The following is a 112,707-nucleotide window of genomic DNA, read 5'->3' as shown; positions in this document are numbered from 1 at the left end:
TCGAAGCGGCCGGTGGGGTTGACCAGCAGGCGGTAGTTCTCCGTGTCGAGCTTGATGCCGTCGTCCAGCAGCGCCTTCAGCTCGGGCTCCACGACGAACTCGCGGATGTCCGGCGCGAGCAGCGACTCCAGGTCGATGTCGCTGGCGTGCTGGGAGGAGACCACCACGGTGTCGAGGCGGACGGCCTTGTCGCCGTCGTACTCGATGGTGACCTGGGTCTTCCCGTCGGGGCGCAGGTACGGGATGGTGCCGTTCTTGCGGACGTCCGAGAGGCGCTTGGACAGGCGGTGCGCCAGGAAGACGGGCAGCGGCATCAGCGTCGGCGTCTCGTCCGAGGCGTAGCCGAACATCAGGCCCTGGTCGCCGGCTCCCTGCCGGTCCAGTTCGTCCAGTGCCTCGCCCGCGCTCTCGACCCGGGACTCGTAGGCGGTGTCGACGCCCTGCGCGATGTCCGGGGACTGGGCGCCGATCGACACGGACACGCCGCAGGAGGCGCCGTCGAAGCCCTTCTTCGAGGAGTCGTAGCCGATCTCCAGGATCGTGCCGCGCACCAGCGTGGCGATGTCCGCGTACGCCTTGGTCGTGACCTCTCCGGCGACGTGCACCAGGCCGGTCGTGATCAGGGTTTCGACGGCGACCCGGGAGGCCGGGTCCTCACGCAGTAGTGCGTCGAGAATCGTGTCGCTGATCTGGTCAGCGATCTTGTCGGGGTGACCTTCGGTCACGGACTCCGAGGTGAACAGGCGACGGGACACAACGCTCCCTGGGGTTGCAGCGGCTGCTGGCTGATCATTGGCGGACGGCGCGGGGAGCTGCACCCGGCGACGCCCTGGAACAGTTTATCGGTCGCTCTCTGCCGCGGACCCACCCGTCTCAGCTCTCGGGAGGGCTGTGACCTGCGGCACGGGCATTCTGCCCAATCGTGCACGGGCTTGGCCAGGGGCGCCACGCGCGAACAGGCCCGTTCACCCGCGCGCGGCGCGGCGGAATGAGCGGTTCAGTCGAGGCGGGCCGCCACCAGGTCCCACACGGTGTCGGCGAGATCCTCCTTGGGTCCGTGCGGGACCGGGGTCTCGGTGCCGTCGGCGCCGAGCACCACGGCCTCGTTCTCCTCGGAGCCGAAGGTCTTGCGCTCCCCCACCTCGTTGACCACGAGGAGGTCGCAGCCCTTGCGCTTCAGCTTGGCCCGGCCGTTGGCGAGGACGTCGTCGGTCTCGGCGGCGAAACCGACCACGACCTGGCCGGGGCGGGAGCGGCCGGCGGCGACCTCGGCGAGGATGTCGGGGTTGCGGACGAGGGCGACCGGCCCGGGGTCGCGCCCCTCCTGCTTCTTGATCTTCCCCGTGGCGTACTCGGCGGGGCGGAAGTCCGCGACCGCGGCGGCCATGACGACCGCGTCGGCGTCCGCGGCGGCACGCAGCACCGCCTCCCGCAGCTCCACGGCGGTGCCGGCCCGGACCACGTCGACCCCGGCCGGGTCGGGCAGGGCGGCGTTGGCCGAGACCAGCGTGACCCGGGCGCCCCGGGCGGCGGCGGTGCGGGCGAGGGCGTACCCCTGCTTGCCGGAGGAGCGGTTGCCCAGGAAGCGGACGGGGTCGAGGGGCTCCCGGGTGCCCCCGGCGCTGATCACGACGTGGCGTCCGGCGAGGTCGGGGGCGGCGGTGCCGCGGGCGAGCACCCGGCGGCAGACCTCGAAGATCTCGCCCGGGTCGGGCAGCCGGCCCTTGCCGGTGTCGACGCCGGTGAGGCGGCCCACGGCGGGCTCGATGACGACGGCGCCGCGCCGGCGCAGGGTGGCCACGTTCTCCTGGGTGGCGGGGTGCTCCCACATCTCGGTGTGCATGGCCGGGGCGAAGACCACCGGGCAGCGGGCGGTGAGCAGGGTGTTGGTGAGGAGGTCGTCGGCGAGTCCGTGGGCGGCGCGGGCGAGCAGGTCGGCGGTGGCGGGGGCGACGACGACCAGGTCGGCGTGCTGGCCGATGCGGACGTGCGGGACCTCGTGGACCTCGTCCCAGACCTCGGTGGAGACCGGCCGGCCGGAGAGGGCGGACCAGGTGGGGGCGCCGACGAAGCGCAGCGCCGACGCGGTGGGCACGACGCGGACCGAGTGGCCCGACTCGGTGAGTCTGCGCAGCAGCTCACACGCCTTGTACGCGGCGATCCCGCCGCTGACTCCCAGGACGACCTCGGGCTTGTCCACCGTCTCTCCCCGCAGCTCGGAACAGGACCTCGGAAAACGTACAGCCCCATCACACACCACAGGCCCGGCGGGGGGCCGCCGGGCCTGTGGAAAAGTCAGCGTCGGGCTGAAGATACTACTGGGCGGGGCCCTCGACGGCCTCGGACGTCAGCAGACCCGCGTTGATCTCGCGCAGGGCGATCGAGAGCGGCTTCTCGTGGACGTGGGTGTCGACGAGGGGACCGACGTACTCGAGGAGGCCCTCGCCGAGCTGCGAGTAGTACGCGTTGATCTGGCGGGCCCGCTTGGCCGCGTAGATCACGAGGCTGTACTTCGAGTCGGTTGCCTCGAGGAGCTCGTCGATCGGCGGGTTGATGATGCCCTCGGGCGCGGAGATGGAAGAGGACACGCTCTACCTTCCGATGGATGGGAAAGATGCAGTCGGGGTGACCGGCCGGTGCGCAGACCTGTCGCGATCACATGACGTTCGTCAAGGCTAGCAGCTCGCGGGCCACGTCCTCGACGGAGGTGTTGACCAGGGTCCGGTCGAACTCCGGCTCGGCGGCCAGTTCCACCCGGGCAGCGGCGAGCCGGCGCTCGATCACCTCCGCCGATTCCGTGCCCCGGCCGGTGAGCCTGCGCACCAGCTCCTCCCAGGAGGGAGGGGCGAGGAACACGAGCTGGGCGTCGGGCATGGACTCGCGGACCTGCCGCGCGCCCTGGAGGTCGATCTCCAGCAGCACCGGCTCGCCCGCCTCCAGGCGCTCGGCCACGGCCGCGCGCGGCGTGCCGTAGCGGTTGCCGGCGAACTCCGCCCACTCCAGCAGCTCACCGTTGGCGATCAGCTTGTCCATCTCGTCGTCGCCGACGAAGAAGTAGTGGACGCCGTGCTGCTCGCCGGGCCGGGGCTTACGGGTCGTGGCCGACACCGAGAGCCAGACCTCGGGGTGTTCCTTGCGCAGATGGGCGACGACCGTGCTCTTGCCGACCCCCGAGGGGCCGGAGAGCACGGTCAGCCGCGGACGTGCGTCCGGAGGTACGGGGGACGTCCCCCGGGGTGTTGCAGCCATGCGGCGATTATTCCAGTAATCCGGAGTGCTCCGGACTCAGCCGCCGGTGCTGCCGAACTCGCGCTCCAGCGAGGCGATCTGGTTGGAGCCGAGACCGCGCACGCGGCGGCTCTCGGAGATGCCGAGCCGCTCCATGATCTGCTTGGCGCGGACTTTGCCCACGCCCGGCAGGGACTCCAGGAGGGCGGAGACCTTCATCTTGCCGATGACGTCGTTCTCCTGGCCCTGCTTGATGACCTCGTGCAGGGAGGCGCCGGAGTGCTTGAGTCGATTCTTGACCTCGGCCCGCTCCCGGCGAGCCGCGGCGGCCTTTTCGAGCGCGGCTGCGCGCTGTTCAGGGGTAAGGGGCGGAAGAGCCACGCCTACGTCACCTCGGATGTCGAACTGTCGGATACGGACCGGTGAGGAACCTAGTCGCCCCACACCCGGGGAGCCACGAGCAACACGCTTGCCCGTTCCTCCCCTGTCTTGAGGGGCGTGGGAGGCGCCCCCACCCGACGGAGACTAGCGGTCCAGTCCGCCAGAGTCAGCGAGAACAGCGGAAAAGTCCTGGTCAGCCTCCGTCAGGCCAGACATTTAGGACATATTGCCTCGGATTCGAGGATGTATGCCTGACTCTACGCGTCCCCCACGACCGTCCTGACCTCGGATGCCAGACGCTCGGCGGCCCCGCGCAGCGCCGCCGGGGCGGGACCGTGCCGCAGCACGCCCCGGCTGACGCTGGGCAGCACCCGGCCCAGCGCGGAGCCGAAGACGCGCGGCAGATCCGCCGGGGTCGCCCCCTGTGCCCCGATGCCCGGCGCCAGGAGCGGACCGCCCGTGTCCAGGTCGTAGGCGCCGAGGTCGCCCAGGGTCGCGCCGACCACCGCGCCGAAGGAGCCCAGCGGCTCCTGGCCGGCGTTCTCGGCCGCCAGGTGGGCCAGCACGGTCGCGGCGACGGTCCGCCCGTCGGCCCGGACGGCGTGCTGCACCTCGGCGCCCTCCGGGTTGGAGGTCAGCGCCAGCACGAAGAGCCCCGCGCCGCTCTCCCGGGCCAGGTCGGCCGCGGGCTTCAGGGAGCCGTAGCCGAGGTAGGGCGAGACGGTGAGCGCGTCCGAGAAGAGCGGGGCGTCCGGGCGCAGGAAGGACTCGGCGTAGGCGGCCATGGTGGAGCCGATGTCGCCGCGCTTGGCGTCCATGAGGACCAGCGCGCCGGCCTCCCGGGCCTCCCGGACGGACGCCTCCAGCACCGCGACGCCGCGCGAGCCGAACCGTTCGTAGAAGGCGCTCTGCGGTTTGAGGACCGCGACGTGGCCGGCGAGCGCCTCGACGGCGGTGCGGCTGAACCGCTCCAGTCCGGCGACGTCGTCGGCCAGTCCCCAGTCGGCGAGCAGGGAGGCGTGCGGGTCGATGCCCACGCACAGCGGTCCGCGCTCGTCCATGGCACGGCGCAGGCGTGCGCCGAAGGACTCGGTCATGCCGTCTTCCTCACGTCGGCGCCGACGGCGTCGGCGAGGGTGGCGTACGGGCTGCGCCGCAGGCGGGCGGCGAGGCCCCGGTGGACGGAGCGGGCCCAGAAGGGGCCCTGGTAGACGAAGGCGCTGTAGCCCTGGACCAGCGTGGCGCCGGCCAGGATCCGCTGCCAGGCGTCCTCCGCGGTCTCGACGCCGCCGACGCCCACGAGGGTGATCCGGTCGCCCACGCGCGCGTACAGGCGCCGCAGCACCTCCAGGGAGCGTTCCTTGAGGGGGGCGCCCGACAGTCCGCCGGTCTCGCGGGTGAGCCGGGCCGCGGAACGCAGGCCCAGTCCCTCGCGGGCGATGGTGGTGTTGGTGGCGATGATGCCGTCCAGGCCGAGGTCGACGGCGAGGTCGGCGACCGCGTCGACGTCCTCGTCGGCGAGGTCGGGCGCGATCTTGACCAGGAGCGGGACGTGCCGGGCGGGGACCGCGCGGTCGGCGGCCTCGCGGACGGCGCTCAGCAGCGGCCGGAGCGCCTCGGTGGCCTGGAGGTCGCGCAGTCCGGGCGTGTTGGGCGAGGAGACGTTGACGACGAGGTAGTCGGCGTGCGGGGCGAGGCGTTCGGCGGACTTCACGTAGTCGGCCACGGCCTCCCCCTCCGGGACCGCCTTGGTCTTGCCGATGTTGACGCCGACGACGGTCCGGAACACCGGGTCGCGGGAGGCCAGCCGGGCGGCGACCGCGCGCGAGCCGTCGTTGTTGAAGCCCATGCGGTTGATCAGCGCCCGGTCGGTGACCAGGCGGAAGAGCCGCTTGCGGGGGTTGCCCGGCTGCGGCTCGCCGGTGACGGTGCCGATCTCGACGTGGTCGAAGCCGAGCATGGCCAGTCCGTCGATACCGACCGCGTTCTTGTCGAAGCCGGCGGCGAGGCCGAAGGGGCCGTGCATCCGCAGCCCGAGGGCCTCGGTGCGCAGTTCCTCGTGGCGCGGCGCGAGCAGCGCGGCGGCGAAGGTGCGCAGCACGGGGACGCGGGCGGCCCGGCGGATCCAGCGGAAGGCCAGGTGGTGCGCGTCCTCGGGGTCCATGCGGGTGAAGAACAGACGGAAGAAGAGCGTGTACATGTGTCGGTGTCCCAGGGGTCCTCGGCAAGCCCGCGCGGGGCTTGGGAAGCGTCGTGAGCGCAGGGGGCGGCCGTGTGCGGGGGCCGCCACGAGGAGGGGGACACCGTCTCCGGTGTCCCCCTCGGGAGTGCTAGTCGCGGGCCGCGATCAGGAACTCGGCGTGTTCCTGGAGGGAGCGGACCCCCACCTCGCCCCGGTGCAGGGCGTCGATGCCCTGGACCGCCGCGGCGAGCGCCTGGACCGTGGTCAGGCAGGGCACGGCGCGGGAGACGGCCGCCGTGCGGATGTCGTAGCCGTCGAGGCGGCCGCCGGTGCCGTACGGCGTGTTGACGATGAGGTCGACCTCGCCGTCGTGGATGAGCTGGACGATGGTCCGCTCGCCGTTCGGGCCGGTGCCCTCGGACTGCTTGCGCACGACGGTGGCGTTGATGCCGTTGCGGCGCAGGACCTCGGCGGTGCCGGAGGTGGCGAGCAGTTCGAAGCCGTGGGCGACCAGCTCGCGCGCCGGGAAGATCATCGAGCGCTTGTCGCGGTTGGCGACGGAGATGAACGCCCGGCCCTTGGTCGGCAGCGGGCCGTAGGCGCCGGCCTGCGACTTGGCGTAGGCGGTGCCGAAGACCGAGTCGATGCCCATGACCTCGCCGGTGGAGCGCATCTCGGGGCCGAGGACGGTGTCGACGCCGCGGCCGTGGATGTCCCGGAAGCGGGACCAGGGCAGCACGGCCTCCTTGACGGAGATCGGCGCGTCCAGCGGCAGGTCCCCGCCGTCGCCCGCGGCGGGCAGCAGCCCCTCCGCGCGCAGTTCGGCGATGGTGGCGCCGAGCGAGATGCGGGCGGCGGCCTTGGCCAGCGGCACCGCGGTCGCCTTCGAGGTGAAGGGCACGGTGCGCGAGGCGCGCGGGTTGGCCTCCAGCACGTAGAGGATGTCGCCGGAGAGCGCGAACTGGATGTTGATCAGACCGCGGACGCCGACCCCGGCGGCGATGCCCTCCGTGGAGGTGCGCAGCCGCTTGATGTCGTAGCCGCCGAGCGTGATCGGGGGCAGGGCGCACGCCGAGTCGCCGGAGTGGATGCCGGCCTCCTCGATGTGCTCCATGACGCCGCCGAGGTACAGCTCGTGCCCGTCGTAGAGGGCGTCGACGTCGATCTCGATGGCGTCGTCGAGGAAGCGGTCGACGAGGACCGGGCGGGAGGGGCCGATCTCGGTGGACTCGGCGATGTACGACTCCAGCCGGGCCTCCTCGTACACGATCTCCATGCCGCGTCCGCCGAGCACGTAGGAGGGCCGCACCAGGACCGGGTAGCCGATCTCGTCCGCGATGGACTTGGCCTCGGCGAAGGTGGTGGCGGTGCCGTGCTTGGGGGCGGGCAGTCCGGCTTCGGCGAGGACGCGGCCGAAGGCGCCCCGGTCCTCGGCGGCGTGGATCGCCTCGGGCGGCGTGCCGACGATGGGGACGCCGTTGTCCTTGAGGGCCTGGGCGAGGCCCAGCGGGGTCTGTCCGCCGAGCTGGACGACGACGCCGGCGACCGGGCCGGCCTGCTGCTCGGCGTGGACGATCTCCAGGACGTCCTCCAGGGTGAGCGGCTCGAAGTAGAGCCGGTCGGAGGTGTCGTAGTCGGTGGAGACGGTCTCCGGGTTGCAGTTGACCATCACGGTCTCGTACCCGGCGTCGCTCAGCGCGAAGGAGGCGTGCACGCAGGAGTAGTCGAACTCGATGCCCTGGCCGATGCGGTTGGGCCCGGAGCCCAGGATGATCACCGCGGGACGCTCGCGCGGGGCGACCTCGTTCTCCTCGTCGTAGGACGAGTAGAAGTAGGGGGTCTTCGCGGCGAACTCGGCGGCACAGGTGTCGACCGTCTTGTAGACCGGGCGGATGCCGAGGGCGTGCCGGACCTCGCGGACGACGTCCTCGCGCAGGCCGCGGATCTCACCGATCTGCTGGTCGGAGAAGCCGTGCCGCTTGGCCTCGGCGAGCAGGTCGCGGGTCAGCTCGGGCGCGGCGGCGATCTCGTCGGCGATCTCCTTGATGAGGAAGAGCTGGTCGACGAACCAGGGGTCGATCCGGGTGGCCTCGAAGACCTCCTCGGGGGTGGCGCCGGCGCGGATGGCCTGCATGACCGCGTTGACCCGGCCGTCGGTGGGGCGGACCGCCTCGCGCAGCAGCTCGGTCTTGTCGCCGGGCTCGCCGACGAAGGTGAAGCGGCTGTCCTTCTTCTCCAGCGAGCGCAGGGCCTTCTGGAACGCCTCGGTGAAGTTGCGGCCGATCGCCATGGCCTCGCCGACCGACTTCATGGTGGTGGTCAGCGTGGAGTCGGCGGAGGGGAACTTCTCGAAGGCGAAGCGGGGCGCCTTGACGACCACGTAGTCGATGGTCGGCTCGAAGGAAGCCGGCGTCTCGCGCGTGATGTCGTTGGGGATCTCGTCGAGGGTGTAGCCGACGGCCAGCTTGGCGGCGATCTTGGCGATGGGGAAGCCGGTCGCCTTGGAGGCGAGCGCCGAGGAGCGCGAGACGCGCGGGTTCATCTCGATGACGATGACCCGGCCGTCCTCGGGGTTGACCGCGAACTGGATGTTGCAGCCGCCGGTGTCGACGCCGACCTCGCGGATGACGGCGATGCCGATGTCGCGCAGGACCTGGTACTCGCGGTCGGTCAGGGTCATCGCGGGCGCGACCGTGATCGAGTCGCCGGTGTGCACGCCCATCGGGTCGAAGTTCTCGATGGAGCAGACGACCACGACGTTGTCGTTCTTGTCGCGCATCAGCTCCAGCTCGTACTCCTTCCAGCCGAGGATGGACTCCTCCAGGAGCACCTCGGTGGTCGGCGAGAGGGCGAGACCCTGGCCGGCGATGCGGCGCAGCTCCTCCTCGTCGTGGGCGAAGCCGGAGCCGGCGCCGCCCATGGTGAAGGAGGGGCGGACGACGACGGGGTAGCCGCCGAGTTCGTCGACGCCGGCGAGGATCTCGTCCATGGAGTGGCAGATGACCGAGCGGGCGGACTCGCCGTGGCCGGTCTTCTTGCGGACCTCCTCGACGACGTCCTTGAAGAGGTCGCGGTCCTCTCCCTTGTGGATGGCGTCGACGTTGGCGCCGATCAGCTCCACGCCGTACTTGTCGAGGACGCCGCTCTCGTGCAGGGAGATGGCGGTGTTGAGCGCGGTCTGGCCGCCCAGGGTGGGCAGCAGCGCGTCGGGACGCTCCTTGGCGATGATCTTCTCGACGAACTCGGGGGTGATCGGCTCGACGTAGGTGGCGTCGGCGATCTCCGGGTCGGTCATGATCGTGGCCGGGTTGGAGTTGACGAGCACGACCCGCAGGCCCTCGGCCCGCAGGACGCGGCACGCCTGGGTGCCGGAGTAGTCGAACTCGGCGGCCTGGCCGATGACGATCGGGCCCGAGCCGATGACCAGGACGGACTGGATATCGGTGCGCTTAGGCACGCTGGCCCTCCATCAGGGAGACGAAACGGTCGAACAGGTAGGCGGCGTCGTGGGGACCGGAGGCCGCCTCCGGGTGGTACTGGACGCTGAAGGCCGGCCGGTCGAGGAGGCGCAGACCCTCCACCACGTCGTCGTTGAGGCAGACGTGGGAGACCTCGACGCGGCCGTAGGGGGTGTCGCAGACCCGGTCGAGCGGGGCGTCGACGGCGAAGCCGTGGTTGTGCGAGGTGATCTCGACCTTGCCGGTCGTGCGGTCCTGCACGGGCTGGTTGATGCCGCGGTGGCCGTACTTCAGCTTGTAGGTGCCGAAGCCGAGGGCGCGGCCGAGGATCTGGTTGCCGAAGCAGATGCCGAAGAGCGGGGTGCCGCGGTCCAGGACGCCGCGCATCAGGGAGACGGCGTGGTCGGCGGTCGCGGGGTCGCCGGGGCCGTTGGAGAAGAAGACGCCGTCGGGACCGAGGGCGTGGATGTCCTCCACGGTGGCGGTGGCGGGCAGGACGTGCACCTCGATGCCGCGCTGGGCCATGCGGTGCGGGGTGGTGCCCTTGATGCCGAGGTCGACGGCGGCGACGGTGAACCGCTTCTCGCCGACCGCGGGGACCACGTACGCCTCGGCGGTGGTCACCTCGGCGGTCAGGTCGGCGCCGGCCATGCCGGGGGTCTCGCGGACCCGGGCGAGCAGGGCGGCCTCGTCGGCGAGGTCGTCGCCGGAGAAGATGCCGGCGCGCATGGCGCCGCGCTCGCGCAGGTGGCGGGTGAGGGCGCGGGTGTCGATCCCGGAGATGCCGACGACGCCCTGCTCGGCCAGTTCGTCGTCGAGGGAGCGGCGGGAGCGCCAGTTGGAGGGCAGCCGGGCGGGGTCGCGGACGACGAAGCCGGCGACCCACATCGTGCGGGACTCGCGGTCCTCGTCGTTGACGCCGGTGTTCCCGACGTGCGGGGCGGTCATCACGACGACCTGGCGGTGGTACGACGGGTCGGTCAGGGTCTCCTGGTAGCCGGTCATGCCGGTGGAGAACACGGCTTCGCCGAAGGTGGCCCCCACGGCCCCGTAGGCACGGCCGCGGAAGCTCCGGCCGTCCTCCAGGACGAGCACGGCGGGAGTCCTGGCTGCTCCCCTGGTGGAGGTCGTCATCGTGCGCCTTCCGTTTCCGTCTTGTTGATCATGTCGTTCAGGGTGTCGGCCCACTCGGTGTGCTCCGCCGCGCGGTCGAAGCGGAAGCCGGAGTCGATCAGCCGGCCGCCGTGCTCCCAGGTCACCACGAGCAGTCCGCCCTCGGTGAGGACCTTGCCGGCGATGCCCTTGTCGAGGCGGGCCCCGCGCAGCCGGGCGGCGGGGACGAAGAAGTCCTCCGCGCCGGGGCGCGCGACCTCCAGTCCGGCGTCGGTCAGGGTCAGCTCGGCGCGGCTGCGGGTGCCCAGTCCGCGGGCGACGATGCGGTCGAGCCACTGCCCGGCGGTGGTGGAGCCGTGGTAGCGGCCGCTCATCGTCAGCCGGACCGGGCCGGGAGCGTCGGGGGCGGTGGGCAGCTCGGGCAGGTCGCCCTGGAGCGTGCCGCGCCACTTCCAGCCCTCGCGCATGAGCCAGTAGACGAGGGCCACGAACAGGCCGAGGCCGACGACCCAGCCGATGCGCGCGGCCCAGTCGGTCACTTGCGCCGATTCCTTCTCGGCGGCCAGCAGGATTACAGGTGTCACGTGAGCTTCCCGTCGACGAGCGTGGCCTTGCCCCGCAGCCACGTGTGCGTGACACGGCCCGGCAGCTCGCGGCCCTCGTAGGGGGTGTTGCGGCTGCGCGAGGCGAAGCCCGCGGGGTCCACCCGGCCACGGTATGCGGTGTCCACGAGGGTGAGGTTGGCGGGCTCACCAGCCGAGACGGGGCGGCCGTGGCCGGTGGCGCGGCCGATCCGGGCCGGGGTGAAGGACATCCGGTCGGCGACGCCGGCCCAGTCGAGCAGGCCCGTCTCCACCATCGTCTCCTGGACCACCGACAGTGCGGTCTCCAGGCCGACCATGCCCATGGCGGCCGCGGCCCACTCGCAGTCCTTGTCCTCGTGCGGGTGCGGGGCGTGGTCGGTGGCGACGATGTCGATCGTGCCGTCGGCGAGCGCCTCGCGCAGCGCCATGACGTCGCGCTCCGTGCGCAGCGGCGGGTTGACCTTGTAGACGGGGTCGTAGGAGCGCACCAGTTCGTCGGTGAGGAGCAGGTGGTGCGGGGTGACCTCGGCGGTGACGTCGATGCCGCGGGACTTGGCCCAGCGCACGATCTCGACGGAGCCGGCGGTGGAGAGGTGGCAGATGTGGACGCGGGAGCCGACGTGGTCGGCGAGCAGGACGTCCCGCGCGATGATCGACTCCTCGGCGACGGCGGGCCAGCCGCCCAGTCCCAGTTCCGCGGAGACGACGCCCTCGTTCATCTGGGCGCCCTCGGTGAGCCGGGGCTCCTGGGCGTGCTGGGCGACGACGCCGCCGAACGCCTTCACGTACTCCAGGGCACGGCGCATGATCACGGCGTCGTGGACGCACTTGCCGTCGTCGGAGAAGACGGTGACGCCGGCCGCCGACTCGTGCATGGCCCCGAGTTCGGCGAGCTGGGTGCCCTCCAGGCCGACGGTGACGGCGCCGATGGGCTGCACGTCGCAGTAGCCGTGGTCGCGGCCGAGGCGGTAGACCTGCTCGACGACGCCGGCGGTGTCGGCGACGGGGAAGGTGTTGGCCATGGCGAAGACGCTGGTGTAGCCGCCGCTCGCCGCCGCGCGGGTGCCGGTCAGGACCGTCTCGGAGTCCTCGCGGCCGGGTTCGCGCAGGTGGGTGTGGAGGTCGACGAGGCCCGGCAGGAGGACCTTGCCCGCCGCCTCGACGACCTCGGCGCCCTCGGCGCTCAGGCCGGTGCCGACCTCGGCGACGACGCCGCCCTCGACGAGGACGTCCCGGGGTTCGCCGCCGAGCACCCGCGCACCGCGGATCAGGGTCTTGCTCATCTCTTACTTCTCCTCCGTGGTGCGGGTGTGGGTGAGGGCGGTCTCGTTTCCGCCGAGCAGCAGGTACAGGACGGCCATGCGGATGGAGACGCCGTTGGTGACCTGCTCGACGGCGGTGCAGCGGCCGGAGTCGGCGACGTCGGCGGTGATCTCCATGCCGCGGACCATCGGGCCGGGGTGCATGACGATGGCGTGGTCGGGCATGCGCGCCATGCGCTCGCCGTCGAGGCCGTAGCGGCGGGCGTACTCGCGCTCGGTCGGGAAGAACGCGGCGTTCATGCGCTCACGCTGGACGCGCAGCAGCATCACCGCGTCGGACTTGGGCAGGGTGGCGTCGAGGTCGTAGGAGACCTCGCAGGGCCAGGTCTCGACGCCGACCGGCAGCAGGGTGGGCGGGGCGACGAGGGTGACCTCGGCGCCGAGGGTGTGCAGCAGGTCGACGTTCGAGCGGGCGACCCGGCTGTGCAGGATGTCGCCGACCAGGGTGATGTGCCGGCCGTCCAGGTCCCGGCCGAGGCCGGCGTCGCGGCCGACCAGCCGGCGGCGCATGGTGAACGCGTCCAGCAGGGCCTGGGTGGGGTGCTGGTGGGTGCCGTCGCCCGCGTTGACGACGGCCGCGTCGATCCAGCCCGAGGTGGCCAGCCGGTAGGGGGCGCCCGAGGCGCTGTGCCGGATGACGACCGCGTCCACGCCCATGGCCTCCAGCGTCTGGGCGGTGTCCTTGAGGGACTCGCCCTTGGAGACGCTCGACCCCTTGGCGGTGAAGTTGATGACGTCCGCGGAGAGCCGCTTCTCGGCGGCCTCGAAGGAGATCCGGGTGCGGGTGGAGTCCTCGAAGAAGAGGTTGACGACGGTACGGCCGCGCAGGGTGGGCAGTTTCTTGATCGGCCGGTCGGCGACCCGGGCCATCTCCTCGGCGGTGTCGAGGATCAGGACGGCGTCGTCGCGGGAGAGGTCGGCGGCCGAGATGAGATGGCGCTGCATCTGTCAGGCTCCGTAAGACGATTCAAGCGGAAGATCAGGAGAATTCGGGCGTGTCCGGGCGTGCCGGGGTGCGTCCCGGGGGCCTCGGAGGCACGTCGGCGTGCCGGAGGGCGGGCGCTGGCCCGCGGGGGCGTGGGCCGGACGTTACGGGTGCGCGCCGGGGGTGGTCCGCTTGGCACCGAGCAGCACGGTGTCGCGGCCGTCCTCCTCGGCGAGCAGGACCTTGACCGTCTCCCGCAGCGAGGTGGGGAGGTTCTTGCCGACGTAGTCGGCGCGGATGGGCAGCTCGCGGTGGCCGCGGTCGACGAGGACGGCGAGTTGCACCGCGCGGGGGCGCCCGATGTCGTTCAGGGCGTCCAGGGCGGCGCGGATGGTGCGCCCGGAGAAGAGGACGTCGTCGACGAGGACGACGAGGCGGCCGTCGACGCCGTCACCGGGGATCTCGGTGCGGGCCAGCGCCCGCGGCGGCTGCAGGCGCAGGTCGTCGCGGTACATGGTGATGTCGAGGGAGCCGACCGGGATCGCGCGCTCGGTGATCTCCTCCAGCTTGGCGGCCAGCCGCCGGGCGAGGAAGACGCCCCGGGTGGGGATGCCGAGGAGCACCACGTCGTCGGCGCCCTTGGCGCGTTCGACGATCTCGTGGGCGATGCGGGTGAGCACCCGGGCGATGTCGGGGGCCTCCAGGACGGGCCGCGCCTCGGGGCGGGGTTCCGCCGGCCGGGCCTGTTCGCCACGCCTGTCGTGCGTGTCCATACGAAACGGACCTCCTTCTCCGTCTCACGGGACGGACCTTAAAGGACGTCGGATTTGCACCACCTACCGTAGCAGGCCCGCCGGAGCGTCCCGCACCGCCCGGGACCCGCCCCCGTCACCCCGGTGCCGCGCCGGGGCCACCCGTACGCAGTAACGGGCCGCGGATATCACGGATCAGCCGGGGCGGACCATTCGGCTTGACGCAGGCAAGTAACTCTGCGTAACCTCACAGTGAGTTACCAGCCGCGCGGCAGACAACAGGGCCGGCCGCGTCGACACCTTGTCCGGGAGCCATATGTCCAGCGAATACGCCAAACAGCTCGGGGCCAAGCTCCGGGCCATCCGCACCCAGCAGGGCCTTTCCCTCCACGGTGTCGAGGAGAAGTCCCAGGGCCGCTGGAAGGCCGTGGTGGTCGGTTCGTACGAGCGCGGCGACCGCGCCGTGACGGTGCAGCGCCTCGCCGAGCTGGCGGACTTCTACGGCGTTCCCGTGCAGGAGCTGCTGCCGGGGACGACCCCGGGCGGCGCGGCCGAGCCGCCGCCGAAGCTGGTCCTGGACCTGGAACGGCTGGCCACCGTGCCGGCCGAGAAGGCGGGCCCCCTCCAGCGGTACGCCGCCACGATCCAGTCGCAGCGCGGTGACTACAACGGCAAGGTGCTCTCGATCCGCCAGGACGACCTGCGCACCCTCGCCGTGATCTACGACCAGTCGCCCTCGGTGCTGACCGAGCAGCTCATCAGCTGGGGTGTGCTGGACGCGGACGCGCGCCGCGCGGTCGCCACCCACGAGGAGGGCTGACCGCCTCCCCCGCCCCAGCAGAAACGTGCCGCCGGGGTGACCGGAACCACATGGTTCCGGTCACCCCGGCGGCTTTTTCGGTTCCGGGACGACCCCGGCACCGCCCGACGCCCGAGGGGCCCGCGGCGGGCGGTGCCGCGGGCCCCTCGGGCGGCGACAGCGGTCAGGCGTCTTCCCGGCGCAGCGACGGCTTCAGCTCCTTGAGCCGGCCGAGCAGCCCGTTGACGAAGGCCGGCGAGTCGTCCGTGGAGAACTCCTTGGCGAGCTGGACCATCTCGTCGAGGACGACGGCGTCCGGGGTGGCGTCGACCCAGATCAGCTCGTAGGCACCCAGCCGCAGGATGTTGCGGTCGACGACCGGCATCCGGTCGAGCGTCCAGCCCACCGCGTACTGGGCGATCAGCTCGTCGATGCGCGCGGCGCGCACGGCGTAGCCCTCCACGAGATCCATCGTGTACTCGCTCACCGGCGGCTGCCGGGTGTCGGACCGGGCGTGCCGGACCCAGTCGGCGAGGACCGTCAGGACATCGGCACCGCGCTGGTCGCCCTCGAAGAGGATCTGGAAGGCGCGCTTGCGGGCCGTGTTGCGAGCAGCCACGGTTAGCCGTTCACCCGGCCGAGGTAGTCGCTGGTGCGGGTGTCGACCTTGATCTTCTCACCGGTGGTGATGAAGAGCGGGACCTGGATCTGGTGGCCGGTCTCCAGCGTGGCGGGCTTGGTGCCGCCGGTGGAGCGGTCGCCCTGGACGCCGGGCTCGGTGTCCTGGACCGTCAGCTCGACGGCCGCGGGCAGCTCGACGGAGAGCACCTCGCCCTCGTGCTGGGCGACGGTGGCCTCGAAGCCCTCGACCAGGAAGTGGGCGGTGTCCCCGACGACCTTGCGGTCGACGTGGAGCTGGTCGTAGGTCTCCATGTCCATGAAGACGAAGTAGTCGCCGTCCATGTAGGAGAACTGCATGTCGCGGCGGTCGACGGTGGCGGTGTCGACCTTGACACCGGCGTTGAAGGTCTTGTCGACGGTCTTGCCGGAGAGCACGTTCTTGAGCTTGGTGCGCACGAAGGCCGGGCCCTTGCCGGGCTTGACGTGCTGGAACTCGACGACGGACCAGAGCTGGCCGCCTTCGAGCTTGAGCACCATGCCGTTCTTGAGGTCGTTCGTGGAAGCCACGGTTGTGGAATCTCCTGGACTGACGTGGACGACTCGGGGGCGGGCGCACAGCGCGGGGCTAGAGCGCGAGCAGCTCCTTGGTCGTGATGGTGAGTAGCTCGGGTCCGCCGTCCGCCTCGGGGCGCACGACGAGCGTGTCATCGATCCGGACCCCGCCCCGGCCCGGGAGGTGGACTCCCGGTTCGACGGTGACCGGCACACAAGCGTCCAGTTTACCCATGGCCGCGGGGGCCAATTGCGGGTCCTCGCCGATTTCCAGCCCCACGCCGTGCCCGGTGAGCGGCGGCAGGTACTCCGCGTACCCCGCGGAGTCCAGCGGCTGGCGGGTGAGGCGGTCCACATCACGGCAGGCCGCACCCGGTACGAGGGCCTCGCGGCCGGCCCGCTGGGCGGAGAAGACCAGATCGTACAGGTCGATCTGCCAGTCGGCGGGCGAGGTGCCGATGACGAAGGTCCGGCCGATCTCGCAGCGGTAGCCGCGGTAGTCGGCGCCGAGGCAGACGGAGAGGAAGTCGCCCTCCTCCACCCGGCGGTCGCTGGGGCGGTGGCCGCGGCGGCCCGAGTGCGGGCCGGTCGCCACGGAGGTGGGGAAGGCGGGGCCGTCGGCGCCGTGGTCGACCAGGCGCCGTTCCAGTTCCAGGGCGAGGTGCCGCTCGGTGCGGCCGACCAGGATGGATTCGAGGAGTTCGCCGAGGGCCTGGTCGGCGATCTCCGCGCCGATGCGCAGGAAGGAGATCTCCTCCTCGTCCTTGATCACCCGGAGTTGTTCCACCGCTCCCCCGAGGTCGTTCAGGCGCAGCCGGGGCGCGACGGAGCGCAGGGCGCGGTGGCGGGCGACGGTGAGGTGGTGGTCCTCGGTGGCGAGGGAGTCGGCGCCGCGTGCGGCGGCGATGTCCGCGGCGGCGACGGCGGGGTCGCCGCCGGGTCCGGGCAGGACGTGGACCCGCAGGTTCTCGTCGGGCCGGCCCTCGGTGGGGCGGGCGTAGGGCGGTCCTCCGTGGACGAGGAGGTCCTCGTCCCCGCCGAGCAGCAGTACCGCGCCGTGCGGGGCGGCGCCCGCGAGGTAGCGCACGTTGGCGGGGCGGGAGACCAGTACCGCCGCGCTGCCGCCCGCGTCGCAGCGTTCCCGTAGGCGCGTCCGGCGGGCCGCGTACACCTCTGACATGAGCCGAGCCTACGAGGGGTGGCCGGATGTCGCCGTTCGAGCGGGTCCGAGTGGGGCCTCGGCACCCTTCCGTGCCGCGCCCCGCCCGGTCCCCGGCGTCACGCGGGGGCCGGTGCGGCGGGGGCCGCTACCACTGGGGCGGGCTGGCTATGGAACGGGCCAGGACCTCGTCCAGGACCCGGGCCGTCTCCGCTATGCCGAGTTGGGAGTTGTCGATGATGGGCAGGCCCGACCCGTACCAGCCGGCCATCCGGCCGTGGATGCGGGCGACCTCCTCGTCGGTGAGCCGCCGGTTGCCGCTGCGGGCGGCGTTGCGCTCCAGGACGATGTCCAGTCCGGGCAGCAGGACGACCGGGAGCAGCCCGGGGCCGACATGCCGTTTCCAGCCACCGAGGCCGACGACGGGGCGGTCGGGGAAGACGGCGTCGTCGAGGATGCACGAGATGCCGTTGGCGAGGAAGTTGCGGGCCGAGAAGCCACAGGTGCGGCGGGCGAGGCGGTACTGGGCCTCGGAGTGGTCGTTCCAGCCCGACTGGGGGTCGGCGAAGCCGGAGCGGACCCACTCGCGGACGTCGTCGAGGCTGATGTGGGCGGTGGGCACGCGGCGGTGGTCGGCCCAGTACTTGGCGACGGTCGTCTTGCCGGCGCCGGCCGGTCCGATGAGCAGGACGGCGAGGGTGGCGGTGGCCGGGTCGGGCATGGCCGAGGGGGCGCCGGGCAGGTGCGGGGCGGCGACGGGACCACCCGGGGGCAGCGGTACGTGACCGGTGACGTCCGTGGCGGGCGCGTGCGGCGCCGGGTGTTGCGGGGCGGGCGGCTGTCCGGGGGCCGTGGGGTGCGGGGCTCCGGTCCGCGGCGGACCGGGGTGCGGTACGCCGGGCTGCCCGGCGCCCGGCTGGTGCGCGCCGGGCCGCTGCGGGCCCGGCGGGGGCGTCCCGGGCCGGGGCGCCCGCATCGGGTGGCCCGGGGGCGGGGGCACGGGGGCGGGGCCCTGGTGGTGCGGCCCCGGCTGGTGCGCGGCCGGGGACCAGCCGGCGGCCGGTCCGTGCCCCGGCTGGTGGGGCGGCGGCAGCGGAGACCCCACTGCGTGCTGCATCCGGTGCCACTCCGTCTCGTACAGGCGATGGGCGCTGACGGCGGGGGCTCCCGCCTGCCACCGAACGGTACCGTCCCCGGCCGGCGTTTGGTGAACGGCCGGGGACGCCGTCGGGTGCCCGGCACCGCGGGCGGGCCGGACGGAAGGGACGCGGGGGTACTTACTCGCCCACCTCGCCGTAGGCGGCGAGCAGCACGGCGGGGTCGGGGCCCTCCAGCACCGCCGGTCTGGCCAGTCCGTCCAGCACCACGAAGCGCAGCAGGTCGCCGCGGGACTTCTTGTCGACCCTCATGTTCTCCAGCAGCCGGGGCCACTGGTCGTGCCGGTAGTGCAGCGGCAGTCCGACCGACCGCAGGATGCTGCGGTGCCGGTCGGCGGTGGCGTCGTCGAGCCGGCCGGCGAGGCGGCCCAGTTCCGCGGCGAAGTGCATGCCGACCGAGACGGCGGCGCCGTGGCGCCACTTGTACCGCTCGTTCTTCTCGATGGCGTGGCCGAGGGTGTGGCCGTAGTTGAGGATCTCGCGCCGGCCCGCCTCCTTCAGGTCCGAGGAGACGACGTCCGCCTTGACCCGGATCGAGCGCACGATCAGTTCGGCGGTGTGGGGGCCGGCCGGGGTCCGCGCCGCCTCGGGGTCGGCCTCGATCAGGTCGAGGATCGCCGGGTCGGCGATGAAACCGGCCTTGATGACCTCGGCCAGTCCGGAGACGTAGTCGTTGACCGGGAGGGATTCCAGGGCGGCGAGGTCGCACAGGACGCCGGCGGGCGGGTGGAAGGAGCCGACGAGGTTCTTGCCCTCGGCGGTGTTGATGCCGGTCTTGCCGCCCACGGCCGCGTCGACCATGGCCAGCACGGTGGTGGGGATGGCGATCCAGCGCACCCCGCGCAGCCAGGTGGCGGCCACGAATCCGGCCAGGTCGGTGGTGGCGCCGCCGCCGACGCCGACGAGGACGTCGGTGCGGGTGAAGCCGGACTGGCCGAGCGCCTTCCAGCAGTAGGCGGCGACCTCGGCGGTCTTGGCCTCCTCGGCGTTGGGCACCTGGACGGCGACGGCCTCGTAGCCCTGGTCGGCGAGGTCGGCGCGGAGCGCCTCGCCGGTCTCCGCGAGGGCTTCGGGGTGGATGACGGCGACGCGCTGGGCGGCGGTGCCGATCAGGGTGCCCAGCTCGCCGAGGAGCCGGTGCCCCACCAGGACCTCGTAGGGCTCGGTGCCGGCGCTTCCGCCGACCGCGATACGGGTCACAGGGTCTGCCACGGCGTCCTCCGGCCGGGTCTGCGGGGTCGGTTCCCCGGGTGGTGCGATGTGCGGGGCGAGGGCGTCCAGGACGGCCTGGGCGACCTCCTCGGGGGTGCGGCCGTCGGTGGCCACGGTGGCGGAGGCCGTCTCCTCGTAGAGCGGGCGGCGGGCCTCCATGAGTGCGCGCCACTGCTTGCGCGGGTTGACCGCGAGGAGCGGGCGGGCGGCGTTGAGCCCGGTGCGCTTGACGGCCTCCTCCACGTCCATGGAGAGGTAGACGACGTGGTGTCCGGCGAGGAGCGCCCGGGTGCCGGCGTCGAGGATGGCGCCGCCGCCGAGGGCGAGCACGCCCCGGTGCCCGGCGAGCGCGGTGCGCACGGCCTCCTTCTCCAGGGCGCGGAAGGCGGCTTCGCCCTCGTCGACGAAGATGTCGGCGATGCTGCGCCCCCGGGCGGTGACGATGTCCTCGTCGGTGTCGCGGTAGCCGGTGCCGAGGCGTTCGGCGACGAGCCGGCCGACGGTGGACTTGCCGACGCCCATCGGGCCGATGAGGACGATCAGCGGTACGCTCATCGGATGGCCAGGGCGTCGAGGTAGGAGCGGACGTTGCGGCGGGTCTCGGTGACGCTGTCGCCCCCGAACTTCTCCGCGACCGCGTCCGCGAGCACCAGCGCGACCATGGCCTCCGCCACGATCCCGGCCGCCGGCACCGCGCACACGTCCGAACGCTGGTGATGCGCCTGCGCCGCCTCGCCGGTCACCACGTCGACCGTGCGCAGCGCCCGCGGCACCGTCGCGATCGGCTTCATCGCCGCGCGTACCCGCAGCGCCTCGCCCGTCGACAGGCCGCCCTCCGTGCCGCCCGCGCGCCCGGTGGCGCGCCGGATGCCGTCGTCGTCCGCCACGATCTCGTCGTGCGCCCGCGATCCGGGTACCCGGGCCAGCCCGAAGCCGTCCCCGATCTCGACGCCCTTGATCGCCTGGATGCCCATCAGCGCCGCCGCCAGCCGCGCGTCCAGCCGCCGGTCCCAGTGCACGTGCGAGCCCAGTCCCACGGGCACCCCGTAGGCCAGCACCTCGACCACGCCGCCCAGGGTGTCCCCGTCCTTGTGGGCCTGGTCGATCTCCGCGACCATCGCCTTCGAGGCGTCCGCGTCCAGACAGCGCACCGGGTCCGCGTCGAGCCGTTCCACGTCCCCCGGTACCGGGTACACGCCGTACGGGGCCTTCGCCGCGGCCAGTTCCACCACGTGGCTGACGATCTCGATGCCGGCCGTCTCCTTCAGGTACGAGCGGGCGACCGCGCCCAGCGCGACCCGCGCCGCCGTCTCCCGCGCCGAGGCACGTTCCAGCACCGGCCGCGCCTCGTCGAACCCGTACTTCTGCATCCCGGCCAGGTCCGCGTGTCCCGGCCGCGGACGCGTCAGCGGAGCGTTCCGCGCCAGACCGGCCAGCACCCGCGGATCGACGGGGTCGGCGGCCATCACCTGCTCCCACTTCGGCCACTCGGTGTTGCCGACCATCACCGCGACCGGGGAACCCAGGGTCAGACCGTGCCGGACACCGCCGAGGAAGGTCACCTCGTCCCGCTCGAACCTCATCCGGGCACCGCGCCCGTACCCCAGCCGCCGCCGCGCCAGATGATCCGCCACCATCTCCGTCGTGACCGGCACGCCGGCGGGCAGACCCTCCAGCGTCGCGACGAGTGCGGGACCGTGGGACTCCCCCGCGGTCAGCCAGCGCAACCTGCTCAACGGTGCTCCTCAGTGCTCGCGCCCGGTACTGCCCTGCGCACGCTCCTTCTCCGCGTACGGCGACGACGTGGCCGGGTGCGCGGGCCCCGGTCCGCCACCCCCGATCCTCCCACGTCCACCGGGCCGAATCCGTCGCCGGTCCACCTGGCGGACGCCCGCGGATCAGGCGCGGCGGGCCGGGCCGGGCTCCGTTCCGGTTCCGTTTCCGGCCGCCGGGGGCGGTGCCTGGCGCTCGGCGAGGGCGCGTTCGCCGGCCGCGCGCATGGCGGCCAGCGGGGCCGGGGAGTGCCCGGTCATCTGTTCCACCTGGAGCACGGCCTGGTGCAGGAGGAGGTCGAGGCCGCCGACGACGGCTCCGCCGGCGGCCGACCAGCGGGCGGCGAGCGGGGTGGGCCAGGGCTCGTAGAGCACGTCGAAGAGGGTTCCCGGCCGCTCCGGTACGGCTCCGGCGAGCGCGTCGGTGGTGCCGGCCGGGGTGGTGGCGACGACCAGCGGGGCGTGCAGCGCCTGCGCGGCCCGCTCCCACTCCACGATGCGGACGGCGACGCCGAGCCGTTCGGCCCAGCCGCGCATCTCGGCGGCGCGGGCCCCGCTGCGGACGTACACGTCGACCTCCCCGGTGCAGATCCGGGCGAGGGCGGCCAGCGCGGAGGAGGCGGTGGCGCCGGCGCCGAGGACGGCGGCGCTCTCGGCCTTCTCGACGCCGTGTTCGCGCAGGGCGGCCACCATGCCGGGGATGTCGGTGTTGTCGCCGGTGCGGCGGCCGTCGGGGGCGAGGACCACCGTGTTCACCGCGTCCACCGAGGCGGCCGTCTCGCTGATCGCGTCGAGCAGCGGGATGACCGCCCGCTTCAGCGGCATGGTCAGGGAGAGTCCCGCCCACTCGGGGCCGAGGCCCTCGACGAAGCCGGGCAGGGCCGCCTCGTCGAGGTCGAAGCGGTCGTACGTCCAGTTCTCCAGGCCCAGTGCGGCGTAGGCGGCGCGGTGCAGCACCGGGGAGAGGGAGTGGGCGATGGGCGAGCCGAGCACGGCGGCCCGGCGCGCGTCAACGGACCGTGGTGGCATCGAACTTGTCCTTGAGCTTCTGGAATTCGGCGTAGTTCTTGGCGAACTCGGTCTTGTTCAGGCCGTCGGTGGCCACGAAGTAGATCCAGCCGTCGTCGGTCGGCACCAGCGCCGCCTCCAGGGCCTCCTGGCCGGGGTTGCCGATGGGACCGGGCGGCAGGCCCTTGTTCGTGTACGTGTTGTAGGGGTCCTTGTTGCTGTTGATCTCGGACTCGCTGATCCGGATGTTGCTCTCGCCCTTGAGGTAGTTGAAGGTCGAGTCGAACTGGAGGAGCCGGTTGGTCTCCGTGTTGGTGGGCTTGAGGCGGTTGTAGACGACCTCGGACATCATCCGGAAGTCCTCGTGCGTCTTGCCCTCGGCCTGGACGAGGCTGGCCACGGTGAGCAGTTCCCAGGGGCCGTCGAGGCCGAGTCCGGCCGCCTTCTTCTCCAGCCCGATCCGCTGGTACTGCTCGTTGGCCCGCGCCACCATCTGTTTGAGGACCTCCTCGGGCTTCTGGCCCTTGGCGACCGAGTAGCTGGAGGGGTAGAGGAAGCCTTCCAGGGGGTCCTTGAGGTTCTCGTGGTTCATCGCCCACTCGGGCAGTCCGAGGCTCTTCCACTCGCTCTCGGCGACCTTCGCGGTGGTGCCCTCCTTGACCTCCAGGCGCTTGTCGATGAGTTTGTAGACGTCGATGTTGCGCTTGCCCTCGGCGATGATCAGGTTGCTGCGGCTCTTGGGGCTGAGCAGGAGTGCGACCGCGCTCTCGGCCGACATCTCCTTCTGCAGCGTGTAGACGCCGTCCTGGATGCCCTGGCCGCCGGGGTTGCTCGCCTGCGCGGAGATGAAGGCGTCCACGCTCTTGACGACGCCCTTGCGTTTCAGCTCCTGGCCGATGACGGAGCCGGTCGCGCCCTTGGGGATGGTGACGGTGACCTGCTCGCCGTTGCCGCTGCCCGCGAAGTCCGGGGCCGAGCCGAAACGGTCCTGGTAGAACTGGTAACCGAAGTACGTGACGCCCAGGGCGCCGCCGCCCAGCACCAGCGAGACCACGAGGCAGGCGCAGCCGTTGCGGCCCTTCTTCTTGGGTTTGCCGCCGCGGGCCCGGCGCTCGCCGCGCCCGCGGACCGGGCCCTCCTCGTCGGCGTCGGCCTCCCCTGGTTTGCCGTCGTCCGCGCCGGTGAAGAAGGCGTGGTCCTCCTCCTCGGTGCCGGGGTCCCAGTCGGTGCGCTCGGGTTCGGGCTCGGTGCGCCGGCGGCCGGGCGGCTCGGGGGGCGGGTAGGCGTCGGGGGTGCCGTAGAAGTCGGGCTGCTCGCCGCCGCCGTAGGCCGCGGCCTGCTGGCCGTAGGGGTCGGACGGGTCGCCGGGGTACTGCGCGTGGGGATGCGCGCCAGTGCCCCAGCCCTCGTCCTGCGGGTGCTGTGCGTGCTGCTGGTGGGGCTGTTGCGGCTGCTGGTGCGGGTGTTGCTGGGACGCGTACTGCTGCGGGTCGTACTGCCCGTCGTACTGCCCGCCCTGCTGCTGTCCGTAGGGTTGTTGTCCGCCGGGGGGAGGCTGCCCGTACTGGTCGTACGGGTCGTACTGCTGTTCGCCGTACCCGGAACCGCCTCCCCATTCGCCGTACTGCTGCTGGTGCTGGTGCTGCGGCTGCTCGGGATACTGCTGCGGCCGGCCGCCGTAGGGGGACTGCAGGCCCGCCTGGGCCTGCTGTCCTTCCCATCCGTCCCCGTACAAGGGGTCCTCCGGACCCCACGGTGCGGAGCCTTGGCCCCGGCCATACTCAGTCATCGATCCCCTAGAGCCGCGAGGCGGCGAAACGCGCGGCTGGAAGGTCCGGCTCCCGTTCCGCCTCTTGCTGTGCGGTGGCTGTTCGAATGCCCCCGCATCGCGCGGAACGTTACCGTATCGCGATCACATGACCACTTCGACGCCCTCACCGGGTGCTTCGCCTGACACCCGTTCGGATTCGAGTGCCTGCTGGAGGATGACGACGGCCGCGGCCTGGTCGATCACCGACCGGCCCTTGCGCGAGCGGACCCCGGAGGCGCGCAGGCTCCGGCCCGCCGTGACGGTCGTCATCCGCTCGTCGACGAGACGTACGGAGACCGGGGCGACGCCCCGGGCCAGCTCCTGGGCGAAGCCCCGCACCTTGGCCGCGGCCGGGCCCTCGCCCCCCTTGAGAGACCGCGGGAGCCCGACGACGATCTCGATCGGCTCATACTCCTCGACGAGTTGACGCAGCCGCCGGTGGGCGGCCGGGACGTCCCGGCCGGGGACGGTCTCCACCGGGGTGGCGAGGATGCCGTCCGGGTCGCACGAGGCGACCCCGATCCGGGCGTCGCCGACGTCGACGGCCAGGCGGCGGCCGCGGCGCATGGCCGGGCCGTCCGCCGCCGCGTGCTCCGGGCCCTCGCCGGGGCCCTGTCCCGCGCTCACTTCGCGGTGTCCGCCACGAGCCGCTCGACGGCCTCGGCGGCGGCGTCGATGGCGTCCGGGTTCTGGCCGCCGCCCTGGGCGACGTCCGGCTTGCCGCCGCCCCCGCCGCCGAGGGTCTTGGCGGCGGTGCGGACCAGGTCGCCGGCCTTGAGCCCGCGCTCGCGGGCGGCCTCGTTGGTGGCGATGACCGTCAGCGGCTTGCCGTTGACCGCGGTGAACAGGGCCACCACGGCGGCCCGGCCGCCCTGGACGCGCCCGCGCACGTCGAGGACGAGCTTGCGCAGGTCGTCGGCGGTGGTGCCGTCCGGCACCCGGCCGGTGACCACGGCGACGCCGCGCACGTCCTTGGCGGACTCGGCGAGTCCGGCGGCGGCCTGGAGGACCTTCTCCGCGCGGAACCTCTCGATCTCCTTCTCGGCGTCCCGCAGCTTGCCGAGCATGGCGGAGATCTTCTCCGGCAGTTCCTCCGGCCGGCCCTTGACCAGCTCCTGGAGCTGGGCGACGACGGTGTGCTCGCGGGCGAGGAAGTGGTAGGCGTCCACGCCGACCAGCGCCTCGATGCGGCGCACGCCCGAGCCGATGGAGGATTCGCCGAGCAGCTTGACCAGGCCGAGCTGGGCGGTGTTGTGGACGTGGGTGCCGCCGCACAGCTCCTTGGAGAAGTCGCCGATGGTGACGACCCGGACCCGCTCGCCGTACTTCTCGCCGAACTCGGCGATGGCGCCCTGCTTCTTGGCCTCGTCGATGCCCATGACGTCGGCGCGGACGTCGAGGTCGCGGGCGAGCACCTCGTTGATCCTCTGTTCGACGTCGGTCATCACGGCGGTGGGCACGGCGGAGGGCGAGCCGAAGTCGAAGCGGAAGCGGCCGGGCTGGTTCTCGGAACCGGCCTGGGCGGCCGTGGGGCCGAGCGCGTCGCGCAGCGCCTGGTGGGTGAGGTGGGTGGCCGAGTGGGCGCGGGCGATGGCCTTGCGGCGGAGCACGTCGATGGTGGCCTGGGCCTTGGCGCCGACGGTGACCTCGCCGACCTGGACGACGCCCTTGTGGACGTAGACGCCCGGGACCGGCTTCTGGCAGTCGCGGATCTCGATGACGGCGCCGGATTCGGCCCTGATCCGGCCACTGTCGCCGATCTGGCCGCCGCCCTCGGCGTAGAAGGGGGTGCGGTCCAGGACGATCTCGACCTCGTCGCCCTCGGTGGCCGCGGGCGAGGAGACGCCGTCGACGAGGATGCCGACGATGGTCGACTCGCCCTCGGTGTCGCCGTAGCCGATGAAGTCGGTGGCGCCGGCGCGGTCGGCGATCTCCCGGTAGGCGCCGAGGTCGGCGTGGCCGGTCTTCTTGGCGCGGGCGTCGGCCTTGGCGCGCTCGCGCTGCTCCTTCATCAGGCGGCGGAAGCCGTCCTCGTCCACGGACAGGCCCTGTTCGGCGGCCATCTCCAGGGTGAGGTCGATGGGGAAGCCCCAGGTGTCGTGGAGCAGGAAGGCCTGGTCGCCGGAGAGCACGGTGCCGCCGGCGGTCTTGGTCTCGCTGACGGCCGTGTCGAGGATGTTGGTGCCGGCCTTCAGCGTCTTGAGGAAGGCGGCCTCCTCGGCGAGGGCGACCTTCTCGATCCGCTCCCGGTCGGTGACCAGTTCGGGGTACTGCTGCCCCATCATGGCGATGACGACGTCGATCAGGTCCTTGACGACCGGGCCGGAGGCGCCGAGCAGGCGCATGTTGCGGATGGCGCGGCGCATGATGCGGCGCAGCACGTAGCCGCGGCCCTCGTTGCCGGGGGTGACGCCGTCGCCGATGAGCATCACGGAGGTGCGCATGTGGTCGGTGACCACGCGCAGCGAGACGTCGGAGGCGTGGGCGTCGCCGTAGGCCACGCCGGTCAGCTCGGTGGCCTTGCGGATGACGGCCATGGAGGTGTCGATCTCGTACATGTTCCGCACGTCCTGCAGAATCATGGCGAGGCGTTCCAGGCCGAGGCCGGTGTCGATGTTCTTGCTCGGCAGCTCGCCGAGGATCTCGAAGTCCTCCTTGCCGATGCCCTCGCCCCGCTCGTACTGCATGAAGACGAGGTTCCAGATCTCGACGTACCGCTCGTCGTTGACGGCGGGGCCGCCCTCGGCGCCGAACTCGGGGCCGCGGTCGTAGTTGATCTCGGAGCAGGGGCCGCAGGGGCCGGGGACGCCCATGGACCAGTAGTTGTCCTTCTTGCCGAGGCGCTGGATGCGCTCGGCCGGGACGCCGACGACGTCGTGCCAGATGCGCTCGGCCTCGTCGTCGTCCTGGTAGACGGTGATCCACAGGCGCTCGGGGTCGAGGCCGTAACCGCCCTTGTCCTGGGGGCTGGTGAGCAGCTCCCAGGCGAGGGTGATCGCGCCTTCCTTGAAGTAGTCGCCGAAGGAGAAGTTGCCGCACATCTGGAAGAACGTGCCGTGCCGGGTGGTCTTGCCGACCTCTTCGATGTCGGGGGTGCGCACGCACTTCTGCACGCTGGTGGCGCGGTCGAAGGGCGGCTTGACCTCCCCGAGGAAGTACGGCTTGAACGGCACCATGCCCGCCGGGACCAGCAGCAGAGTCGGGTCGTCCGCGATGAGCGACGCCGAAGGGACGACGGTGTGACCGCGCTCCTCGAAGAAGCTCAACCAGCGGCGACGAATCTCGGCCGACTCCATCAGTGGTCCTCATTCCGGTTGGACGAGTACGTCGCCTTGTCGACGTACGTCGGATCGTTGCGGTTCTCGATGGCGGCGTACCGCCGGGGCGGCGCGAGCGCCGGGTCGGGCGGCGGCGCGTGCAGTCCGAGCGCGTCGCCCAGTTCGGCCTCGCGGCGCGCCATGTGGTCGCGGACGTCGAGGGCGAAGCCGACCGCGCGGTCCCGCAGCCGGCCGCCGGCGTCGAGCGCCTTGTCGGCCGCGGTCGCGGCCAGGCTCTCGGGGCTCAGCTCCCTCAGCTTGCGGTTGACCTTGGTGGTGGCCCACACTCCGGCGGCCACGCCGCTGGTGAACCAGAACGTACGGCGGAACATCGCTGGGTCAGTCCTTCTTCCGCTTCGTCCGCCGCGCGGTCGGGATCGTCCGTCCGACGATCACGGCGCGGCGCGGCTGCCTGGCCGGCCCGTCCCCGCCCCGCGCGCCGAGCGCCCGGCGCACGCCGTAGCCGAAGGCCGCGACCTTGACCAGGGGGCCGCCGAAGGTGGAGGCGACGGTGGTCGAGAGGGCGGAGGCGTTGGAGGTGACCTCCTGGACGTCGGTGGCGATGGCGTCGACCCGCTCGATCTGGGTCTGCGCCGAGCGCACCGTCGCGGAGGCGTCCGCCAGCAGGGGGACGGCCTGGTCGGTCACGTCCGCCACCAGCTTGGTGGTCGCCCTGAGCGTCTGGGCCAGCCTCGCCAGCGCGACGGCGAGGAAGGAGACCAGGATCGCCCAGAAGACGGCCACCAGGATCCCGGCCACCTCGCCACCGGACACCGCGTGCACCCGCTCCCTGAAAAGACGTGCCTGTACATCGAGAAAGTCGTGCACCGAGCCTATCGCGCCGGGCACCGGGCTCCGTACCGCATTACCGTGCCGTAAGGAGTTGCGCGAACCGATTGTACGGACTGAATACGGGTCAGTACGCTCCGTGTTCCATGGCAGCTCATCGGCGTGGCGGTCCCTCACCGCACGGCAATCTCCCGCTGGAACTCGACGCGTTCGTCGGGCGCGCGGCGGAACTCGCCGGACTGGCCCGGGCCCTGGACGCCTCCCGGCTGGTGACCGTGACGGGGACGGGCGGGGTCGGGAAGTCGCGGCTGGCGGCGCGGGCGGCGGCGGAGCGCACGCCGCGCGACGGGGTGTGGCGCGTCGAGCTGGCCCCGGTGCGCGATCCGGAGTTCGTCGACTACGCGGTGGTGGAGGCCCTCGGGCTGACCGACCACACGACGCGGCTGCCGCGCGAGACGCTCCTCGCGCACCTGGCCGACCGGGAGACGCTGCTGCTCCTGGACGGCGTCGAGCACCTGGTGGAGCCGTGTGCCCTGCTCGCGGCCGAGTTGCTGGAGCGGGCGCCGGGGCTGCGGGTGCTGGCGGTGGGCCGCCGTCCGCTGGGCGTGGCCGGGGAGCGGCTGGTGCCGCTGGCGCCGCTGGGCCCCGAGGAGGCGGTGGAGCTGCTGCGGGTCCGCGCGGCCCAGCGCGAGGTGGTGTGGCCGGATGCCCACCACGGCCCGGAGGCTCCCCACGGCCCGGAGACTCCCCACGGCCCGGAGGCCCCCGGCCGGGCCCCGGACGAGCGCGGTCCGCGGGACGGGCCCGCCGGGGACGCCCTCGAACTGTGCCGGCGGCTGGACGGTATCCCGCTGGCGATCGAGCTGGCCGCGGGGCGGCTGAGCGCCCTCTCGCCCGGCCAGGTGCTGCGCCGGCTGGACGACCGCTTCCGGCTGCTGACCGGCGGGGACCCCACCGCGCTCCCCCGCCACCGGACGCTGCGCACGGCGATCGGCTGGAGCCACGAACTGTGCACCCCCGAGGAGCGGCTGCTGTGGGCGCGGCTGTCCGTCTTCGCCGGCCCCTTCGACCTGGAGGCCGCCGAGTACGTGTGCAGCGGCGGCGGGCTGGCCGCCGACGACGTGCTCGACGTGGTCTCCGCGCTGCTCGCCCAGTCGGTGCTGACCCGCGAGGAGTCGCCGGCCGGGGTGCGCTACCGGATGCTCGACACGGTGCGCGCGTACGGCGCCGGCTGGCTGGAGGCGGCGGGCGACGCGGCCCGGCTGCGGCGCCGGCACCGGGACTGGTACGTGGGCCTGGCGACCTGGTGCGAGCTGGAGTGGTTCTCGCCGCGCCAGCGCGAGGTCGCCGCCCGGGTCGACGCCGAACTGCCCAACCTGCGCAGCGCGCTGGAGCACTGCCTGGCGGATCCGGAGGAGGCGCACCTGGGCCAGTACCTGGCGGGAGCCCTGTGGTTCCACTGGGTCGGCAGCGGCCGGCTGTCGGAGGGGCGGCGCTGGCTGGAGCAGGCGGTGCGGCTGGACGCGGAGCCGACCGCGGGCGAGCAGTCCCGGCTGAAGGCACTGTGGGTCCTCGCCTACGTGGCGATCCTCCAGGGTGACACGGTGGCCGCGCTGGGGGCCCTCCAGGAGTGCCGGGAGGAGGCCGAGCGGTCGGCGAACGACACGGCGCTGGCCTACGCGGAGCACCGCACCGGCTGCCTGGCGCTGGTCACCGACGACATGGCGCGCGCGGAGACGCTGCTGCGCTCGGCGCTGCGCCGCTACGGCGAGATCGGCGAGCTGAACAGCAACGTGCTGATGGGCCAGGTGGAACTGGCGATGACGCGGGCCTTCCAGGGCGACCTGTCCGACGCCGTGCGGCTGTGCGAGGACGTGCGCCGGGTCTGCGAGGACCACGGCGAGCGCTGGGCCCGCGCCTACGCGCTGTACGTGCTGGCCTACGCGGCCTGGAGCCGGGGCGAGCCGGCCCTCGCCCGGGAGCTGCTGACCGAGTCGCTGGACAGCGCCCACGGTTTCCACGACCAGCTCGGCTCGGTGCTGGCGGTGGAACTGCTGGCCCTGGTCACGGTGACGGAGGGCGACGCGGCGGAGGCGGCGGTGCTGCAGGGCGCGGCGAGCCGGATGTGGCCCTCGGTGGGGCTGCCGCTGTTCGGTTCGGCGCACTACAACACGCCGCACGAACTGTGCGAGACGGCGGCCCGGGAGCGGCTGGGCGACGCGGGCTACGAGGCGTGTGCGCGCCGGGGGGCGCGGCTCGACCGGAGCGAGGCGGTGGCGCGGGCACTGCGGAGGCCGGGGGTCCGGCCGCGTCCGGTGGCGCCCGCGGCGGGGGCGCCGGCGGAGCCGCCGCACGCGAAGCCCGCCGCCTCGCCCACCCGCGGGGGTGGGGAGACGACGGGCTGAGGCACCTGCCGGTGCCGGGTCCGCGGGGCGGAGTCCGGCCGGATCAGCGGGCGTAGTACTCGACGACGAGCTGCTCGTCGCAGATGACCGGGATCTCCTTGCGGTTGGGGTCCCGGTCCAGGCGGAAGGCCAGGGCCTTCAGGTTCACCTGGAGGTAACGCGGGGTCTCGCCCTCGGGGGCGAAGCCGCCCTCGCGGGCGATGGTGAAGAGCGTCTTGTCCTTGCTGCGCTCGCGGACCTGCACGACGTCGTCCGGGCGGACGCGGAAGGACGGCTTGTCGACCTTCTGGCCGTTGACCTGGATGTGGCCGTGGACGACCATCTGGCGGGCCTGGTAGATCGTGCGGGCGATGCCCGAACGCAGGACCAGCGCGTCGAGGCGGCGCTCCAGCTCGATGAGCAGGGCCTCACCGGTCTTCATGGTGGTCTTGGCGGCGCGCTCGTAGGCGCGGACGAGCTGGCGCTCGCTGATGTCGTACTGCGCGCGCAGACGCTGCTTCTCGAGCAGACGAACCTTGTAGTCCGAGTTCTGCTTGCGGCCGCGGCCGTGCTCGCCCGGCGGGTAGGGGCGGGCCTCGAAGTACTTGACGGCCTTCGGGGTCAGCGCGATGCCGAGGGCACGCGACTTCTTGACCTTGGGGCGGGACTGGTTCGCCATGAACCGAACACCTCGTGTCTCTGTGTGAATACGGCTTCACCAGGGTTAAGGGAGGTCGCATCCGCAGCCGGGGGAAACCCCGCGGGCCTCATCGGGCCTGCCGGGCAGCCGCTCCCCTGATCTGGGCACATACGTGCAGCACGCGAGTGGCCCACCGACCGGTCCCGGGATCCCGGGTGGTGGTGGGCGGCCCGCGACACCGTTCGCCGGTGCGCGACGCTCCTGGATCCCCGCCGCCCTGGGGAGGCGGTTCTCCGGCTGGATGTCCCGTTCTGGTGGTGCCGGCTCCTCGACGGAGGCCGGACACGGGACGCAGCACTCCGCAGGATTCTACAGGGTGGCGCCGGGTGCTCAGGACCGCCTGCGGCCGAGGTGCGTACGGGTCCACTCCACCGCGTCCGCGTACCGCGCCTCGGCGCCGTGCCGGGTCGGCGTGTAGTAGGAGCGGTCCTTCAGGGCGTCCGGCGCGTACTGCTGGGCGGCGATGCCCTCGGGCAGGTCGTGCGGGTACACGTACCCCTGGCCGTGGCCCAGCTTGCCCGCGCCCTGGTAGTGGCTGTCGCGCAGGTGGGCGGGGACGGGGCCGGCGAGGCCCTTGCGGACGTCCTCCAGGGCGGCGCCGATGGCGGTGGTCGCGGAGTTGGACTTGGGGGCGAGGGCCAGGGCGATGGTGGCGTGGCTGAGCGTGAGGGCGGCCTCGGGGAAGCCGATCAGGGCGACGGCCTGGGCGGCGGCGACCGCGATCTGCAGGGCGTTCGGGTCGGCGAGGCCGATGTCCTCGCTGGCGGAGATCATCAGGCGCCGGGCGATGAAGCGGGGGTCCTCGCCGGCCTCGATCATCCGCGCCAGGTAGTGCAGGGCGGCGTCCACGTCGGAGCCCCGGATGGACTTGATCAGGGCGCTGGCGACGTCGTAGTGCTGGTCGCCGTCGCGGTCGTAGGCCACCGCGACCCGGTCGACGGTCTCCTCCAGCGTGGTCAGGGCGATCTCGGCCTCGCCCTTGTCCAGCGCGGCTCCGGCGGCGGCCTCCAGCGCGGTCAGGGCCCGGCGGGCGTCGCCCCCGGCGATGCGCAGCAGGTGCGCCTCGGTGTCCTCGGGCAGGGTGACGGCGCCGCCCAGTCCGCGCTCGGCGGTGAGGGCGCGGCGCATGAGTCCGCGCAGGTCGTCGTCGGTGAGCGGTTCGAGGGTGAGCAGGAGGGAGCGGGAGAGCAGCGGGGAGATCACCGAGAAGTAGGGGTTCTCGGTGGTGGCGGCGATGAGCGTGACCCAGCGGTTCTCCACGGCCGGGAGGAGGGAGTCCTGCTGGGCCTTGCTGAAGCGGTGGATCTCGTCGAGGAAGAGGACGGTCTCCTTGCCGTACCCGCCGACGGCGCGGCGGGCGCCGTCGATGACCGTGCGGACCTCCTTGACGCCCGCGGTGATCGCCGACAGTTCGACGAAGCGCTTGTTGGTGGCCTTGGAGACGACGTACGCCAGGGTGGTCTTGCCGGTGCCGGGCGGGCCCCACAGGATCACCGAGGAGGGGCCGGCCGGGCCGGCGGCGCCTTCGCCGACCAGCCGGCGCAGCGGCGAGCCGGGCTTGAGCAGGTGCTGCTGGCCCACCACCTCGTCGAGGGTGCGCGGACGCATCCGGACGGCGAGCGGGCTGCCGGCCGGGTCCTTCTCCTGGCGTTCTTCTGCTGCGGCGGTGAACAGGTCGGGCTCCACGTCCGAAACCCTAGTTCACCGCACCGACAGCGCGACGGGCCCGGTCAGGCGGTCCAGAAGTCCCACCAGCGGGTGAGGATCATCATGCCGACGATGCCGACGTGCAGCACCGGGAGCACCCAGGTGAACTCGCCCAGGAAGCCGCGGACGGCGGCCGGGGCGGGCAGGAAGCCCTTGCGGACGTTGAAGGAGGTCAGGTACCAGAACATCAGGATGGTGGCGACCCAGGCCAGGCAGCACCACAGGCAGAGCGAGTTGATCCGGTACAGGGACTCGAACTGCAGCCAGCTCACGAAGCCGACGCCGAAGAGGCAGCCGGCGTTGAAGGTGAGGTAGAACCAGCGCGGGAAGCGCGCGCCGGCGAGCAGGCTCATGCCGACGCAGACCACCATGCCGTAGGCGACCAGGCCCAGCATCGGGTTGGGGAAGCCGAAGACGGTGGCCTGGTCGCTCTCCATGACGCTGCCGCAGGAGACGACCGGGTTGAGGCTGCACCCCGGGGTGTAGGTGGTGCCGGCGACCTTGGCTTCCAGCAGCTTGAACTTGTCCAGGGTGATGACCCACGCGGCGAGCACCCCGGCCGCGCCCGTCAGCACCAGCAGCAGGGCGAAGGCGCGGCTGCCGCCCTCGGTGCGCGGGGCGGCGGTGTCCGGCTCCGGCGCGTCCGGCTCCCGGTCGGTGGAGACGTCCCTCACTGTCGTCTTGCTCATCACGCCGATTCCGTCACTGGAGAGGAGACCTGCTTCGGGCAGGGCCATTGTGCCGCATGGGCGTCCGCGACCACTGTTCGATGAACATAAGAACGCACCGGTGATCGCCCTGGGGAGTCGGAATCCGGCCGACAACCGTTCGCCGGGGGCACACGCGCGCGAACGCGGGCGCCCCCGGGAGGGACGACGGGCTGGGTGTGCTGTCCGGACAGCACACCCAGGGCCTCTCGTTGGGATCACGCCGGGCTCGCGGGGTCCGGCCTGATCCCGACGAAAGTCCTAGGCGAGCCGGGACTCCAGCTCGGCCACGACCTCGTTGACGCCGATCGGGGTCTGCTCGCCGGACTCCATGTCCTTGAGCTGGACGACGCCCTCGGCCAGGTCGCGTTCGCCGAGCACCAGCGTGTAGCGGGCGCCGGAGCGGTTGGCGGCCTTCATGGCGGCCTTGAGCCCCTTGCCCCCGTAGGCGAAGTCGGCGGCGACGCCGTTCTTGCGCAACTCGGTGACCTTGGCGAAGAGCACCCGGCGGGCCTCCTCGCCGAGCGGGACCGCGAAGACGGAGGTCGTGGCGGGCAGGTCCGGCTCGATGCCCTCCGCCTGGAGGGCGAGGACGGTGCGGTCGACGCCGAGGGCCCAGCCCACCGAGGGCAGGGCGGGGCCGCCGATCATCTCGGAGAGGCCGTCGTAGCGGCCGCCGCCGCCCACCGCCGACTGGGAGCCCAGCCCGTCGTGGACGAACTCGAAGGTGGTGCGCGTGTAGTAGTCGAGGCCGCGCACGAGCCGCGGGTCGTCCTCGAAGACCACGCCGGCCGCGGTGACCAGTTCGCGGACCTCCTCGTGGTACGCCTTGCAGGCGTCGCACAGGTAGTCGCGCAGCAGCGGCGCCCCGGAGAGCTGCTCCTGCACCTGCGGGCGCTTGTCGTCGAGGACGCGCAGCGGGTTGATGTCGGCGCGGCGCAGGGTGTCCTCGTCCAGGTCGAGCCCGCGCAGGAAGTCCTGGAGGGCCGCGCGGTAGACGGGGCGGCACTCCCGGTCGCCGAGGCTGTTGAGCAGGACGCGGAAGTTCCTCAGGCCCAGGGAGCGGTACGCCTGGTCCGCGAGGATGATCAGCTCGGCGTCGAGCGCCGGGTCCTCGGCGCCGATCGCCTCGGCGCCGACCTGGGAGAAGTGCCGGTAGCGGCCCTTCTGCGGGCGCTCGTAGCGGTAGTACGAGCCCGAGTACCAGAGCTTGACCGGCAGGTTGCCCTGCTTGTGCAGGTTGGCCTCCAGCGCGGCGCGCAGGACGGAGGCGGTGCCCTCGGGGCGCAGCGCCAGCCGGTCGCCGCCCTTGGTCTCGAAGGCGTACATCTCCTTCGTCACGATGTCGGTGGACTCGCCGACGCCGCGGGCGAACAACTCGACGTTCTCGAAGCCGGGCGTCTCGACGTAGCCGTAGCCGGAGTCGCGCAGCGGGGCGGAGAACGCCTCCCGGACCGCCAGATAGGTGGCGGAGTCGGGGGGAAGCAGGTCGTACGTGCCCTTGGGGGCCTTGAAGGTGCTCACGGAAGGTCTCTCGTCACATTCCTCGTCGGGGAGCCCCGGGGGCTCCCTGGCCGTCGGCCACCTGCCGCAGGTACGGGTTGGTGGCGCGTTCGCGGCCGATGGTCGTCTGGGGCCCGTGGCCGGACAGCACCACGGTCGAGTCGTCGAGCGGCAGGCACACGCGGGCCAGCGAGTCGAGCATCTCGGCCATGTCACCACCGGGCAGGTCGGTGCGTCCGATGGAGCCGGCGAACAGCAGGTCGCCCGAGAAGAAGACCGGCGGGACGTCCGCCGCCTCGGGCAGGCCGAAGGTCACCGACCCCTTGGTATGGCCCGGCGCGTGGGCGACCGTCAGCTCCAGACCGGCCAGTTCCAGCCGGGTGCCGTCGGTCATCTCCCGGACGTCGTCCGGCTCGCCGACGGTCAGCTCCCCCATCAGCGGCATGCCGATGGACCGGCCGATCCCCTTCTCGGGGTCGCTCATCATGTACCGGTCCGCGGGGTGGATCCAGGCGGGTACGCCGTGTGCGCCGCAGACCGGGACGACCGAGGCCACGTGGTCGATGTGGCCGTGGGTGAGGACGACGGCGACGGGCTTCAGCCGGTGCTTGGCGAGTGCCTCCTCGACGCCGGGGGCGGCCTGGTGGCCGGGGTCGATGATCACGCACTCCTCACCGGCGGCGGGGGCGACGACGTAACAGTTCGTCCCCCAGGCCCCGGCGGGGAACCCGGCAATGAGCACGTTCGTCCTTCGTTCGAGGTCGGTACGGGTGGCTTGCGGGCGGCCCTCGCCCGTGGTCAGAGCCTACCGGCGGTGCCGTTTCCTCAGCGAACCCATATACGGTACGGGCCTACACGCAGGCGGTCGGCGCGTCGCGCGCAGGCGGAGCGGCCGGCACTCGACGAGTCATGAGGGAGAGAACCCGGTGGTCAGCCAGGAGCAGCGGCGGCGTCAGCTCGCCCGGGAGAAGTTCTTGCGGCAGCAGCAGCGGCGGACCTCCGCCCGGCGCAAGTCGCGGGCGCGCAACGCCGCGATCGCGTCGGTGCTGGGCGTGGTGCTGATCGGCAGTGCGGCGCTGTACGCCACCGGGGCCCTCAAGGACGACGACAAGACCACCGCGGGCGCCGAGGTCACGCCGAGCCCCGCCGAGACCAGCAAGGCGCCCGACCCGTGCGCGAAGCCGGCCCCCGGCGAGCCGGCGACGAAGACCTGGGACAAGGAACCGGAGCTGACCATCGACAAGTCGGCCTCGTACACCATGAGGCTGGCGACGACCTGCGGTGACGTGGACATCGCGCTGAAGGCGTCGGCGGCCCCGCACACGGTCAACTCCTTCGACTTCCTGGCGTCGAAGGGCTACTTCGACCACACGCCCTGCCACCGCCTCACCACCGGCGGCATCTACGTGCTCCAGTGCGGCGACCCGACGGGCCAGGGCAACGGCGGCCCCGGGTACACCATCCCGGACGAGAACCTGAAGGACGAGAGCCTGAAGGGCGACGTGTACCCGGCGGGCACGGTGGCGATGGCCAACACCGGCCAGCCCGGCTCCGGCGGCAGCCAGTTCTTCCTGGTCTACCAGGACAGCCCGCTGCCCCCGAGCTACACGCCGTTCGGCACCGTCTCGGAGGCGGGCATGAAGGTGCTCAAGAAGATCTCCGACGCCGGCGAGAACACCGGGGCGGGCGACGGGGCACCGAACGCGACGGTCGTGATCGACAAGGCGACGGTCACGAAATCCTGATCCCCATCTGCGAAATTTCGGTCGCGCGGGATGCGGACAGGCCCCCCGCCGGTCGCCTATGTTGGCCGTGACGAAACTGTGGACGATGCCCGGGGGAAGCGAATCCCCCCGCAGGCATCATGTGGAGGAGGCGCTGTGAGCAGCGACCCGTGGGGCCGCGTCGACGAGACGGGGACCGTGTACGTGCGTACGGCCGACGGCGAGAAGGTCGTCGGTTCCTGGCAGGCGGGCTCCCCGGAGGAGGCGCTGGCCTACTTCGAACGCAAGTACGAGGGCCTGGTGGTCGAGATCGGCCTCCTCGAGAAGCGCGTGAAGACCACCGACCTCTCGGCGAAGGACGCCCTGGCCGCCGTGGAGCACCTGCGCGAGCAGGTCGACGCGCACCACGCGGTCGGCGACCTGGAAGCCCTCCGGGCCCGCCTGGACCGGCTCGTCGAGCTGGTGGAACAGCGCCGCGAGGAGCGCCGGGTCCAGCGGGCCCGGCAGTCCGACGAGGCGCGCGCCGCCAAGGAGGCCCTGGTCACGGAGGCCGAGGAGCTGGCCCGTTCCGACCAGTGGCGGGCGGCCGGCGAACGGCTGCGGGCGCTGGTGGACACCTGGAAGGGGCTGCCCCGGCTGGACCGCAAGTCCGACGACGAGCTGTGGCACCGCTTCTCGCACGCGCGCTCGGCGTTCTCCAAGCGGCGCAAGCAGCACTTCGCCCAGCTCGACGCGCAGCGCGAGGAGGCCCGCCGGATCAAGGAACGGCTGGTCTCCGAGGCCGAGGCGCTGTCCGGCTCGACGGACTGGGGTCCGACGGCGGCGCGCTACCGCGACCTGATGGCCGAGTGGAAGGCCGCGGGCCGCGCTCAGCGCGAGCACGAGGACGATCTGTGGAACCGCTTCCGCGGCGCCCAGGACGTCTTCTTCGCCGCCCGCGGCTCGGTCTTCGCCGAGCGCGACGCCGAGCAGGCGGAGAACCTCAAGCTGAAGGAGGAACTGGCCGAGGAGGCCGAGCGGCTGCTGCCGGTCACCGACCTCAAGGCGGCCCGCGCCGCGTTCCGCTCGCTCAACGAGCGCTGGGAGGCCATCGGGCACGTGCCGCGCGACGCCCGGCCGCGGGTCGAGGGCCGGATGCACACCGTGGAGCGCGCCATCCAGCAGGCCGAGGAGGCCGAGTGGCGCCGGACCAACCCGGAGGCCCGTGCACGGGCCGAGGGACTGACCGGCCAGCTCCAGGCCGCCGTGGACAAGCTGCGCGGCCAGATCGAGCAGGCGCGCGCCCAGGGAAACAACTCCAAGGCGGACAAGCTGGAGCGCGAGCTGGAGGGCCGCCAGGCGCTCCTGGACCAGGCGCTCAAGGGTCTGCAGGAGTTCGGCGGCTGATCGGCGGCCGACCGTCCGCGCGCCCCGGCGCGCACACGAAAGGGCTCCCGCACGGTGTGTGCGGGAGCCCTTCCCGTCCGTGTGGGCGCCGCGCGCGCCGTGCGGGGCGGCTAGGGTCCTTCGTTTGGATCAGGCCGCGTGATCCCGACGAAAGACCCTAGGAGGGCCTGCGGGCCGAGGTGACCCGGTACACGTCGTAGACGCCCTCCACGCCCCGTACGGCCTTCAGGACGTGTCCCAGGTGCTTGGGGTCGCCCATCTCGAAGGTGAAGCGGGAGGTGGCGACGCGGTCGCGGGAGGTCTGCACGGCCGCCGAGAGGATGTTGACGTGCTGGTCGGACAGGACCCGGGTGACGTCCGACAGCAGCCGGGAGCGGTCCAGCGCCTCGACCTGGATGGCGACCAGGAAGACCGAGGACTGGGTCGGCGCCCACTCGACCTCCAGGATGCGTTCGGGCTCGCGGGAGAGCGAGTCCACGTTCACGCAGTCGCTGCGGTGGACCGAGACGCCGCTGCCGCGGGTGACGAAGCCGATGATGGGGTCGCCGGGCACGGGCGTGCAGCAGCGGGCCAGCTTGACCCACACGTCCTCGACGCCCTTGACGACGACGCCCGGGTCGGCGCTGGTGCGGCGCTTGCGCCCGCGTCCGCGGGCCGGCGGCACCGACTCGTCGATCTCCTCGGTGGCGGCCTCCTCGCCGCCGAGCGCCTGGACCAGCTTCTGCACGATGTTCTGCGCGGAGACGTGGCCCTCGCCGATGGCCGCGTAGAGCGCGGAGATGTCCGAGTAGCGCATCTCGTGCGCGAGCGTGACCAGGGAGTCCCCGGTCAGGATGCGCTGGATCGGCAGGTTCTGCTTGCGCATGGCCCGGACGATGGAGTCCTTGCCCTGTTCGATCGCCTCGTCGCGGCGCTCCTTGGAGAACCAGGCCCGGATCTTGTTGCGGGCCCGCGGCGACTTGACGAAGCCGAGCCAGTCGCGGGAGGGGCCGGCGCCGGCCGCCTTGGAGGTGAACACCTCGACCAGGTCGCCGTTGTCCAGGGTGGACTCCAGCGGGACCAGCCGGCCGTTGACCCGGGCCCCTATGGTGCGGTGGCCGACCTCGGTGTGGACGGCGTAGGCGAAGTCGACCGGTGTGGCCCCGGCCGGGAGCGCGATGACGTCTCCCTTGGGGGTGAAGACGAAGACCTCGTTGCGGGAGAGGTCGAAGCGCAGCGACTCCAGGAACTCCCCGGGGTCCTCGGTCTCCTTCTGCCAGTCCAGGAGCTGGCGCAGCCAGGCCATGTCGTTGATGGCCGCGTTGTCCTTGCCGGCCTTGCCCGCCGGGGACTTGGGCACGTCGGTGCGGACCTTGGACGCCCCGGCGACCGCCTCCTGCTTGTACTTCCAGTGCGCGGCGATGCCGTACTCGGCGCGGCGGTGCATGTCGAAGGTGCGGATCTGCAGCTCGACCGGCTTGCCGTTGGGCCCGATGACCGTCGTGTGCAGCGACTGGTACATGTTGAACTTGGGCATGGCGATGTAGTCCTTGAACCGCCCCGGAACCGGGTTCCAGCGGGCGTGGACCGTGCCGAGTGCCGCGTAGCAGTCGCGGACGGTGTCCACCAGGACGCGGATGCCCACCAGGTCGTAGATCTCCGCGAAGTCCCGGCCGCGGACGATCATCTTCTGGTAGACGCTGTAGTAGTGCTTCGGGCGGCCGGTGACGGTCGCCTTGATGCGGGCCGCGCGCAGGTCCTGCTGGACCTCGTCGGTCACGATGGCGAGGTACTCGTCGCGCTTGGGGGCGCGCTCGGCGACCAGCCGGACGATCTCGTCGTACATCTTGGGGTAGAGGATCGCGAAGGCGAGGTCCTCCAGCTCCCACTTGATGGTGTTCATGCCCAGCCGGTGGGCGAGCGGCGCGTAGATCTCCAGGGTCTCGCGCGCCTTCTTCTCCTGCTTCTCCCGCTTGAGGTAGCGCATGGTGCGCATGTTGTGCAGGCGGTCGGCGAGCTTGATGACCAGGACCCGGGGGTCCTTGGCCATGGCGACGACCATCTTGCGCACGGTCTCCGCCTGGGCGGCCTCACCGAACTTGACCTTGTCCAGCTTGGTGACGCCGTCGACGAGCAGGGCGACGGTGTCGCCGAAGTCGCGGCGCAACTGCTCCAGGCCGTACTCGGTGTCCTCGACCGTGTCGTGCAGCAGCCCGGCCATGAGGGTGGCCGGGTCCATGCCCAGCTCCGCGAGGATGGTGGTCACCGCGAGCGGGTGCGTGATGTACGGGTCGCCGCTCTTGCGCTTCTGGCCCCGGTGCCAGCGCTCGGCGACCTGGTAGGCGCTCTCGATCTGGCGCAGCGTCGCCGTCTCGATCTTGGGATCGTTGCCCCGCACTATCCGCAGCAGCGGCTCCAGCACCGGGTTGTACGGGTTGGCGCGCTGGACGCCGAGGCGGGCAAGGCGGGCGCGGACGCGGTTGGAGGAACCGGAGCGGGCCGACTGGCCGGCGGGGGTGCGGACGACCGGGGTGTTCGGCGTGCGGCCGGGCGGGGCGGGCTTGGGCCGCGGCTGCTCGGCGGGCTTGTCGACGGGGGCGGCCGGGGCGTGCTGGATCGGCCCGCGGGTGTCGTTCTTCGCGTGCGGCGCGCTGGGCGCGGGCTTCGCCGCCGCCGCCGAGGCGGACTCGGGCTTGGCGGCGGTCAGTGGCTGGGCCTCGTCTGGCAAGAGGACTCCTCGTGCGCGATCCGGGTCCCCGGTCAGGCTCCGGAAGGCCCATGGTAGCGATCCCCGGCCCCAGGATCGCCTTCAGGCCACAGGGGACCGTTCATCTCGGCACAACGCCGGAGGCGGGCACCGGATTCCCCCGGTGCCCGCCTCCGGCCTTCGCGGGGGGCTCAGACCATGAGCAGCGACCTCAGCGGAGCACCGGCCAGCGCGGGCTCCAGCCGGGCCCGGCCACCGAGGAAGCCCAGCTCCATCAGCACGGCGAGGCCCGCCACCCGGGCTCCGGCCCGGCGGATGAGCCGGACGGACGCCTCGGCGGTGCCGCCGGTGGCGAGGACGTCGTCGACGACCAGGACGCGGTCGTCGGGGCTGAGGTCCTCGGCGTGCACCTCGATCTCGGCCGAGCCGTACTCCAGGTCGTACGCCTGTCCGAGGGTCGCCCCGGGGAGCTTGCCCGCCTTGCGCACGGGGACGAAGCCGAGGCCGGCCCGCAGGGCGACGGGGGCGCCCAGGATGAAGCCCCGGGCCTCCAGCCCGACCACCTTGGTGGCGCCGGTGCCCGCCGCGAACTCGGCGAGCACGTCGGTGAGAGCCGCGAAGGCCACCGGGTCCGCGAGGAGCGGGGTGATGTCCTTGAACACCACGCCCGGCTCCGGGTGGTCGGGCACGTCACGGATGCGGCTCAGCAGCAGCCCCGTGATGTCGGTCAGCTCGGTCATCGGTGCCTTTCCGAGGATCCGCCGCGGCCCCGGGTGCGGGCCGCGGACTGGTTGCGGGGCCCGACGACCGCGGCCGCCGCGCCCTGGTGTGCGTCGTCGAGCACCCCGTCGCCGGCGGACCCCCCGCTCTCCCCCCGGGCCGCGGCCTGCGCCCGCTTGGCGAGGACGCGCTTCTTGAGGGACTTCATCTGCGGCTCGCGTTCCTTGAGGTCGGCGACGAGCGGCGTGGCGATGAAGATCGAGGAGTACGCGCCTGCCGCGAGGCCGACGAACAGCGACAGGGAGATGTCGTTCAGCATACCGGCGCCGAGGACACCGCCCCCGATGAAGAGCAGCCCGGCCACCGGCAGCAGGGCCACCACCGTGGTGTTGACCGAGCGGACCAGCGTGCCGTTGATCGAGCGGTTGGCGATCTCGGAGTAGGTCCAGCGGCTCTGCCTGGTGATGTCCTTCGTCTGCTCCTTGAGGCTGTCGAAGACGACGACGGTGTCGTAGAGCGAGTAGCCCAGGATGGTGAGCAGGCCGATCACGGTGCCCGGGGTGACCTCGAAGCCGACCAGGGCGTAGACGCCGGTGGTGATGGTGAGGTCGTGGACCAGGGCGACGAACGCGGCGACGGCCATCCGCCATTCGAAGGCGATCGCCAGGTAGATCACCACCAGGACCATGAAGATCGCCAGGCCCTTCCACGCCTTGTTCGCGATCTGCTCGCCCCAGCTCGGACCCACCAGATCGGCGTTGATCCGCTCCGCGTCGACCTTGAGGTCGGTGGCGAGGGCCCGCTTGATGTCGTCCGAGGCGCCGGTGTCGATGCCCGCGATCTGGATGCGCAGGCTGCCGTCGCCGAGCTTCTGGACGATCGCGTCGTGTCCGGAGGCGTCCTCCGCGTAGCCCTCGGCCTGGGAGACGGACGCGCTCATGTTCTTCGGGGTGGTGAAGACCGCGCCGCCCTGGAACTCGATGCCCATGTGCAGTCCGCGCACGGACAGGCCGAGGATCGCGGCGATGGTGATCAGGACGGAGAGCCCGTACCAGATCACGCGGTTCCTGACGAAGTCGTAGCCGATCTCCCCATGGTGCAGCCGGGCGCCGAGGGTGCCGAGTTTCGACATGCTCACGCCTCCTTCGTCGTGACGGGGGCGACGGGACGACGGCTCGCGCGCAGGGGTGGCTTCGCGCCGAGGGCCTTTGGATCGAGCCCGGACCAGCGGTGGCCGCGGGCGAAGAACGGGCGGCGGGCCATCAGCGTGAGCAGCGGCTTGGTGAAGAGGAAGACCACGACCACGTCGAGCAGGGTGGTCAGCCCCAGCGTGAACGCGAAGCCCTGCACCTTGCCGACGGTGACCACGAAGAGCACGGCGGCGGCGAGGAACGACACGAAGTCGGAGACCAGGATGGTGCGCCGGGCGCGCGGCCAGCCGCGTTCGACGGCGGGGCGCAGCGAGCGGCCCTCCCGGATCTCGTCGCGGACCCGTTCGAAGAAGACGATGAACGAGTCCGCCGTGATCCCGATGGCGACGATGGCACCGCACACGGCCGGCAGGTTCAGCGCGAAGCCGATGGTCGGGCCGAGCAGCGACATGACCGCGTACGTGAGCGAGGCGGAGACCATCAGCGAGGCGATGGCGATGAACGACAGGCCGCGGTAGTAGACCAGCAGGTAGAGGACGACCAGCGCGAGCCCGATGGCGCCCGCGATCAGCCCGGCGTGGAGCTGCTCACCGCCGAGCGCGGCGGTGACGGTGGTGACGCTGTCCTCATGGAAGCTCAGCGGGAGCGCGCCGTAGGACAGCATGTTGGCGAGGCTCTGCGCCTCCTCCTGGCCGAACTGCCCGGAGATCTCCGCGTTGCCGCCGGTCAGGGCCTGGCTGACGTACGGGTCGGAGACGACCTCGTTGTCCAGGACGATGGCGAACTGGTTCTGCGGGGACGGGTTCTGCGCCAGCTTGCCGGTGATGTCCGCGAACTTCTTCGCGCCGCCGCCGGTGAAGTCCATGGTGACGGTCCAGCCCGCGGCGGTCTGCGTGTTGAAGACGGCCTGGGCCTTGTCCACGTCCGTGCCGTCGACGGCGGCGGGTCCGAGGAGGTACTTCTGCCACTGGCCCTGGGCGTTGGTGCCGCAGGCGACGGTGGGGTCGGCGGGCAGGGCGCCCTCGCCGGCCTTGGCCCGTGCGGAGCCGTCGGTGCAGTCGAGCGCGGCGTACCGGGCCCGGAGCTTCTCGGAGGCGGCGTCGCCGGTGCCGTCGGAGGCGCCGGGGGACGGCGCCGGGGAGGCGTCGCCGGAGGGGGTGGCGGAGGGGCTGGGGCCGGCCTCGAGCGCGTCGGTGACGGCGCGGCCCTGTGTGGTGGCGCCCGGGTTCGGGGAGGAGGTCGGGGTGGCCGCGGCCCGGTCGCCGGCGGTGTCCCGCGCGGTGTCGCCGGTGGCGTCCGCCGTCGGGGCTCCGGTCGTGTCGCCCGCCGGGTCGGTGGCCTTGTGGGAGGCGCTGCCCGAGGCGTCGGGTGCGGGGGTGCCGGCCGCGTCGGCGCCGGACGGCTCGGTGGCGAGGACCGGGCGGAAGTAGAGCTTGGCGGTGGTGCCGACCTGGGCGCGGGCTTCCTCGGAGTTCATCCCCTTGGGGATGTTGACGATGATGTTCCGGGTGCCCTGGGTCTGGACTTCGGCCTCGGAGACGCCGAGGCCGTTGACACGGCGCTCCATGATCTCGACCGCGGTGTCCATGTTGGTCTTGTTGATCGCGGACTCCTGGCCCGGTTCGGAGACGGCCCGGAGCGTGATGCTCGTACCGCCCGCCAGGTCGATGCCGAGGCGCGGAGTCGTGTTTCCGGAGGCGAACATGCCTCCCGTGAGCGCCGCAATGACGATCACCATCAGGGCCAGCGAGCGCCCGGGCTTGCTTTGGGCGCTCGCTTGCTTTCCCTTTTTGAGGGCTGCCACCTTGTCATACTCCCTGTCGGGCCGCGTCGCACCGCCGGGGCGGCATACCGGCGGCCATCGCGTGGTGGGTGGGGGTCCGTGCGGACGACGCGGCGCGGGGGCGCGGGCGGACCCGCGCCCCCGGGGCGCGGCTACTTCGTCCCGGAACCGCCGTCGGACTTCTTCGGCTGGTCGTCGGCCTTGGCGTCCGCCGGCTCGTCGGCCTTGGCGTCGGCGGGCTCGTCGGCCTTGGCGTCCGAGGGCTTGGCGGTCTCGTCGGCCTCGTCGGCCGCCTCCTTCTTGCCGAGGTCGACGGAGTGGTCGCCGGAGGCGTCCGCGTCACCCTCGGTGAGGGAGGAGGCGTCGTCCGGGACGACGTGGGTGTCGTCCTTCAGGTCGTGCTCGATGCCGTGGACGATGCGGTTGTACTCGTCGTCGCTCAGCACGGCGCCGATGGAGTTCTTGGCGAAGAGCAGCTCGACGCCCGGCCCGGCGTCGAGGAGGACGGTGTCCTCGCTCACCTCCTTGACCGTGGCGTACATGCCCCCGATGGTGCGGACGCCGGAACCGGGCTGCATCTGGTTCCGCATGTCGACGGCCTGCTGCTGCTTCTTCTTCGCCGACCGGGTCATCAGGAACATGGCCCCGATGAGCACGATGAACGGGAGGAGGGTCACGAGACTCACGGGTCGGTACTTCCTTCACACGACCGCGATGTGAGCGGCCTGTTGGTTGGGGGTGTGGGCGCCGCCGTCAAGGGTGGCATCGGCGGAGTCTAGGCGAGTCCGCGCGCAGGGAACAACGCTCAGCATGGCACCGGGGTTCCTGCTCGGGCCAATGTGCTCGTCGGGACGGGGGCGTCACGCCCCGAACAGGTCCTGTTGTCCGTTTCCCGGCGCGGCGGCGCCCGGCGGGGTCAGCCCGAGGTGTGCCCAGGCGGCGGGGGTCGCCACCCGTCCCCGGGGGGTGCGGGCGAGCAGTCCCTCGCGCACGAGGAAGGGTTCGGCGACCTCCTCGACGGTCTCCCGCTCCTCCCCCACGGCCACCGCGAGGGTGGAGACGCCGACGGGTCCGCCGCCGAACAGTTTGGTCAGGGCCTCCAGGACGGCCCGGTCGAGGCGGTCCAGGCCGCGGGCGTCGACCTCGTAGACCGCGAGGGCCGCCGCGGCGATCCCGCGGGTGATCACGCCGTCGGCCTTGACCTGGGCGTAGTCGCGGACGCGGCGCAGGAGGCGGTTGGAGATGCGGGGGGTGCCGCGGGAGCGGCCCGCGATCTCGGCGGCGCCGTCGGGGTCGATCTCGACGTCGAGGAGGCCGGCCGAGCGGTGCACCACCCGTTCCAGTTCGGCGGGGCCGTAGAACTCCATGTGGGCGGTGAAGCCGAAGCGGTCGCGCAACGGGGGCGGCAGCAGTCCGGCGCGGGTGGTGGCGCCGACGAGGGTGAAGGGGGGCAGTTCGAGGGGGATGGCGGTGGCGCCGGGGCCCTTGCCGACGATGACGTCGACCCGGAAGTCCTCCATCGCCATGTAGAGCATCTCCTCGGCGGGCCGGGACATGCGGTGGATCTCGTCGAGGAAGAGGACCTCGCCCTCCTGGAGGGAGGAGAGGATCGCCGCGAGGTCGCCGGCGTGCTGGATGGCGGGGCCGGAGGTGATGCGGATGGGGGCGCCCATCTCGGCCGCGATGATCATCGAGAGGGTGGTCTTGCCGAGGCCGGGGGCGCCGGAGAGCAGGACGTGGTCGGCGGTGGCGCCGCGGGCGCGGGCGGCGCGCAGGACGAGGTCGAGCTGTTCGCGGACCTTCTGCTGGCCGATGAACTCGCCCAGGTCCTTGGGGCGCAGAGCGGCCTCCACGGCCTGGTCCTCGCCGTCGGCGGACGCGCCGACGAGGCGCTCGGCGGCGTCGGAGTCGGTCGTCTCGTCCCAGTTCATGCGGTGTGCCTCGGCTCTCGGTGCGGACTATCGGGCGCGGTTCAGCGTCTGGAGGGCGGCCTTGAGCAACTGGCCCACGGGCGGTGTCCCGCCGGCGGCCTCGGCCTGGGGCGCCACGGCGGACACCGCCTCGTCGGCCTCGCGGGCCGCGTACCCGAGGCCGATGAGCGCGGCGTGGAGCTGGTCACGCCAGCCCGCGGCGGGCGCGGCGACGGCGGCGGAGGAGGGGGAGCCGACCGGTTCGCCGAGGCGGTCCTTCAGTTCCAGGAGGAGCTTCTGCGCGCCCTTCTTGCCGATGCCGGGGACGGCGGTGAGGGCCTTCTCGTCGCCGGTGGACAGGGCCCGGCGCAGCGCGTCGGGGGTGTGCACGGCGAGCATGGCCTGGGCGAGGCGGGGGCCGACGCCGCTGGCGGTCTGGAGGAGTTCGAAGACCTGGCGCTCGTCGTCGTCGGCGAAGCCGTAGAGGGTGAGCGAGTCCTCGCGGACCACGAGGGAGGTGGCGAGCCGCGCGGCGGTGCCGACCCGGAGTCCGGCGAGGGTGCCCGGGGTGCACTGGACGGCCATGCCGACCCCGCCGACCTCCACCACCGCGGAGCCGGGGGCGAGGGCGGCGACGGTGCCGCTGACGAAAGCGATCATGGCGTACGGCCTTTCGGTGCGGGCGGGACGCGGACCGCCCGGGCGGGGGGAGCGGCGTGCAGGGCGGCGGCCCGCTGGAGCCGGTTCTGGGCGGGGGCCCGCCAGATGTGGCAGATGGCGAGGGCGAGGGCGTCGGCGGCGTCGGCGGGCCGGGGCGGCGCGGCGAGCCGCAGCAGGCGGGTGACCATGGCGCCGACCTGGGCCTTGTCGGCGCGGCCGGAGCCGGTGACGGCGGCCTTGACCTCGCTGGGGGTGTGCAGGGCGACCGGGAGGCCGCGGCGCGCGGCGCACAGGATGACGACGGCGCTGGCCTGGGCGGTGCCCATGACGGTGCGGACGTTGTGCTGGCTGAAGACGCGCTCGACGGCGACGTACTGCGGCCGGTACTCGTCGAGCCACTGCTCGACGCCCTCTTCCACGGCGACGAGGCGGTCGCCGAGCTCGGCGTCGGCCGGGGTGCGCACGACACCGACGCCGATCATGGTCAGCGGGCGGCCCGCGACGCCCTCCACGACGCCGACCCCGCAGCGGGTCAGCCCGGGGTCCACCCCCAGTACGCGCACGCGCGCCTCCCCTGCTCCGCGGCCGCACCGCCGCCGCTCCCGCGTCCCCGGCCGGGCCCCTCGGGCCGCCCGGCCGGCGGTCGCGGTACGCCGGACGGTGATCGTTTGACATGCGCCAGGCTATCGGGTGCCACCGACAACGCGGCGGGCCGACGGGGTGTGTCCCCGTCGGCCCGCCGCGCGGGCACGGGTCAGGCGTCGACCTTCTCCATGATCTCGTCGCTCACGTCGAAGTTGGCGAAGACGTTCTGGACGTCGTCGCTGTCCTCCAGGGCGTCGATCAGCTTGAAGATCTTCCGGGCGCCGTCCTCGTCCAGCTCGACCTGCATGGTCGGCACGAAGTGGGCGTCGGCCGACTCGTAGTCGATGCCGGCGTCCTGGAGGGCGGTGCGGACCGCGACCAGGTCGCCCGGCTCGCTGACCACCTCGAAGCTCTCGCCGAGGTCGTTGACCTCCTCGGCGCCCGCCTCCAGGACGGCGCCGAGGACGTCGTCCTCGCTCAGGCCGTCCGCGGGGACGATCACGACACCCTTGCGGTTGAAGAGGTACGAGACCGAGCCGGGGTCGGCCATGGAGCCGCCGTTGCGGGTCATCGCCACCCGGACGTCGGAGGCGGCGCGGTTGCGGTTGTCGGTGAGGCACTCGATGAGCACCGCGACGCCGTTCGGGCCGTAGCCCTCGTACATGATCGTCTCGTAGTCGGCGCCGCCGGCCTCCAGGCCGGCGCCGCGCTTGAGCGCGGAGTCGATGTTCTTGTTGGGAACGGACTGCTTCTTCGCCTTCTGGATGGCGTCGTAGAGGGTGGGGTTGCCTTCGGGGTCGGCACCCCCCATGCGGGCCGCCACCTCGATGTTCTTGATGAGCTTCGCGAAGAGCTTGCCGCGCTTGGCGTCGACGACGGCCTTCTTGTGCTTCGTCGTGGCCCATTTGGAGTGGCCGGCCATCTGTTCAGTCTCCTTCGCGTAACCCGTCTTCGTCCGAACGTCAGAATCCTACAAGGACTCGGCCGTCCGGTTTGCGCGCACCATGGCGGTGAAGAGGCGGTGGACGCGGTGGTCGCCGGTGAGTTCCGGGTGGAAGGAGGTGGCCAGCGCGTTGCCCTGGCGGACCGCGACGACGCGGCCGTCGTGCTCGGCGAGGATCTCGGTGCCGGCCCCGGCGGACTCGGCCCAGGGGGCGCGGATGAAGACGCCCGAGACCGGACCGCCCCCGACGCCGCGCAGGTCGACGGCGGCCTCGAAGGACTCGTTCTGCCGGCCGAAGGCGTTGCGGCGCACGATCATGTCGATGCCGCCGACCGTCTGCTGCCCGGAACGCGGGTCGAGGATCTTGTCGGCCAGCAGGATCATGCCCGCGCAGGTCCCGTAGACCGGCATGCCCGCGCGCACGCGGGCGCGCAGGGGCTCCATGAGGCCGAAGAGCACGGCCAGCCGGGAGATGGTGGTCGACTCGCCGCCGGGCAGCACCAGGCCGTCGACGGCGGCCAGTTCCCCGGGGCGCCGCACCTCCCTGGCCGCGGCGCCCGCCGCGGCCAGGGAGGCCAGGTGCTCCCGTACGTCGCCCTGGAGGGCCAGGACGCCGATGACGGGCGTCTCGCCCACGGGTGCCTACCAGCCCCGGTTGGCGTAGCGCTCGGTCTCGGGGAGGGTGTCGCAGTTGATGCCGACCATGGCCTCGCCCAGGTCGCGGGAGGCGTCCGCGATGACCTTCGGGTCGTCGTGGAAGGTGGTCGCCTTGACGATGGCGGCGGCGCGCTTGGCCGGGTCGCCGGACTTGAAGATGCCGGAGCCGACGAAGACGCCCTCGGCGCCGAGCTGGCGCATGAGCGCGGCGTCGGCGGGGGTGGCGACGCCGCCCGCGGAGAAGAGCACGACCGGGAGACGGCCGAGCGCGGCGGTCTCCTTGACCAGCTCGTAGGGGGCGCGCAGGTCCTTGGCGGCGGCGTACAGCTCGTTGTGGTCGTAGCCGCGCAGCCGGGCGATCTCGTTCTTGATCTGGCGCAGGTGGCGGACGGCCTCGACCACGTTGCCGGTGCCGGCCTCGCCCTTGGAGCGGATCATCGCGGCGCCCTCGGCGATGCGGCGCAGGGCCTCGCCGAGGTTGGTGGCGCCGCAGACGAAGGGGGTGGTGAAGGCCCACTTGTCGGAGTGGTTGACCTCGTCGGCCGGGGTCAGCACCTCGGACTCGTCGATGTAGTCGACGCCGAGGGACTGCAGGACCTGGGCCTCGACGAAGTGGCCGATGCGGGACTTGGCCATCACGGGGATGGAGACCGCCTCGATGATGCCCTCGATCATGTCGGGGTCGGACATCCGGGCCACGCCGCCGTCCTTGCGGATGTCGGCGGGGACCCGCTCCAGGGCCATGACGGCCACGGCACCGGCGTCCTCGGCGATCTTCGCCTGTTCCGGGGTGACGACGTCCATGATCACGCCGCCCTTGAGCTGTTCGGCCATGCCGCGCTTCACGCGGGCGGTGCCGGTCTCGGTGGCCTGGTTGTCGGAGAACGAGTCGGACACGGGTACCTCGCTGAGGGGAAGTGGTCTGGTGCGAGACGAGCAAACGCGACCGGACCAGTCCACAACAAGGGCCACCGGTCAGGCGGTGGCTCGTTTTCCCGGGCCGGGTGGCGTGCCGGGCCCGTACGGCCCCGGGGTGGACCGGGTTCCCCGGAGGCAGGCCGGGCGGGGCCGTCCCCGCGAGGTGGGCCGGGCGGCGCGGCCCCGGGTGGCGCGAGGCCGCCACGGGGCAGAGCGCCCGGCGGCACGAGGTCCCTGCCGGGCCGGTACGGAGCCGGGTTCAGGCGGCGCGGTCGATCAGGGCGGCGGGGGGCTCGTCGTCCATCTCGAAGGCCGGCGGGAAGGGCGCGTGTCCGGCCAGCCGGAACCAGCGCACCTTGCGGTGTTCGCGCAGCCGGCGGGCGGCGCCCACGGCGTCGTTGTGGAAGCGGCGGGCCATCGGGACCCGGCGGACCGCCTCGGCCAGTTCACGGGCGGCCTCCTCACCCCCGGGCGCCTCACGGACGGCGTCGACCTGCGCCGGTTCCTCGAACACCGCCCGCAGCGCCTGGGTCAGCTCGCTCTCGGCGACCTCCCGCTGTTCCTCCTCGGCCTGCCGGGCGCCGTGCGCCGCCTCGTACAGGACGATGGAGGCGGCCGGGTCGAGGACGCCGGAGGTGGCCAGTTCCTGGGCCACGGAGGCCCGGCGCAGCAGTTGCGCGTCGAGCGCGGCGCGGGCGGCGTCGATCCGGGCGTGGAGCCGGTCCAGGCGGCCCGCCGTCCAGCTCAGGTACAGGCCGATCGCCACGAGGACGGCCAGGGTCCAGATCAGGGTTGCGGTCACGGGCGGCAAGGCTACCGGTGCGTCCCGGGACACCGGCCGGGCACCGGAGCCCGGCGGCCGGGCCGGCGGTCCGCGGGTCCCCGCCGCCGGCCTCCGGGACGGCGTCCCCGAGGGTCGGCGAGGGGAGCGTCCCGGCGGCACGGCCGGGCCAGGACGCCGCCCGGTCCGCGGCCTCGCCGGCGAGGCCGCCCACGCCCGGCAGGACGCCGGGGCCGCCCGCGCGGCGGCTCAGTCCCGGGCCCGTCCCAGGCGGGCGCGCAGACCCGTCGCCCGGTCGTCGGCCGCGACCGCCGCCGCGCCCGCGGTCACCGTCTCGTAGACGGACAGGATGTCCGCGCCCACCGTCGACCAGTCGAAGCGCCGCACGTGCGCGCTGCCCCGGTCCCGCAGCCCGGCCCGCCGCCCCGGGTCGGCCAGCAGCCGTACCGCCGCGGCGGCCAGCGCGCCGGCGTCCTCGTTGGGGAACAGCTCGCCGGCCTCCCCCTGGTCCAGGACCTGCGCGAAGGCGTCCAGGTCGGAGGCGAGCACCGGGGCGCCCGCCGACATGGCCTCGACGAGGATGATGCCGAAGCTCTCCCCGCCGGTGTTGGGCGCCACGTACAGGTCGACGCTGCGCAGGAAGCGCGCCTTGTCCTCGTCGCCGACCATGCCGAGGAACTCGACGCGGGGGCGCAGTTCCGGCGGCAGGGAGGCGACCGCCTCCTTCTCGTCGCCGCGGCCGGCCACCAGCAGCCGGGCACCCGGCCGGGCGGCGATGATCTCGGGCAGGGCCCGCATGAGCACCGGCAGTCCCTTGCGGGGCTCGTCGATGCGGCCTATGAACCCGATCGTGCCGCCGGCCTCCCGGGCCGGCAGGCCCCGCGCCTCCTCGGACTGCCACTCGGGGCGGGGCTCGGCCTTGGCGAAGAAGTCGACGTCGACGCCGTTGGGGATCACCACGGCGTCCCCGCCGAGGTGTTCGACGAGGGTGCGGCGCGCGTACTCGCTGACGGCGATCCGGGCGCTGATCTTCTCCAGCGCGGCCTGGAGGATCGCGTACGCGGCGATCATCGCGCGGGAGCGCGGGTTGGACGTGTGGAAGGTGGCCACGATGGGGCCCTGCGCCGCCCAGCAGGTCAGCAGGCCCAGCGAGGGCGAGGTCGGCTCGTGGATGTGGATGACGTCGAAGGCGCCCTCGTGCAGCCAGCGCCGCACCCGGGCCGCCGACAGGAAGCCGAAGTTGAGCCGGGCCACCGAGCCGTTGTAGGGCACCGGCACCGCGCGGCCGGCGGAGACGACGTAGGGCGGCAGCGGGGTGTCGTCGTCGGCGGGGGCGAGCACGGACACCTCGTGGCCGAGGCGCAGGAAGTACTCGGCGAGGTCCCGGATGTGGAACTGGACGCCGCCCGGCACGTCCCAGGAGTACGGGCAGACGATGCCGATCCTCACGGGGCACCCCGTTCCGGTGCGCCGTCCCCGCGCCGGGCGCCCGGCGCCTTCGCGGGGTCGAGGTCGGCGAGCCACAGGCGCTGGAGCATGTGCCAGTCCTCGGGGTGCTCGGCGATGCCGCCGGCGAAGGCGTCGGCGAGGGCCTGCGTCATCGCGGCGGTCCGCTCGGCCCGCGTGCCCTGCCCGGGCACCTCGACCGGCGGGTGGACCCGGCCGCGCATCACCGGGGAGTCGTCGTACCAGAGCGTCACCGGCAGCAGGGCCGCGCCGGTCTGCTGGGCGAGCAGGGCGGGCCCGGCGGGCATCCGGGCGGTCGCGCCGAAGAACTCGACCTCGACGCCGGAGGCGGACAGGTCCCGGTCGGCGACCAGGCAGACCAGACCCCCCTCGCGCAGCCGCCGGGCGAGGGTGCCGAAGGCGGTGCCGCCGCTGTGCGGGAGGACCTCCATGCCCAGGCCCTCGCGGTAGGCGACGAAGCGGTCGTAGAGGGTCTCCGGCTTGAGGCGCTCGGCGACCGTGGTGAAGGGGATGCCCAGGTGCGTGGTGACCCAGGCGCCGGCCAGGTCCCAGTTGGCGAGGTGGGGCAGGGCGAGGACGACGCCCCGGCCGGCGGCCATGCCGTCGGTCAGGTGGTGCAGGTCCTTGGGGGCGAAGCCGGACGCGATGCGTTCGACGCCCCAGGCCGGGAGCCGGAAGGACTCCATCCAGTAGCGCAGGTAGGAGCGCATGCCCGCGCGGGAGAGCTCGGCCAGCCGCTCGGGTCCCGCGCCGGGCAGCACGCGCGCGTAGTTGCTCTCCAGCCGCCGCACGCCCGTGCCGCGCCGCTTCCAGGCGGCGTCCGCGAGGGTGCGTCCGAGGCGGACGGCGACGGGCTCGGGGAGCTTCTTCACCGTGGCCCAGCCGGCGCCGTACAGGGTGTCGGTCAGCCGGTCCCGGGCGCTCACGTGGCCGCCTCGGATCCCTGGCCCCTCTCGGCGGCCTCCGCCTCCGCGGACTCGCGGCGGACGGTGACGACGCGCTGGACCAGCGTGACGAGGCTGCCGACGGCGACGATCCACAGGGCGACGGGCAGCAGGTACTGGATGCCGGGCACGCCGAACTTGTGCAGGCCGGCGAAACCGGCGGCGACCAGCGAGATCACCAGCCGCTCGGCCCGCTCGATCAGCCCGTTGACGGCGACCGGCAGCCCGATCGACTCGCCGCGCGCCTTGGTGTACGAGACCACCTGCCCGCTGGCGAGGCAGAAGATGGCGACCGCGCACAGGACGGTGTCGTCGCCGCGGCCCGCGTACCAGAGGGCGAAGCCGGCGAAGACCGCGCCGTCGGCGACCCGGTCCAGGGTGGAGTCCAGGAAGGCGCCCCAGCGGCTGGAGCGGCCGAGCTGGCGGGCCATGTTGCCGTCGACGAGGTCGGAGAAGACGAAGAGGGTGATCACGACCGTGCCCCAGAAGAACTCTCCCAGGGGATAGAAGACCAGCGCACCCGCGACCACACCGGCCGTGCCGATCAGTGTGACCGTGTCCGGGCTGACGCCCCGGCGGATGAGAAACGCGGCGAACGGTGTGAGGACACGCGTGAAGAATGCACGCGCGTACTTGTTCAGCATGGCCTTCCCGGAGGTCGGTGTCGCCGCGCGGCCCCTGCTGGCCGCCGGCTGGCCCATCGTAGTCACGCGGGGGCGTGGTCGACGGCCGCACCCGGGCCCGTCCCGGCCCCGGGCGGGGACCGGGCCCTTCGTATGGACGCGGGCTGACGGGAGTGGAAAGCTCGAAGTACCGCGGGCGTCGCCGGAGCCGCCGGTGCACGCGGCCCGCCCGTCCGCGCCCCCAGCGACCTCACCGTGCACGGGAGGCAAGGACATGGGCGACAAGGCACACACCCACCCCGGAGCCGCCGGCGGGGCGACAGCGGCCGGCCACCCCGCGTCCGTACGGAACGTGGTGCTGGTCGGCTCCTCCGGAGCGGGGAAGACGACCCTGGTGGAGGCGCTCGCGCTGACCGCGGGGGCGGTGAACCGGGCGGGCCGCGTGGAGGACGGCGGCTGCGTCTCCGACTACGACGAGATCGAGCACCGGCAGCGGCGCTCGGTCCAGCTCTCCCTGGTGCCGGTCACGTGGGACGGGGTGAAGGTCAACCTCCTCGACACCCCCGGGTACGCCGACTTCGTCGGGGAGCTGAGGGCCGGTCTGCGGGCGGCGGACGCGGCCCTCTTCGTCGTCTCGGCCGCCGACGGCGTGGACGGCCCGACCCGCGTGGTGTGGGAGGAGTGCGCGGCCGTCGGCATGCCCCGGGCCATCGTGATCACGCACCTGGAGGCCGCGCGGGCCGGCTTCGAGGAGATGACCCGGATGTGCGCGCGGGCGTTCGGCGCCGACGACCCCGACGCCGTGCTGCCGCTCCACCTGCCGCTGCGCGGGCCCGCGGGCCCCGACGGGCACGCGCCCGTGACCGGGCTGGCCGGTCTGCTCCCGCGGCGGCTGTACGACTACTCCGCCGGGGAGCGCGCCGAGTCCGCGCCGGGTCCGGAGCACCTGGCGCCGGTCGAGGAGGCGCGCGCCCGGCTCATCGAGGGGATCATCGCGGAGAGCGAGGACGAGACCCTGATGGACCGCTACCTCGGCGGTGAGGACGTCGACGTCCCGACGCTCGTCCGGGGCCTGGAGCGGGCGGTGGCCCGGGGGGTGTTCTTCCCGGTCCTGGCCGCCGCGCCCGCCGCCGAGGGGGCCCGGCAGGGGCTCGGCACGGTCGAGTTGCTGGAGCTGGTCACCGGCGGGTTCCCGACCCCGCCCGAGCGGACCGTGCCGCCGCTGACGACACCCGGCGGCGCGCCGCGCGAGCCGCGCGCCTGTGACCCGGCCGGCGCGCTGCTCGCCGAGGTGGTGAAGACGTCCTCCGACCCGTACGTGGGCCGGATCTCCCTGGTCCGCGTCTTCTCCGGCACCCTGCGCCCCGACCATGCGGTGCACGTCCTCGGGCACGGTGCGTCCGGCAACGGCAACGGCACCGGCGGAGCCCGGGAGGACGGCGGACCGCACGAGGCCGACGAGCGAGCCGGCGCGCTGACCACGCCCTTCGGCCGGCAGCAGCGGCCGGTCGCCGAGGTGATCGCCGGTGATCTGGGGTGCGTGGCCCGGCTGGGGCGGGCGGAGACGGGGGACACCCTCTCGAACCGGGAGGACCCGCTGCTGATGACGCCCTGGGAGATGCCGGACCCCCTCCTCCCGCTCGCCATCCGGGCGCACGGCAAGGCGGACGAGGACCGGCTCTCTCAGGGGCTCGCCCGGCTGGTCGCCGAGGACCCGACGATGCGGCTGGAGCAGAACCCGGACACCCACCAGGTGGTCCTGTGGTGCCTGGGCGAGGCGCACGCGGACGTGGCGCTGGAGCGGCTGCGCGGCCGGTTCGGCGTGCGGGTGGACGTGGTGCCGCACCGGGTCGCGCTGCGGGAGACCTTCGGCGGACGGGCGACGGCGCGCGGGCGGCACGTCAAGCAGTCCGGCGGGCACGGGCAGTACGCGATCTGCACGATCGAGGTGGAGCCACTGCCGGTCGGCTCGGGGATCGAGTTCGTGGACCGGGTGGTGGGCGGCGCGGTGCCGCGCCAGTTCGTCCCGTCGGTCGAGAAGGGCGTGCGCGCCCAGGCGGCCCGCGGGGTCGCCACCGGTCATCCGCTGACCGACGTGCGGGTGACGCTGCTGGACGGCAAGGCGCACTCGGTGGACTCCTCCGACGCCGCCTTCCAGACGGCCGGGGCGCTGGCCCTGCGGGAGGCCGCCGCGGACGCCGGGGTCCTGCTGCTGGAACCGGTGGCGGAGGTGAGCGTCCTGGTCGCCGACGACTACGTGGGCGCCGTGCTGGGCGATCTGTCCGGGCGGCGCGGGCGGGTGCTCGGCACCGAGCAGACCGGCGGCGGCCGGACCCTGGTCCGCGCCGAGGCGCCCGAGACGGAGATCGGCCGGTACGCGGTCGACCTGCGCTCCCTCTCGCACGGCACCGCGCGGTTCGGCCGCCGCTACGCCCGCCACGAACCGGTGCCGCCGCAGATCGCCGAGCGGCTGCGCGAGACGGTGGGCACGGCGTCCTGACCGGCCGCCGGGCCCCTCGCGCGCGGGGCCGGTGGAAGAGCAGGCGCCCCGACAACTCGCCGTCGACCCGGGCCCCTCGCGCGCGGGGCCGGTGTGCCGGGTCAGGGCTCGATGCGCGGAAGGCCGGCGGGTCCGCTCGCGCGCGGGTGCGGTCCGACGGCCGCGCGCCGGACCCGCGCGCGAGGGCGCGTCCCGGGGGCAACGGGCGCATCCGGGGGCGCCTTTGACCGTCCGCTGACGCGGGACCCCGGCGGCGGATACGCTGATGACCTGATCAACAGGTGTGCGCGTCAGGGAAGTCGGGAAGGCCCGAGGAGCAGCAGTGATGGCGATCGGGGGCGGGAATGAGCGCTGACGGCGGATTCGCGGACTTCTTCGGACCGCAGGTTCCGCGAGCGGGCGCCGGAGGGCAGGCGCCCACCTTCGCGCTGGCCTCCGCCGCGTACCGGGACAACGAGATGGAGGAGATCAAGAAGGCCGACAACGACTGGCACAAGACCACGGTCAACGCCGGCCGCTCGTGGGCCACGATCTTCCGTCCCAACCTGGGCGAGGCGTTCTCCAACGCGGTCGTCGCCCGCATGCTGGGCAGCGGGCGCAACGCCCTGATCCAGTCGTTCGGCACCGAGCCGCAGGTGGTGGTCGAGCACTGCCTGGCCGCCAACGGCATCCGCAAGGCCCGGGACAACAAGCTGACCGCGGTGATCCTCCTGTGCGGGGTGCTCTTCCTGCCCGGGATGCTGGTGTGGCTGCTGGGGTTCCAGATCCGCGCCACCGTCGCCAAGGCGCAGAACAAGCGGGCCGGGACCCTCGGTTCCGCGGCGCTCGCCGCGATCGGCGTCCTCGCGGTGCTGTTCCTGATCAAGATGCCCTTCGCCGGCCTCTGGGCCTGGTACGCGCGAGCGGCCGTGGTGATGCCCGTGGTCGGCTGGTTCCTGGCCAAGCGGCTCTGCGAGGCGACGGCCGGGGACCTGCGCGAGCGCTGGGACGGACTGCTCTCCGGCAGCGGCGTGGGCGCCAAGGTGCCCGAGGCCGTCCCCAGCAACCCGAACGAGACCGCCGCCGAGCAACTGCGGCAGTCGCTGGCCAGGCTGAGCGCCGAGCAGCAGTCCAACTCGGTCTTCTACGCGGGCCCCAAGGGCATCCTCGGGATGGGCACCCGCTGGGGAAGCTGGCAGCTCGCGGAGGAGCTGGTGTCCGCCGACCCGGGCCGGGAGATCCACCCCTTCCGGAGCTGGGACGTCATACGGTCCATCCACGACCAGCTCGCCCAACTGGAGCGCGGCCCGCTGAACACGGGCGGCTTCCCGAAGCCCTCCGTACGCCACTGGATCGTCACACCGGTCGGGGAGAACGCCGGGTCGGTCACCCGTCCGGGCGGCACGGACGTCGAGGCGTACCAGGTCAAGCCGCACGCCATACAGGAGATCTGCAACAAGCAGCAGTTCGGCGCGGGTGACCGGCACTACCTGGGCGTGCAGTGGACGCTGTGGGACGGCCAGTTGGTGATCACGATGCTGATCACGGTGACCGTGCTCCACTCCACGCTGCGCATCGAGGTCACCGGCCACGCCCTGGGCCCGGTGAACTCGCTGTTCACGACCAAGCCCTCGGCGCCGTCGAAGTCGGTCACGAAGGCGTTCAAGCCGTGGGAGAGCCGTACGGTGAAGCTCCCGCTGGTGGACGCCAACGAGGTGGTGCGGCTCGCCGTCCGGGCGCCGCTGACCTGGTATCCGCCGCTGCTCAACTGGCTCGGCGGCACGATGGGCCTGCCGGAGCCCTTCGGGCTGCGCCACGCGTGGGCGGATCAGCCGTGGCGGCACCGCTTCATGGCCGACGACGCGCTGCGCGCGGCCACCCCGGTGCTGCGGGCGGTGCACTCGGCCGCGCTCCGCGTCCTCGACGAGAACGGCGTGGACACGTCCAAGTTCGGCGCGCGGTCGGCGGCCCTCAGCGGGGCGGTGCAGGACGTGGCGCCGAAGAAGGCCGACCTCTACGACGCGTAGAGCGCCGTGCGCCGGCGGTGCCGGGCGGGGCGGGACCTCGCCCGGCGGCCCGGCGTTCCCCGGCTCAGGCGGGCCACGCCTCGGCGAGCAGGGCGCGGGTGTCGCCGAGGAGCTGGGGCAGCACCTTGGTGTGACCGACGACCGGCATGAAGTTCGTGTCGCCGCCCCAGCGGGGCACGATGTGCTGGTGGAGGTGGGCGGCGATGCCCGCGCCGGCGACCGCGCCCTGGTTCATGCCGATGTTGAAGCCCTGGGCACCGGAGGCGGCGCGCAGGGCCGTCATCGCCTGCTGGGTGAGGAGTGCCAGCTCGGCCGTCTCCTCCCCGGTCAGTTCGGTGTAGTCGGCGACGTGCCGGTAGGGCACGGTCATCAGGTGGCCGCCGGTGTACGGGTAGAGGTTGAGCAGCGCGAAGACGTGCTCGCCGCGGGTGACGACGAGCCCTTCCTCGTCGGACATGGCCGGCACGGCGCAGAAGGGGCAGCCGTCGCCGGCCCCGGGGCCGCTCGGCTTGTTCTCCCCCTGGATGTAGGCCATCCGGTGGGGCGTCCACAGGCGCTGGAACGCGTCCGGCGTCCCCACCCCGATCTGCTGCTCCGGCTCACTCGTCATACCAGGCAGCATATGGCGTCGCGCGGGGGCCCGGACCAAGGCCCCCGGGATGGTCTCCCGGGGCCCGGACCGGACCGTCGCGCCGTGGTCGTCAGACCTGGGCGCGCCGCTCGACGACGTCGACGAGCTTGGCCAGCGCCTGGTCGCGCGGGATGCCGTTCTCCTGCGACCCGTCGCGGTGACGGAAGGAGACGGTGCCGCCGTGCATGTCGTCGTCCCCGACGATGATCATGAAGGGGACCTTCTGCTTCTGGGCGTTGCGGATCTTCTTCTGCATGCGGTCGGAGGAGGCGTCGACCTCCACCCGCAGGCCCTTGCGGCGGGCCTCGGCGGCGAACTCGCGCAGGTACTCCACGTGCGCGTCCCCCACCGGGATGCCCACCGCCTGGACCGGGGCGAGCCAGACCGGGAAGGCGCCCGCGTAGTGCTCCAGGAGCACGGCGAAGAAGCGCTCGATGGAACCGAACAGGGCGCGGTGGATCATGACCGGGCGCTGCTTGGTGCCGTCGGCGGCGGTGTACTCCAGGTCGAAGCGCTCCGGCAGGTTGAAGTCGAGCTGGACGGTCGACATCTGCCAGGTCCGGCCGATGGCGTCGCGGGCCTGGACGGAGATCTTCGGCCCGTAGAAGGCAGCGCCGCCCGGGTCGGGGACGAGGGGCAGGCCCTGCTTCTCGGCGACCTGGCGCAGCGTCTCGGTGGCCTCTTCCCAGGCTTCGTCGGAGCCGACGAACTTGGTCTCGTCCTTGGTGGACAGTTCCAGGTAGAAGTCGGTGAGGCCGTAGTCGCGCAGCAGATTGAGGACGAAGGTGAGCGTCTTGTCCAGCTCGTCGGCCATCTGCTCGCGGGTGCAGTAGATGTGCGCGTCGTCCTGGGTGAAGCCGCGGGCGCGGGTGAGGCCGTGCACGACGCCGGACTTCTCGTAGCGGTAGACCGTGCCGAACTCGAACAGCCGCAGGGGCAGCTCGCGGTAGGAACGGCCCCGCGCGTCGAAGACGAGGTTGTGCATGGGGCAGTTCATGGGCTTGAGGTAGTAGTCCACGCCCTCGTCGAGCTGCATGGGCGGGTACATGCCGTCGGCGTACCAGTCCAGGTGGCCCGAGGTCTCGAAGAGCTTCCCCTTGGTGGCGTGCGGGGTGTAGACGAACTCGTAGCCCTCCTCCTCGTGGCGGCGGCGCGAGTAGTCCTCCATGACCCGGCGGATGATGCCGCCCCGGGGGTGGAAGACGGCGAGGCCGGAGCCGATCTGCTCGGGGATCGAGAAGAGGTCCAGTTCGGCGCCGAGCTTGCGGTGGTCGCGCTTCTCGGCCTCGGCGAGGAACTCCAGGTGCTCCTTCAGTTCGGCCTTGGACGGCCAGGCGGTGCCGTAGATGCGCTGGAGCTGCTTGTTCTTCTCGTTGCCGCGCCAGTAGGCGGAGGCGTTGCGCATGAGCTTGAACGCCGGGATGTTCCGGGTGGAGGGCAGGTGGGGACCGCGGCAGAGGTCCTTCCAGCACAGCTCGCCGGTCTTGGCGTCCAGGTTGTCGTAGATCGTCAGTTCGCCGGCGCCGACCTCGACGTCCGCGCCGTCGTCGTGGGACGCGGAGCCCTTGAGGCCGATCAGCTCCAGCTTGTACGGCTCGTCGGCCAGCTCCTCGCGGGCGGCCTCGTCGGTCACGACACGGCGGGAGAAGTGCTGTCCGCGCTTCTGGATCTCCTGCATCTTCTTCTCGATGGCCTTGAGGTCATCGGGGTGGAAGGGCTCCTCGACGTCGAAGTCGTAGTAGAAGCCGTCGCGGACCGGCGGGCCGATGCCCAGCTTGGCCTCGGGGAACAGCTCCTGCACGGCCTGGGCCATGACGTGCGCGGTGGAGTGGCGCAGGATGGCCAGTCCGTCGTCGGAGGTGATGTCGACACCCTCGACGCTCTCGCCGTCGGCGATCTCGTACGCGAGGTCTTTCAGCTCTCCGTCGACGCGGGCGGCGATGACCGAGCGCTCGCCGGCGAAGAGCTCGGCGGCCGTCGTGCCCGTCGTCACCACGCGTTCTTCCCGCTCGGAATCGCGTTGGATGATCACACGGACGTCTGACACCGGTCTCTCCTGACTGAAGGTGGGGCCGCGGCGCCATACCGGAGCGCACGCATGGGGGCGATGGTACCGACCCGGGACGGCCCACCGCGAAATCTTTCCCCGGCGCCCGGGGCGCGCGGCCCGTGAGGGGCGGAGCGGCGGGAGGCACCGGCACGGGCCCCGGGGCCTGGGGCGGGGCGGCGGGGCAGGATGCCGTGGACCACCGCTCCCGCTGCCGCCCGTCCCCTGGGGCGGCCGGGACGGGCCACGGCGCTGGTACGGGTCTCCCCCACCGCCCCGCGGACACGGTGCCCGGCACCCGACGGCTTACGGAGCGTCCCTGTTCCGGCCCACCGCCGCGAACACCGCCGCGCGGCGGCCCGTTGGGCGGTCGCGGCGTACGGCCGGCACGGCCCGGGTATCACCCGGCCCGACCTGGGCGAGCCGGGGTGGCAGCGCCAGCGCCCGTGGGCGAGCGAGGAGTTGGGCACCCCATGACGAGCTGGTTCGAGGGACCGCCGGCCACCTTCGCCACGGAGACGACGGCGTGCACGTCGAGGCCGGCGGGATCGTGGCGGCGGCCGTCGTCACGCAGGACGCCCCGGGACGGGCCCCGCGGGTCACCGGTGGCCGGTCAACCCCGGGGTACCGGTGCCGGAGGCGTCGACGGCGGTGTGCGGGCCGACCGGGGAACGCCTCCGGCACCACGGCCGCCGGCCGGCGCCGGTGGTCCACGAGTTCGTCGAGGCGCTGACCGAGCAGGCCGCCACGGGCCGTCCCGTGGCGGTGATGAACGCGCCCTTCGGCCTGACGCTGCCGGACCGGAAGTTGCGCCGCCACCGGGCCTCTTCGCTGGGGCGCGGCGGGAGACAGGGCGCCGCCGCACGTCCTGGATCCGCTGGTGCTCGACCGCCACCTGGGCCGGCACCGGGAGGGCCGGCGCACCCTGGCCGGCCGGTGCGCGCACTACGGCACCGCGTCGGAGCGGGCCCACGACGCGGCGGCCGGACGCCCGTGCCGCGCTGGAGCCGGTACGGGTCGTGGGGTGCCGCCACGCGGCCCGTCCGGAACCGCCCTCCGCCGCCGAACCGCACACCTTGCAGGCGGTGTGGCGCGCGGGGCGCGGCCGTGGTTCGCGCCGGACGCGGCGCCGGAGCCGACGGACCCGGTCCGGCCGCTGCGGCCGGACCTGCCGGCGGCGGCCTGAGCGCATGAGAAAGCCGGTCCGTCGTCGACGGACCGGCTCTTCCCGGTGGGCGATACTGGGTTCGAACCAGTGACCTCTTCGGTGTGAACGAAGCGCTCTCCCACTGAGCTAATCGCCCGGGAACGGACTGAACCATACAGGCCCCGGCTCGCTTCCTTCAAACCGCCGCCAGCCGCCCGGCCAGACCGCGCCGGCCCGCCCGCATCATCAGGGCGTGGTTGGCCCGCAGCAGCGGCCGTGCGGGCACGGCCAGCCGGCGCAGCAGGGGTTTGCGGAGGTCGACCTCCTGGTCGTAGCGGACGAGGGTGCCGCCCCCGGGCCCGGGGGTGAGCGTCCAGCGGGCCCGGCCGTCCATGTCACCGCCGAGGACCCCCTCCAGCACGCCGGCCACCGGGGAGCGCGCGGACTCGCGCAGGGTGACGGTGAGGTCGTAGGGCAGCAGGGAGCGGATGCGCAGGCGGGCGCCGGTGGCGTCGAGCCGGGTGACCTCGCGCACCTGGGGCCACCAGTGCGGGTAGTCCTCGACGCGCTCCAGGGCGCGGTACACCTCGCCGGGCGGCGCGGGCAGGGTCCAGAGGCTGCGGAAACGGTAATGGTTCCAGTCCACGCGGGCAGTCTGCCGTGCCCCGCCCCGGCCTGTTCGCAGAGAACACATGGGCCATTCTTTGCGGTGAATTGACGGAGATTTCCGCGGCCTCTCGCGGTGTCCGCCGAATTCCCCCCGAACGCAGGCGCGTTGACGTTCCCGGGAGGCACGGCACGGCCGGAACTCGTCCTTGACCTCACACGGGGGTGGGCTCTCCGCCGGGCGCCCGGCGTGCCGCCGACGGCCGTCCGCAGCCCCGGCCGGCGGTGACGGAGCGTGATCGTCGGCCGGTACGGGACCGCCGCCGAACGGGCGCGCGGGACCCCCTGAACCGCTCCGAAGACCCGCCCGGGAGCGTCGCGGGCAAACGACAGGCGGCCCGGCTCACGGAGGGTGAGCCGGGCCGCCTGTCGATCCGGTGGGCGATACTGGGTTCGAACCAGTGACCTCTTCGGTGTGAACGAAGCGCTCTCCCACTGAGCTAATCGCCCGGACGCAGGAAGAACATTACCGCATGTCAGAGGGTGCTCGTGACCGGCTGCGCACGACCGGGCACCACACCCGCTCGCGGACTCAGGGACCCCCTGTCGACCAGGGCGCCCGGAAGCCGTACTTCCCCAGATAGACGCTGATCAGCGCGGCGGCGACGACCGTCCCGATCACGGTCAGGACGATGTTGCGGCGCCGCACCCTCGGGTCGAGAGCGCGCTGCGCCGCCTCGGTGACCTTGCGTTTGGTCCAGCGCAGCACGAGCTGGGCCCAGGCGAACTCGGTGCCCCAGATCGCCATGCCGCCGAAGATCACGACCCAGCCGGGTCCGGGCAGCGCCAGCATCAGGACCCCGGCCGCCACGACCGCGAGGCCGACCAGGAAGACCGCGACCTGCCAGCTCACGTGCAGGGCTCGCCGCTCCCGCACGAAGGCCGGCGCCCGGGAACCGGGCACCCGGCCGCCGGAGGCCGCCCCGTCCGCCTCCGGCCGGTCCGCCCCGGCGTCCCGGTCACCGCCCCTGTCACTCCCCGTGTTCATGACGCCGAACACTACCGAAGCGAAACGCCTCACCGGAACGGGTGTGGACCTCGAACGATCACTCGGCCGGAAGGGTTACATAAAGGCACGCAAAACACTCAGAGGGGTTTACAACGCCACCGTAGGTGGCATGTCGATTTCGCCGACGTGCGAATCCCCGAGCGCACACTGAGCGAAAGGCCCTGGCGCTTATGAACACCACGGTCAGCTGCGAGCTGCACCTGCGCCTCGTTGTGTCGAGCGAGTCCTCCCTGCCCGTCCCCGCAGGCTTGCGGTACGACACGGCCGACCCCTATGCCGTGCACGCCACCTTCCACACCGGAGCCGAGGAAACCGTCGAGTGGGTGTTCGCCCGCGACCTCCTCGCCGAAGGGCTCCACCGCCCCACGGGCACCGGCGACGTCCGGGTCTGGCCGTCCCGCAGTCACGGCCAGGGCGTCGTGTGCATCGCCCTCAGCTCCCCGGAGGGCGAAGCGCTGCTGGAGGCCCCCGCGCGGGCCCTGGAGTCCTTCCTGAAGCGCACCGACGCCGCCGTGCCCCCCGGCACGGAACACCGGCACTTCGATCTCGACCAGGAGCTCTCGCACATCCTGGCGGAAAGCTAGGGCGGGACCCGTGAAGCAGCCCGTCGCCGTCGACTCGGGGTGACGGCACGGGCCTGGACAACCGCATAGGGCACAGACCGGCGTCGTCGCGGCGGACATCCACCGCGGCGGCGCCGGCGCGCGCGTGCCCGCGTCTCCCTCCCCGGGGGCTGGATCGGGGCCGGTGCGCCCGGCGTGGAAGCCAGTACGATCGGCCAGCATCGGCGGGCGCCCGCCCGACCCCCAGGCCAGGGAGCAGAACGTGCTGATCACCCACGACATCCGGTGCGCCCTCGACACCGTGGTGGATCTGGTGAACACCGTCCCCGAGGACGACGCGACGCCTGACGGGCTGCCGGACGTGGCGGCCCTGGAGGAGTTCGTGAGCGCGCACGCCATCAGTGATGTCGGCGCGCTGGCGGACCACGACCTCACGGCGGTGCGCTCGGTGCGGGCGCGGTTCGCGGCCGTCTTCGCCGCACCGGACGCCCGGTCCGCGGCCACCCTGATCAACGAACTGGTGGCCGCCGCGAGCACCACGCCCCGGCTCACCGACCACGACGGCTACGACTGGCACATCCACTACTTCGCGCCCGGCGCCTCCGTCGCCGACCACCTCGCCGCGGACTGCGGGATGTCGCTGGCCCTGTTCGTGGTCGCCGGTGAGCAGGAGCGGCTGCGGCGCTGCGAGGCCCCGGACTGCCGACGGGCCTTCGTCGACCTCTCCCGTAACCGGTCCCGCCGCTACTGCGACAGCCGGACCTGCGGAAACCGGCTGCACGTGGCCGCGTACCGGGCGCGGCGCAAGGAGGCCGCGCGCTGACGCCGCGCGCTGGGTCCGGCCCGGCGCGGGCCCGCCGGTCCCGGATGCCGCGCCGCGTGGACGGGTCGCCCGGTGAGGACGCGTTCCCCGGCGGGTGGCGCCGGGGAGCGCGGTGTACGGCTCACAGCAACAGCAGGTCGTGCAAGGACGCCATGAGCAGCAGGGACCCGATCACCGCCAGGAAGATCATCAGCGGTGGCTGGGACAGGGCGAAGAGGCAGCCGCGCGTCTCGTCCGGAGGGGGCGCGGTGGCACTCTGTCTCGTATCCGGCTGGGCTTCCAGCCGAGTGGGGTCGGGCATCTCGCGGCGATGATGACCCAGCGTCCCCGGCCGGCGCGATTCGGGCGCACCCGGAGACCGGATGGCCGCGGGTTCCGCACTCTCCGCTTCGCCTCGTGATCATTACGGAGCGTACGGTGCCGGGCTCGGATCACTGGGACGTTGCGGTGCGCGGACGCCACCACGTCCGCGCACCGGTAGGAGCCGCCTCAGATGCCGTGCTTCCTGAGGATGGCCTCGATGTCGCTGAAGTCGTCCTCCCCCTTGGCCGGCGCCGCGGAGGAGCCGGAGGCCCCGGCCGCCGGACGGGAGGCCGACGAGCCCAGGGAGGGCCGGGAGGCGCCGGGCGCCACCGGGCCGGACTCGGCCGCGGCCCCGGTCTCCCCGCGCCGCCCGCGGCTGCCGCCGCGGCGGCGCTCCACGGCACGCGTGATCATGAAGAGCAGCCAGGCCAGGCCCAGCACGGCGAATCCGGCCCACGCCGTCGGGCTGAAGGCGGTGCCGGCGAGCCACTTGACGACGCCCGTCATCACGAGGCCGACCGGGACCAGCGCGTACGCGGCCACGCGGACCGCGGTGAGGAAGCGCCTGCGGTACGCGGTGACCGCCGCGATGCCCAGGCCCGCCGCGGACACGGCTGAGCAGACGGTCTCGGCAATCATCCGGTCCTCCTGGTCGGGCTCGGGTCGAGGACGAGCGTTTCGCCCCTTCCATCCTGCACCCCCCGGCCCCCCGGAGGCCACGCCCGGACGCGAAGATCAGGGACATCTCGGGGTAGGGGCCGCGCGGGACCTCGGGGGCGGGATCCCCGGCGGGCCACGCGTCACCGGCCCGGTCCGGTGCGGCGCGGCCGGGCTGGGAGACTGGGGGGATGAGTGACTTCCCCGCCGATCGTCCCGCCGTCGCCGTCCTCGACGTGTGGTGCGAGTTGCAGTGCCCCGACTGCCGTACCGCCCTGGACGACCTGACCGCCCTGCGCGCCCGCTACGGCGACCGCCTCGACGTACGGCTGCGGCACTTCCCGCTGGAGAAGCACCGGCACTCCTTCGCCGCCGCGCAGGCCGCCGAGGAGGCCGCCGAGCAGGGGCGGGGCTGGCCCTACGTCGAGGCCGTGCTGCGCCGAGTCGAGGAGCTGGACCGGGGCGGCGAGCCCTTCCTGGTCGAGGTGGCCCGCGAACTCGGCCTGGACGCCGAGGAGTTCGACACGGCGCTGATCGACGGCCGGCACATCCTGATCGTCGACGCCGACCACGCCGAGGGCAAGGCCATCGGCGTCACCGGCACCCCCACCTACGTCATCGGCGGCGAACGGCTGGACGGCGGCAAGAGCCAGGAGGGACTGCGCGAGCGCGTCGAGGAGATCGCCGACCGGCTGCTGGCCGGCGACGGGGAGTGAGCCTCCGGGACCCGCGTCGCCGCTACAGCAGCGGCTTCCACAGGTGGTGCCGGACCGTCTCGTAGCCGAGGGAGGCGTAGAGCCGCTCGGCCGGGGCGTTGCCGGCGAAGACGTTGAGACCGAGGCGGCGGCGTCCGGCGGCGATCGCCTGGCGCTCCGCCAGCAGCATCAGCGTGCGGCCGTGGCCACGGCCCCGGTGGGCCGCGTCGACCTCGACGTCGTAGACGAACGCCTCGTCCTCGCGCAGCGCCAGCCACAGGGTGCCGACCGGGACGCCCTCCTCCTCGACCACGCTGAACAGCGCGTTCTCGGTGTCCTGCCCCCGGGGCAGCAGGCTCTCGTGGTCGCCGCGCGCCTTGGCACGGGCCGCCTCCTCGGGCACGCCCCGCTCCCTCCACGTCCGCGCGTACCGCTCGGCCTCCCGCACGCTCCAGTCGGCGTACTCGTCCCGGGTCATCGGGCGGGCGCGGCGGCCCGGCGGGAGGGCGGGCCCGGTGGCGCCGAGCGGTTTGGCGAGCAGGCGGTTGCGCGGGACGTAGCCCAGCGCCCCGGCCAGCAGCAGGGCGGGGGCCGCGTCGGCGGGGACGCTCGCCTCGATCTGCCGGCAGCCCCAGCCGCGCGCGACCTCCTCCGCGGCGAGCACGGCGACGGTGGCCCGGCCCCGGCGCCGGTCGGGCTCGTCGACGCGCAGGTCGAGGATCACGGCCACCGTGTCGCCGAGGCCGGGCGAGGTGCCGAGGTGGACCGCGCCGACGGGACGGCTGTTCACGCACACCTGGTAGCGGCGTGAACGGCTGCCGTCGGGGGCGAACTGAAGCGGCTCGGCCGGCCGCAGGGTCGTGGTCATCAAGGTGTTCTACCCGACCGGGGCGGGCCGTGACCTCCGGTTTTCCGGGCACTTCCGCCCGGCGGGCCGGTCAGGGGTCCAGGTCGGCGGCGGAGCGCTCGTCGAAGATCCGCATGGCCTTGGCGGTGACCGGGCCGGGCGCGTCCGCCAGCGCGCGGCCGTCGACGCGGTGCACGGCCTGCACGTCGCGCAGGGTGGAGGTGAGGAAGACCTCGTCGGCCCGTTCCAGGACGTCGAGCGGGAGGTCCGTCTCCCGGGCACCGGTCCACTCGACGGCCAGGGCGCGGGTGATGCCGGCGAGGCAGCCGGACTCCACCGGCGGGGTGTGGAGTTCGCCGTCGAGGACGACGAAGACGTTGGAGCCGGTGCCCTCGCACAGCCGGTCCCGGGTGTTGCCGAACAGGGCCTCGGTGGCGCCCTGTTCGTGGGCGCGGGCCAGGGCGACCACGTTCTCGGCGTACGAGGTGGTCTTCAGGCCGGTGACGGCGCCGCGCTCGTTGCGGGTCCAGGGCACGGTCACCACGGCCGTGGTGTCGGGGCGCCGGGCGGTGGCGCCGACGGCGACGAGCAGGGTCGTCCCGGCGTCGCCGCGGTCGGAGCCGAGCGGGCCGGGGCCGCCGGTGTAGGTGATGCGCAGCCGGCCCAGTTCCACGGGGTTGGCGTCGAGCACGGCCGCGCAGGCCCGGCGGACCTCGTCGAGGTCGGGTTCGGGCAGGCCCAGGCCGCCGGCCGAGCGGGCCAGCCGGGCGAGGTGCCGGGTCAGGGCGAACGGCCTGCCGTGCACCGCTTTGACGGTCTCGAAGACGCCGTCGCCCACGGTCAGTCCGTGGTCGAAGGCGGAGACGCGGGCGGCGTCGGTGTCGCGCAGCCCGCCGTCGAGCCAGATCTTCACGTCGGTAGTCCCTCTCCGGTCACCTCGTACACGCCCGACGCTACCGCGAGCAGCCGGGCCGCCTTCAGTTCGGTCTCCCGCCACTCCCGCTCGGGGTCGGAGCCCCACGTGATGCCGGCGCCGGTGCCGAAGCGCAGCAGCCCCGCGGCCCGGTCGATCCAGAAGGTGCGGATGCCGACCGCCAGCTCGCCCGTGGACCGGTCGGCGTCGACCCAGCCGACGCCCCCGCAGTAGGGGCCGCGCGGCGCGGTCTCCAGCTCGCCAATGATGCCGAGGGCGCTGGGTTTGGGGGCGCCGGTGACCGAGCCGGGCGGGAAGGCGGCGTCCAGCAGGGCGGGCCAGCCGGCGTCCGGGAGCAGTTCGCCGCGCACCGTGGAGACGAGGTGGACCAGGCCGGGGTGCTTCTCCACGGCGCACAGGTCGGGCACGCTCACGCTGCCGGGGACGCAGACCCGGCCGAGGTCGTTGCGGACCAGGTCCACGATCATGACGTTCTCCGCGTGGTCCTTCTCCAGCAGGTCCGCCTCGGTGCGTCCGGTGCCCTTGATGGGCCCGGACTCGACGACGGAGCCCGCGCGGCGCAGGAACAGCTCGGGCGAGGCGGTGGCCAGCTCCACCCCGTGCGCCGGCAGCCGAATCGTTCCGGCGTACGGGGCGGGGTTGCCCTGGGCCAGCAGGGCGGTGAGGGCGTCCACGTCGGCGCCGGGGGCGACGGGCGCCGACAGCACGCGGCACAGGTTGGCCTGGTAGACGTCGCCGGCGGCGATGTGGTCGCGGATGCGCCGCACGGCCGCGGTGTACGCGGCGCGGTCGAGCGAGGACGCCCAGTCGCCGGTGCCCGGTCCGGCCCAGGCGCCCGGCACCGGCGCGGGGACCGGCGCGTACCGGACGTCGGCGAACCGGGCGCAGGTCAGACGGCCCTCGAAGTCCGCGCAGACGGCCCAGAAGCCGCCGGATTCGAGCGCGGCGGGGTCGCTCGTGACATCGAGGAGGCCGGTGGCGAGGCGATCCCGGAAGCGGGCCAGGGGCGAGAGGTCGGACACGGGGCCGAGTCTAGGCGGGGCCGCGGGCAAATGACTCGAACGTGGCCTCCCGGTGGGCCTGACCGGGTACGCGGCCACGGGCACCGCAGCACGCTGCACAAACGCGTTTTTGTCCTGGCCCCGGAATCCGCTAGAGTTCAACCCGTCGCCGGGACGCGGGAGCGTACCGAATCGACAGGCGGACGTAGCTCAGTTGGTAGAGCGCAACCTTGCCAAGGTTGAGGTCGCGAGTTCGAACCTCGTCGTCCGCTCGCTGGACACAGGGGGCCTCCCGGTCCCCTACACTCCTGGTGGAGTGGCCGAGAGGCGAGGCAACGGCCTGCAAAGCCGTCTACACGGGTTCAAATCCCGTCTCCACCTCCACGGACGATTAGCTCAGCGGGAGAGCGCTTCCCTGACACGGAAGAGGTCACTGGTTCAATCCCAGTATCGTCCACTGGTCCGACAGGACCGATACGATCCACCAGGATCACCCCGCGCGATTAGCTCAGCGGGAGAGCGCTTCCCTGACACGGAAGAGGTCACTGGTTCAATCCCAGTATCGCGCACGCAGTCCCGAGGACGATTAGCTCAGCGGGAGAGCGCTTCCCTGACACGGAAGAGGTCACTGGTTCAATCCCAGTATCGTCCACACTCACCGGAGCCCCCGGCCGTCACCTGCGGCCGGGGGCTTCGTCGTGCCCGGCGGCCCTGGGGTCTTTCGTTGGGATCAGGCCGACCCCCCGAGCCCGGCGTGATCCCAACGAAAGGCCCTAGCTGGAGAAGAGCATGCGGCCGAAGCCGCGGTGGCGGTGGTGGCCGTAGTGGCCGTGGCCGCCGTGCGGGGCGCCCCAGGCGGGGGCCGGGGCGGACGGGTACGCCTGCGGGGCGGGCGGCGCCGGCGGGGCGGGCGGCGCCGGCGGGGCGGGCGGGGACCACTGGGCCTCCAGCCGGGTCAGTGCTTCCAGCTCCCCGTAGTCCAGGAAGATCCCCCGGCAGCCGCTGCACTGCTCGATCTGAACGCCGTTGCGCTGGTAGGTGTGCATCGGTGCGTGGCACTTGGGGCACTGCATGATGGGCTCGACTCCTCGCCGGTCGGTGCTGTTTCGCGTCTCGCCGGGACAGACACCGCCCGGACGCGGTCGGTTGCAGCCTACGTGGCGCGGCGGCCGGTCAACTCCCCGACGGGGCAAGGGGAACCGCGGCCATACGGGCGCAGGCGCCGACGAACTCCTCCTCCACGTCGTCCAGCGGGCGCCCCTCGGCCACGGCCTTGGTGACGGACCGGGCGGCGGTCTGGGCGGTGAGGGCGCGGGCCGGGACGTCCAGCGCCGCCCAGGGGTCGCCGTCCGCCGGGACGGCCGGGCCGCCCGCAGCGCGGTAGGCGGCCAGGAAGCGCTGCCACACCTCGGGCGGCAGCAGCCCGCACGCGTACCAGGCGGCGGGGCGGGCCAGGTCCCAGGCGGGGGCGCCCAGGCCGAGGTCGTCGACGTCGATCAGCAGCCAGGGCCCGCCGTGCGCGGGGTGGCGGACGAGCTGGCCGAGGTGGAGGTCGCCGTGGCAGAGCGTGCCGGCCCCCGGCGCGGCCCCCTCGCCGCGGGCCCAGGCGGGCAGGGCGGCCCAGGCGCCCAGGACGGGTGCCGTGCCGGGGTGGCGCGGGGCGACGGCGCGGAGCCGGGCGACGGCGCGGGCCGCCTTCCCGGGGCCGCGCATGGGCGGCAGGGGGCCGGGCACCGGGGTGCGGTGCAGCCGGGCGAGCAGGTCCGCCGCCTCCTCCCAGGGGGCGGCGTCCGGATCGCCGGGGTCGACGGGGGTGCCGTACGGCCAGTGGGTGACGAGGCGTCCGGCCAGGCGGACGGGGCTGCCGGGGACGTCGGGGGCGCCGAGCGGGGGCAGCAGGACGCCGGTCAGCCGCGCGGCGACGGCGAGGCGCAGGGACAGTTCCGCCGGGTCGGTGTCCGGCGCGTGGGCCTTGGCGACGGTGCCCGCGTGCCGGACGACGGTGCCGTCGGGGCGGTCCGCGAGGGTGGCGGCCTCGGCGGGGCGGGGGCAGCGGCAGCGGAGGGAGGCGGGGCCCCGGGCGTGGGCCACCGCTCCGGCGTGGGAGGCCAGCGCGGGCAGGAGGGGGTCCGGTGTCACGGGGGTGAGGGTACGGGGGCGCGGCGGTGAGGGGCCCGGGGGCGGGAAGGGGAAATGCCGGGCGCGGCTCCCCAGCCGCGCCCGGCATCGTGCCGTCCGCCGTACCCCCGTCCCCACGGGGTTTCATGGAGGGATGTCCCCGCCCGGACCGCTCTTCCGGGCCTGGGGTCGCCGTTCAGCGCCCCAGCATCACACCCACGGACGACGCCTGTGTGGCCACCGTCTCCCACCCGTCGAAGACGAGCAGGAGCAGGGCCGCCAGGGGCAGGGCCATGAGCGTCGCCACCACCGGGTGGCGGCGTGCCGGACGTTGCCGCGTCGGTGCCGACTGCGTCATGGTCCCTCCCTGACCGTCGATGAGGTCTTCTCCGTGTCCTCGTGGCGCGGTGGGCGCCCGGCCCCCGGGGACGAGTGCCGTGTCCACCGCTCGGTCTCGAATCTAGGCGCCGGGCCCGTGCCGGGCGTCATGCCCGCGTACCGATTGCCGGGCCTCCCCGAGGATGAGCCGCCCGGCGCGGTGTACTCCCCTGGGTGGAGAGCCGGCCCCGCGCCTCGGGGTCTTCCCGGAGGGGACTCCCACGGGCGGGTGACTTCCCTCACGTCTGTACCAGTGCGGCACACCGGCCCCCCGCCTGCGCCATGGGGCCGCCCCCGCGCGCCGCGGGGAGGTGGCTCGTCCCCGGCCCCCCGCCGGGGTGGCGGGAAGTCCGCCTCACGGCCCGTCAACCTTTTTCGCTCAAAAGGGGGTTGGTGGTCCACGCGGCGGGCGCCGGGTGCCGGGGCGGAGACGCGGGTGGGCCGTGGGGCGGGCACCGGGGCGGGGGCGACCCGCCGGGCCGGGCTGGCGCGGCCTCTGCGCGCGGGCGGCCGGGGAAACGTAAGCTGTGGCACGTCACAGGGACCGGGCAGCGGGGATGAACATGGCGATGATGCGCCTCAGGCGCGAGGACCCGCGCGTCGTCGGCTCGTTCAGGCTTCACCGGCGGCTCGGCGCGGGCGGGATGGGCGTGGTCTACCTGGGCTCCGACAAGAAGGGGCAACGGGTCGCGCTGAAGGTCATCCGGCCGGACCTGGCGGAGGACCAGGAGTTCCGCTCCCGGTTCGCGCGCGAGGTCTCGGCCGCGCGGCGGATCAGGGGCGGGTGCACCGCGAGGCTGGTCGCCGCCGATCTGGACGCGGACCGGCCGTGGTTCGCCACCCAGTACGTTCCCGGGCCCTCCCTGCACGACAAGGTCGTCGAGGAGGGCCCGCTCTGCGCGGCGGACGTCGCCGCCGTCGGCGCCGCGCTCTCGGAGGGACTCGTCGCGGTCCACGAGGCCGGGGTGGTCCACCGGGACCTCAAGCCGTCCAACATCCTGCTGTCCCCCAAGGGGCCCCGGATCATCGACTTCGGCATCGCCTGGGCGACGGGGGCCTCCACGCTCACCCACGTCGGCACGGCGGTCGGTTCCCCCGGTTTCCTCGCCCCCGAGCAGGTGCGGGGCGCGGCCGTCACCCCGGCCACGGACGTGTTCTCGCTCGGCGCCACGCTGGCGTACGCCTCGATGGGCGACTCGCCCTTCGGGCACGGCAGTTCCGAGGTGATGCTGTACCGCGTGGTGCACGAGGAGGCGCAGCTCCAGGGTGTGCCGGACGCGTTGGCGCCGCTGGTCCGGGCGTGTCTGGCCAAGGACCCCGAGGAGCGGCCCAGCACGCTGCAACTGTCGTTGCGGCTCAAGGAGATCGCCACCCGGGAGGCGCAGGGCCTGGCCGACGTCCGGCCGCCGGCGCCGCGTACCGGGGAGGCCGACCGGCTCGCCGAGGGGTACGCGGAACGTCCCGTGCGCCGTTCGCCGGGGCAGACCGGGTCGCACGGCACGCCCGTGTCACGCGGGTCCGGCGGTCCGCGCGGGTCCGGCGGGTCGCGGGGCGGCGTCCCCTCGCGCGGCGGACCGGCCTCACGCGGCGGACCGTCGTCGCGGGGCGGCGCCGGTTCACGCGGCGGCGGTACGGGGGCGCGGTCGGGGGCCCGTCCCGCGCCCGCCTCCCGGGGCGCCGGGCGTGGCGGACCCCGTTCCGGTACGGGCAACCGGCCCCGCCCGCACGGCAGTGGCCCGCGCACGGTGCCGAGGAACACCCAGACCGGGCGGCGGCCGGCCAACCCCCGGCTGCTGCGGCAGCGGCTCGTCGTCTTCGTGGTGGTGACGCTGCTGGTCGCGCTGGGCATCGCCGCGGCACAGGGCTGCCAGGGCCCCGCCCGGGGCTTCGGCGCCGAACGGGTCGGCGTGTCGGCACAGGGGTCCCCGAGTGGCGGGCCGGGCGTGCCGGCGAGGTCGAGCACCGGCGCCGGCACGGAAACAGGAACAGACGCGGGCCACGGCGGTGTGAGCGGCGGGTCGGCGCACCCGTAGCGCGTCCGTGCGTACGGCGGTCCGGCACGGCCGTCCCGGCAGTTACCGCGCACCGGCGGCGGGTCCGCGCCCGGCCGGCACGCGCGCCATCGGCGCGTCGGCGGGTGACACAAGCCCATCGCCTGCGTGTCGGCACACTGGCGACACAAGCCCATCGCCTGCGTGTCGGCACACTGGCGACACAAGCCCATCGCCTGCGTGTCGGCACACTGGCGACACAAGCCCATCGCCTGCGTGTCGGCACACTGGCGACACGAGTCCGTCGTCGGCGTGTCGGCGGTCGGGCGGGAAACACTCCCGGGCGGCACGGCCCGGGGACACGCCCGGACCGCGGTTCGCCCGCGGCGGTGCCCGTCAGGTGCCCGATGGGCGGGTCGCGTAGAAGACGACCGCCGAGGCGGCGGCCACGTTGAGGGAGTCCACACCCGCGTCCATCGGGATGCGGACGTGCGCGTCGGCCGCGTCGAGCGCCGCGCGGGTCAGGCCGTCGCCCTCCGTGCCGAAGAGCAGGGCCAGTCCGCCGTGCCGGCGGGCGGCGAGGTCGTCGAGCGGCACGGCACGGTCGCTGAGGCAGAGCGCGGCGACGGTGAACCCGGCGGCGCGCAGCACCTCGATGTCGTGCGGCCAGGACTCCAGGCGGGTCCAGGGCACCTGGAGGACGGCGCCCATCGAGACCTTGACGGACCGTCGGTAGAGCGGGTCGGCGCAGCGCGGGGTGAGCAGGACGGCGTCGACGCCGAGGGCGGCGGCGTTGCGGAAGGCGGCGCCGACGTTGGCGTGGTCGACGATGTCCTCGAAGACGGCGACGCGCCGCGCCGGACGCCCCGCGCGGCCCGGCGGGTGCCCGCAGGTGAGGCCGCGCAGCAGTTCGGCGGCGGCCGGCAGCGGTTCGCGGTGCATGGCGGCGAGGGCGCCGCGGTGCACGTGGTAGCCGGTGACCCGCTCGGCGAGGGCCGGGTCCACCAGGTACACCGGGGCGGACGTCGTGTCGATCACGTCGCGCATGACGTCGAGCCACTTGGCCGACAGCAGCAGGGAGCGCATCCGGTAGCCGGCCGCCAGGGCCCGCCGGATGACCTTCTCGCCCTCGGCGATGAAGAGGCCCTCGGCGGGTTCGCGGCGGCGGCGCAGCGCCACGTCGGTCAGGTCGGTGTAGTCGCCGAGGCGCGGGTCCCGGGCGTCCTCGACGATGACGGGTGCGGCCATGTCAGGCCGTCCCCGCCGGGCCGACCCGGACGACCTCGCCGACGACGATGACCGCGGGCGGCCGGATCTCCTCGGCGACGACCGTCTCGGCGACCGTGGCGAGGGTGGCGTCGACCCGGCGCTGGGCGGCGGTGGTGCCCTCCTGGACCAGCGCGACGGGGGTGTCGGGGGACCTGCCGTGCGCGACGAGGGTCTCGGCGATCCGGCCGATCTTGTCGACGCCCATGAGGACGACGAGCGTGCCGGTGAGCCGGGCGAGGGCCGGCCAGTCCACGAGGGACCGCTCGTCGTCGGGGGCGACGTGGCCGCTGACCACGGTGAACTCGTGGGCGACTCCCCGGTGGGTGACCGGGATGCCGGCCGCGCCGGGCACCGAGATCGAGCTGGAGATGCCGGGGACGACGGTGCAGGGGATGCCGGCCTCGGCCAGGGCCCGCGCCTCCTCCATGCCCCGCCCGAACACGAACGGGTCGCCGCCCTTGAGCCGGACCACGGACTTGCCCTGCCTGGCGTGGTCGATCAGCGCGTTGTTGATGGCCTCCTGGGCCATGAACCGGCCGTAGGGGATCTTCGCCGCGTCGATCACCTCGACGTGCGGCGGGAGTTCGGCGAGCAGGTCGCGCGGGCCGAGCCGGTCGGCGATGACGACGTCGGCCTCCGCGAGCAGGCGCCGGCCCCGGACGGTGATGAGGTCCGGGTCGCCGGGTCCGCCGCCGACGAGGGCGACGCCGGGGGTGCGGGTGCGGTGGTGCGGGGCGACGAGGGTCCCGTCGCGCAGGCCCTCCACGACCGCGTCGCGGATGGCGGCGGTGTGGCGCGGGTCGCGGCTGCGCGCGCGGGTGGTGAGCACGGCGACCGTCACGCCCTCGCTGGTGCCGGTGGCCGGGGTCCAGGCGGTGGCCCGGTCGGCGTCGTCGGAGCGGACGCACCAGACGCGGTGGTGCTCGGCCTCGGCGGAGGCGGCGTCGTTGGCCTCGGTGTCGCCGGTGGCGATCAGGGCGTACCAGGCGTCGGCGAGGTCGCCGTGCGCGTACCAGCGCCGCTCCCAGGTGATCTCCCCGGCGTCCGCCATCGCCTCGACCGACGCGGTGGCCTCGGGCGAGACGAGCAGGACGTCGGCGCCCGCGGCGACGAGGGCCGGCAGGCGGCGCTGGGCGACCTGCCCGCCACCGAGCACGACCACACGGCGGCCGGAGAGGCGGAGACCTACGGGGTAGGCGGGGTGTTCGGCCATGAGGGCGGGCTCCTCGTCCTGGCGGTGCGGTGGGGCGCTTCGGCTCTGGAGCGGCCCTGACGTGCGGATTCTACGAGAGCGGTACGGATGGGAGTGAGGCGTGGCCGGGCGGGGGCGGGGCGGGCGGGCCGTTCGCCGGCCGCGCCGCCCCTCCCCCGCGGCGGGTCACTTCTCGGTGACGCCCGCCGAGTCGAACGTCGCCACCTCGTGCATCGCCCGTGCCGTGCTCTGCACCATCGGCAGGGCGAGCAGGGCGCCGGTGCCCTCGCCGAGGCGGAGGTCGAGGTCGACCAGGGGGCGCAGGCCGAGCTTGTTGAGCGCGGCGACGTGGCCCGGTTCGGCGCTGCGGTGGCCCGCGATGCAGGCCGCGAGGACCTCGGGGGCGATGGCACGCGCGACGAGGGCCGCGGCGCCGGCGCTGACGCCGTCCAGGATCACCGGGGTGCGCAGGGAGGCGCCGCCGAGGAGCAGGCCGACCATGGCCGCGTGTTCGAGGCCGCCGATCGCGGCGAGGACGCCGATGGGGTCGGCCGGGTCGGGCTGGTGCACGTCGAGGGCACGGCGGACGACCTCCGTCTTGCGGACCAGCGTCTCGTCGTTGATGCCGGTGCCACGGCCGGTGACCTCGGCGGGGTCGGCCCCCGTGAAGACGGAGATCAGGGCGGCGGACGCGGTGGTGTTGGCGATGCCCATCTCGCCGGTCAGCAGCGCCTTGTTGCCGGCCGCCACCAGGTCGCGGGCGGTCTCGATGCCGACCTCGATGGCCTGCTTGGCCTCCTCGCGGGTCATGGCGGGGCCGGTGGTCATGTCGCCGGTGCCGGAGCGGACCTTGCGGGGCAGCAGCCCGGGGGTGGCGGGCAGGTCGGCGGCGACGCCGACGTCGACGACGCACACCTCGGCGCCGACCTGGGCGGCGAAGGCGTTGCAGACCGCGCCGCCGCCGAGGAAGTTGGCGACCATCTGCGCCGTGACCTCCTGGGGCCAGGGCGTGACGCCCTGGGCGTGCACCCCGTGGTCGCCGGCGAAGACGGCGACGGCGGCGGGCTCGGGCACGGGCGGCGGGCACTGACGGGAGAGCCCGGACAACTGGGCGGAGATGATCTCCAGCATGCCGAGCGCGCCGGCCGGCTTGGTCATGCGCTTCTGCCGCTCCCACGCCTCGCCGAGCGCCTTGGCGTCCAGGGGGCGGATCTGCGCGACGGTCTCGGCGAGCAGGTCGTGCGGGTCCTCGCCGGGCAGGGCCCGGCGGCCGTACGTCTCCTCGTGCACCACCCACGACAGCGGGCGGCGCTTGGACCAGCCGGCCTGGATCAGCTCGGGCTCGTCCGGGAACTCGTCGACGTAGCCGACGCACAGGTAGGCGACGACCTCCAGGTGCTCGGGCAGGCCGAGCGCGCGGACCATCTCGCGTTCGTCGAAGAAGCTGACCCAGCCGACGCCGAGGCCCTCGGCGCGGGCCGCCAGCCACAGGTTCTCGACGGCGAGCGCGGAGGAGTAGGGCGCCATCTGCGGCTGGGTGTGGCGGCCCAGGGTGTGCCGGCCGCCGCGGGTGGGGTCGGCGGTGACGACGATGTTGACCGGGGTGTCGAGGATGGCCTCGATCTTCAGTTCCTTGAACTGCTTGGCCCGGCCCTTGGGGAGGGACTTGGCGTAGGCGTCGCGCTGGCGCGTCGCCAGTTCGTGCATGGCCCGCCGGGTGTCGGCGGAGCGGATGACGACGAAGTCCCAGGGCTGCGAGTGCCCGACGGAGGGCGCGGTGTGGGCGGCCTCCAGGACCCGGAGCAGCACCTCGTGCGGGATGGGGTCGTCGCGGAAGCCGTTGCGGATGTCGCGGCGTTCGCGCATGACCTTGAGGACGGCCTCGCGTTCGGCGTCGTCGTACGGGGGCGCGGCGGGGCCCGCGGGGCGGGGCGCCTCGGCCGTCTCGGCGGGGGCCGGCTCGTGCGGGCCGGCCTGGCCCTCAGGCGCCGCGGGGACCGGCCGGCGGTCCGCCTGGTCCGCGGCCCGGGTGTCCAGGTCGTCGGCGTGCTGGACGAGCGCGGGGCCGTCCTCGCGCGGCGCGGGCACGGTGGTGCCGGGCGGTTGTTCGCCCTCCTGGGGGAGGACGGTGGCCTGCGGCGGGGCCGGGGCGAGGTGGGGGGTGGTGGGCACCTGGCCCTCGACCGGCACGAACCGGCCGACGGTCTGGTCGGGGTGGGGCATGGGGGTCTCCGCGGGGTCCGCCGCGTGCGGGGCGTCGGCGGCGGCCAGGGTCTGCGGACCCTGGGCCGGCTCCGCGTCCGGTACGGGTGCCCCGGTCACGGCCTGCCCGTCGGCCGCCTGTCCCGCGGTGGCCTGTCCGGCGGGGGCCGGCACTGCCTGGGGGGACGGCTCGGTCAGGGGGGTGGTGGGTGGGGGGGTAGGGGTGTCGGGGGCCTGGACGCCGGGTTCGGGGGCGGGAGGGTGCTGCGGGGCCGGGTCCGCGCCGGCGCCCTGCGGGCCGGCCGCCTCGGCGGGGGGCGGGGTGCCGGCGGCGGTGTGTCCGGCGGCGGGGCCGGACGCCTGCCCGGCCGGCTCGCCGGTGACGAGCGCGGCGGGCGCGACGGTGACGGCGGGCGCCGGGGCCGGGGTCGCCTCGGGGACGGGGGCCTCGGCGGCGGGCGCCGGGGCCGGGGCGGCTTCCGGGGCCTGAGCCGTGTCCGGGGCCTCTCCGGCCTCAGGGGCCGCCGCGGCGTCAGGAACGGGAGCGCCAACCGGAGTCGGGGCGGTGTCCTGCGCCTGGGGCGCGTCCTGGGGCTGGGCCGTGCCCTCAGCCTGGGCCGCGTCCTGAGGCTGGACGGTGCCCTGCGCCAGGACGGTGTCCTGCCCCTGCGCCTGGGGCGCGTCCTGGGGCTGGGTCGTGCCCTCGGCCTGGGTCGAGTCCTGAGGCTGGACGGTGCCCTGCCCCCGCGCCTGGGGCGCGTCCTGGGGCTGGGTCGTGCTCTCGGCCTGGGCCGCGTCCTGAGGCTGGACGGTGTCCGGAGCGGTCGCGGCTTCCGCCGGGGCCGGTGCGGCGTCAGGAGCCGGTACGGCGTCCTGCACCGGGCCGGTGGCCGGGTTCTGCCCGGCGGCCGGGGCGGGGGCGGGGGCGGGGGCGATGGTCTGCCCGGCGGCCGGGGCCGGGACGGGGGCGGGGATCGGGTCGGCACCCGGGGCCGGGACGGCCGCGGGAACCGGGACGGCCTCCTGCGCCGGGGCCGCACCCGGGGTCTGCTCGGCGTCCGGGGCCTGGGTGGCCTCGGGGGCGGAGGTGGCCTCCGGGCCGGGCACGGTCCCGGGGACCTCGTCGGTGTCCTGGGTGCGGACCGCGTCCGGTACGGGGGTGACGGCCTCGGGCCGGACCACCTCGGCCACGGGGGTGGCCTCCGCGGCCGGAGCGCCCTCGGGCACCGGTGCGGCCTCCGGGGCGGGCACGGCCTCCGGCGCCAGGACGCCCTCTAGGGCGGAGGCACCCGCAGGGTCCTGGGCCGTGTCCGGGGCCGAGTCGGCCTCTGTGCCGGGCCCGGTCGCCGCCACGGGCGCGGTCGGGGAGGTCTGAACGGCCGCCGGGGCCCCGGCGGCCGAGGACGCGGCCACGGGCTCCCGCGCCGCCTCGGCACCCGCCGCCCCCGACGCCTCCGCGTCCTGCTCCGCTTCCTGGCCCTGGGCGGCGTCCGCCTGGACGGCCTCCGGCGCGGGCACCGCCTCCGGCGCGTGGGCGCCATCGGCGGCCTCCGGCGCCTGAACCCCGTCGGCGGCCTCGGCGGCGACGTCCGTGTCCTCGGCGTCGTCCGCGGCCCCGGCCCTCTCCGGGGCGGCCCCGTCCGCGGGGTCGCCTTCGGGGGCCCCGGCGACCGGTGCCGCCGTGACCTCCGTGGCCCCGGTCGCCTCGGAAGCCTCCGGCGCGGGCGCGTCGGAAGCCCCGGGGGCCTCCGCGGCCTGCTCCGTACCGGCCGTCTGTATGGCCTCCGGAGCCGGTGTCGCCTCCGGCGCGGGCACGACGGCGCCCGCGTCCGCGTCGACCGCCGGAGAGACCGGAACCTCGGTCACCGGTGCCGGAGCCGCCGGGTCCGGCGCGGCCCCCGACGCCTCCTCGGCCGGGACGGGCACCGGGGCCTCTGACACCGCCTCAGGCACCCGCGCGGCCACCGCGGGACCGCTTGACCGCGGAGCGGCGACGCGGGCGACCAGTGCCTGCGCCGCGCCCCTCGCGTCCTGGGACGCAGCCGGAGCCGGTGCGGAATCCGGGACAACCGTTTCGCCGGCCGCCGCCCCGGGGGCCACCGGACCCACCGGCGTCACCCCGGAAGCCGGAGCCGCCGGAGCGGCGGGAGCCTGCGCGGCCGGGGTCTCCGGAGCCGCCAGGGTCTCCGCAGCCGCCGGGGGCACGGGAGCCGCCAGGGTCTCCGGAGCCGCCGGGGTCTCCGCAGCCGCCGGGGGCACGGGAGCCGCCCCGGCCGGCTGCGCGGCCCACGGCGTCGCCCCCTGCGAGGGAGCCCCCGCGGGCGGCGGGACGTCGAGGTACTCGGGGCCGGAGGCGGCCGGGCCGGGGTGGCGGGCCGGGATGTCGGCGGGACCGCGCTCGGCGAGGTGCCGGACCGGGCTCGCGGAGGTGTCCGGGATCGGCGGGCCGAGGTGCAGCGGACGGCGCGGCGGGGCCGGGGAGGCGGGGCGCGACGGGCGGACGGCGCCGAGGTCGACAGAGCCGGTGTCGCGCCCGGAGATCTCGTGCGGGCCCGGCTGGTGCACGGTCTCGACGACCGGCTCCGGCGCGGGCGGCGCGACCTCGTTGCCCCAGGCACTCTGGGCGCCCGGCAGCAGCAGGTCCTCGTCCTCGGCGGTGGTCTCGGAGAGGTAGGTGTACGCACCGGGCGCGGGGGCCCCCGGATGCTCCACCGTGCCTGCGGTCTCCGGCAGCCCCTCGCCCGGGATCCGGCCGGTGTCGGTCATGCGTACCCCTCGCCCATCGGTTTGTGCCTCTACGACCAGCTCGCCCGGGACGGCGCACCGACCGCCCCGCAGTGAAGAACGAGCGTGCGTGCCCAGCGGCACGAACGACCCGCCGGAAATGACGACAAAGCCACTCGGTGGCATTGTGGCGGGCGTTGCCCCGTCAGGACACCGTGATCCGTGACGGTCCGCTGTGGACTGCGCCACGTTGCGCGTCCCTCGGTTCTGCCGTACCACACCCGCCCGCAGAACTGGCGGGTTTTCAGGACATTGGACGACGAAGCGTCGCGTGTCCGAGTGCGGTACAACAATCCGCCAGCCTACCCCGCGCGGTACGACAAGCCGATCACGGGGCGCGGTGCGGGGGCCCCCGCGGTCGCCCGGCGGCCGGCCCGCCGACGCGGCGCTCAGCGCCCGGGGATCTCCGCGCTGAGCAGGAAGACCACGCTCCGCTCCGTCTCCGTCCAGGCGCGGGTGTCGAGTCCGACGGACTGGAGGAGCGCGCACGCGACGCGGTATCCGTGCTCGGTCAGGTCGCGGCCGACGCGTTCGGCGTCGTCCCGGGTCGCGGCGTGCGCGACGATGCGCTGCGGGCGGCGGTCGGCCACCGCGGAGACCACCCGGGCGCCCCCGCCGCCGATGCGGACGACGTCCGGTTCGGGCAGGTCCTCCAGGACGTGCGGGGCGGTGCCGCGGACGATCTGGAGCTGGACGCCGAAGCGGCGGGCGGCGGCGTCGGTGCGGGCGCAGGCGTGCACGTCGCGGTCGACGGCGATGACGGCGGCCCCGGCGCGGGCGGACTCGGTGGCGAAGGCGCCGCTGCCGCAGCCGATGTCCCACACGAGGTCGCCCGGACGCGGGCCGAGGCGGGCGAGCTGGGCGGTGCGGAGCAGTTCGGTCTCGCCCTCGCCGAAGGGGCCCTCGTACGCCTCGGCCGGCAGCGACCAGCCGCGGGGTCCGGCGGCGGGGTCGCGCCCGGTGATCCAGCCGTCGGCGGCGGGGGCCTGGCCCGGCGTTCCGCCGGCGACGACGACCACGTTGGGGTCGCGCCAGGTGTGGTCGGCGGCCCGGTCGGAGGTGACGACGGTGACGCGTTCGCGGTCGGTGCCGAGTTCCTCGCAGATGACGAAGGTGCGGTGGACGCCCTCCATCAGCAGGCCGAGTTCGGCGGGGCCGGCGCCCGGGGAGGTGAGGACGGCGACCTTGGGGTGGGCGCGGCACACGTTCACGGCGCGGCGCAGGGTGCGCGGGTGGGCGACGACGACCTGGGCGTCGTCCCAGGGCATGCCGGCGCGGGCGAAGGCGGTGGCCACCGAGGAGACGGCGGGGACGACCTCGACCTCCAGGCCGAACTCGGGGGCGCGCAGGGTCCGTACGACGCCGAAGAAGCCGGGGTCGCCGTCGGCGAGGACGACGGCCGTGCCGCGGTGGGCGGCGATGCGGCGGGCGGCGAGGGCGACGCTGCCGAGGCGGACGCGTTCGGCGGCGGGGGGCACTTCCGGCAGTGCCAGATGGTGGGCGGCACCTGCCACCAGGGTGGCGGCGCCGAGGGCGGCGCGGGCTGCCGTGGTCAGCGGCGAGCCGTCCCAGCCGATCACCGTGACCCGGTCGGCCATCGTCGTCAGTCTCCAGGGTTCGCGCAGGTCGTGGTCGCGGAGCCGCCCGAGGGGCGGGGCTCCGTGAGGGTACCTGGTCCGCCGTCGTGACGTGGCCGCGGCGCCGGGGCCCTCGTAGGTCAGTTCCAGTCGGTGAAGGTGGTGAAACCGCTGTCGGCCAGTTGCTCCGGGGCGCCTTCCAGGTCCTCGGGGAGCAGGCTCCAGACGATCAGGTCGGTGCGGACGTCGCCCCAGGTGCCGTCCTCGGCGCGGACGTGCGCTATGCAGGCGTTGCGCAGGACGCCCTCGCTGATGCAGCCGATCCTCTGGGCGACCTGCTGGGCGGCGGTGTTGTCGGCGGCGGTGCGCAGCTCGATGCGCTCGAACTTCTGGTCGCCGAAGATCCAGTGGGCGGCGGCGAGGGCGGCCTCGGCGGCGTAGCCCTCGCCGCGGGCCCAGGGGGCGACGATGTACGACAGCTCGGTGGACCTGACGTGCCAGTCGGTGTGGGCCAGGCGGACGACGCCGACCAGGCGCTGGGTGAGGAACTCGGTGACGGCGAGGTCGAGCCCGCGCCCGGCGACGCGTTCGGCGGGGGCCTCCTCGGTGATCCAGACCCGGGCGTCCCGTTCGCCGAAGGGCTGGGGGACGTCGGTCCAGGCACCGGTCTGCTCGTCGTTCATCATCGCCGCGAGGGCGGGGACGTCGTCCTCGTCGAGGGGGCGCAGCACCAACCGCTCCGTGCTGATGGAGATGGTGGGGAAGGTGCTCGTCATGCGCCGCTCCGTAACCTGTGTGACCGTCAGGGACTGTCGAACTGCCCAGCATGCAGCATGAAAGCACGCAACCACACCACGGGGTCCACTCCGGGGCGGAGCGGACCCCGTGGGGGGCGGGCGGGATCAGAAGGACGGGATGACGGCGCCGTCGTACTTCTCCTCGATGAACTTCTTCACCTCGGGCGAGGTGAGCAGCTCGGTGAGCTTCTTGACGCGCGGGTCGTCCTCGCGGCCCTTCTTGACGGCCAGGAGGTTGCTGTTCGGGTTGCCCTCGGCGGACTCCAGGACGAGGGCGTCCTTCGCCGGCTTGAGGTCGGCCTCGATGGCGTAGTTGCCGTTGACGACCGCGGCGTCGACGTCGTCCAGGGAGCGCGGCGTCTGGGCGGCCTCCAGCTCCTTGAACTTCAGCTTCTTCGGGTTGTCGGTGATGTCGGCCGGGGTGGCCGCCGTGCCGACGCCGTCCTTGAGGGTGATGAGCCCGTTGGCGGCGAGGAGCTGGAGGGCGCGGCCCTCGTTGACGGTGTCGTTCGGGACGGCGACGGTCGCGCCGCTCTTCAGCTCGTCGGCCTTCTCGATCTTGTTGGAGTAGAGGCCGAGCGGCTCCAGGTGCACGTCGACGACGGAGACGACGTTGGTGCCGTTCTTCTTGTTGAAGTCGTCGAGGTACGGCTGGGTCTGGAAGTAGTTGGCGCCCACCGAGCCGTCCTCCGTCGCCGTGTTCGGCGTGACGTAGTCGGTGAACTCCTTGACCTCCAGGTCGAGACCGGCCTTCTTCGCCAGGTTGTCCTTGACGAAGGTGAGGATCTCGGCGTGCGGGGTGGGGCTCGCGGCGACGACCAGCGGGCCGGAGGTGTCGGAGGCGGAGTCCTTGTCGGAGCCGCAGGCGGTGAGGCCCAGCGTGAGGGCTCCGGCGGCGAGGACGGCGGTGGTGATCTTGGCGGTGTTACGCACGAAAAGTGCCTTTCCTGAGGTGGTGCGGCCCCGTCTCGGTGATCCGGGGGGTCTGGGGGCAAGCGGGGTCTAGGCGGCCTTGCCCGCGTCGGCCGGGGCGGGCTTCCCGGGGCGCAGCAGCCGCAGCGCGGGGGCGGCCGAGGAGCCCGCCCCGCGGCGGTGCAGGGCGCGGGCCGCGAAGTCGCCGGCGAACTGGATGGCGGAGATGGCGACGGCGAGGACCGCGACGGTGACCCACATGAGGCCGGTGTCGAAGCGCTGGTAGCCGTAGCGGACGGCGAGGTCGCCGAGTCCGCCGCCGCCGACGGTGCCGGCCATGGCCGAGTAGCCGATGAGGGCGATGACCGTCGTGGTGGTGGAGGCGATGAGCGAGGGCAGCGCCTCGGGGACGAGGACCTTGCGGACCACGGTCCAGGTGTTGCCGCCCATGGCCTGGACGGCCTCGACGAGCCCGTGGTCGACCTCGCGGACGGCGGTCTCGACGAGCCGGGCGAAGAACGGGATGCCGCCGATGGCGAGCGGCACGATGGCGGCGCTGCTGCCGATGGTGGTGCCGGTGACCCAGCGGGTGAAGCTCATCAGGGCGACCATGAGGATGATGAACGGCAGCGAGCGGGCGATGTTCACGATCTGCCCGATGACCCGGTTCACCAGGACGTTCTGGAGCAGGCCGCCCTTGTCGGTCAGGACGAGCAGGATGCCGAGGGGGAGACCGCCGGCGACGGCGATCAGGGTGGACCAGCCGACCATGACCAGGGTCTCCTGGCCGGCCTCGGCGAGCAGCGGCTGCATCTGGGACCAGGTCACTTGGCACTCTCCTTGACGAGCACCGGCTCGGTGGCGGGCTCCACGACGTCGATCTGGAGGCCCTGTTCGCGCAGGAAGCCGACGGGCACGACGTTGTCCTCGTAGCGGCCGGGGAGTTCGATGCGCATCCGGCCGATCTGGAGGCCGCCGACGGTGTCGATGGCGGCGCCCAGGATGGAGATGTCGATGTTGTACGTGCGGGCGAGCTGGGAGATGACCGGCTGGGTGGCGGCCTCGCCGTGGAAGGTGACGTCGAGGACGGTCCGGTCGGCGGCGCTCGCCTCGCCGCCCACCGGGAAGAGGGCGGAGGCCAGTTCGGAGCCGGGGGTGGCGAGGAGTTCGCCGACGGTGCCGGACTCGACGATCCGGCCGTTCTCCATGAGGGCGGCCGAGTCGCAGACGCTCTTGACGACGTCCATCTCGTGGGTGATGAGCAGGACGGTCAGTCCCAGTTGCCGGTTGAGGTCGCGCAGCAACTGGAGGATGGAGCGGGTGGTCTCCGGATCGAGGGCGCTGGTGGCCTCGTCGGAGAGGAGGACCTTGGGGTCCCCGGCCAGGGCGCGGGCGATGCCGACGCGCTGCTTCTGTCCGCCGGAGAGCTGGGCGGGGTAGGACGCGGCCTTGTCGGCGAGCCCCACCAGGTCCAGGAGGGCCAGCGCCTTGCGGGAACGTTCCTTCCCCGTGATGCCCAGGATCTCCAGGGGCAGTTCCACGTTGTCCCGCACGGTCCGCGAGGAGAGCAGGTTGAAGTGCTGGAAGACCATGCCGATCCGGCTGCGCGCCTGCCGCAGCGCCCGGCCGGCCCGGGGACCGCGGCCGGCGAGCGCGGTGAGGTCCTCGCCGGCGACGGTGACCGTGCCGGAGGTGGGGCGCTCCAGCAGGTTGACGCAGCGGATGAGCGAGGACTTGCCGGCGCCGGACTGGCCGATGACGCCGAACACCTCGCCCTCGCGGACGTGCAGGTCGACGCCGTCCAGCGCGGTGACCTCGCGGCCTCCGGAGCGGTAGACCTTGGTGAGGCCCGATGTGGTGATCACGTGGGTTTCCGTCACTCTCGAGTGCGCGGCGCGTCAGGTGGCGCCGGGCACGGGGGCGTTGTTCTTCGGGGGGCTTCGGAACGCGGCACGGTTCTCGCGGTGGCGAGTGGACCGGGGGAGAAACGTGTGCGCGGGGCGTGGTCCCGCCAGGCGTGCTGCGGTGCACGGCGGCGGACCGGGGCCGTCGCTCGCTTCGGGGCGCGAGTCTCAGGTGGTGCGGGGGCCCTCTAGCAGGCGCACATTCGACACGTACGGCGAGCACCGGGCGTCATCATCGCCTCGGTCGCGGGGGTGCGGTCGCTCGTCGTGCTCATGCGGTCAGTAAAGCAGACCCGCGACCGGGAGCGGACACCGTTGTCCGCATGCTGGACAGACGTGGACGGTGTCCGGGCCCGGCGGGGCACGGCTCAGTCCCGGACGGATATCTCCACGCCCGCGTCGGTGACCAGCACCGACAGGGCCGAGAGGTCCTCGACCACCAAGTCGGCGTCGAGGTCGCCTGCCGGGTGGGTTGTGGCCAACGCCACGGTGGTCATGCCGGCGGCCTTGCCCGAGCGGAGCCCGGCGGGGGCGTCCTCGAAGACCACGCAGGCCGCCGGGTCGACGCCCAGCGCGCGGGCGCCGAGCAGGTAGGGCTCGGGGTCGGGCTTGCCGCGGGTGATGTCGGCGGCGGTGACGAGGGTGGTCGGGCTGATGCCGGCCGCGCGGAGGCGGGCCTCGGCCAGGCGCCGGGTGGCCGAGGTGACGACGGCCCAGGGGACGGTGCCGCCGGCCAGGGCGCCGAGGACCTCGCGGGTGCCCGGCAGGGGGCGGGCGCCGCCGTGGGGCACGTCCTCGACCTCCAGGTCCTCGATCCGCGCCACGGCCTGCTCCACGAGGTGGGCGGGCAGCAGGTCGGCGGCGATCTCCGCGGCCGTGCGCCCGTGCAGTTCGATGCGCGCGAAGTCCTGCGCGGTGACCCCGTACTCGCCGGCCCACCGCGTCCAGCAGCGGCGCACGGATTCGAGGGAGGAGACGAGGGTTCCGTCGTTGTCGAACAGGAGGGCCTGGGCGTGGATCTTCATGTCCCCGACCCTACGGCGGCGCCCGCGGAACCCCGCCGGGCGGGGAGGGCGCCCCCGCTCCCCGGCTCCGGGCGGGGTCGCGCGCGGGGGGCCTTTTGGGCCGTAATAGGGTCGCTGCCATGGTTGACGTCCTGACGCTGGTGACCGGCGTCGCCGCGCTGCTGCTCGCCGCCTGGTGCGGCTGGGCCGCCTACCGTGACCAGCCGACGAAGGACTGGCACTTCATCGGCATGGCCGTGGTCTCGGTGCTGGCCCTGGTCCAGCTCGTGATCGGCGTGGTGCAACTGGCGCGGGGCGAGCAGCCGGAGCAGGGCACGGCGATCTTCGTGGCGTACCTGCTGGGCGCCTTCGCCTGCGTCCCGGCGGCGGCGTTCATGTCGCTGGCCGAGCGCACCCGCTGGGGCTCGGTGACGGTCGCCGCCGGCGGTGTCGTCCTCGCCGTGCTGGAGGTGCGGCTGTATGACATCTGGGGAGGCTGAGATGGTGGCGACCGGTCGGAAGCCGGCCCGGACCCGGCTGAGCGGCGGGCCCGGCATCCTGCTGGTCTGGCTCTACGGGGTCATGGTGGTCGGCGCCGTCTCGCGCTCCGCCTACCAGATCGCCACCGAGTTCGACCGGGCGCCGCTCGCCTACACGCTCTCGGCGCTGGCCGGACTCGTCTACGGCTTCATCACCTACACCCTGGTGCGCGGCGGGGAGACGACCCGCAAGGCGGCGGTGGTGTGCTGCGCCGCCGAACTGGTGGGCGTCGTGGTGGTCGGCACCTGGACCCTGGTGGAGCCGTCCGCCTTCCCGGACGCGACCGTGTGGTCGGAGTACGGGATGGGCTACCTCTTCATCCCGGTGCTGCTGCCGCTCTCCGCCCTGTACTGGCTGCGCAGGCGCCGGGGGGCTTAGGGCCTTTCGTTGGGATCAATCTGCGGGACTTGCTCTCGTGGCGGAGCCCGATCCGGTAGGTCGTTCTCCATGACCCGAGTGCAACTGACGGATGGGGAGTGGGAGTTCATCGACGATGCGGTGCGCGGCGGGCGAATCAGCGGAATCGAGCGCGTCAAGGACGGTAAGACCGAGCCGGATGCCGAAGACGGTCATCCCAGGTTCGACCTGCCGCTCGGAGTCGGTTGTCACCAGGTCCGCCAGATGGCCGTCCATGCGTGAGCGATGCGTCCGGGTCGCGTCGGATACCGCTGGGTCGGTTGCGGAACACAGGAGGGTGGTCCATCGCTGGCGGTCTGGGTCGAGTCCTTGTGCCAGGGTGTCCAGGAGAGTCGTCTCGAGAAGCAGGCCAGGGCTCTCGGCGACGTCGTGCCCGCTTGGCTTCTCGCCTTGAGGGTTGACGTCGCAGGCGTGGTCGTCTGGTAGGCAGACCACAACCAGCAAGTGAAGATCAAGCTGGACGAGCAGTCGGCCCCAGGGGCGCCCGCCGGGGCGGCGGTGTCCGTGCGTCTCAGGACCCCGCAGCCGGCAGGATCACCACGTCCCGGTCCCCAGCGCGGGGCGGCAGGAAGTCCAGCAGGGCGGCACCCTCGCGCTCCACCTCCTCGCGCTCCCGGGCGGACAGGGCGGCGAACGGGGTGACGACCAGACGGGTGGTCCGACCGCTCTTCTCCGTACGCCAGCTACCGCGGACGAAGCCGTCGACCAGGACAGTGCCGAGGATCAGCGCGTTCTTGGTCGTGATCCGCTGTTGGTCCTGGGGGGCGATGATCCGGGACCGGTCGGCGTGCGAGAGCACCGCGTTGTCGAACTCGGCCAGGAAGCGCACCAGGGCAGGGGTGTCCGGCTCCGGGCGCGGGGCGTCGGGAAGGTCGAACAGTTCGGTCCCGGCGTCGTCGGAGAGGACCAGCAGCTCGCGGCGCAGGACGTCAACGGTCTGCTGAAGGCGGGTCAGCCCGGACCACAGCTGCAGGTCGGCCACCGAGGCCGGCCCGAAGGCGGCGAGGTAGCGGCGCACCAGCAACTCCGGGTCAGCGACCGGGTCCGGGGGGCCTGACAGCCAGGTCGCGGCGGTCGCGTACACCGGCTGTCCGGAGCGCCCCCACACCCCGCGCGGCGGGATCTGCACCATGGGCACCACGGCACGCAGCGCCCGCCCCAGCAGGGACCGGTCCAGGCCGGGCCACCGCTCGCCCAGCAGCTCGTTCAGCTCGGCCGCGCTGCGCGGCGCCTCGTCCAGCCAGGCTCGTCCGGTGGCCGCCAGCTCGGCCGGCTCGACTCCTTCCAGCTTCCGCCAGCCCCGCGGGCCCACCGCCCGGTCGACGCTGGGCTGCACGGTGGGGCGCAACCAGCGGCAGTCGTCGGCGGTGACCAGGTGGACGGTGCTGCGCATCAGGACGAGGCGGACGGCGGACCGGTCGAGCAGCAGGGCGGAAACAGCCTGAGTTGGCGCCGCAGGTGGTGGAGGAACTGCTGCCGTTCCTCAACGTCACCGATCTGACGACGGCGCGGGTGACGGTGGAGGGGCTGGAGATCGGCCAAGTGGCGGTGAAGCCTGGCGAGGGCGTCCATCCGTCGACCGCTGCGGCCAACCGGGACGGGGCGGTCTTCGAGCGCCCCGACGAGCTGGACATCACCGGCGGCACCCGCGACCACCTCGCCTTCGGCCACGGCCGCCACCTCTGCCTGGGCTCGGACATCGCCAGGGTCGAGCTGGAACTCACCTGGACCACGCTGTTGCGCCGCCTGCCCGCTCTGCGCTTGGCGGTGCCGTTCGAGGAGCTCGACTACCGCCAGGGCGGGCTGGTCTTCGGGGTGCGGGAGCTGCCCGTCTCCTGGTGACGAGCCCCGCGCCGAGAGCCGTCCGCCGCTCACCCCGAGGAGAGACATCACGTGACACACGCATTCCCCGCCGGACGGCTGTCCGGGCAGGCCGACAAGCTCGCCTCGCTGGCCGCCGAGGAGGCTGACCGCACCGGGGTCCTCTGCGCCGGCCTGGTCGCCGCGCTGTCCGACTCCGGCCTGCCGCGGCACTTCGTCCCGGCCCGCTGGGGCGGCTCCGACGGTACCTTCACGGAGCTGACCGGCGTCCTGGTGACGCTGGGACGCTCCTGCGCCTCCGCCGCCTGGGTCGGCTCCATGTTCGCCTACACCGCGCGCTTCGCCACCCATCTGCCGGTGCGGGCGCAGGAGGAGGTCTGGGCGGACGGTCCCGACCCGCTGTGGGTGCCGGGCCTGGTGCCGGCCGGCCGCTCGCGCCGCGTCGAGGGCGGCTACCGGCTGACCGGCCGGTGGACCTATGTGAGCGGTTCCGAGTTCGCCGACTGGGCGCTGCTGGCAGGCCCGCAGCCCGGCCCGGACGCTGCGCCGCCGCTGTTCCACGCGGTGCCCCGCACCGACTTCGCCGTGGAGCGGACCTGGGACGCGGTGGGCATGCGCGCCACCGGCAGCCACGCGGTGGTGTTGGACGACGTGTTCGTCCCCGAGCACCGCACGGTGCCGCTGCCGGAGGTGCTGGGCGGGTCCAACCGGATGTCGGACAGCGTCCAGCACAACGTGCCGCTGCCCGCCGTGGGCGGCCTGACCTGTCTGGCCCCGGTGCTGGGCACGGCCCGTTCCGCCCTGTCGGCCTGTGTGACCACGGTCGCCGGGAAGCGGACGGGCGGCGGCAGCGCCGCGCTGGACGTGACGCTGACCGGGGCGGCGGCCGCGGTGGACACCGCCGCTCTGCTGGTGGAACGGCTGGCCACGGTCCTGGACGCCGGCGAGGACCGGGTGCACGCGCTGCGCAACGCCCGCGACAGCGCCTTCACGGCCAGTCTGCTGCGCGAGGCCGTGGACGGCCTGATGCGGGCCGCGGGCACCGCCGCGCAGAACCGGGGCGGCGCGCCGCAGCGGAACTGGCGGGACGTCACGGTCGCCACATCGCACGCCGCCCTGCGAATGGAGAAGGCCGCGTCGGCCTACGCCGACTCTTTCGATCCACATGCTCTCCCCGTGTAGACGGGCGGCGCACCGCCCCGATTTGCGGCAGTCAACTCGCGCGGGCTGCCCCGGACGGATCCTCATCCAGACCGAGGCCCCGATTCAAGAGGCCCGGCTGCCCCTCCGCAGCACGGCCGATACAGGACCCCACCTGTCCTAAATGGCCTCTAGCGTCGCCGAGTAGCACACCGGACCTGAGTTTCAGGAGTGTTTTGCCATGAGCGCGGACCGCAGCGACGCCTCCCCCTCGCCCCCGAACGTCAGGCTCGGCCTCGTGCTGTTCGTCTGTTGCGCCGGGCAGTTCCTCGTCGTCCTGGACGCCTCCGTGGTGAACGTCGCGCTCCCGTCCATCAAGGAAGCACTGCGTTTCGACACAGAGTCCCTTCAGTGGGTGATCAACGCCTACACGATCACCTTCGCCGGCTTCCTGCTGCTCGGCGGGCGCCTCGCGGACCTCTTCGGCCGGCGGGCCGCGTTCCTCGGCGGACTGGCGGTGTTCACCGTCACCAGCCTGATCGGCGGACTCGCCACCAACGCCGCCACCCTTCTCACCGCCCGGGCCATCCAGGGCCTTGGCGCCGCCGTGCTCGCTCCCGCCACCCTGACCGTGATCTTCACTTCCTTCACGGACAGCAAACAACGGGCGAAGGCGTTCGGGATGTGGAGCGCGGTCGCCGCGGCGGGCGGCGCGGTCGGCGTGCTGCTGGGCGGGGCCATCACCGAGTGGATCTCCTGGCGGTGGATCCTGCTCATCAACGTGCCCGTCGGCGTGGTCCTGATCGTCTGCGTGCTCCGTGCCGTCACCGAGGTCCGCAACCCCGGGGCGCAGTCCCGGGTGGACACGCCGGGCGCGGTCACCATCACCCTGGGCCTGGTCGCCCTCGCCTACGGCCTGGTGCTCTCGTTGGACGAGGGCTGGGGCTCCGGCACGGTGCTGGGCGTGCTCGCCGCGGCGGTGGTCCTGCTCGGCCTGTTCATGCTCAACGAGGCCAAGCTGGCCGCCCATCCGCTGGTGCCGCTGTCAGTGTTCCGCAACCGCTCGGTTTCGGCCGGCAACATCGTCGCGCTGACCAGCAGCGCGGCGCTGTGGGGCACGTTCTACCTGTTCACCCTGCTGCTCCAGCTGGGCCTGGGGTATAGCCCCCTGCACACCGGCCTCGCCTATCTCCCGCTGGCCGTCGGCATGTTCGTGGCGGCGCGCGGGATCGCCGGGCACATCGGCCGGTTCGGCGCGCGGTCGATCCTGCTGGTGGGGCTGGCCCTGTCGGCGGTCGGGCTGGTGTGGCTGTCCTTCGCCGACGCCGAGGCGGACTTCGCCGTCGACCTGTTCGGACCCACCCTGCTGCTCGGCGTCGGCCAGGGGCTGGTGTCCGCGTCGATGACCGTGGCCGCCACCACGGGTGTGCCCGGGCAGCAGGCAGGGCTGGTGTCCGGTCTGCTGAACACCAGCCGCCAGGTGGGCGGCGCGCTGGGGCTCGCCGCGCTGGCCGTGGTGGCCGCCTCCCACTCAGGCGCCGACGCCACCTCGCCGGCCGCCCTGGTGGACGGGTACGGCGCGGCGTTCCTGGTCTCCGCCGCCTTCCCGGTGGTGGGCCTGCTCGCCGCCCTCGCCGTGCCACGCCCGCCACGCGAGGAGACCGCGGCGCCCGCCCCGGCCGAGAGGGCACCCGCCAAGGGCTGACTCCCCAAGCCGTCGCCCCCCCGGTCGGCGTCTGCCTCCCCAGCCGCCCCCGTCGTGCAGCGAAACCGATCCCTCGCCGCGTACGACGGGGGCTCCGGCGTGGGTGTACGAACCGGCCCGGCGGCGCCGCTCAGGCAGGCGCCGCTCAGGCGGTGGCCGCGTACGCCTCCGCCGGCTTCTCCAGCACGATCATCGGCACGCCGTCGTCGCCCTGCGCGGTGCCGACCCGCTCGTACCCCACACGCCGGTAGAGCCGCAGGTGGCCCTCGCTGCGGTGCCCGGTGTGCAGCCGGAACCGCTTGGCGCCGCGCTCGCCCGCGAGGGCCGCCTCGGCGGCGCGCAGCAGCCGGGCGCCGATGCCGTGGCCCTGGAGGCGGGGGTGGACGCAGAGCTTGCCGATGGAGGCGGCGCCGTCCTCGGAGACCCGGCCGCGCACCGCGCCGATCACCTCGTCGCCGAGCCGCGCCACGACGACGCAGTCGCCGGCGACCTCGGCGCGGACGGAGTCCAGGCTCTGGACGAGCGGGTCGATGCGGTAGTTGCCGTACAGCGCCGCCTCGCTCTGGAAGCAGAGGTACTGCAACCGGAAGATCTGCTCGGCATCCTCGTCGGTCGCCGCCGAGATGGTCACGCTCATGCCCATGTGCGCATGCCTCCCGCTCACCTGATCACCTGTGGGTCCCCCACTCCTATCCCCCGCCTCAGCGGGCCGCAACCTCCGGGGTCAGCGATCTCCGCAGACATCCCAGACATCGGGAACGTTCCGGACCGAGGCTGCCCTGTGAGATACCCAACTCCCCGGCGATCTCCCGGTAGGTGAGGTCCCGCGGGGAGAACAGCGCCTCCAGCAGCCGGGGGCAGCGGCCGGGCAGCCGCGCCACCGCCTCGCGCAGGGCGCGGTGGCGGGCGGCGGCGAGGGCGAGCTGTTCGGGGCCGGGGTCGGCGGCGTCGGAGGGCTCGCGCGCGTAGGGCCGCTCGGCGCGGGCGGTGCGGCGGGTGCGGCGGGCCTCGAAGCGGACGGCGCTGCGCAGCCAGCGGTGCGGGTCGCGGGGCGGGCCGTGGGCGCTGAGCCGTTCCAGGAGGCGGAGCCACACCGCCTGTTCGAGGTCGCCGGGCTCGGCCCCGGCGGCATATGCCTCGGCCGAGACCTCCGCGGTGAGCAGCGGGCCCAGGGAGGCGACCAGGTCGTGCGTCATATGCGGGGCGACGCGGCCACCCGTGCGATGGGTTGCGCGGATGGCCTGACGTCATCCTTACAGGGGGTTGCGCGTGTTAGCGGTTGACGTCCGCGCGGGCCAGCAGGCCGGTGTCGGGCTGGTCGGTGAAGATGCCGTCGATGCCGGTGGCGAAGTACGCACGGAAGGCGCCGAAGGCGTCGCCGTACGCGTCCGGGTCGTCGCCCTTGCGGAACTCGGCGGGCAGGAACGGGTTTTCGTTGCGCATCGTGTAGGGGTGCAGGACGAGGCCGGCCCGGTGGGCGTCGCGCACCAGGCCGGTGGGCCGGGTGAGGCGGCCGTCGGCGCCGCGCGGGACGACGAGGTCGAGGGTGGGTCCGATGCCCTGGGCATAGGAGGCGATCTCGCGCAGCCCGGCCGGGGTGATCAGGTCGGCGGTGGTGCGCGGGTCGCCGGACTCGACGAAGTCCCAGGGGCGGCTCTTGGCGTCGGAGAGCAGGACCACCAGCGGGTTGCCGACGAGGGAGCGCATCCGCCGGACGCTGGTCGGTTCGAAGGACTGGACGATGACGGGCGAGTCCTCGCGGTCCTTTCCGTGCCGGCGCAGTAGTGCTGCCAGGCGCTCCTCGGTGCCGAGGCCCAGGCCGCGGAAGTAGGCGGGGTGCTTCAGCTCGGGGTAGATCCACACCTGTGTGCCCCGCCGCCGGGTCTGCTCGTCCTGCCAGCGGAGCACCTCCTCGAAGGTCGGGATGGCCCAGCGGCCGTCGTAGAGCGTGTTGTGCGGGCGGTTGGCCGGGATGCGCTCGGTGGCGCGGAGCCTCTTCAGCTCGGCGAGCGTGAAGTCCTCGGTGAACCAGCCGGTGGTGGAGACCCCGTCGAGCACCTTGGTGCGCCGGCGCCCGGCGAACTCGGGGTGGTCCGCGACGTCCGTGGTTCCGCCGATCTCCGGCTCGTGCCGGCAGACCAGGTGGCCGTCGCGGGTGGGGACGAGGTCGCCGGCCTCGACGACGTCGGCACCCATGTCGAGGGCGAGCTGGTAGGAGCCGAGCGTGTGCTCGGGCCGGTAGCCGCTGGCGCCGCGGTGGGCGATGACCGTGGGGACGGGCAGGCTCCGCAGTCCGCCGCGACCGGGGCCCCTCCGGCTCCCGGCGGTCGCGGTGCCGGCGTGGGCCGCGCCCGCCGCCCCGAGCACGGCGCCGCCCGCGCCGAGGACCGCCGCGCCGAGCAGGGCCCGCCGGCCCGTGCCGCCCGTGCCGTCCGTCGTGCCGTCCTGCTGCCGCTGTGTCATGAACGTCCTCCTGCCGTGTGACCGCCGTCGGATGCGCGCCGATCGTAGGGGCGCGCCCGTGACCCCCGGGGGACCGTGGCCGGAACGGACGGGGGTGCCGGGGTGTCGCCTCGGCGAGCGGGAGGGGGCGGGAGCCTCCGGCGGCCTCTGGGGACGGACCGCGGCGCCGGGACGGCGGGGACGCGCCGCCTCGCGGACGCGATCTGCCTCACACCGCCGTGCCCGCGCCGGGCACCGTCGTACGGCGTGCCGCGCAGGTGAACGCGTGTCAACACGGGGCGGCGGATCCGCGAACCCGACGTGCGCCACCCCCCTGACCGCGAGTAATGTCCTCACCTGCACACAGACGTACCGCATACCCGACACCGGAGGACCCGTTGTCCCGCTTCGCGTTCATCAAGGCAGTGCTCGGTCCGCTCATGCGCTTGATGTTCCGCCCACGGGTGGAGGGCGCGGAGCACATCCCCGGCGACGGCCCGGTGATCCTGGCCGGAAACCACCTGACCTTCATCGACTCGGTGATCCTTCCGATCGTCTGCGACCGCCAGGTCTTCTTCATCGGCAAGGACGAGTACGTCACGGGCAAGGGGCTCAAGGGCCGGCTGATGGCCTGGTTCTTCACCGGCGTCGGCATGATCCCGGTCGACCGCGACGGCGGCCGGGGCGGGGTCGCGGCGCTGATGACGGGCCGCAGGGTGCTGGACGAGGGCAACGTCTTCGGCATCTACCCGGAGGGCACCCGCTCCCCCGACGGCCGCCTCTACCGGGGCCGCACCGGCATCGCCCGGCTCACGCTCATGACCGGCGCCCCGGTGGTCCCGTTCGCCATGATCGGCACCGACAGGCTCCAGCCGGGCGGCAAGGGCCTGCCCCGGCCGGGCCGGGTCACGGTGCGCTTCGGCGAGCCGCTGGAGTTCTCCCGCTACGAGGGCATGGACCGTGACCGCTACGTCCTGCGGGCGGTGACCGACTCGGTGATGACCGAGGTGATGCGGCTCTCCGGCCAGGAGTACGTGGACATGTACGCGAGCAAGGCGAAGGCCGCGTAGGGCCGCGAGGACGTACGAAGGGCGAGCAAGGCGAAGGCCGCGTAGGGCCGCGAGGACGTACGAAGGGCGGGCAAGCCGGACGGCGGCCCGCCCTTCGCGTGTCCCGGGACCGGCAACGGTCCCCGCGCCGGGCGCGGTGCGGGGGGCGGGGTCACGGGCCCGGCACCGGCCCGTCCCCCTGCGCCCCTCCGGCGGTGTCCCCGTCGCCCAGGCGCTGGCCGCGCAGGAGGTGCCAGGCCGCTCCGGCCGCGGCCAGCAGGACCACGGCGCCCGCGCCGGCGGCGAGGGTCAGCCCGTCGACGAACGCGGCGCGGGCGGCGTCCAGCATCGTCTGCGCGGTCTGCGCCGGCAGCGCGCCCGCGGCCTCCACCGCGCCCCCCAGCGACTCGTGGGCCGCCTCCGGGGTGCCCGCCGGACCGGTGAAGTCCCGGTAGACCCCGTTGACGATGGAGCCGAGCAGGGCGATGCCCAGCGCGGCGCCGAGTTCGTAGGCCGTCTCGGAGACCGCGGAGGCGGCGCCCGCCTGCCGCGGGGGCACGCTGGAGAGGATCACGTCGGAGGTGACCGTGAAGGCGAAGCCGGCACCGAGCCCGACGACCAGCAGGGCCGCGCCGAGCATCGGGTAGCCGGTGTGCTGTCCGATGGTGGTCAGGGCGGCCAGGGCCAGTCCGACCGCCGCCAGGCCGCCGGAGACCACGACGCGGACCGAGTACCGCCGGGCGGCACGGCCCGCGAGGAGTCCGGCCGCCACCGCGCCGACCGCGGCGGGCAGTTCGGCGAGCCCCGCCTCCAGCGGCGAGCGGTCCTGCACCAGTTGGAGGAACTGGGAGAGGAAGAAGACCAGCCCGGACAGGCCGAGGATGGTCAGCAGGTCGGCCAGGACGGCGCCGCTGAACCCCCGGCTGCGGAAGAGCCGCACGTCGAGCAGCGGATGCGGCAGCGTGAGCTGGCGGCGCACGAACCCGTACAGGGCGGCGGCGCCGACCAGGCCCGCGACCAGGATGTTCCCGCCGAAGCCGTGCGCCGCGGCCTCCTTGATCGCGTAGACCACGCCGACCAGTCCGGCCAGGGAGAGCAGGACGCTCGGCAGGTCCCAGGGGCCGGGGTTCGGGTCACGGGACTCGGGCAGCAGCCGCGCGCCGACCACGACCAGGACGGCCATCACGGGCAGGTTGATCAGGAAGACCGAGCCCCACCAGAAGTGCTCCAGCAGGAAGCCGCCGGCGATCGGGCCGACCGCCATGCCGGCCGAGGCGGTGGCCCCCCAGATGCCGATGGCCAGGCTGCGCTCGCGCGGGTCGTGGAAGATGTTCCGGATCAGCGCCAGGGTGGCGGGCATGAGGGTGGCGCCGGCCACGCCGAGCAGCGCGCGGGCGGCGATCAGCAGTTCGGGGCTGGTGGCGTAGGCGTTCAGCACCGACACGAGGCCGAAGACGGTGGCACCGGCCAGGAGGATGCGCTTGCGTCCGATCCGGTCGCCGAGGCTGCCCATGGAGACGAGCAGTCCGGCGATCACGAAGGAGTAGACGTCGCCGATCCACAGCAACTGGGTGCCGGACGGGCGCAGGTCCTCGCTGATGAAGGGGGTGGCGAGCCCGAGCACGGTCGCGTCGACGGCCACCAGCAGGACGGCCAGGACCAGGACGGACAGTGCCAGCCAGCGGCCGGTGCGCCCCAGCTCCTGTGTCGCGGGGGCCGGCCGCAGGGTGCGGGTCATGAGGTCTCTCTCCGGAGCGCGCCGCCGAGCAGCAACTCGACGATCATGTGGGTGAAGTCGTTACGGGCGAGCCGGCCCTCGGACACCGCCCAGGCGGCGGAGGCCAGCAGGCCGTAGAGCGCCTCGGTGAGCCAGGCCGGGGTGAGGTCGATGCGGAACTCGCCGCTCTCCTGGCCGCGGCGGAAGAGGGCGGCGACGCGGTCGTCGAGCTCCGTCCAGCCGGCGTTCTGCTCCTCGCCTTCGAAGAGCTGGTTCTCGGTGTAGAGGAAGGCCAGCAGGCCCGCGTGGGGCTCGATGGCGACCACCAGCCGGCGCACCGCGTCCGTGGCGGTGCCCTCCTCCGTGCGGGCGGCGTCCAGTGCGCTCCCGCACGCGGCGATGCCGTGCGCCTCCAGCGCCCGTACGAGCGCGTCGCGCCCGGCGAACTGCCGGTGCAGGGTGGCACGGCTGATGCCGGCCGCCCTGGCCACCTCGTCCATGGTGGCGGTGGCCTTGCGGGTCAGCAGGTCCGCGGCGCTGCGGAGCACGTGGTCACGATCGACAGCCATGAGACAACAGTAACCCACGTGAGACAGCAATGTCTCACGTGGGGCATGCGCATCTCACGGCCGACGACTCACGGCTCACGGCTCACGGCTGACGGCTGACGGCTGACGGCCTCACGGCACCCCGCCTCCTCCCCTGGCCGGCCGGGCCGGGGCGGGTGCGCGCGCCGGGCGCCGCGGTCAGTGCCAGGGCAGCCGGCCGCGCCGCTCCCAGTAGGCGCGCGGGTCCTCGGCCAGGCCGGCGAGGCGGGTGAGCTGGTCGTCGGTGAGGTCGACGACGGCGGCGTGCAGGTTGGAGGCGAGCTGGACGGTGGTCGCGGCGCCGGAGAGGACGACGCCCGCCCACGGCTGCCGCAGGGCGAGCGCCAGGGCCACCGCGTCGCAGCCCTGGCCGGTCTCCTCCGCCACCGCCCGCAGCTTTGCGGGGGCCTCGGGCCCGGCCAGCCGGCCGTTGGCCACGCCCTCCTTGACGATCACCGTGAGGCCCGCCTCGTGGGCCTCGGCGAGGGCGGGGGCGGCCGAGGTCTCCAGGGCGTTGTAGGTGGACTGCACGGCCCGGAACAGCGGCTCGCCGTCGACGCGGACGGCGAGGGCGGCGCGGATGGCGGCGGCCTGGTCCGGGCCGCTGGTGGAGAAGCCGACGGTGTGGCCGCGCCCGGCGGCCTCCGCGAGCCGGGCGTGCAGCTCCCGGTCGGTGAGGGCGGGGCTGTCGGGGGTCACGGAGTGGATCTGGTAGAGGTCGAGCCGGTCCCCGAGCAGCGCTTCGGACTCGGCGCTCTGCCGCTCGTAGGCGGCGAGGGAGTGGTCCTTGACCTCGTGCCGCTCGGCGTCGGCGGACCAGTCGGCGGTGTACGTGTAGCCCCACTTGCTGCCGGCCACCACGTCGGCGGCGTCGGGCCGCCCGGTGAGCCAGCCGGCGAGGAACTCCTCGGAGCGGCCGTAGGAGCGGGCCGCGTCGACGTAGCGGACGCCCTGGGCGTAGGCGGCGTCGAGGAGTTCGTGGGTGCGGGCGCGCAGCGCGTCGACGGTGCGCTCGGGCGGGAGGTCCCGCTCACGGCCCAGGTTGATGTAGCCGGGCCGTCCGACGGCGGCGAGGCCCAGGCCGAGGCGGCTGGTCGGGGTCGTGGCCGAGGCCAGTCGGGCGAAGGGCATCACGGGCTCCCGTTCGGTCGTCTCCTGGCGGTTGCCGGACCAACGTAACCCGTGATGCCCCCGCCTCACCTCAGCTGCGGGCGTCCGCCCAGGCGTGCTGCGCCGCCACGTCGGCCTTGACCTCGGCGAGCTGGACGGCGACCGCCTCGGGCGCGGTGCCGCCGCGGCCGTTGCGGGAGGCGAGGGCCCCGGGGACGTTCAGCACGGTGCGCACCTCGGGGGTGAGGTGGGAGGAGATCTTGGCGAACTGCTCGTCGGTCAGCTCGTCCAGCTCCTTGCCCTCGGCCTCGGCCGCCTTGACGCACTCGCCGGCCACCTCGTGCGCGACACGGAACGGCACGCCCTGCTTGACCAGCCACTCGGCGATGTCGGTGGCGAGCGAGAAACCGGCCGGCGCCAGCTCCTCCATGCGCTCGCGGTGCACGGTGAGGGTGGCCATCATGCCGGTGAAGGCGGGCAGCAGGACCTCGAGCTGGTCGATGGAGTCGAAGACCGGCTCCTTGTCCTCCTGGAGGTCGCGGTTGTACGCGAGCGGCAGCGCCTTGAGCGTGGCCATGAGTCCGGTCAGGTTGCCGATCAGGCGGCCGGACTTGCCGCGGGCCAGCTCGGCGATGTCCGGGTTCTTCTTCTGCGGCATGATCGACGAGCCGGTGGAGAAGGCGTCGTGCAGGGTCACGAAGGAGAACTCCTTCGTGTTCCAGATGATGATCTCCTCGGCGATCCGGGAGACGTTCACCCCGATCATCGCGGTGACGAAGGCGAACTCGGCGACGAAGTCGCGCGAGGCCGTGCCGTCGATGGAGTTGGCGGCGCTGCCGTGCTCGAAGCCGAGGTCGCGGGCGACCGCCTCCGGGTCCAGGCCGAGCGAGGAACCGGCCAGCGCGCCGGAGCCGTACGGGGAGACCGCGGTCCGCTCGTCCCACTGGCGCAGCCGCTCCGCGTCCCGCGACAGCGCCTGGACGTGGGCGAGGACGTGGTGGGCGAAGAGCACCGGCTGGGCGTGCTGGAGGTGGGTGCGGCCGGGCATGGCCACGTCCGGGTGGGCCTCGGCGAGGCCGACCAGGGCGTCCTGGAGGTCGGCGATCAGCGCGCCGAGGACGCGGGCGTGGTCGCGCAGGTACATCCGGAAGAGGGTGGCGACCTGGTCGTTGCGGGAGCGGCCCGCGCGCAGCTTGCCGCCGAGGTCGGCGCCCAGGCGCTCCAGCAGCCCGCGCTCGAGCGCGGTGTGCACGTCCTCGTCGGCGATGGTGCCGGTGAAGGCGCCCGAGGCGACGTCGGCCTCCAGCCGGTCCAGCCCCCCGAGCATGCGGGTCAGCTCGTCCTCGGTGAGCAGCCCGGCGCGGTGCAGCACGCGCGCGTGGGCGCGTGAGCCGGCGATGTCGTAGGGCGCGAGCCGCCAGTCGAAGTGGACGGAGGCGGACAGCTTCGCCAGGGCCTCGGCGGGTCCGTCGGCGAAACGGCCGCCCCAGAGCCGTACGTCACCGCTGTTGCTGCTCACTTGCGTTGCTCCTCGGGAGGGGTGCGGATGTGCCACCGCCTCCCCGCGCGGTGCGGGGAGGCGGTCGCCAGGCTAGTGCGTGCGGGGTCTCCCCCGGGCTTACGCGAGGTCCCGCTTGGCGGCGATCTTCGACGACAGGCTGTAGATGTCGATGAAGCCCTTGGCCGCGGCCTGGTCGAAGGAGTCGCCCGTGTCGTAGGTGGCCAGGTTGAAGTCGTACAGGGACGACTCGGAGCGCCGGCCGGTGACGACCGCGCGGCCGCCGTGCAGGGTCATCCGGATGTCGCCGGTGACGTGCCGGCTCGCCTCGTCGACGAAGCCGTCCAGGGCGCGCTTGAGCGGGGAGAACCACAGGCCGTCGTAGACCAGTTCGCTCCAGCGCTGCTCGACCTGCCGCTTGTAGCGGGCGAGTTCGCGCTCGACGGTGACGTTCTCCAGCTCCTGGTGGGCGGTGATCAGGGCCATCGCGCCGGGGGCCTCGTAGACCTCGCGGGACTTGATGCCGACCAGGCGGTCCTCGACCATGTCGATCCGGCCGACGCCCTGGGCGCCGGCGCGCTCGTTGAGCTGCTGGATGGCCTGGAGGACGGTGACGGGCTTGCCGTCGACGGCGACGGGGACGCCCTCCTTGAAGGAGATGACCACCTCGTCGGCCTCGCGGGCGACGGCCGGGTTCTGCGTGTACTCGTAGATGTCCTCGATCGGGGCGTTCCAGATGTCCTCCAGGAAGCCGGTCTCGATGGCGCGGCCGAAGACGTTCTGGTCGATCGAGTACGGGGACTTCTTGGTGGTGGCGATGGGCAGGCCCTTGTCCTCGCAGAAGGCGATGGCCTTGTCGCGGGTCATGGCGTAGTCGCGGACCGGGGCGATGCACTTCAGGTCGGGGGCGAGGGCGACGATGCCGGCCTCGAAGCGGACCTGGTCGTTGCCCTTGCCGGTGCAGCCGTGGGCGACGGTGGTGGCGCCGTGCTTCTGGGCGGCGGCGACGAGGTGCTTGACGATGGTCGGCCGGGACAGGGCCGAGACCAGCGGGTAGCGGTCCATGTAGAGGGCGTTGGCCTTGATCGCCGGGAGGCAGTACTCGTCGGCGAACTCGTCCTTGGCGTCCGCGACCTCGGCCTCGACGGCACCGCAGGCGAGCGCGCGCTTGCGGATGACGTCCAGGTCCTCGCCGCCCTGGCCGACGTCCACGGCGACGGCGATGACCTCGGCGCCCGTCTCCTCGGCGATCCAGCCGATGGCGACGGAGGTGTCCAGACCGCCGGAGTAGGCGAGTACGACGCGCTCGGTCACGGGTTTCTCCTTACAGTGCATTCGCTGACATGCATGAGTATGCAGAACTCCGCATGATTCGTCAATCCCGGGGGTGGCTGAACGCCGGCCGGCCCCGTTCCGTACCCCCGGGCGAGCGCGGACGCATGCCGGTCCGCGCGCCGTGGCCGTCCCGCGAAGCGCCGGCCGGGGCGGCCACGGGTGGCCCGCGGGGGCGGGCCGGCACCCGCCCCGTTCCCTCCCCCGGCCGCCGGGCTCCCCGGACGGACCTTCCGGGCTGCCGCTCGCGCCCCCGGCGGCTACGTTCACCACCATGCGTCCCGGTCTGCTCCCCGCCCTCCTCGCCGCCACGGCGCTGCTCGCCCCGGCCGGAGCGGCCCCCGCCGCCGGGGCGCCCGCCGCGACGCTGCCGGAACGGATGGCGGACACCGGCGGCGGCACCCAGCTCCTCACCGCCGTCGCCCCGGACCTCGGCTCCACCTCCGGCACGCTCACCTGGTGGGAGCGCCGGGACGGCCGGTGGGTCGCGGCGGGCACCGCGCCCGCCCGGTTCGGCGCCCGGGGGCTCGCCGACGGGGCCGGCCGCGTCCAGGGCACCGAGACCACCCCGACCGGCCTGTACGACCTGCCGTACGCCTTCGGCACCGCGCCCGCGCCACGCGGGACGGCGTACCGGTACCGGCCGGTGGGCCCCGACTCCTGGTGGTGCCAGGACAACGCCTCCGGCGCCTACAACCGCTGGAGCGAGCCGCTCGCCGCCGACTGCGCCGCCGCCGAGTCCGAGCGTCTGGCCGACTACCCGGCGCAGTACGCCCACGCCCTGGTCGTCGGCTTCAACTACCACCGTCCGGTGCGCGGACGCGGCGCGGGCATCTTCCTGCACGTCGACGGGCGCGGGGCGACCGCCGGCTGCGTGTCGGTGCCGGCCGACGCGATGCGGAGCATCCTGCGCTGGGCCGACCCCGCGGCCCGCCCGCACCTGGCGATCGGGACGGCCGAGGGACCGACGGCCCTCGCCTGACCTCCCGGGCTCCCGGGAGACCTCCCGCGCACCGGCCTCTCCCGGCCCGCGCGGGACGCCCCGGGACGCCCCCCGCCGGGCCCCGCCCGGACCCGTACCGGACACGGCTGAACACGGGGGCGGTGGCGCGCGTATCTGTGGTCCAAGGGCCAAGTCCCCACGGAGGAACCGTGACCACCACGCTCGCCGGCGGCCGTGCCGCCCGCCGCCAGACGATGCGCCGCATCCGTCCCCGCCGATCCCCGGCCGTCCCCTTGCTGCTCGCCGTGTGGGCGGGCGCGGCGGGTGTGTTGTGGCTGTGGTGGCGCAACACACCCGCCATCTCCGACGACGCCGGCCGGCTCCTGAACGCGGGACGCATCACCGGTCTGCTGGCCGGCTACCTGATGGCGCTCGTGGTGCTCCAGATGGCCCGGGTCCCCGCCCTGGAACGGCGGGTGGGCTCCGACCGGGTCGCCCGCTGGCACGCCATGAGCGGCCGGTACACGCTCTGCCTCGTCGTCGCCCACGTCTTCCTGACGATGTGGGGCTACGCGGCGCAGGCCGGCGAGGGCCTGGGCGGCCTGGTCGCGCAGACGGTCTCCTCCGTGAACGCACTGCCCGACATGGGCAAGGCCGCGATCGGCACCGGCCTCCTGGTCCTCATCGGCCTGATCTCCGTCGGCCCAGTCCGCCGCCGCCTCCCGTACGACGCCTGGTACCACGTGCACCTGCTCACCTACGCGTCGGTGTTCCTGACCTTCTGGCACCAGCTCACCACCGGCAACGAGTTCGCCGCCGACCCGGTCGCCACCACCGTCTGGTACGCGCTGTACGGGTCGGTGACCGCGCTGGTGCTGTGGTACCGGGTGCTGACCCCGCTGCGGCTGAACCTGCGGCACCGGATGCGGGTCGAGGCGGTGATCGAGGAGGCGCCCGGGATCGTGTCGGTGCTGATCACCGGCCGCAAGCTGCACCGGATGGGGGCGGAGGCCGGGCAGTTCTTCCGCTGGCGCTTCATGGCCCCGGGCATGCGCTTCAGCTCGCACCCGTACTCGCTGTCGGCCGCCCCGCGCCCAGAGCGGCTGCGGATCACCGTGAAGGCGATCGGCGACCACAGCACCCGGCTGCGCGAGCTGACCCCCGGCACCCGGGTGTGGGCGGAGGGCCCGTACGGTGCCATGACCGCCCAGCGCCGCAGCCGCGGCAAGGTGCTGCTGGTGGCGGGCGGCGTCGGCATCACGCCCATGCGGGCGCTCTTCGAGACGCTGCCCGGGGCCGCCGGTGACCTCACCCTGCTCTACCGGGCCAACAGCACCCAGGACCTGGCCCTCTGGGACGAACTGGCCCGGATCGCCGAGGAGCGCGGGGCACGGCTGATGTACGCGGTCGACAGCCCGGACGGGGAACGCCCGGACATCTCCGCGGACTCCCTGCGCCGCAAGATCCCGGACCTCGACCGGCACGACGTCTTCATGTGCGGGCCGCCCGGCTTCGCCCGGTCGGTGTACGAGGCCCTGCGCGGCGCGGGGGTCCCGGCCCGCCGTATCCACCACGAGTCGTTCGAGATGTGAGCGGCGCGGACCGGACGTCCGCCCGCCGGGGGCCCCGGGGCCTTCGGGGAACCACGAGTCAGGAGTTTGCGAAGCGATGAGGAAGAACCACCCCGTCCGGCGGGCGGTGCTGGTGGGCGCGGCGACCGTGTCCGGGATCGTGCTGCTGCTGTCCCTGAAGCCGGCGTCCGGTCCGGGCTCGGTCCCGGCGGCGGGCACGGCCCCGCCGGCGGCGGCCGGGCCGCAGGGCGGCCGGGGCCCCGGCGACGGCACGGTCACGGGCGACGCGGCGGACACCCCGTACGGTCCGGTGCAGGTCCGCGTCACCGTCAGCGGCGGGAAGATCACCGCCGCCGAGGCGGTCCGGGCACCCCGGGGCGGACAGAGCGACCGGATCACCGCCGACGCCGTCCCCCTCCTCAACCAGGCCGCCATCACCACCGGAACCGCCGACATCGACGCCGTCTCCGGCGCCACCTACACCAGCGCCGGATACCAGCAGTCCCTCCAGTCGGCACTGGACCGGGCCGGTGGCTGACCCGGGCTCCGGGTCCGCGAGGGCCCCCGCCGGGGTGCGCCGGGTGGCGGAGACGATGGGGACCGTCTTCTCCTTCGACGTCCGCGGCGGGGACCCCGGCGCGGTGCGGGCGGCGCTGGACGAGGCGGTCGCCGGGCTGCGCCGGGCCGACGAGGTCTTCAGCACCTACCGGGACGACAGCGAGGTCAGCCGGCTGGCGCGGGGCGAGCTGACGGTGGCCGGGTGCGCGCCGGAGGTCGCGGAGGTGCTGGAGCTGGCGGCGGAGGCGGAGCGGGTCAGCGAGGGCTGGTTCGGCACGTTCCTCCGGGGCCGCCTCGATCCGACCGGGATCGTCAAGGGCTGGGCGGTGGAGCGGGCGGCCCGGCGGATCGCGGCGGCCGGCGCCCACGGCGTCAACCTCAACGGCGGCGGGGACGTGCAGCTCCTCGGGACGCCCGGGACACCACGGCCCTGGCGGGTCGGGGTGGCGGACCCGCTGCGTCCGGGCGGGCTCGCGGCGGTCGTCTCGGCGGCGGGCGCGGCGGAGCTGGCCGTCGCCACCTCGGGCTCGGCGGAGCGCGGCGCCCACGTCGTCGACCCGCGCACCGGGCTCCCCGCGGTGACCGACCTGGTCTCGGTGACGGTGGTGGCGCCCCGGCTGACCTGGGCGGACTGCTGGGCGACGGCGGCCTTCGCCATGGGGTCGCGAAAGGGCCTGGCGTGGCTGGAGTCCCTGCCGCAGGTGGAGGCGCTGCTCGTCACGGCGGGCGGCGAGGTCCACTGCACCCGGGGCCTGGCCGCCTGGCTCGGCTGAGGAGCCGACGGCCGGACCCGGTGGGCGCGGGCGGGCTCAGGTCCCGTTCTGGGCGAGCCGCAGCAGGTGGTCGGCGAGGGCCTGGCCGCCCGCCGGGTCCCGGCTGATCAGCAGCAGGGTGTCGTCCCCGGCGATGGTGCCGAGGATGTCGTGCAGCTCCGCCTGGTCGATGGCCGAGGCGAGGAACTGCGCGGCGCCGGGCGGGGTGCGCAGGACCACGAGGTTCGCCGACGCCTCGGCGGAGATCAGCAGTTCGGCGGAGAGCCGCCGCATCCGCTCCTCCTTGACCGACCCGCCCAGCGGCGCCCGCGGGGTGCGGAAACCGCCCTCGCTGGGCACCGCGTAGATCAGGTCGCCGTCGGGATTGCGGATCTTGACCGCGTTCAGCTCGTCCAGGTCCCGGGAGAGCGTCGCCTGGGTGACGCTCAGCCCGTCGTCGGCGAGCAGTTTGGCGAGCTGGCTCTGCGAGCGCACCGGCTGCCGGTTCAGGATGTCCACGATCCGGCGGTGGCGTGCGGTTCGGGTCTGCGGCACCGCAGGTCCCCCGGTCTGCTCCTGCTCCTGCGCCTGGCTCATCGTCGTCTCATTCTCCGGATCGTCCGTCCCCGTGGGCCGCGAGGGCCTGGTCAAGGATGCCGGGCAGCGCCCCGCGGAAGGCGTCCACCGCGTCGTCGCCGAGGATCAGCGGGGGCATCAGCCGTACGACATCGGGGGCGGGCGCGTTGACGAGGATTCCGGCGTCCTGGGCCGACCGCTGCACCGCGGCGGAGGCCGGCCCGGTGAGCACGATACCGAGCAGGAGGCCCGCGCCCCGGACGTGGTCGACGAGCGGGTGTCCGAGGGACTCGATCGCGCCGCGCAGCGTCTCGCCCTGCCGCTTGACGTTCTCCAGCAGGCCCTGGTCGGCGATGGTGTCGAGGACGGCGAGTCCGGCGGCGCAGGCCACCGGGTTGCCGCCGAAGGTCGTGCCGTGGTGGCCGGGGCCGAGCAGGTCGGCGGCGCGGCCGAAGGCGACGGTGGCGCCGAGCGGCAGCCCGCCCCCGAGCCCCTTGGCGAGGGTGACGACGTCCGGGAGGACGCCCTCGTGGGCCTGGTACTCGAACCAGTGGCCGGTGCGGCCGACGCCGGTCTGCACCTCGTCGAGGACGAGCAGGGCGCCGGTGGCGGCGGTGATGGCGCGGGCGGCCTTGAGATAGCCGGGGGGCGGCACGACGACGCCGTTCTCGCCCTGGATCGGCTCGACGACGACGAGGGCGGTGTCCTCGGTGACGGCGGCGGCCAGCGCCTGGGCGTCGCCGTAGGGGACGTGGGTGACGTCGCCGGGCAGCGGCAGGAAGGGGTCGCGCTTGCCGGGCTGGCCGGTCAGCGCGAGGGCGCCCATCGTGCGGCCGTGGAAGCCGCCCTCGGTGGCGACCATGTGGGGCCGCCCGGTCAGCCGGCCGATCTTGAAGGCGCCCTCGTTGGCCTCGGCGCCGGAGTTGCAGAAGAAGACCTTGCCGTCACGGCCGAAGTGGGACAGGAGCCGTTCGGCGAGGGCGACGGGGGGCTCGGCGACGTAGAGGTTGGAGACGTGGCCGAGCGCGGAGATCTGCCGGGTGACGGCCTCGACGACGGCCGGGTGGGCGTGGCCGAGCGCGTTGACCGCGATGCCGCCGACGAAGTCGAGGTACGCGGTGCCGTCGGCGTCCCAGACGCGGGCCCCCTCGCCGCGGACCAGGGGCAGGCGCGGCGTGCCGTAGTTGTTCATGAGCGCGCCCTGCCAGCGCGCGGTGAGTTCCTCGTTGGTGGTCACGACTCCCCCTGTCCGTCCGGCACGACCATCGTGCCGATGCCCTCGTCGGTGAAGATCTCCAGCAGGATCGAGTGCTGGACCCGGCCGTCGATGACGCGGGCGGTGGTGACGCCGTTGCGTACGGCGTGCAGGCAGCCCTCCATCTTCGGCACCATGCCCGAGGACAGCTCGGGCAGGAGCTTTTCGAGCTGGGACGCGGTGAGGCGGCTGATCACCTCGTCGCTGTGCGGCCAGTCCTCGTAGAGGCCCTCGACGTCGGTGAGGACCATCAGGGTCTCGGCGCCGAGCGCCGCGGCGAGCGCGGCGGCGGCGGTGTCGGCGTTGACGTTGTAGACGTGTCCGTCGTCCTCGGAGCGGGCGATGGACGAGACGACCGGGATGCGTCCGTCGGCGAGCAGTGCCTCGATGGCGCCGGTGTCGATCGCGGTGATCTCGCCGACCCGGCCGATGTCGACGCGCTCGCCGTCGATCTCAGGCCGGTGCCGGGTGGCGCTGATCGTGTGGGCGTCCTCGCCGGTGAGTCCGACGGCGAACGGTCCGTGCTCGTTGAGGAGCCCGACCAGTTCGCGCTGGACCTGTCCGGCCAGCACCATCCGTACGACGTCCATGGCGTCCTCGGTGGTGACGCGCAGTCCGGCCCGGAACTCGCTGACGATGCCGTGCCGGTCGAGGGCGGCGCTGATCTGGGGGCCGCCGCCGTGCACGACGACCGGCTTGAGGCCGGCGTGACGCAGGAAGACGACGTCCTGGGCGAAGGCCGCCTTCAGCTCCTCGTCGACCATGGCGTTGCCGCCGAACTTGACGACGACCGTCTTGCCGTGGTGGCGGGTCAGCCAGGGCAGGGCCTCGATGAGGATCTGGGCCTTGGGCAGGGCGGTGTGCTTGCGGGTCGGTCCGTTGCTCATGAGGAGTAGGCGCTGTTCTCGTGGACGTAGTCGGCGGTGAGGTCGTTGGTCCAGATGGTGGCGGTGGCGTCGCCCGCCGCGAGGTCGGCCACGATGTGCACCTCGCGGTAGCGCATGTCGACCAGGTCGCGGTCCTCGCCGACGCTGCCGTTCTTGCAGACCCAGACGCCGTTGATGGCGACGTTCAGCCGGTCGGGCTCGAAGGCGGCGGAGGTGGTGCCGATGGCGGAGAGCACGCGTCCCCAGTTGGGGTCCTCGCCGTGGAGGGCGCACTTGAGGAGGTTGTTGCGGGCGATGCTGCGGCCCACCAGGACCGCGTCGTCCTCGCTCGCGGCGTTGACGACCTCGATCCTGATGTCCTTGCCGGCGCCCTCGGCGTCCCGGATGAGCTGCCGGCCGAGGTCGTCGCAGACGGTCCGGACGGCCTCGGCGAAGGCGTCGTACTCAGGGGTGACGCCGGAGGCGCCGGAGGCGAGCAGCAGGACGGTGTCGTTGGTGGACATGCAGCCGTCGGAGTCGACCCGGTCGAAGGTGACCCGGGTGGCGGCGCGCAGGGCGCGGTCCAGGGCCGGGACCTCCAGGTCGGCGTCGGTGGTGAGGACGACGAGCATGGTGGCGAGGCCGGGGGCGAGCATGCCGGCGCCCTTGGCCATGCCGCCGACGGTCCAGCCGTCCCGGGTGACGACGGCCGTCTTGTGGACGCTGTCGGTGGTCTTGATGGCGATGGCGGCCTTCTCGCCGCCGTGCTCGGACAGGTGGGCCGCGGCGGTCTCGACGCCGGGGAGCACCTTGTCCATCGGGAGCGGGACGCCGATGAGGCCGGTGGAGCAGACCGCGACCTCGCCGGCGGCCGTGGCGAGCACCTCGGCGGCCTTCTCGGCGGTGGCGTGGGTGTCCTGGAAGCCCTGCGGGCCGGTGCAGGCGTTGGCGCCGCCGGAGTTGAGGACCACGGCGGAGAGCCGGCCCGACGCGAGGACCTGCTCGGACCACAGGACGGGGGCGGCCTTGACGCGGTTGGCGGTGAAGACGCCGGCGGCGGCGCGGCGGGGGCCGGTGTTGACCACGAGGGCCAGGTCCGGGTTGCCGTTCTCCTTGATCCCGGCGGCGATGCCGGCCGCCGTGAAGCCTTGTGCTGCCGTCACGCTCACGGCGCAACTCCGATCGTCGTCAGTGCGGTGGTCTCGTCGAGGCCCAGGGCGATGTTCATGCTCTGCACGGCACCGCCCGCGGTGCCCTTGGTCAGGTTGTCGATGGCGCTGATCGCGATGATCCGGTCCGCCGCGGTGTCGTGGGCGACCTGCACCACCACGGCGTTGGAGCCGTGGACGGAGGCGGTGGCGGGCCACTGCCCCTCGGGCAGCAGCCGCACGAAGGGCTCGTCGGCGTACGCCTTCTCGTACGCGGCGCGCAGCGACTCGGCGGTGACGCCGGGGCGGGCGGCGGCGGTGCAGGTGGCGAGGATGCCGCGGGACATCGGCGCGAGGGTCGGGGTGAAGGAGACGGTGACGGGCTCGCCGGCCGCCGCGCCGAGGTTCTGGATCATCTCGGGGGTGTGCCGGTGGACCCCGCCGACGCCGTAGGGAGACATGGAGCCCATGACCTCGCTGCCGAGCAGGTGCGGCTTGGGTGCCTTGCCGGCGCCGGAGGTGCCGGAGGCGGCGACGACGACGGCCTCGGGCTCGGCGAGTCCGGCGGCGTAGGCCGGCCAGAGCGCGAGCGAGACGGCGGTCGGGTAGCAACCGGGCACCGCGACGCGCTTGGACCCCTCCAGCGCGGCGCGGCCACCCGGCAGTTCGGGAAGGCCGTAGGGCCAGGTGCCGGCGTGCGGGGAGCCGTAGAACCGCTCCCAGGCGGCGGCGTCCGCGAGCCGGAAGTCGGCGCCCATGTCGATCACCAGGACGTCCGGCCCGAGCTGTTCGGCGACGGCGGCGGACTGCCCGTGGGGCAGTGCGAGGAAGACCACGTCGTGCCCGGCGAGGACCTCTGGCGTGGTCGGCTCCAGGACGCGGTCGGCGAGCGGCAGCAGGTGCGGCTGGAGCGCCCCCAGCCTCTGTCCGGCGTTCGCGTTGCCGGTCAGGGCGCCGATCTCGATCTCCGGGTGCGTGAGGAGCAGACGCAGCAGCTCTCCGCCCGCGTATCCACTCGCTCCGGCCACTGCCGCACGTACCGCCATGGGAAAACCCTCCTCCTGGATGGCATGACTATACGTTTCCCTGCACGTTTATGCAATCCTGTTCGAGCCGGGTCCGGACCCGCCCGGCTCCCCGCGTGGCGGCGCCCCCGCGACCGCCCGTCCCGCCCGGGCACCGGCCGGTGGGCGAGAATGCCGGGGAACGGAGGGCGGACGATGAGTGGGCAGTGGGCGGTTCCGGACGTCCTGGCGTACCTCGCGGGGCGGTGGCGGACTCAGCGGACCGTACGGGACCTGGACAGGGGCGCCGAGGGCCGCTTCGAGGGGTGCACCGTGTTCGAGGAGAGCGCGGACGGCGGGCTGATCGGCCGGGAGCGCGGGGAGTTCACCTGGCAGGGCGTGACCCGGCCCGCCGCACGCACGCTGCGCTACCTGCCGGGGACCGCGCCGGGCACGGCGGACGTACGGTTCGCCGACGGGCGGCCCTTCCACGACCTGGACCTGTCCACCGGGCGCCACGTGGCCGGGCACCCGTGCTCCGCCGACCACTACCGCGGCGAGTTCACCGTCCGCAGCGCCGTCCGGTGGCGGACGGTGTGGCGGGTGGCCGGGCCGGCGAAGGACCTGGTGCTGGTCACC

101 protein-coding genes, 7 tRNA genes and 2 pseudogenes (2 of these 110 cut by a window edge) are annotated in these 112,707 nt (G+C 73.6%); 28 read left to right on the top strand and 82 right to left on the bottom strand.

Annotated elements, in window-relative coordinates:
* The 13 genes from metK to pyrR form a co-directional block, all read right to left on the bottom strand.
* On the bottom strand, nt 1-755 hold the 5' portion of the coding sequence (gene metK / locus VM636_RS25235; RefSeq protein ID WP_030420868.1) for a methionine adenosyltransferase. Its footprint begins 463 nt before the window's first position; only the first 755 of its 1,218 coding nucleotides appear in the window; its start codon is at nt 753-755; its stop codon lies off the left edge, out of view.
* 242 nt (nt 756-997) lie between these two features.
* Entirely contained in the window at nt 998-2,200 is a 1,203-nt protein-coding gene (coaBC, locus tag VM636_RS25230) for a bifunctional phosphopantothenoylcysteine decarboxylase/phosphopantothenate--cysteine ligase CoaBC (RefSeq protein ID WP_030420867.1), read from the bottom strand.
* 115 nt (nt 2,201-2,315) lie between these two features.
* Nucleotides 2,316-2,588 (bottom strand): DNA-directed RNA polymerase subunit omega, encoded by a 273-nt coding sequence (rpoZ, locus tag VM636_RS25225; RefSeq protein WP_003988945.1) that lies wholly within the window; start codon nt 2,586-2,588, stop codon nt 2,316-2,318.
* Nucleotides 2,589-2,655: 67 nt separating this feature from the next.
* Nucleotides 2,656-3,249 carry a guanylate kinase gene (gmk, locus tag VM636_RS25220; protein WP_051821394.1) on the bottom strand — a complete coding sequence of 198 codons (594 nt, stop codon included), beginning with the start codon at nt 3,247-3,249 and terminating at the stop codon, nt 2,656-2,658.
* A 36-nt stretch (nt 3,250-3,285) separates the two neighbouring features.
* Complete coding sequence (locus tag VM636_RS25215) at nt 3,286-3,609, bottom strand: integration host factor (protein ID WP_030420865.1); 324 nt, start codon at nt 3,607-3,609, stop codon at nt 3,286-3,288.
* Between the two features lie 257 nt (nt 3,610-3,866).
* Nucleotides 3,867-4,706 (bottom strand): orotidine-5'-phosphate decarboxylase, encoded by an 840-nt coding sequence (pyrF, locus tag VM636_RS25210; RefSeq protein ID WP_030420864.1) that lies wholly within the window; start codon nt 4,704-4,706, stop codon nt 3,867-3,869.
* Entirely contained in the window at nt 4,703-5,809 is a 1,107-nt protein-coding gene (locus VM636_RS25205) for a quinone-dependent dihydroorotate dehydrogenase (protein WP_030420863.1), read from the bottom strand. Before VM636_RS25205 ends, pyrF begins: the two co-directional genes overlap by 4 nt.
* A gap of 130 nt (nt 5,810-5,939) precedes the next feature.
* Complete coding sequence (carB, locus tag VM636_RS25200; protein WP_338485817.1) at nt 5,940-9,248, bottom strand: carbamoyl-phosphate synthase large subunit; 3,309 nt, start codon at nt 9,246-9,248, stop codon at nt 5,940-5,942.
* Complete coding sequence (gene carA / locus VM636_RS25195) at nt 9,241-10,383, bottom strand: glutamine-hydrolyzing carbamoyl-phosphate synthase small subunit (protein WP_030420861.1); 1,143 nt, start codon at nt 10,381-10,383, stop codon at nt 9,241-9,243. Before carA ends, carB begins: the two co-directional genes overlap by 8 nt.
* Nucleotides 10,380-10,946 carry a hypothetical protein gene (locus tag VM636_RS25190; protein ID WP_030420860.1) on the bottom strand — a complete coding sequence of 189 codons (567 nt, stop codon included), beginning with the start codon at nt 10,944-10,946 and terminating at the stop codon, nt 10,380-10,382. The genes carA and VM636_RS25190 overlap by 4 nt, the downstream gene beginning before the upstream one ends.
* A complete protein-coding gene (locus tag VM636_RS25185) occupies nt 10,943-12,229 on the bottom strand; it encodes a dihydroorotase (RefSeq protein WP_030420859.1) in 1,287 nt (428 codons plus the stop codon). Before VM636_RS25185 ends, VM636_RS25190 begins: the two co-directional genes overlap by 4 nt.
* Nucleotides 12,230-12,232: 3 nt before the next feature.
* Nucleotides 12,233-13,213, bottom strand: coding sequence for an aspartate carbamoyltransferase catalytic subunit (locus VM636_RS25180; protein WP_030420858.1), 981 nt, complete (start codon nt 13,211-13,213; stop codon nt 12,233-12,235).
* Between the two features lie 144 nt (nt 13,214-13,357).
* The gene (gene pyrR / locus VM636_RS25175) at nt 13,358-13,966 is read right to left on the bottom strand and encodes a bifunctional pyr operon transcriptional regulator/uracil phosphoribosyltransferase PyrR (RefSeq protein WP_030420857.1); all 609 of its coding nucleotides are present in this window, start codon (nt 13,964-13,966) and stop codon (nt 13,358-13,360) included.
* Nucleotides 13,967-14,261: 295 nt separating this feature from the next.
* On the opposite strand from pyrR, the gene bldD reads away from it, so the two are divergent.
* Nucleotides 14,262-14,765 carry a transcriptional regulator BldD gene (bldD, locus tag VM636_RS25170; RefSeq protein WP_010046440.1) on the top strand — a complete coding sequence of 168 codons (504 nt, stop codon included), beginning with the start codon at nt 14,262-14,264 and terminating at the stop codon, nt 14,763-14,765.
* Between the two features lie 163 nt (nt 14,766-14,928).
* On the opposite strand, the gene nusB is transcribed toward bldD, so the two are convergent.
* The 12 genes from nusB to VM636_RS25110 form a co-directional block, all read right to left on the bottom strand.
* Nucleotides 14,929-15,363, bottom strand: coding sequence for a transcription antitermination factor NusB (gene nusB / locus VM636_RS25165; RefSeq protein ID WP_030420856.1), 435 nt, complete (start codon nt 15,361-15,363; stop codon nt 14,929-14,931).
* Nucleotides 15,364-15,365: 2 nt separating this feature from the next.
* The gene (gene efp, locus VM636_RS25160; protein WP_030420855.1) at nt 15,366-15,932 is read right to left on the bottom strand and encodes an elongation factor P; all 567 of its coding nucleotides are present in this window, start codon (nt 15,930-15,932) and stop codon (nt 15,366-15,368) included.
* Between the two features lie 58 nt (nt 15,933-15,990).
* Nucleotides 15,991-17,097 (bottom strand): M24 family metallopeptidase, encoded by a 1,107-nt coding sequence (locus tag VM636_RS25155; protein ID WP_030420854.1) that lies wholly within the window; start codon nt 17,095-17,097, stop codon nt 15,991-15,993.
* Nucleotides 17,098-17,224: 127 nt separating this feature from the next.
* Complete coding sequence (locus VM636_RS25150; protein ID WP_030420853.1) at nt 17,225-18,193, bottom strand: Pro-rich N-terminal domain-containing protein; 969 nt, start codon at nt 18,191-18,193, stop codon at nt 17,225-17,227.
* A gap of 160 nt (nt 18,194-18,353) precedes the next feature.
* Nucleotides 18,354-20,000, bottom strand: a complete 1,647-nt coding sequence (gene aroB, locus VM636_RS25145) for a 3-dehydroquinate synthase (protein WP_078855992.1) — start codon at nt 19,998-20,000, stop codon at nt 18,354-18,356.
* Complete coding sequence (aroC, locus tag VM636_RS25140) at nt 19,997-21,181, bottom strand: chorismate synthase (protein WP_338485809.1); 1,185 nt, start codon at nt 21,179-21,181, stop codon at nt 19,997-19,999. The genes aroB and aroC overlap by 4 nt, the downstream gene beginning before the upstream one ends.
* 162 nt (nt 21,182-21,343) lie before the next feature.
* The gene (locus VM636_RS25135) at nt 21,344-22,246 is read right to left on the bottom strand and encodes a shikimate dehydrogenase (RefSeq protein WP_078856177.1); all 903 of its coding nucleotides are present in this window, start codon (nt 22,244-22,246) and stop codon (nt 21,344-21,346) included.
* Nucleotides 22,227-24,014 carry an endolytic transglycosylase MltG gene (gene mltG, locus VM636_RS25130; protein WP_037859317.1) on the bottom strand — a complete coding sequence of 596 codons (1,788 nt, stop codon included), beginning with the start codon at nt 24,012-24,014 and terminating at the stop codon, nt 22,227-22,229. Before mltG ends, VM636_RS25135 begins: the two co-directional genes overlap by 20 nt.
* 123 nt (nt 24,015-24,137) lie before the next feature.
* Nucleotides 24,138-24,602: a Holliday junction resolvase RuvX gene (gene ruvX / locus VM636_RS25125; RefSeq protein WP_051821510.1), complete on the bottom strand. Its 465-nt coding sequence runs from the start codon at nt 24,600-24,602 to the stop codon at nt 24,138-24,140.
* A gap of 56 nt (nt 24,603-24,658) precedes the next feature.
* The gene (gene alaS, locus VM636_RS25120) at nt 24,659-27,331 is read right to left on the bottom strand and encodes an alanine--tRNA ligase (protein ID WP_030422374.1); all 2,673 of its coding nucleotides are present in this window, start codon (nt 27,329-27,331) and stop codon (nt 24,659-24,661) included.
* Entirely contained in the window at nt 27,331-27,684 is a 354-nt protein-coding gene (locus VM636_RS25115; RefSeq protein WP_053913448.1) for a hypothetical protein, read from the bottom strand. Before VM636_RS25115 ends, alaS begins: the two co-directional genes overlap by 1 nt.
* A gap of 7 nt (nt 27,685-27,691) precedes the next feature.
* On the bottom strand, nt 27,692-28,135 hold the full coding sequence (locus VM636_RS25110; protein WP_030422372.1) for a DUF948 domain-containing protein: 444 nt from the start codon (nt 28,133-28,135) through the stop codon (nt 27,692-27,694).
* A 152-nt stretch (nt 28,136-28,287) separates the two neighbouring features.
* Here VM636_RS25110 and VM636_RS25105 point away from each other — a divergent pair, with 152 nt between their 5' ends.
* Nucleotides 28,288-30,546, top strand: coding sequence for an AAA family ATPase (locus VM636_RS25105; RefSeq protein ID WP_338485805.1), 2,259 nt, complete (start codon nt 28,288-28,290; stop codon nt 30,544-30,546).
* Between the two features lie 43 nt (nt 30,547-30,589).
* On the opposite strand, the gene rpsD is transcribed toward VM636_RS25105, so the two are convergent.
* The 5 genes from rpsD to VM636_RS25080 form a co-directional block, all read right to left on the bottom strand.
* On the bottom strand, nt 30,590-31,204 hold the full coding sequence (gene rpsD, locus VM636_RS25100) for a 30S ribosomal protein S4 (protein WP_030422370.1): 615 nt from the start codon (nt 31,202-31,204) through the stop codon (nt 30,590-30,592).
* 351 nt (nt 31,205-31,555) lie between these two features.
* A complete protein-coding gene (locus tag VM636_RS25095; RefSeq protein ID WP_030422369.1) occupies nt 31,556-32,911 on the bottom strand; it encodes a replication-associated recombination protein A in 1,356 nt (451 codons plus the stop codon).
* Nucleotides 32,912-32,955: 44 nt separating this feature from the next.
* Nucleotides 32,956-33,621 carry a vitamin K epoxide reductase family protein gene (locus VM636_RS25090; protein WP_030422368.1) on the bottom strand — a complete coding sequence of 222 codons (666 nt, stop codon included), beginning with the start codon at nt 33,619-33,621 and terminating at the stop codon, nt 32,956-32,958.
* A 279-nt stretch (nt 33,622-33,900) separates the two neighbouring features.
* Nucleotides 33,901-35,163 (bottom strand): histidine--tRNA ligase, encoded by a 1,263-nt coding sequence (hisS, locus tag VM636_RS25085; protein ID WP_030422367.1) that lies wholly within the window; start codon nt 35,161-35,163, stop codon nt 33,901-33,903.
* A 13-nt stretch (nt 35,164-35,176) separates the two neighbouring features.
* Entirely contained in the window at nt 35,177-35,884 is a 708-nt protein-coding gene (locus tag VM636_RS25080) for an MBL fold metallo-hydrolase (RefSeq protein WP_030422366.1), read from the bottom strand.
* A 184-nt stretch (nt 35,885-36,068) separates the two neighbouring features.
* Here VM636_RS25080 and VM636_RS25075 point away from each other — a divergent pair, with 184 nt between their 5' ends.
* Together VM636_RS25075 and VM636_RS25070 are read left to right on the top strand one after the other, a co-directional pair.
* The gene (locus tag VM636_RS25075; protein WP_030422365.1) at nt 36,069-36,887 is read left to right on the top strand and encodes a peptidylprolyl isomerase; all 819 of its coding nucleotides are present in this window, start codon (nt 36,069-36,071) and stop codon (nt 36,885-36,887) included.
* Nucleotides 36,888-37,022: 135 nt separating this feature from the next.
* A complete protein-coding gene (locus VM636_RS25070) occupies nt 37,023-38,252 on the top strand; it encodes a DUF349 domain-containing protein (RefSeq protein ID WP_030422364.1) in 1,230 nt (409 codons plus the stop codon).
* A gap of 157 nt (nt 38,253-38,409) precedes the next feature.
* On the opposite strand, the gene relA is transcribed toward VM636_RS25070, so the two are convergent.
* The 15 genes from relA to VM636_RS24995 all read right to left on the bottom strand — a co-directional run bounded on the left by relA (nt 38,410) and on the right by VM636_RS24995 (nt 54,158).
* Nucleotides 38,410-40,959, bottom strand: a complete 2,550-nt coding sequence (relA, locus tag VM636_RS25065) for a GTP pyrophosphokinase (protein ID WP_338485801.1) — start codon at nt 40,957-40,959, stop codon at nt 38,410-38,412.
* A gap of 170 nt (nt 40,960-41,129) precedes the next feature.
* Nucleotides 41,130-41,678 carry an adenine phosphoribosyltransferase gene (locus VM636_RS25060; protein ID WP_030422362.1) on the bottom strand — a complete coding sequence of 183 codons (549 nt, stop codon included), beginning with the start codon at nt 41,676-41,678 and terminating at the stop codon, nt 41,130-41,132.
* Nucleotides 41,675-42,790 (bottom strand): protein translocase subunit SecF, encoded by a 1,116-nt coding sequence (secF, locus tag VM636_RS25055; RefSeq protein WP_030422361.1) that lies wholly within the window; start codon nt 42,788-42,790, stop codon nt 41,675-41,677. Before secF ends, VM636_RS25060 begins: the two co-directional genes overlap by 4 nt.
* A 2-nt stretch (nt 42,791-42,792) precedes the next feature.
* Entirely contained in the window at nt 42,793-44,613 is a 1,821-nt protein-coding gene (gene secD / locus VM636_RS25050) for a protein translocase subunit SecD (protein WP_338485799.1), read from the bottom strand.
* A 131-nt stretch (nt 44,614-44,744) separates the two neighbouring features.
* Nucleotides 44,745-45,278, bottom strand: a complete 534-nt coding sequence (gene yajC / locus VM636_RS25045; RefSeq protein WP_338485797.1) for a preprotein translocase subunit YajC — start codon at nt 45,276-45,278, stop codon at nt 44,745-44,747.
* Nucleotides 45,279-45,452: 174 nt separating this feature from the next.
* Entirely contained in the window at nt 45,453-46,523 is a 1,071-nt protein-coding gene (gene ruvB / locus VM636_RS25040; protein ID WP_030422358.1) for a Holliday junction branch migration DNA helicase RuvB, read from the bottom strand.
* A gap of 27 nt (nt 46,524-46,550) precedes the next feature.
* Entirely contained in the window at nt 46,551-47,162 is a 612-nt protein-coding gene (ruvA, locus tag VM636_RS25035; protein WP_030422357.1) for a Holliday junction branch migration protein RuvA, read from the bottom strand.
* Nucleotides 47,159-47,725: a crossover junction endodeoxyribonuclease RuvC gene (ruvC, locus tag VM636_RS25030; protein WP_338485794.1), complete on the bottom strand. Its 567-nt coding sequence runs from the start codon at nt 47,723-47,725 to the stop codon at nt 47,159-47,161. Before ruvC ends, ruvA begins: the two co-directional genes overlap by 4 nt.
* 191 nt (nt 47,726-47,916) lie before the next feature.
* Complete coding sequence (locus VM636_RS25025) at nt 47,917-48,669, bottom strand: YebC/PmpR family DNA-binding transcriptional regulator (RefSeq protein ID WP_030422355.1); 753 nt, start codon at nt 48,667-48,669, stop codon at nt 47,917-47,919.
* 48 nt (nt 48,670-48,717) lie between these two features.
* Entirely contained in the window at nt 48,718-49,326 is a 609-nt protein-coding gene (gene pdxT, locus VM636_RS25020; protein ID WP_030422354.1) for a pyridoxal 5'-phosphate synthase glutaminase subunit PdxT, read from the bottom strand.
* 6 nt (nt 49,327-49,332) lie between these two features.
* Nucleotides 49,333-50,244 carry a pyridoxal 5'-phosphate synthase lyase subunit PdxS gene (gene pdxS / locus VM636_RS25015; protein WP_030422353.1) on the bottom strand — a complete coding sequence of 304 codons (912 nt, stop codon included), beginning with the start codon at nt 50,242-50,244 and terminating at the stop codon, nt 49,333-49,335.
* A 280-nt stretch (nt 50,245-50,524) separates the two neighbouring features.
* On the bottom strand, nt 50,525-51,067 hold the full coding sequence (locus VM636_RS25010) for a hypothetical protein (RefSeq protein ID WP_030422352.1): 543 nt from the start codon (nt 51,065-51,067) through the stop codon (nt 50,525-50,527).
* A gap of 228 nt (nt 51,068-51,295) precedes the next feature.
* Nucleotides 51,296-52,495: a glycosyltransferase family 4 protein gene (locus VM636_RS25005; RefSeq protein WP_030422351.1), complete on the bottom strand. Its 1,200-nt coding sequence runs from the start codon at nt 52,493-52,495 to the stop codon at nt 51,296-51,298.
* On the bottom strand, nt 52,492-53,439 hold the full coding sequence (locus VM636_RS25000) for a phosphatidylinositol mannoside acyltransferase (protein ID WP_030422350.1): 948 nt from the start codon (nt 53,437-53,439) through the stop codon (nt 52,492-52,494). The genes VM636_RS25005 and VM636_RS25000 overlap by 4 nt, the downstream gene beginning before the upstream one ends.
* Nucleotides 53,436-54,158 carry a CDP-alcohol phosphatidyltransferase family protein gene (locus tag VM636_RS24995; protein WP_037859303.1) on the bottom strand — a complete coding sequence of 241 codons (723 nt, stop codon included), beginning with the start codon at nt 54,156-54,158 and terminating at the stop codon, nt 53,436-53,438. The genes VM636_RS25000 and VM636_RS24995 overlap by 4 nt, the downstream gene beginning before the upstream one ends.
* 196 nt (nt 54,159-54,354) lie before the next feature.
* On the opposite strand from VM636_RS24995, the gene VM636_RS24990 reads away from it, so the two are divergent.
* Nucleotides 54,355-56,580: an elongation factor G-like protein EF-G2 gene (locus tag VM636_RS24990; protein WP_338485791.1), complete on the top strand. Its 2,226-nt coding sequence runs from the start codon at nt 54,355-54,357 to the stop codon at nt 56,578-56,580.
* A gap of 344 nt (nt 56,581-56,924) precedes the next feature.
* On the top strand, nt 56,925-58,586 hold the full coding sequence (locus tag VM636_RS24985) for a hypothetical protein (RefSeq protein ID WP_338485789.1): 1,662 nt from the start codon (nt 56,925-56,927) through the stop codon (nt 58,584-58,586).
* A gap of 64 nt (nt 58,587-58,650) precedes the next feature.
* Here VM636_RS24985 and VM636_RS24980 read toward each other — a convergent pair whose 3' ends face one another.
* The gene (locus VM636_RS24980; protein WP_199809440.1) at nt 58,651-59,208 is read right to left on the bottom strand and encodes an HIT domain-containing protein; all 558 of its coding nucleotides are present in this window, start codon (nt 59,206-59,208) and stop codon (nt 58,651-58,653) included.
* A 79-nt stretch (nt 59,209-59,287) separates the two neighbouring features.
* Complete coding sequence (gene thrS / locus VM636_RS24975; protein WP_030422345.1) at nt 59,288-61,264, bottom strand: threonine--tRNA ligase; 1,977 nt, start codon at nt 61,262-61,264, stop codon at nt 59,288-59,290.
* Nucleotides 61,265-61,737: 473 nt separating this feature from the next.
* Here thrS and VM636_RS24970 point away from each other — a divergent pair.
* Nucleotides 61,738-62,450 (top strand): annotated as a pseudogene (locus tag VM636_RS24970) (3'-5' exonuclease).
* A gap of 46 nt (nt 62,451-62,496) precedes the next feature.
* Here the strand turns inward: VM636_RS24970 and VM636_RS24965 are convergent.
* The 4 genes from VM636_RS24965 to VM636_RS24950 form a co-directional block, all read right to left on the bottom strand.
* Nucleotides 62,497-62,568, bottom strand: a tRNA-Val gene (locus VM636_RS24965).
* Nucleotides 62,569-62,607: 39 nt separating this feature from the next.
* Entirely contained in the window at nt 62,608-63,057 is a 450-nt protein-coding gene (locus tag VM636_RS24960; protein ID WP_030422344.1) for an SRPBCC family protein, read from the bottom strand.
* A 398-nt stretch (nt 63,058-63,455) separates the two neighbouring features.
* Nucleotides 63,456-63,527, bottom strand: a tRNA-Val gene (locus VM636_RS24955).
* A gap of 82 nt (nt 63,528-63,609) precedes the next feature.
* On the bottom strand, nt 63,610-64,065 hold the full coding sequence (locus VM636_RS24950; RefSeq protein ID WP_030422343.1) for a TIGR02611 family protein: 456 nt from the start codon (nt 64,063-64,065) through the stop codon (nt 63,610-63,612).
* A gap of 191 nt (nt 64,066-64,256) precedes the next feature.
* On the opposite strand from VM636_RS24950, the gene VM636_RS24945 reads away from it, so the two are divergent.
* Together VM636_RS24945 and VM636_RS24940 are read left to right on the top strand one after the other, a co-directional pair.
* Nucleotides 64,257-64,670: an SsgA family sporulation/cell division regulator gene (locus VM636_RS24945; protein WP_004002642.1), complete on the top strand. Its 414-nt coding sequence runs from the start codon at nt 64,257-64,259 to the stop codon at nt 64,668-64,670.
* A 241-nt stretch (nt 64,671-64,911) separates the two neighbouring features.
* The gene (locus VM636_RS24940) at nt 64,912-65,472 is read left to right on the top strand and encodes a CGNR zinc finger domain-containing protein (RefSeq protein ID WP_030422342.1); all 561 of its coding nucleotides are present in this window, start codon (nt 64,912-64,914) and stop codon (nt 65,470-65,472) included.
* A 121-nt stretch (nt 65,473-65,593) separates the two neighbouring features.
* Here the strand turns inward: VM636_RS24940 and VM636_RS24935 are convergent, their stop codons facing one another.
* Complete coding sequence (locus tag VM636_RS24935) at nt 65,594-65,773, bottom strand: hypothetical protein (protein ID WP_030422341.1); 180 nt, start codon at nt 65,771-65,773, stop codon at nt 65,594-65,596.
* A gap of 188 nt (nt 65,774-65,961) precedes the next feature.
* Complete coding sequence (locus VM636_RS24930; protein WP_030422340.1) at nt 65,962-66,414, bottom strand: hypothetical protein; 453 nt, start codon at nt 66,412-66,414, stop codon at nt 65,962-65,964.
* A gap of 209 nt (nt 66,415-66,623) precedes the next feature.
* Between VM636_RS24930 and VM636_RS24925 the strand changes: the two genes are divergently transcribed.
* The gene (locus tag VM636_RS24925; RefSeq protein ID WP_030422339.1) at nt 66,624-67,148 is read left to right on the top strand and encodes a DsbA family protein; all 525 of its coding nucleotides are present in this window, start codon (nt 66,624-66,626) and stop codon (nt 67,146-67,148) included.
* A gap of 22 nt (nt 67,149-67,170) precedes the next feature.
* On the opposite strand, the gene VM636_RS24920 is transcribed toward VM636_RS24925, so the two are convergent.
* From VM636_RS24920 to VM636_RS24910, 3 genes are all read right to left on the bottom strand, one after another.
* Nucleotides 67,171-67,995, bottom strand: coding sequence for a GNAT family N-acetyltransferase (locus VM636_RS24920; RefSeq protein WP_030422338.1), 825 nt, complete (start codon nt 67,993-67,995; stop codon nt 67,171-67,173).
* 70 nt (nt 67,996-68,065) lie between these two features.
* A complete protein-coding gene (locus tag VM636_RS24915) occupies nt 68,066-68,887 on the bottom strand; it encodes an aminodeoxychorismate lyase (protein ID WP_030422337.1) in 822 nt (273 codons plus the stop codon).
* A complete protein-coding gene (locus VM636_RS24910; RefSeq protein WP_030422336.1) occupies nt 68,884-69,930 on the bottom strand; it encodes a chorismate-binding protein in 1,047 nt (348 codons plus the stop codon). The genes VM636_RS24915 and VM636_RS24910 overlap by 4 nt, the downstream gene beginning before the upstream one ends.
* 178 nt (nt 69,931-70,108) lie before the next feature.
* Between VM636_RS24910 and VM636_RS24905 the strand changes: the two genes are divergently transcribed.
* The 5 genes from VM636_RS24905 to VM636_RS24885 all read left to right on the top strand — a co-directional run bounded on the left by VM636_RS24905 (nt 70,109) and on the right by VM636_RS24885 (nt 70,561).
* Nucleotides 70,109-70,181: transfer RNA gene (locus VM636_RS24905), tRNA-Gly, on the top strand.
* 38 nt (nt 70,182-70,219) lie between these two features.
* A tRNA-Cys gene (locus tag VM636_RS24900) sits at nt 70,220-70,293 on the top strand.
* 1 nt (nt 70,294) lies between these two features.
* Nucleotides 70,295-70,366, top strand: a tRNA-Val gene (locus tag VM636_RS24895).
* A 40-nt stretch (nt 70,367-70,406) separates the two neighbouring features.
* Nucleotides 70,407-70,478 (top strand) — tRNA-Val (locus VM636_RS24890).
* An 11-nt stretch (nt 70,479-70,489) separates the two neighbouring features.
* A tRNA-Val gene (locus tag VM636_RS24885) sits at nt 70,490-70,561 on the top strand.
* A 121-nt stretch (nt 70,562-70,682) separates the two neighbouring features.
* On the opposite strand, the gene VM636_RS24880 is transcribed toward VM636_RS24885, so the two are convergent.
* From VM636_RS24880 to VM636_RS24870, 3 genes are all read right to left on the bottom strand, one after another.
* Complete coding sequence (locus VM636_RS24880; RefSeq protein ID WP_030422335.1) at nt 70,683-70,982, bottom strand: zf-TFIIB domain-containing protein; 300 nt, start codon at nt 70,980-70,982, stop codon at nt 70,683-70,685.
* 100 nt (nt 70,983-71,082) lie between these two features.
* Complete coding sequence (locus VM636_RS24875; protein ID WP_053913463.1) at nt 71,083-72,048, bottom strand: aminoglycoside phosphotransferase family protein; 966 nt, start codon at nt 72,046-72,048, stop codon at nt 71,083-71,085.
* Nucleotides 72,049-72,223: 175 nt separating this feature from the next.
* Entirely contained in the window at nt 72,224-72,385 is a 162-nt protein-coding gene (locus VM636_RS24870; protein ID WP_030422333.1) for a hypothetical protein, read from the bottom strand.
* Nucleotides 72,386-72,962: 577 nt separating this feature from the next.
* Here VM636_RS24870 and VM636_RS24865 point away from each other — a divergent pair.
* Nucleotides 72,963-74,438: a serine/threonine-protein kinase gene (locus VM636_RS24865; protein ID WP_199809441.1), complete on the top strand. Its 1,476-nt coding sequence runs from the start codon at nt 72,963-72,965 to the stop codon at nt 74,436-74,438.
* A 354-nt stretch (nt 74,439-74,792) separates the two neighbouring features.
* On the opposite strand, the gene VM636_RS24860 is transcribed toward VM636_RS24865, so the two are convergent.
* The 9 genes from VM636_RS24860 to VM636_RS24820 form a co-directional block, all read right to left on the bottom strand.
* A complete protein-coding gene (locus tag VM636_RS24860; RefSeq protein ID WP_053913465.1) occupies nt 74,793-75,644 on the bottom strand; it encodes an RNA methyltransferase in 852 nt (283 codons plus the stop codon).
* 1 nt (nt 75,645) lies between these two features.
* Entirely contained in the window at nt 75,646-76,878 is a 1,233-nt protein-coding gene (cobA, locus tag VM636_RS24855) for a uroporphyrinogen-III C-methyltransferase (RefSeq protein ID WP_053913467.1), read from the bottom strand.
* 165 nt (nt 76,879-77,043) lie between these two features.
* Nucleotides 77,044-81,825 carry a nicotinate-nucleotide--dimethylbenzimidazole phosphoribosyltransferase gene (gene cobT, locus VM636_RS24850; RefSeq protein WP_338485781.1) on the bottom strand — a complete coding sequence of 1,594 codons (4,782 nt, stop codon included), beginning with the start codon at nt 81,823-81,825 and terminating at the stop codon, nt 77,044-77,046.
* A gap of 407 nt (nt 81,826-82,232) precedes the next feature.
* Complete coding sequence (gene cbiE / locus VM636_RS24845; RefSeq protein ID WP_030418155.1) at nt 82,233-83,441, bottom strand: precorrin-6y C5,15-methyltransferase (decarboxylating) subunit CbiE; 1,209 nt, start codon at nt 83,439-83,441, stop codon at nt 82,233-82,235.
* 119 nt (nt 83,442-83,560) lie between these two features.
* Nucleotides 83,561-84,196, bottom strand: coding sequence for a GNAT family N-acetyltransferase (locus VM636_RS24840; protein WP_030418154.1), 636 nt, complete (start codon nt 84,194-84,196; stop codon nt 83,561-83,563).
* A gap of 126 nt (nt 84,197-84,322) precedes the next feature.
* Entirely contained in the window at nt 84,323-85,150 is an 828-nt protein-coding gene (locus tag VM636_RS24835; RefSeq protein WP_030418153.1) for a MetQ/NlpA family ABC transporter substrate-binding protein, read from the bottom strand.
* A 69-nt stretch (nt 85,151-85,219) separates the two neighbouring features.
* A complete protein-coding gene (locus tag VM636_RS24830; RefSeq protein ID WP_030418152.1) occupies nt 85,220-85,957 on the bottom strand; it encodes a methionine ABC transporter permease in 738 nt (245 codons plus the stop codon).
* Nucleotides 85,954-86,994 (bottom strand): ATP-binding cassette domain-containing protein, encoded by a 1,041-nt coding sequence (locus VM636_RS24825; protein ID WP_030418151.1) that lies wholly within the window; start codon nt 86,992-86,994, stop codon nt 85,954-85,956. The genes VM636_RS24830 and VM636_RS24825 overlap by 4 nt, the downstream gene beginning before the upstream one ends.
* A 407-nt stretch (nt 86,995-87,401) precedes the next feature.
* Entirely contained in the window at nt 87,402-88,058 is a 657-nt protein-coding gene (locus VM636_RS24820; RefSeq protein ID WP_053913471.1) for an HAD family hydrolase, read from the bottom strand.
* Nucleotides 88,059-88,177: 119 nt separating this feature from the next.
* Between VM636_RS24820 and VM636_RS24815 the strand changes: the two genes are divergently transcribed.
* The 3 genes from VM636_RS24815 (at nt 88,178) to VM636_RS24805 (ending at nt 89,216) form a co-directional block, all read left to right on the top strand.
* Nucleotides 88,178-88,537 carry a hypothetical protein gene (locus VM636_RS24815; protein WP_030418149.1) on the top strand — a complete coding sequence of 120 codons (360 nt, stop codon included), beginning with the start codon at nt 88,178-88,180 and terminating at the stop codon, nt 88,535-88,537.
* Nucleotide 88,538: 1 nt separating this feature from the next.
* The gene (locus tag VM636_RS24810) at nt 88,539-88,955 is read left to right on the top strand and encodes a hypothetical protein (protein ID WP_030418148.1); all 417 of its coding nucleotides are present in this window, start codon (nt 88,539-88,541) and stop codon (nt 88,953-88,955) included.
* 69 nt (nt 88,956-89,024) lie between these two features.
* Nucleotides 89,025-89,216, top strand: coding sequence for a hypothetical protein (locus VM636_RS24805; protein ID WP_030418147.1), 192 nt, complete (start codon nt 89,025-89,027; stop codon nt 89,214-89,216).
* A gap of 289 nt (nt 89,217-89,505) precedes the next feature.
* Here the strand turns inward: VM636_RS24805 and VM636_RS24800 are convergent, their stop codons facing one another.
* Nucleotides 89,506-90,387 (bottom strand): winged helix DNA-binding domain-containing protein, encoded by an 882-nt coding sequence (locus tag VM636_RS24800; RefSeq protein ID WP_053913475.1) that lies wholly within the window; start codon nt 90,385-90,387, stop codon nt 89,506-89,508.
* Nucleotides 90,388-90,437: 50 nt separating this feature from the next.
* Between VM636_RS24800 and VM636_RS24795 the strand changes: the two are divergent.
* The 3 genes and pseudogenes from VM636_RS24795 to VM636_RS24785 all read left to right on the top strand — a co-directional run.
* Nucleotides 90,438-90,836: pseudogene (locus tag VM636_RS24795) on the top strand (cytochrome P450); the annotation flags it as partial.
* Between the two features lie 51 nt (nt 90,837-90,887).
* Nucleotides 90,888-91,997: a hydrolase gene (locus VM636_RS24790; protein ID WP_338485774.1), complete on the top strand. Its 1,110-nt coding sequence runs from the start codon at nt 90,888-90,890 to the stop codon at nt 91,995-91,997.
* 199 nt (nt 91,998-92,196) lie between these two features.
* Complete coding sequence (locus VM636_RS24785) at nt 92,197-93,660, top strand: MFS transporter (RefSeq protein WP_037857221.1); 1,464 nt, start codon at nt 92,197-92,199, stop codon at nt 93,658-93,660.
* A 145-nt stretch (nt 93,661-93,805) separates the two neighbouring features.
* Here the strand turns inward: VM636_RS24785 and VM636_RS24780 are convergent, their stop codons facing one another.
* The 3 genes from VM636_RS24780 to VM636_RS24770 all read right to left on the bottom strand — a co-directional run bounded on the left by VM636_RS24780 (nt 93,806) and on the right by VM636_RS24770 (nt 96,123).
* Nucleotides 93,806-94,303, bottom strand: a complete 498-nt coding sequence (locus tag VM636_RS24780; protein ID WP_030418143.1) for a GNAT family N-acetyltransferase — start codon at nt 94,301-94,303, stop codon at nt 93,806-93,808.
* A gap of 58 nt (nt 94,304-94,361) precedes the next feature.
* Complete coding sequence (locus VM636_RS24775) at nt 94,362-94,856, bottom strand: sigma-70 family RNA polymerase sigma factor (protein WP_030418142.1); 495 nt, start codon at nt 94,854-94,856, stop codon at nt 94,362-94,364.
* 76 nt (nt 94,857-94,932) lie between these two features.
* A complete protein-coding gene (locus tag VM636_RS24770) occupies nt 94,933-96,123 on the bottom strand; it encodes a glycerophosphodiester phosphodiesterase (RefSeq protein ID WP_030418141.1) in 1,191 nt (396 codons plus the stop codon).
* A 377-nt stretch (nt 96,124-96,500) separates the two neighbouring features.
* Here VM636_RS24770 and VM636_RS24765 point away from each other — a divergent pair, with 377 nt between their 5' ends.
* Complete coding sequence (locus VM636_RS24765) at nt 96,501-97,172, top strand: lysophospholipid acyltransferase family protein (RefSeq protein WP_030418140.1); 672 nt, start codon at nt 96,501-96,503, stop codon at nt 97,170-97,172.
* A 151-nt stretch (nt 97,173-97,323) separates the two neighbouring features.
* Here VM636_RS24765 and VM636_RS24760 read toward each other — a convergent pair whose 3' ends face one another.
* The 5 genes from VM636_RS24760 to VM636_RS24740 all read right to left on the bottom strand — a co-directional run bounded on the left by VM636_RS24760 (nt 97,324) and on the right by VM636_RS24740 (nt 103,377).
* Nucleotides 97,324-98,889, bottom strand: a complete 1,566-nt coding sequence (locus tag VM636_RS24760; RefSeq protein ID WP_030418139.1) for an MFS transporter — start codon at nt 98,887-98,889, stop codon at nt 97,324-97,326.
* Complete coding sequence (locus tag VM636_RS24755) at nt 98,886-99,437, bottom strand: TetR/AcrR family transcriptional regulator (protein ID WP_030418138.1); 552 nt, start codon at nt 99,435-99,437, stop codon at nt 98,886-98,888. The genes VM636_RS24760 and VM636_RS24755 overlap by 4 nt, the downstream gene beginning before the upstream one ends.
* A gap of 177 nt (nt 99,438-99,614) precedes the next feature.
* The gene (locus VM636_RS24750) at nt 99,615-100,586 is read right to left on the bottom strand and encodes an aldo/keto reductase (protein ID WP_338485770.1); all 972 of its coding nucleotides are present in this window, start codon (nt 100,584-100,586) and stop codon (nt 99,615-99,617) included.
* Nucleotides 100,587-100,656: 70 nt separating this feature from the next.
* Entirely contained in the window at nt 100,657-102,084 is a 1,428-nt protein-coding gene (gene argH, locus VM636_RS24745) for an argininosuccinate lyase (RefSeq protein ID WP_030418136.1), read from the bottom strand.
* A gap of 99 nt (nt 102,085-102,183) precedes the next feature.
* Nucleotides 102,184-103,377, bottom strand: coding sequence for an argininosuccinate synthase (locus tag VM636_RS24740; RefSeq protein WP_030418135.1), 1,194 nt, complete (start codon nt 103,375-103,377; stop codon nt 102,184-102,186).
* A 292-nt stretch (nt 103,378-103,669) separates the two neighbouring features.
* Between VM636_RS24740 and VM636_RS24735 the strand changes: the two genes are divergently transcribed.
* From VM636_RS24735 to VM636_RS24720, 4 genes are all read left to right on the top strand, one after another.
* On the top strand, nt 103,670-104,377 hold the full coding sequence (locus VM636_RS24735) for a L,D-transpeptidase family protein (protein WP_338485767.1): 708 nt from the start codon (nt 103,670-103,672) through the stop codon (nt 104,375-104,377).
* Between the two features lie 170 nt (nt 104,378-104,547).
* On the top strand, nt 104,548-105,930 hold the full coding sequence (locus VM636_RS24730) for a ferredoxin reductase family protein (protein ID WP_338485765.1): 1,383 nt from the start codon (nt 104,548-104,550) through the stop codon (nt 105,928-105,930).
* Between the two features lie 76 nt (nt 105,931-106,006).
* A complete protein-coding gene (locus VM636_RS24725; protein ID WP_338485763.1) occupies nt 106,007-106,447 on the top strand; it encodes an FMN-binding protein in 441 nt (146 codons plus the stop codon).
* A gap of 55 nt (nt 106,448-106,502) precedes the next feature.
* Complete coding sequence (locus tag VM636_RS24720) at nt 106,503-107,240, top strand: FAD:protein FMN transferase (protein WP_338486450.1); 738 nt, start codon at nt 106,503-106,505, stop codon at nt 107,238-107,240.
* Between the two features lie 36 nt (nt 107,241-107,276).
* Here VM636_RS24720 and VM636_RS24715 read toward each other — a convergent pair whose 3' ends face one another.
* Genes VM636_RS24715 through argC form a run of 5 tightly spaced genes read right to left on the bottom strand, consistent with a single transcriptional unit; the run spans nt 107,277 to nt 112,110 of the window.
* A complete protein-coding gene (locus VM636_RS24715) occupies nt 107,277-107,816 on the bottom strand; it encodes an arginine repressor (RefSeq protein ID WP_030418130.1) in 540 nt (179 codons plus the stop codon).
* 7 nt (nt 107,817-107,823) lie between these two features.
* Nucleotides 107,824-109,032: an acetylornithine transaminase gene (locus VM636_RS24710; RefSeq protein WP_338485761.1), complete on the bottom strand. Its 1,209-nt coding sequence runs from the start codon at nt 109,030-109,032 to the stop codon at nt 107,824-107,826.
* Nucleotides 109,029-109,937, bottom strand: a complete 909-nt coding sequence (argB, locus tag VM636_RS24705) for an acetylglutamate kinase (protein WP_030418128.1) — start codon at nt 109,935-109,937, stop codon at nt 109,029-109,031. The genes VM636_RS24710 and argB overlap by 4 nt, the downstream gene beginning before the upstream one ends.
* On the bottom strand, nt 109,934-111,085 hold the full coding sequence (argJ, locus tag VM636_RS24700) for a bifunctional glutamate N-acetyltransferase/amino-acid acetyltransferase ArgJ (protein ID WP_338485759.1): 1,152 nt from the start codon (nt 111,083-111,085) through the stop codon (nt 109,934-109,936). Before argJ ends, argB begins: the two co-directional genes overlap by 4 nt.
* Nucleotides 111,082-112,110: an N-acetyl-gamma-glutamyl-phosphate reductase gene (gene argC / locus VM636_RS24695; protein ID WP_030418126.1), complete on the bottom strand. Its 1,029-nt coding sequence runs from the start codon at nt 112,108-112,110 to the stop codon at nt 111,082-111,084. The genes argJ and argC overlap by 4 nt, the downstream gene beginning before the upstream one ends.
* Before the next feature lie 174 nt (nt 112,111-112,284).
* On the opposite strand from argC, the gene VM636_RS24690 reads away from it, so the two are divergent.
* On the top strand, nt 112,285-112,707 hold the 5' portion of the coding sequence (locus tag VM636_RS24690) for a DUF6314 family protein (RefSeq protein WP_053913485.1). The gene runs 21 nt beyond the window's last position; only the first 423 of its 444 coding nucleotides appear in the window; the start codon lies at nt 112,285-112,287; the stop codon falls past the right edge of the window.

The sequence above is a fragment of the Streptomyces sp. SCSIO 75703 genome (assembly GCF_036607905.1).
In the GTDB taxonomy this organism is placed as follows: domain Bacteria; phylum Actinomycetota; class Actinomycetes; order Streptomycetales; family Streptomycetaceae; genus Streptomyces.
Note: the sequence above shows the minus strand (reverse complement) of the source record. Positions and strands in the feature narration are given on the sequence as shown.

What these genes read in the sequence shown, in the direction of transcription:
- VM636_RS25180 (WP_030420858.1), bottom strand. Translation starts at nt 13,213, where the DNA reads ATGCAGCGCCATCTCATCTCGGCCGCCGACCTCTCCCGCGACGACGCC.
- VM636_RS25105 (WP_338485805.1), top strand. Translation starts at nt 28,288, where the DNA reads ATGGCAGCTCATCGGCGTGGCGGTCCCTCACCGCACGGCAATCTCCCG.
- VM636_RS24865 (WP_199809441.1), top strand. Translation starts at nt 72,963, where the DNA reads ATGAACATGGCGATGATGCGCCTCAGGCGCGAGGACCCGCGCGTCGTC.
- bldD (WP_010046440.1), top strand. Translation starts at nt 14,262, where the DNA reads ATGTCCAGCGAATACGCCAAACAGCTCGGGGCCAAGCTCCGGGCCATC.
- VM636_RS25025 (WP_030422355.1), bottom strand. Translation starts at nt 48,669, where the DNA reads ATGGCCGGCCACTCCAAATGGGCCACGACGAAGCACAAGAAGGCCGTC.
- cbiE (WP_030418155.1), bottom strand. Translation starts at nt 83,441, where the DNA reads ATGGCCGACCGGGTCACGGTGATCGGCTGGGACGGCTCGCCGCTGACC.
- pyrR (WP_030420857.1), bottom strand. Translation starts at nt 13,966, where the DNA reads ATGGACACGCACGACAGGCGTGGCGAACAGGCCCGGCCGGCGGAACCC.
- VM636_RS24870 (WP_030422333.1), bottom strand. Translation starts at nt 72,385, where the DNA reads ATGACGCAGTCGGCACCGACGCGGCAACGTCCGGCACGCCGCCACCCG.
- VM636_RS24840 (WP_030418154.1), bottom strand. Translation starts at nt 84,196, where the DNA reads ATGACGAGCACCTTCCCCACCATCTCCATCAGCACGGAGCGGTTGGTG.
- ruvB (WP_030422358.1), bottom strand. Translation starts at nt 46,523, where the DNA reads ATGAACTGGGACGAGACGACCGACTCCGACGCCGCCGAGCGCCTCGTC.
- VM636_RS24985 (WP_338485789.1), top strand. Translation starts at nt 56,925, where the DNA reads ATGAGCGCTGACGGCGGATTCGCGGACTTCTTCGGACCGCAGGTTCCG.
- VM636_RS24880 (WP_030422335.1), bottom strand. Translation starts at nt 70,982, where the DNA reads ATGCAGTGCCCCAAGTGCCACGCACCGATGCACACCTACCAGCGCAAC.
- argC (WP_030418126.1), bottom strand. Translation starts at nt 112,110, where the DNA reads ATGGCGGTACGTGCGGCAGTGGCCGGAGCGAGTGGATACGCGGGCGGA.
- VM636_RS25205 (WP_030420863.1), bottom strand. Translation starts at nt 5,809, where the DNA reads ATGTACACGCTCTTCTTCCGTCTGTTCTTCACCCGCATGGACCCCGAG.
- cobT (WP_338485781.1), bottom strand. Translation starts at nt 81,825, where the DNA reads ATGACCGACACCGGCCGGATCCCGGGCGAGGGGCTGCCGGAGACCGCA.
- VM636_RS24720 (WP_338486450.1), top strand. Translation starts at nt 106,503, where the DNA reads ATGGGGACCGTCTTCTCCTTCGACGTCCGCGGCGGGGACCCCGGCGCG.
- VM636_RS24780 (WP_030418143.1), bottom strand. Translation starts at nt 94,303, where the DNA reads ATGGGCATGAGCGTGACCATCTCGGCGGCGACCGACGAGGATGCCGAG.
- VM636_RS24995 (WP_037859303.1), bottom strand. Translation starts at nt 54,158, where the DNA reads ATGGGCCAGCCGGCGGCCAGCAGGGGCCGCGCGGCGACACCGACCTCC.
- ruvX (WP_051821510.1), bottom strand. Translation starts at nt 24,602, where the DNA reads ATGCGCCGCGGCCGCCGCCTGGCCGTCGACGTCGGCGACGCCCGGATC.
- alaS (WP_030422374.1), bottom strand. Translation starts at nt 27,331, where the DNA reads ATGGAGTCGGCCGAGATTCGTCGCCGCTGGTTGAGCTTCTTCGAGGAG.
- VM636_RS24925 (WP_030422339.1), top strand. Translation starts at nt 66,624, where the DNA reads ATGAGTGACTTCCCCGCCGATCGTCCCGCCGTCGCCGTCCTCGACGTG.
- secF (WP_030422361.1), bottom strand. Translation starts at nt 42,790, where the DNA reads ATGTCGAAACTCGGCACCCTCGGCGCCCGGCTGCACCATGGGGAGATC.
- VM636_RS24920 (WP_030422338.1), bottom strand. Translation starts at nt 67,995, where the DNA reads ATGACCACGACCCTGCGGCCGGCCGAGCCGCTTCAGTTCGCCCCCGAC.
- VM636_RS24785 (WP_037857221.1), top strand. Translation starts at nt 92,197, where the DNA reads ATGAGCGCGGACCGCAGCGACGCCTCCCCCTCGCCCCCGAACGTCAGG.
- VM636_RS24770 (WP_030418141.1), bottom strand. Translation starts at nt 96,123, where the DNA reads ATGACACAGCGGCAGCAGGACGGCACGACGGACGGCACGGGCGGCACG.
- VM636_RS24935 (WP_030422341.1), bottom strand. Translation starts at nt 65,773, where the DNA reads ATGCCCGACCCCACTCGGCTGGAAGCCCAGCCGGATACGAGACAGAGT.
- VM636_RS25115 (WP_053913448.1), bottom strand. Translation starts at nt 27,684, where the DNA reads ATGTTCCGCCGTACGTTCTGGTTCACCAGCGGCGTGGCCGCCGGAGTG.
- ruvA (WP_030422357.1), bottom strand. Translation starts at nt 47,162, where the DNA reads ATGATCGCTTTCGTCAGCGGCACCGTCGCCGCCCTCGCCCCCGGCTCC.
- VM636_RS25090 (WP_030422368.1), bottom strand. Translation starts at nt 33,621, where the DNA reads ATGAGCAAGACGACAGTGAGGGACGTCTCCACCGACCGGGAGCCGGAC.
- gmk (WP_051821394.1), bottom strand. Translation starts at nt 3,249, where the DNA reads ATGGCTGCAACACCCCGGGGGACGTCCCCCGTACCTCCGGACGCACGT.
- VM636_RS24800 (WP_053913475.1), bottom strand. Translation starts at nt 90,387, where the DNA reads ATGCGCAGCACCGTCCACCTGGTCACCGCCGACGACTGCCGCTGGTTG.
- VM636_RS24990 (WP_338485791.1), top strand. Translation starts at nt 54,355, where the DNA reads ATGGGCGACAAGGCACACACCCACCCCGGAGCCGCCGGCGGGGCGACA.
- VM636_RS25185 (WP_030420859.1), bottom strand. Translation starts at nt 12,229, where the DNA reads ATGAGCAAGACCCTGATCCGCGGTGCGCGGGTGCTCGGCGGCGAACCC.
- VM636_RS24950 (WP_030422343.1), bottom strand. Translation starts at nt 64,065, where the DNA reads ATGAACACGGGGAGTGACAGGGGCGGTGACCGGGACGCCGGGGCGGAC.
- VM636_RS24980 (WP_199809440.1), bottom strand. Translation starts at nt 59,208, where the DNA reads ATGCTGCCTGGTATGACGAGTGAGCCGGAGCAGCAGATCGGGGTGGGG.
- VM636_RS25060 (WP_030422362.1), bottom strand. Translation starts at nt 41,678, where the DNA reads ATGACCGAGCTGACCGACATCACGGGGCTGCTGCTGAGCCGCATCCGT.
- VM636_RS24945 (WP_004002642.1), top strand. Translation starts at nt 64,257, where the DNA reads ATGAACACCACGGTCAGCTGCGAGCTGCACCTGCGCCTCGTTGTGTCG.
- VM636_RS24820 (WP_053913471.1), bottom strand. Translation starts at nt 88,058, where the DNA reads ATGAAGATCCACGCCCAGGCCCTCCTGTTCGACAACGACGGAACCCTC.
- VM636_RS24815 (WP_030418149.1), top strand. Translation starts at nt 88,178, where the DNA reads ATGGTTGACGTCCTGACGCTGGTGACCGGCGTCGCCGCGCTGCTGCTC.
- rpsD (WP_030422370.1), bottom strand. Translation starts at nt 31,204, where the DNA reads ATGGCGAACCAGTCCCGCCCCAAGGTCAAGAAGTCGCGTGCCCTCGGC.
- VM636_RS24755 (WP_030418138.1), bottom strand. Translation starts at nt 99,437, where the DNA reads ATGGCTGTCGATCGTGACCACGTGCTCCGCAGCGCCGCGGACCTGCTG.
- mltG (WP_037859317.1), bottom strand. Translation starts at nt 24,014, where the DNA reads ATGACTGAGTATGGCCGGGGCCAAGGCTCCGCACCGTGGGGTCCGGAG.
- aroB (WP_078855992.1), bottom strand. Translation starts at nt 20,000, where the DNA reads ATGAGCGTACCGCTGATCGTCCTCATCGGCCCGATGGGCGTCGGCAAG.
- argB (WP_030418128.1), bottom strand. Translation starts at nt 109,937, where the DNA reads ATGAGCAACGGACCGACCCGCAAGCACACCGCCCTGCCCAAGGCCCAG.
- VM636_RS24760 (WP_030418139.1), bottom strand. Translation starts at nt 98,889, where the DNA reads ATGACCCGCACCCTGCGGCCGGCCCCCGCGACACAGGAGCTGGGGCGC.
- VM636_RS24860 (WP_053913465.1), bottom strand. Translation starts at nt 75,644, where the DNA reads ATGGCCGCACCCGTCATCGTCGAGGACGCCCGGGACCCGCGCCTCGGC.
- VM636_RS24715 (WP_030418130.1), bottom strand. Translation starts at nt 107,816, where the DNA reads ATGAGCCAGGCGCAGGAGCAGGAGCAGACCGGGGGACCTGCGGTGCCG.
- VM636_RS24735 (WP_338485767.1), top strand. Translation starts at nt 103,670, where the DNA reads ATGCGTCCCGGTCTGCTCCCCGCCCTCCTCGCCGCCACGGCGCTGCTC.
- VM636_RS25150 (WP_030420853.1), bottom strand. Translation starts at nt 18,193, where the DNA reads ATGCAGCACGCAGTGGGGTCTCCGCTGCCGCCGCCCCACCAGCCGGGG.
- VM636_RS24725 (WP_338485763.1), top strand. Translation starts at nt 106,007, where the DNA reads ATGAGGAAGAACCACCCCGTCCGGCGGGCGGTGCTGGTGGGCGCGGCG.
- VM636_RS24930 (WP_030422340.1), bottom strand. Translation starts at nt 66,414, where the DNA reads ATGATTGCCGAGACCGTCTGCTCAGCCGTGTCCGCGGCGGGCCTGGGC.
- VM636_RS25135 (WP_078856177.1), bottom strand. Translation starts at nt 22,246, where the DNA reads ATGCCACCACGGTCCGTTGACGCGCGCCGGGCCGCCGTGCTCGGCTCG.
- pyrF (WP_030420864.1), bottom strand. Translation starts at nt 4,706, where the DNA reads ATGACCGAGTCCTTCGGCGCACGCCTGCGCCGTGCCATGGACGAGCGC.
- VM636_RS25155 (WP_030420854.1), bottom strand. Translation starts at nt 17,097, where the DNA reads ATGTCAGAGGTGTACGCGGCCCGCCGGACGCGCCTACGGGAACGCTGC.
- VM636_RS24775 (WP_030418142.1), bottom strand. Translation starts at nt 94,856, where the DNA reads ATGACGCACGACCTGGTCGCCTCCCTGGGCCCGCTGCTCACCGCGGAG.
- VM636_RS24750 (WP_338485770.1), bottom strand. Translation starts at nt 100,586, where the DNA reads ATGCCCTTCGCCCGACTGGCCTCGGCCACGACCCCGACCAGCCGCCTC.
- VM636_RS24810 (WP_030418148.1), top strand. Translation starts at nt 88,539, where the DNA reads ATGGTGGCGACCGGTCGGAAGCCGGCCCGGACCCGGCTGAGCGGCGGG.
- cobA (WP_053913467.1), bottom strand. Translation starts at nt 76,878, where the DNA reads ATGGCCGAACACCCCGCCTACCCCGTAGGTCTCCGCCTCTCCGGCCGC.
- VM636_RS24805 (WP_030418147.1), top strand. Translation starts at nt 89,025, where the DNA reads ATGACCCGAGTGCAACTGACGGATGGGGAGTGGGAGTTCATCGACGAT.
- carA (WP_030420861.1), bottom strand. Translation starts at nt 10,383, where the DNA reads ATGACGACCTCCACCAGGGGAGCAGCCAGGACTCCCGCCGTGCTCGTC.